Below are 112,635 nucleotides of genomic sequence, written 5' to 3'. Positions count from 1 at the left end.
TCGCGCCGCCGGCCGGATGGATGCGGCCTGTCACTTGCCGGTCTTCGCGGTCCAATCAGCGATCTTGATGCGCCCCGCAAAGGTGGCGGGGCCGGAGCCACCGGCCTTGTAAACGAAGGCTTCGCCTTCCTGCACGTCGCCGGCCTCCTTGCCGAAGGCATCGGCGATGTTTGTCTTGTGGGTGATCAGGAACGTGTTGGTGCCGGCTTTCGGCGGCGCATCGACGAGTTGACGCACGGCCTGTCCCGCCTTGGCATTGGCACCGGTCGGGTTTGCCATTCCCGACGCGCTGGCATTGCTGCTGTCCGTCAGCGCATCGACCGGCTTGACCTCGTGGCCGGAGATCAGCTTGCCGGCCTCGATCGCGCGGTTCAGCCGGCTGGTGTAGACATCGCCGATCGGGATCGCGAGCTCCTTGATTGCCGCCCCGATCTGGCGCGCCATGTCCCTGCCCTTGTCGCTGAGCTGGCGCTGCGCGCTCATATCGTCGAACTTGAAGGGATAGACGTCCTTTTGGCTGTCGTCGGTGGCGGTGTGCCGGAAGATCAGCACGTAGCCGCCTTGCTTGAGCGAGGCGATGAGATCAGGCGTATCGGCCGCGGCGTGTCGGGAGAAGCCGGCGAGCAGGACAATCAATGTGAGGCGGCAAAGCACGTTCATGCGCAAAATCCTCGATTGCAAATGCCCCCCGAGGATGGTGACGCGCAAACCGCTCGACTTCAATTATGGAATGCTGACCGACCCGGGTTCCCGCGAGGTTCCCGATCAGACGGCCAGCCGCCGCGCGGCCGCGAGCCCTGCCAGCGCCTCGTCGAGCTTGTCGCGATCGAGCGGCTTGATCAGAAAGCCGGTCATGCCGGCTTCGAAGCAGGCATAGCGATCCTCCACCAGCGTATTGGCGGTGAGCGCGAGGATCGGCGTGTGGTGGCTGCCCGTGGCGGCCTCATGCGCGCGGATCCGCTTCGTCGCCTCGATGCCGTCGAGCTGCGGCATCTGGATATCCATCAGCACGAGATCATAGGGGGTACCGGCCGATGACGCTGCAAGCCAGGATTCCAGCGCGGCCTCGCCGTGCACGGCGATCACGACGCGATGGCCGAGCTTCGTCAGCAGCGAGCGCATCAACAGCGCGTTGATCTCGTTGTCCTCTGCGACGAGGATCGACAGGCCCTTTGCTTGTGGCCCGCCCTTAGCTTCAGCCGGTGGTTCCGGCGCGAGATCGGGCGAGGCGACCTCCGGCGTCAGCGAAAGGCGCGCGGCGAGCGAGGCCGCCCGCAGCGGCTTCACCAGAAAGCCGGTGAAGGCCGGCGACAACTTTTCATGGCGCGAGCTCGACGTCAGCAGGACGAGGCGCTGCGGCGCATGCGCGCGGGCCATGTCGCCCAGCTGGTCGGCCAATTCAGGGCCGATCGCGCGATCGATCAGCACGACGTGCCATGAGCGCTCGGGCAGCAGCGCTTCGGCGACGGCGGCGTCCGCAACCATGCAGGTCTGGCCGCCCCAGCGCTCCAGGCGCCGCGCAATCAGCGAGGCTTCGATGCCGTCGGCGACGAGCAGGATCGACTTGCCGGCGAGGTCGGGGCTCGGAAAGGCCGTCTGTCCCGCGCGGGCTTGCGACGGCGGAAGCGGCACCGCGATCTCGAAGGTCGAGCCCTTGCCCGGCTCGCTTTCGAGCGTGATCCGGCCGCCCATGCGCCTGACGATGCGTTCGCTGATGGCAAGCCCGAGCCCGGTGCCGCCATAGGTGCGGGCGATGCGCTCGTCGGCCTGCTCGAATTCGCGGAAGATGCGCTGCTGCGCTGCCGGCGCAATGCCGATGCCGGTGTCGCGGACCAGGAAGCTGATCTCGTTCGGCCAGATGCCGGGCTCGACGATCAGCGCGACGCCGCCGCTGCCCGTGAACTTGATGGCGTTGCCGGCGAGGTTGAGCAGCACCTGGCGCAGCCGCGCGGCGTCGCCGACCACTTCCAGCGGCAGCCGCTCGTCGACATAGGCCGCGATCTCGAGCGACTTTGCCTGCGCGCGCGGCGCCAGCAGCTCGGTGATCTCCTCGACCAGGACCGAGAGCGCGAAGGGACGCTGCTCGAGATCGAGCTTGCCCGCTTCGATCTTGGAATAGTCGAGCAATTCCTCGATCAGCGCCATCAAGGCCTCGCCCGAGGTCTTGACCGCTTTGGCATAGGTTGCCTGCTCCGGCGTCAGATTGGTGTCGAGCAGGAGCCCGCCCATGCCGATGATGCCGTTGAGCGGCGTGCGGATCTCGTGCGAGGCCATCGCGAGGAAGCGCGATTTGGCGCGGTTGGCGGCGTCGGCCTGGTCGCGCGCGTCGGACAAGGCGCGCTCGGTTTCGGTGCGGTCGGTGACGTCGCGCCCCACGCTCTGCAATTCGGCGGGCTGGCCGGCATCGAGGCGGACATAACCCTCGCGCCAGGCGATCCAGCGCGCGCCGAGCGGGGTTGCGATCTTCTGGTCGTGAATACGCGTGCCGTTGCTCTCGCGCGCGCTGTCGCCCTGCTCCAGCACGTCGAAATCAAAACGCGTGCCGACCAGCGCGCTGCGCTTTTGTCCCGCGAGCGCGCAATAGGCCTCGTTGGCAAAGGTGATGCGGCCGTCGGTCGCGCGCAGCACGATGAGATCGCCCTGCTGCTCGAACAGGCTGCGGGCGCGTTCTTCCGCTTCCTTCAGCTCCCAATTGCGGTCGATCAGGGTTTCGTTGTGGGCGGCGAGGCTCCGCAGCCGCTTGGCCACGAAGCGCAGGCGCATGCTGAGCGTCGCAAGGCCGAGGCAGGCGATCGCGAACAGCAGGCTCGCGCCGATCGCGAAGGCATGGGGATCGTAGCCGGAGTTTTCCGACCGGCTGCCGGAGACGAAACCATAGGCGCCGCCGAAGGTCGCCGAGAAGATCATGAAGGAGCGGATCGCGAAGGCGATGCGGGGGTGCTGTCGCCTGAAACGGCGCATGCGCACCTTGATCCGGAACGTCCGACCCATCGCCAACCGACCTTTGTCTCAAACCCGCCGCCGCGTGCGACGATGTCGCCTCGACCTTGCGAACAGTTTGAGGCTTTGCTGCTGCCTCCAAACAGGGTTGATGAGGTGTTAACCCCTCAGAGCGAGGCGGCCTGGAGATGGCGATGGCTGCCGCGGGCGCCGACGATCAGCGCCGCCGCCTCGCGCTGCGTGAACGACTTCGAACGCACATAGATGCGGTAGTCCGCCGGCCCTTCGGTGGAGAGATAGATCACCTGGCCGCCATCGACGGGCTGCGCGGCAATCGAGACGAGGCGCGAGGAGGGATTGGCCTGGCAGGAATCCGGCTCGGAACCGAGGCCGTCGTCCACCACGGTGAAGTCCGCCGCGTCGGCATCGTCGGTGACTTGCACCCGGACCGTGGCCCGTTCCGGATCATCGGTGAAGGCGACATGCACGCCGGCGGTCCAGAACAGCGACGTCAGCTCGACCGAGGTGTCGCCGAGGGCGATGCAGGGATGCGAGACCGATCCGATCTCGGCGCGGGCAAACACCGCCGCCGCCAACAGGGGAACAACCGAGGCCAGGATCTTGAAACGCAACATGACACTCTACTCGCCGGGCCCTCGGGGAACTCGAAACCGAAATCAGCGGGCCTTATGGTTTGCAGAGCGTAAAGGAAACTCGTTACCGCCGGGTTGATGCGCGGAATGATCAAGCCAGCTGCCGCACATCCTCCGCGAGTGCGCGATAGGACAGCGCTTCGGCGAGATGCAGCCGGCCGACCTTGTCGGCATGATCGAGGTCGGCCAGCGTGCGCGCCACCCGCAGCACGCGGTGATAGCCGCGCGCCGACAGCCGCATCGTCTCGGCGGCGTCGCGTAGCAGTTTTGCGCCTTGCGCATCCGGCTTGGCGATCTCCTCCAGCACCGAGGCGGGCGCCTCGGCATTGGTGCGGACGTTGGGCAGGCCGGCATCCGCGTAACGCGCGAGCTGGATGTCGCGCGCCGCCGCCACGCGCGCCGCGACCTCGGCTGAGCCTTCCGCCGGCGGCGGCAGGATCAGATCGGCCGCGGTCACGGCCGGCACTTCGATGCGCAGATCGATGCGGTCCATCAGCGGGCCCGAGATGCGCGCCTGGTAGTCGCCGGTGCAGCGGTCGATGCGGCCGCGCTTGCAGGCATAGCCGGGCTCGAACGCGTTGCCGCAGCGGCACGGATTCATCGCCGCGACCAGCATGAAGCGGGCAGGGTAGGTGACGCGGTGATTGGCGCGCGACACCGCGACCTCGCCGTTCTCCAGCGGCTGGCGCAGCGAATCCAGCACGCGCGGATCGAATTCGGGCAGCTCGTCGAGGAACAGCACGCCCTGATGCGCCAGCGAGATCTCGCCGGGCTTGGCGCGTATGCCGCCGCCGGTAAGCGCGGCCATGCTGGCGGAATGATGCGGCGAGCGGAACGGCCGCCGCGCCGTCAGCGCGCCGCCTTCGATCTCGCCGGCAACGGAGGCGATCATCGAGACCTCGAGCAGCTCGCCCGGCGACAGCGGCGGCAGGATCGAGGGCAGGCGCGCGGCCAGCATCGACTTGCCGGCGCCGGGCGCGCCGATCATGAGCAGGTGATGCCCGCCGGCCGCCGCGATCTCCAGCGCCCGCTTGGCGCTTTCCTGACCCTTGATGTCGCGCAGGTCGAGCGTGGACGCAGCAGGCTCGTGCACCTTCGGCAAGGGCCGCGACAGCACCTGCGTGCCTTTGAAATGGTTGGCGATCTGGATCAGCGAGTGGGCTGCGATGATCGGGATGTCCGGGCTCGCCCACGCCGCTTCGGAGCCGCAGGAGGCCGGACAGATCAGCCCTTCCTCGCGCATATTGGCGCCGATCGCGGCGGGCAGAACGCCGGCCACGGGTGCGATCGAGCCGTCGAGGCCGAGCTCGCCGAGCACGGTGAAGCCCGTCAGCGCATCCGGCGGGATCGCCCCGATCGCCGCCATCAGGCCGAGCGCGATCGGAAGGTCGTAATGGCTGCCTTCCTTGGGAAGGTCGGCCGGCGCCAGATTGACGATGATCCGCCGCGCCGGCAACGCCAGCCCCGAGGCGATCAGTGCCGAACGCACCCGCTCGCGCGCCTCCGACACCGCCTTGTCCGGCAGGCCGACGATGGCGAAGGCCGGCAATCCAGGCGCGACCTGGACCTGCACGTCGACCGCGCGGGCCTCGATCCCCTCAAAGGCGACGGTGGAAACCCGCTGAACCATGCTCAAACCAGCCTGCCCCCTCTCGCACAATTAGGGGTAGCAGAGCTTGGCCCTCTCCGCAAGAACAATACAGGAACATTCGAGGAGGGCGAGCAACCCCTAACCGATCGTAAACGCCAAGCCGACACACCGCCTCAAATGCGAGCTTCTCCCCTCAGCACATTCCAACGAATGTCCGTTACTCCTAGGGCCGCGGGATGGGCCGTGGTCTAACGGGTGAACAATTCAAATGCTTGCAAATCGCCGGAGAAGCGAACGTCGGGTGTGCAGCCGGCTCGCCAAGATCCATTTTGGCGCGGGCTCGCTGCCGCGGGACTGCACGATCACGGATATCTCGGATGGCGGCGTGAAGGTCGTGGCGGAGTTTCTGGAAGTGCCGCCGCAATTCACCATCATCTTCGCGCCCGACTATTCCCGGCAGTGCCGCCTGCGCTGGCGCATCGGTTGCGAGTTCGGCGCTGAATTCACCGATTGAGACGCAAGGGCCCTTCGTCCTTAACGGGACTTTAGCGTTAATCGGTAAGCATCTCTGATCAGTTGCCGAGTGATCAGAGTATGTCCAAGCGTTCGTCCCTCGCCTTCCCCCCGGCGAGATTGCTGCTTCCCGCCCTCCTGGTGCTCGGCCTCGGCGGCTGTCAGACCACTGGCATCGAGGATGTCACCGGGGCGCTCGGCGGCAAGCAGGAGTCCGCCGCCAAAGCCGACGCCAGGCCGGAGATGGACGCGCTTCGCGAGCGTTACCGCGCCAAGCCCAGCGATCCCGCCATTGCGCTCGAATACGGCAAGGCGCTGCGCGAGACCGGCCAGCGCGCGCAGGCGGTCGCGGTGCTGGAGCAGGCCGTGCTCGCCCATCCCAGCAACAAGGCGCTGCTCGCCGGCTATGGCCGTGCGCTTGCCGACAGCGGCAATTTTCAGCAGGCCTTCGACGTCCTCAGCCGCGCGCATACGCCTGAAGATCCCGACTGGCGGATATTATCGGCGCAGGGCGCCGCGCTCGATCAGCTCGGCCGCAATGAAGAGGCGCAGCAATATTACGCAAGCGCGCTGAAGATCGTGCCTGATGAGCCGCAGGTTCTGTCCAATCTCGGCCTGTCCTACATGCTGCAGAACAAGTTGCCGCGGGCCGAACAGGTGCTCGGCCGCGCCCATCAGCGCAATCAGAAAGACGTGCGGATCCGTGCCAACCTCGCCCTCGTGCTGGGATTGCAGGGACGCCAGGCCGAGGCCGAAATCCTCGTCAAGGCGGATTTGCCGCCGGATCAGGCGGCGGAAAAGGTCACGGCGCTGCGCCAGCTGCTGGCGAAGAAGCAGCAGCAACGGGCCGAGAAGTAGCCCGGCCTTCTTGCCTACGAGGCCTTGCGATGCGGGGCCGATGGGCGGCCCGACCGGCCCTTCAGCTTCTTCAGCAGCGGCTCGAGCAACGAGCGCTTCGGCTTCCTCACCTCGCCGCGGCCGGCGAGGCGGTTCGCCATGTTCTGAAACAGCTCGGTAGTGCGGTGGTTCTTGGAGACTTCCGCGATCATCTGGCCGTTGTTTGCCGCGGTCGAGAACAGCTTCGAATCGAACGGGATCACCGCGATCGGCTGGCTCTCCATGGTCTTGGCGAAGGCCTTGACGTCGATCTCCGCGCGCTTGTGCATGCCGACCTGGTTGAGGCAGTAGAGCGGCGGCCGGTCGTTCGGTCGCGCCGCTTTCAACACGCTCAGCATGTTCTTGGTGTTGCGCAGGTTCGCAAGATCGGGCTCGGCGACGATGACGATGTCGTCGGCGTTCACCAGCGCGCGCCGCGTCCAGCCGGACCATTGATGGGGGACGTCGAGCACGATGCAGGGTGTGGTCATGCGCAGCGTGTCGAACACGGCGTCGAAGGCTTCGGCGCCGAAATCGTAGACGCGGTCGAGGGTCGCCGGCGCGGCGAGCAGGCTGAGGCGCTCGGTGCATTTGGCGAGCAGGCGCTCCATCAGCGCCGTATCCGGCCGGTCCTGCGATAGCACCGCATTGGCGATGCCCTGTACCGGATCCTGGTTGTAATCGAGGCCCGCGGTGCCAAAGGCGAGATCGAGGTCGATCACGACCGAATCGAGCGACAAATCACGGGCGATGGTCCAGGCCACGTTATGCGCGACGGTGGACGCGCCGACGCCCCCCTTGGCGCCGACCACAGCGATGACACGGCCGGTGATGATGGTCTCGGAGGCCGAGAACAGGCTGCAGATCGAGCGGACGACGTCGAGGGTCTCGACCGGTCCGACCACATAGTCGTTGACGCCGCGGCGCACCAGCTCGCGATAGGGCGCCGTGTCGTTGGGATTGCCGATCACCACCACGCGGGTGCCGGGGTCGCAGACGCCGGCGAGGTCGTCCAATCCCTCGAGAATGTCGCGCGTGCCGTCGGATTCGATCACGATCACGTTCGGCGTCGGCATCGACTCATAGACTTCGATCGCCGCGGCAAGGCCGCCGTCCTTGGCGGTGAGATGCGCCTTGGCAAGCCGGCGGTCCTGACCGGCCGCGGTCACCGCTTTGAGCGTCTGCTCGGTCTCGCAAAAGGCCTGCACCGAGATGCGAGGAACCGGCGCGATGTGTTCCTCGGGATGTAGCGAATCGTCCGCTTCTTCGTCGTGGATGCCCGTCATTTGCCTGTGTCGCTCAGCTTTGCCTTGTCGGCGTCGGGATTGGGAGTCGAGATCGCAGTGCCCTTGCGATAGCGCTCGAACGCGATGTCGCGCCGCGCGGTATAGGCTGGCGTCTCGGATCGTGGCTGCTCGAGATCGGCGGGGTTGTCGATCATTGCCGCGAGGTTGCGCTGGCTGGCGCAGCCGAGATTGAAAAAGGGCCGGTTCTCGTTGTAGCCGGGGTCGAGGATGTTGGGCCCGACGTCTTCCGGCCACAGCCCGCAGGGGCCGGCCACCGCGGCCATCCTGGAATAGCTCAGGCGAATCGTGGGCAGCAGCCCGGGATCTTCAGGGCGATAAGGATGCTGCACGATGGCACGCGACGGCACGCCGCCGGATGCGAGCACAGAGCGGATCTCCTGATAGGTCGCGGCCGCCGCGCGCGAATTCGCGCTGTCGACGGGAACGTCGACGACGACGGAGCCGGTGCCTTCCCGCACCCAGTCCCGCGCAACGCCCGCGACATCCGAATGCTGCGCAGCAGAGAGGCCGCCCCGCGCCTTGCCGACGAAGATCACGATCGACTTCTTGCCCTCCTGCACCGCGATCGGGTGACGCTGGCGGTAATCGGTCGGGACCGTCTGGGTGACGATGTCGCCGGTGGTGTTGCAGGCACCGAGCATGACGGACAGGCCCGTCAGTGCCAGCGCGATCCCAAAGCCGCGACGTCGATCGGCTGATGTTGTCGTCATCGCCTGGTCCCCTCTTGCCCCGTTCCTTGCCCCGATCCCCAGACCGTTCGTCTCAGTCGATGATGAACCCGAAATCTCCGGGCGTGCCGGCGACCGGATCGACAGGGCCCGCGACGCCGTAGAGGCGATTGACCCGGCCGAGCAGCGCCCTTTGTGCGTCCGAGGCAGGCGCAAAGCCGTCGTCGGGCCGTGACAATTCCTTCTGGGCGACGGCGCGCACCACATAGGGCGTCACGATCACCATCAGCTCGGTCTCGTTGTTGACGAAGTCCTGGCTGCGGAACAGCGCGCCGATGATCGGTACCTGGTCGACGCCAGGCAGTCCGTTGATTGCCTGCTTGGTCTGCTGCTGGATCAGGCCGGCCATCGCCATCGAGCCGCCCGAGGGAATTTCCAGGGTGGTTTCGGCGCGGCGGGTCTGGATCGAGGGAATGGTGATCGAATTGCTCGAGGTCGAGGACACCGCCTGGGTCAAGGTGATCGAGTTGGTGTTCGACAGCTCCGAGACCTCGGTCATCACGCGCAGGCTGATACGGCCTTCGCTGAGCACGACCGGGGTGAAGTTCAGCGAGATGCCGAACTTCTTGTAGGTGACCTGGGTGGTGCAGACGTGAGTGACCGGATCGCAGGCATAGCCTCCGGGAATCGGGAATTCGCCGCCGGCAACGAAAGTGGCGGATTCGCCCGAGATCGCCGTCAGGCTCGGTTCGGCCAGCGTGCGCATGACACCGGCACTTTCCATCGCGCGCATGGTGGCGCTGACGGTGGCGATGCCCTTGGCGAGCCCGGCGACGCCGAGCCCGTTGCTGCCGACGATCGGGCCGCCCGAGACCGAGAACGGGTTGGAATTGTTGAAGTTCACCACCGCGGTGCCGGCGTTCAGGCTGGCGCTGAGATCGACGCCGAGCTGCTTGACGATGTCGCGGCGCACTTCGCCGACGACGACCTTGAGCATCACCTGGTCGCGGCCGCGCACGACGATGTTGTTGACGACCTTGTCCGATCCGCCGACCAGCTTTGCGGCGACGTCGCCGGCCTGCTGCGCCTCGACCGGGCTCGACACCGAACCGGTCAGCATCACGCTGTCGCCGACACCTTCGATCTGCACGCCCGGCAGCGACTGGCGCAGGGCCGCGCGCATGCCGTTGAGATCGCGCTTCACCGCGATGTCGTAGGAGGCGACCTGCTGGCCGTCGGCGGCGAAGAACACGACGTTGGTCTGGCCGACCTGACCGCCGATGATATAGGCGCGCTGAGCCGAGCGGATGACCGCGTTGGCGATCTTGGGATCGGCCACCAGCACGTCCTTGACCTCGCGGGGCAGGTCGATGACGACGGATTTGCCGATACCGAGCGAGAGAAAACGCGTCCGCGCCGACGCCATCGTCGCGACCGGCGACACGCCGAGATCCGGCGCCTGCATCGGTGCCTGGTCGCCGACCGGCGCGTCCGCTGCCCTGACGCAGTCGGAGGCTGCGAGCAGCCCCAGCATCAGCATCGCCCCAGTCCAGAACGAGCGTGCGCGCTTCCCCCGAATGCGCGCGCCCGTCCGATTGTCCCCGTACTTCATTATGTCCCCATCACTTCTGTGACGTCAGTTGCCGCGTCTGCACGCCGTAGCGGATGACGTTGACGCCTCCGGAGCGCTTGGCTCCCTGGTCCTCGACCGTGACTTCCGTCGCGTTGGCATCGACGATGCTCCGCAGCGCAAGCTGCAGCGTGCCGCCCTGGCGCGCGGCCGACAGCGTGGCGACCTGGTCGGGCTTGAGCTCGAGCGTGACGGTCTTGCCGACCACGGCGTTCTGACCGTCCTTCTCCTTCGGCGCCTGGTCGATCGCGAGCACGCGGATATTGGTCAGGATGACCTCGGATAGGATGAGGTCGTTGCCGCCGGTCGGGCCGTTGGTATCGGGATTCTTCAGGCGGCGGGTCAGCACGATGTCGACGCGGTCGTTCGGCAGGATGAAGCCGCCGGCGCCGGTTTCGGCTGAAATCTCGGTTGAAACGGCGCGCATGCCGGAGGGCAGGATCGCGGCCATGAAGCCGGAGCCTTCGGCCTTGACCAGCTTCTGCTCGCGGATCGGCTCGCCCTGCATCAGCGGGACGCGCGCGATCGAGCCGGCGATCTGGCTCGCGGCCTCGGGCCTGCTGTCACGGCGGATGAAGGCGCTGCTCGCGGTCGCCGCCGGCCAGGTCTGCCATTGCAGATCGTCGGGCTTGAGCGCCTGGCCGAGCTGGATGTCGTTCTTGGCGATGAGGACTTCGACCGTCGGCAGTTTCTCGGCGACGGCCACAACGGGCGCTGGGGCATTCTGATAGCCGCTCGCCAGATAGGCAGCGACGCCGCCTGCAGCCAACGCGATGACGAGAACGACAATGCGTGCGGTGTTCATACGCTTTACTCATACGCGGGGCACTCGAACCGCACCTGGCGGGCCCCCCCGTGTCGATGAGTAGGGAGTAAAAGTATAAGGGGTCTTGCGAGGCCGAACGCGCCCGCCGGTCACGCCGGGGTCTTTCGGCAGATGGTGAACGTCCCGTTAGCCGGTCGGCCGGCGGCCCCGTAGATTCACGTAAGCGCGCTCGTGCGTTCGCACGAGCCCGAGCGCGTCATGGTGAACGGGTGGTTAGTGAGGGGACGGCGTGGAGAGAGAGTGCGGGCTCTCCAGTAAGAATCACTTCTTCCGCTTCTCTTCGATCACGTCCCAGATCTTCGCCGCGACATCCGGGCCGCCGAGCCGTGCAATCGCGCGGATACCCGTCGGCGAAGTCACGTTGATCTCGGTGAGGTTGCCATTGATGACGTCGATGCCGACGAACAACAGGCCGCGCTCGCGCAAGGCCGGGCCGACCGTGGCGCAGATCTCGCGTTCGCGCGGGGTGAGCTCGGTCTCCTGCGCCGCGCCGCCGCGCACCATGTTGGAGCGGAGGTCATCGGCGGCCGGCACGCGGTTCACCGCGCCCGCGAATTCACCATTGACCAGGATGATGCGCTTGTCGCCGTGCTTCACCTCGGGGATGAACTGCTGGATCACCCACGGCTCCCTGAACGTCACCGAGAACATGTCGAACAGCGAGCCGAAATTCATGTCCTGCGGCATCACGCGGAACACCGCCGCGCCGCCATGGCCGTGCAGCGGCTTCATCACGACGGCACCATGCTTGTCGCGAAACGCGTTGATCTCATCTAAGTCGCGCGAGATCAGCGTCGGCGGCATCAGCTGCGGGAAGTTCATCACGAACAGCTTTTCCGGCGCGTTGCGCACCGAGGCGGGATCGTTGACGACAAGCGTCTTCGGATGGATGCGCTCGAGCATGTGCGTGGAGGTGATGTAGGCGAGGTCGAACGGCGGATCCTGGCGCAGCAGTACCACGTCGAAACCGTTGAGCGCTTCGCGCCGGGGCTCGCCGAGGGTGAAATGATCGCCGGGCTCGTCGCGCACGGTCAGGAGCTGAACGGGAGCGACGATCTCCTCGCCGACCATCGAGAGCTTGTCCGGCGTGTAATAGGACAGGCCATGGCCGCGCTTCTGCGCCTCCAGGAGCAGCGCGAAGGTGGAATCGCCCTTGATGTTGATGCGGGCGATGGGGTCCATCTGGACGGCGACGTTCAGTTTCATGGTCTGCCTTTCAGGTCGAGGCGTCGAATGCTGCCAACACATGGCGCGGAAGTGAGCGCGGTGCAATCAGCATGGCGTCGAATCGCAATTCGAATTCGGCATGCTCGGGATGCGCCACGAGCCAGCCTTGCGCGGCGTCGATGATGCGCTGCTGCTGGCGCGGCGTCACGGCGAAGGCGGCATCGTCGAGGCTGGCGCGAGCCTTGACCTCGACGAAGGCGATCAAATTGCGGCGGCGCGCGACGATGTCGATCTCACCATGCGGCGTGCGGTAGCGCTTGGCGAGGATGCGGTAGCCCTTGGCCATGAGATAGGCGGCGGCGCGGCTCTCCGCGGAGATGCCGGTGCGGAACGCGGCGACGCGCTCGGGCGAGGCGACCTTCGGTTCCCTGGGGACTTCAGCCTTCGCCATCGCCGCCCCGCAAATCTTTTGCGAGCTCGAGCGCGCGGGCATAAACCTCGCGGCGCGGCCGGCCCGAGAGCGCGACCGCATGCGCCACCGCGTCCTTGACGCTGTGCGCGGCCAGCTGCTCGCGCAGGAGCTCGTCCAGCGCATCCGGTGTCAGCACCTCGGCGTCATCAGCCGGCGGCGCGATCACCAGCACGAATTCGCCGCGCGTCTCCAGCCCGTCGGCATCGCGGGCCAGCTCGGTCAGCTTTCCCCGCGAGATCTCCTCATGCAGCTTGGTCAGCTCGCGGCAGATCGCGGCCTCGCGCGTGCCCATGATCTCGGCGAGCTCGGCGAGCGTGTCCTGCACGCGGTTGCCGGAGTCGAACATCACCAGCGTCGCGTCGATGCGGGCGAGCTCGGTCAGGCGCGCGCGGCGCGCGGCGGATTTCGCCGGCAGAAAACCCTCGAAGAAGAACCGGTCGGTCGGCAGCGCCGCAACCGACAGCGCCGCCAGCACCGAGGACGGCCCGGGCAGCGCATAGACGGCGTGGCCCGCGGCGCAGACCTCGCGCACCAGCTTGAAGCCGGGATCCGAAATCAGTGGCGTGCCGGCGTCCGAGACCAGCGCGACCGAGCCGCCGGCCGCAAGCGCCTCCAGGATTTTGGGACGGGCGGCCTCGGCGTTGTGCTCGTGATATTGCTTGAGCTGCGCGGTGATGGCGTAGCGCTCGGTGAGGCGCCGGGTGATGCGGGTGTCCTCGCAGGCGATGACATCGACGCCGGCCAGCGTCTGCAGCGCCCGCAGCGTGATGTCGCCGAGATTGCCGATCGGGGTTGCGACCAGATGGAGGCCCGGTGCGGCCTTCGGCGCCGGGAGCCGATGGGCGTCAATGGAGAAGCCGCGCGAGGCGGCGTCTTGGGCTTCAGGCGTATTTATCGGGGCCGGCTTTGCGCGCATAATGAAGTCAACTTAGGCACGATCCGCAGGGCTTGGAACCAGCTCCTGGAAAAAGATCGTGCCGAGGTGAGGGGTGAGGAAGGACTGGAATGTGATCCGACAAGCATCACATTCGAAGGGAATGAAGCATCAGCGTCATATTCACGGCGAAAACGCCGCCTTGATGCTGGATGACGGACGGTGGACAGCTAGCCAGGACTTTGGGGTGCGGCCGCGTTAAGCGATCATTATCCTTTTGTTTTAGTTAACTATTTGCCGACAATATGCCTGAATCCGCGGCCTTAGTCGCGGGACGAGTGTTGTGACCGGCTGGCGATCGCTGGTCAGAAGAGAAGCTGCCATGGTGGGCCCGCGCGATTTGAAGTCTCCCGTCCAGGGGCCCCCGATGTCAGGGGCGACCCGCCGGAGCGCGCTCGGCCTGTTGCTTGGCGCGCCCCTGCTGTCGGCCTGCGCCGGCGTGCAGCAGAGCCTCAGCCAGTTCTCCAACCCGTTCTCGAGCTCGGCGCCGCCCGCCCAGCCGGCAGGTCCCCCGCAGCAGGCGACCACCGCCGGCACCGGCGGCGTGAAGGTCGCCGTGATCCTGCCGCTGTCGGCGGCCGGCAATGCGGGCCTAGCCGCGCAATCCATGCGCAACGCCGCCGAGATGGCGCTGGCCGAGTTCCAGAACCCGAACATCCAGCTCCTGATCAAGGACGACAATGGCAGCCCGCAAGGCGCACAGGCGAGTGCGCAGCAGGCCGTCGACGAGGGCGCCGAGATCATCCTCGGACCGCTGTTTGCGCAGTCGGTGCCGGCGGTGGCGCAGGTCGCGCGCACGCGCGGCATCTCGGTGATCGCGTTCTCGACCGATTCCAGCATCGCCGGCCGCGGCGTCTATCTGCTCTCCTTCCTGCCGGAATCCGACGTCAACCGCATCGTTGAATATTCCGCCGGCATCGGAAAGCGCTCCGTCGCCGTGCTGGTGCCCGACAACGCCTATGGCAATGTCGTCGAGGCCGCGGTGAAGGCGGCGGTGCCGCGCCGCGGCGGGCGCATCGTCGCCTTCGAGAAATACGGCGCCGATCGCGCCACGCCGGCGCGCACCGTGGCGCAGCAGCTCGGCAGTGCGGACGCGTTGTTCATCGCCGATGACGGCGATGCCGTGGTGACGGTCGCCGATGCGATGACCGCCGCGGGCGCGAACCTGCGCAACATCCAGCTGCTCGGCACCGGCCTGTGGGACAATCCGCGGGTCTATGCCAATGCGAGCCTGCAAGGCGGCCTCTACGCCGCGCCCGATCCGGCCGGTTTTCGCGCCTTTTCGGGCCGCTACCGCACCAAATACGGCGCCGAGCCGATCCGCACCGCGACGCTGGCCTATGACGCCGTCGCCCTCGTCGCCGCGCTCGCGCGCACGCAGGGCACCACGCGCTTCTCGCCCGACGTGCTCACCAACCCCTCCGGTTTCGCCGGCATCGACGGCCTGTTTCGGTTCCGCGCCGACGGCACCAATGAGCGCGGGCTCGCGGTGATGAAGGTGACGCAAGGCGGCGGCGTTGCTGTCGCGGGTTCGCCGAAGAGCTTTGGGGCGTAGCTCGCTACGCCGCCAAATCCGCGACCACCGCATCGAGCACCGGAAATCCGCTGCTGGTCACGCGCAGCCGTCCCGTCGGATCCACAATGATCGCGCCTTCCTCGCGCAGCAGCGCGATGCGTTTGGGATCGAGCTGGCGGCCGGAAAGTGTTCTGTAGCGCTCGGGATCGATGCCTTCGGCAAGCCGCAATCCCATCAGCAAAAATTCGTCGGCGCGCTCCTCGCTGTTGAGGAGATCGTCGGTGACGACGCCATGGCCGTTGGTCTCGACCCGCATCAGCCAGGCTTCGGGACGCTTCTCGGTGGCGGTCGCATGCCTGACACCGTCGATGTCGAGGCGGCCGTGCGCGCCGGGGCCGATGCCGGCATATTCCTCGCCGCGCCAATACACGAGATTGTGCCGGCACTCGGCGCCGCGCCGCGCGTGATTTGAAATCTCGTAGGCGGGCAGGCCGAGCTTGTCGCAGGTTTCCTGCGTGACGTCGTAGAGCGCGCGCGCGACCGCTTCATCCGGCGTCTTCAATTTGCCGGCCTGGTGCAGGCCGAAGAACGGCGTGCCTTCCTCGATCGTCAATTGATAGAGCGACAGATGCTCGGCCGCTTCATCGATGGCGAGCCTGAGCTCGTCGGCCCACATCGCCGGCGTCTGATCGGGGCGGGCATAGATCAGGTCGAATGAGTAACGGTCAAACGAGCGTCGCGCGATGGCGACGGCATCGAGCGCCTCGCGCGCGCTGTGCAGCCGGCCCAGCGCCTTGAGCGAGGCATCGTCGAGCGCCTGCACGCCGAGCGAAACACGGTTCACGCCGGCCGTGCGATAGCCGGCAAAGCGCGTCGCTTCGACGCTGGTGGGATTGGCTTCGAGCGTGACTTCGACGTCGCCTGCCACGCTCCAGTGCTGGCCGATCGCGTCGAGCACCGCGCCGACGGTCGCGGGCTGCATCAGCGACGGTGTGCCGCCGCCAAGGAAGATCGAGGTGACCTCGCGGCCGGGCGCGCGCTCGGCGGTCGCTGCGATTTCGCGCGCGAAGGCGGAAGCGAAGCGCGCTTCGTCGATCGGGGCGTGACGGACATGACTGTTGAAGTCGCAATAAGGACATTTCGACAGGCAGAACGGCCAGTGCACGTAGACGCCGAAAGCTTCTTTAGCGCGGCTCAAGGCAGATCTCCGCCAGTTTCACGAAGGCGCGGGCACGGTGCGACAGGCCGAGTCCGAGCGGCGGCAGGCCGTGCTTCTCGATGCTCTCCATCTCGCCGAAGGTGCGGTCGTGGCCGTCGGGCAAGAACATCGGATCGTAGCCGAAGCCGGCGGTGCCCCGCGGCGGCCAGACCAGCGTGCCGTCGACGCGCGCCTCGACCTCTTCGAGATGCTCGTCCGGCCAGGCCACGCAGAGTGCCGAGACGAAATGTGCCTTGCGCTTGTCCGGTGTGGTGGCGCCGCGCTCCTGCAGCAGGCGCTCGATCTGCGCCATCGCCGCGTTGAAGTCCTTGGACGGACCGGCCCAGCGCGCGCTGTAGATGCCGGGCGCACCGTCGAGCGCGTCGACCACGATGCCGGAATCGTCGGCGAAAGCGGGAAGCCTGGTCGCCTGCGCCGCCGCGATCGCCTTGATCGCGGCATTGCTGCGGAAATCGTTGCCGGTCTCCTCCGGCTCGGCGAGGCCGAGCTCACCGGCCGACACCGCCTCGACGCCGTGGGGCGCGAGCAGCTCCCGCATCTCGGCAAGCTTGCCGGGATTGTGGGTGGCGATGACCAGCTTTCCGGTGATTCGGCGGTGCATGGCTTATTGACTACGCCACGGCCAGTTTCTGCAAGTCCACCAGACGCGCGATGCCTTTCTGCGCCAGGGCCATCAGCTTCAGGAACTCGTCCTGCGTGAACGGTTCGCGTTCCGCGGTGCCCTGCACCTCGATGATGCGGCCATCGCCGGTCATGACGAAATTGGCGTCGGTCTGGGCTTCCGAATCCTCGGCATAGTCGAGATCGAGCACCGGCGTGCCGTTATAGATACCGCAGGAGATCGCGGCGACGTTGTCGCGCATGACATTGGCCTTGATCATGTTGCGCGCCTTCATCCAGTTGATGCAATCGGCCAGTGCGACCCAGGCGCCGGTGATCGAGGCGGTGCGCGTGCCGCCGTCGGCCTGCAGCACGTCGCAATCGACCGTGATCTGGCGCTCGCCGAGTGCTTCGAGGTCGACGATGGTGCGGAGCGAGCGGCCGATCAGGCGCTGGATCTCGACGGTACGGCCGCTCTGCTTGCCGGCGGCGGCCTCGCGGCGGGTGCGTTCGGAGGTTGCGCGCGGCAGCATGCCGTATTCGGCGGTGACCCAGCCGCGGCCCTGGCCCTTCAGCCACGGCGGCAGGCGGTCTTCCAGCGTGGCGGTGACGAGCACATGGGTGTCGCCGAACTTCACCAGGCACGAGCCTTCCGCATATTTGACCACGCCGCGCTCCAGCGTCACGGGGCGCAATTCGTCGGGCGCACGGCGGCTTGGCCGCATGGGAAATCCTCCAAAACTCACGGGATAAGGCTGTTGGCGGTGCTTGTAGGGGGGGTGAGGGTGGGCGGCAAGGGCTTATTCATCCCCCGATTTCTCCCTCGATTCCTCTCTCGATTCCTGCCCTGATTCCGGGTCCGCAAACGCCACGCTTGTCAGACGCCTCGGGGATAGACAAATTATGAGTATCTGAGAGGAGTTACAGTCTGTGGCCCATCACGATCCGATCCATCTGATCGCGCCGCGCGCAGGCCTTGCCCAGCTCAACGAGCGTTCCCGTGACATTTTTCGTCAAATTGTCGAAAGTTATCTCGCGACCGGTGAGCCCGTCGGCTCGCGCAATATCTCGCGCCTGATCGCGATGCCGCTGTCGCCGGCCTCGGTCCGCAACGTCATGGCCGACCTGGAACAGCTCGGCTTGATCTATGCGCCGCACACCTCCGCCGGCCGGCTGCCGACGGAACTCGGCCTGCGCTTCTTCGTCGACGCCCTGATGCAGGTCGGCGACCTCAACGAGGCCGAGCGGCAGTCGATCCAGAGCCAGCTCACGTCCGTCGGTCAGGCGCATTCGGTCGAGGCCGCGCTGGACCAGGCGCTGACGCGGCTGTCGGGCTTGACCCGGGCCGCCGCGGTGGTGCTGACGCCAAAATCCAATGCGCGGCTGAAGCACATCGAATTCGTCCGTCTGGAACCGGAGAAAGCGCTGGTCATCCTCGTCGGTGAGGACGGCCAGGTCGAGAACCGGGTGCTGACGCTGCCCCCCGGAGTTCCCTCCTCGGCGATCACCGAAGCCGGCAATTTCCTCAATGCGCGAATCCGCGGCCGGACCCTGGCGGAAGCGCGGCTCGAGCTCGAGACGGCGTTGGGCGAGGCCCGCGCCGAGCTCGATCAGCTGGCACAGAAGGTGATTTCCGCCGGGATCGCCAGCTGGTCCGGCGGTGAGAACGAGGACCGCCAGCTCATCGTGCGCGGCCACGCCAATCTGCTGGAGGATTTGCACGCGCTGGAGGATCTGGAGCGGGTCCGCCTGCTGTTCGACGACCTCGAGACCAAGCGCGGCGTGATCGATCTGCTCGGCCGGGCCGAGACGGCCGAGGGCGTGCGCATCTTCATCGGCAGCGAGAACAAGCTGTTTTCGCTGTCGGGGTCTTCCACCATCATCTCGCCCTATCGGGATGCCGCCGGCCACATCGTCGGTGTCCTGGGCGTGATCGGGCCGACGCGGCTGAATTATGCCCGCGTGATCCCGACCGTGGACTACGCCGCTCGCATCGTCAGCCGCCTATTGGGGGGCTGATCGGGTTCGATCCGATCACGGCCGCTTGATTTTCGCGGCTCAAAGCACGATATCCGGGCCAACAATCCCTGGAAACGAGTTCGAGATAAGAGCCGATGACCGATCGAGACCGGCAACCCGAAGACGCGGCCGCGCCGACTGGCGAGCCCGTGGTGTCGAAGCCCTACATCATGCCCGACGATCCCGAGCCAGGCTCGGTCGAGAGCTTGCAGAAGGAAGTCGCCGAGGCGCGCGATCGCACGCTGCGGACGCTGGCCGAGATGGAGAATTTGCGCAAGCGCACCACCAAGGAAGTCGCCGACGCCCGCCTCTACGGCATTACCGGCTTTGCCCGCGATGTGCTCGACATCGCCGACAATCTCCAGCGCGCGCTCGATGCCGTTCCACCCGAGGCTCGCGCCGCCGCCGATCCCGGCCTGATCTCGCTGATCGAGGGCGTTGAGCTCACCGAGCGGTCGCTGCTCAACGCGCTGGAAAAGCACGGCGTGAAGAAGCTCGATCCGCAGGGCCTGAAGTTCGATCCGAATTTCCACCAGGCGATGTATGAAGTGCCCGATCCATCGGTGCCTTCGGGCACCGTGGTCCAGATCATGCAGGCCGGCTACACCATCGGCGATCGCGTGCTGCGTCCGGCCTTGGTCGGCGTCGCCAAGGGCGGTGCGAAGCCCGCGCCCGCCGCGAACAACAACGAATCGAGCGGCGCGCCGAACTGAGTTGGGTTGTCATTCCGGGGCGATGCGCAGCATAGAACTCCGGTGCGCACTGCGCACCGGAGGATCTCGAGATTCCGGGTTCGGCTCTTCGAGCCGCCCCGGAATGACGACGCGAAACGCCTACGCTCCCATCGCGATATCCGCAGACTGAATCCGCTTCACGCCGGCCTTGGCCATGTCGGCCCAGGCCTTCGCGAGCGAGCCCTGCGTGTCGATGCCGCGGCAGGCATCTTCCACCACATAGACTTCGAAGCCCGCCTTGCGCGCGTCGAGCGCCGTCCAGGCCACGCAGAAATCCGTCGCCAGGCCAGCGACGAAGACGCGTTTGATCTTGCGCCCCTTCAAATATCCGGCGAGGCCGGTCGAGGTCTTGCCGTCGGCTTCGAGGAAGGCGGAATAGCTGTCGACGTCCTTGTGAAAGCCCTTGCGGATGATGAGCTCGGCGTGCGGGATCGCGAGATCCTTGGACAGCGCCGCGCCGTCGGTGCCCTGCACGCAATGATCGGGCCACAGCACCTGCTTGCCGTAGGGAAGGTCGACGGTCTCGAACGGCTTCTTGCCGGAGTGGACTGAGGCAAACGAGACGTGGCCCGGCGTGTGCCAGTCCTGCGTCATCACCACGTTCGCAAACGCCTTCGAGATCTTGTTGATGACGGGCACCACCTGCTCGCCCTCCTTCACGGCGAGGCTGCCGCCCGGCAGGAAGCAGTTCTGTACGTCGATCACGAGCAGCGCGGAGCCATCGTCCGGCTTGATCGATGCCGCTGCAAGCAGTGCGGTCGGCGCGAGAGTCGCCAGCGCCGTCGTTCCAAGCATTGCCAAAACTTGTCGTCGATCCAGCATTGTTCGCCTCCCCTCAGGATGATCCAACGGAGCGAAGCCTAGTTCTGCGCGGCAGCGAACAGAAGCCCGAAAATGCAGCCGGTGTTGGTGAGGGGGTGGGCTGCCAGTCCGAACCTCGCTGTCGACCCTGCGAATGCGGGGGATGACAGCGAGTGTTTTGCGCGGCCTTCGCGCTTCAGCCCTTCGGCTGGATCCCGTCGCGCACGGCGCGGAAGCGGGTGAAAGCTGCTTGCCACTGGTCGCGGGGAGCGCTGGCGATGATGCGCAGCGAAGCGCCGCCGCTCGAGAAGCGGATCCACTGCACCACGGTCACCGGCGTCTTGTCCTTGCCGCTGACGCCGTCGATCCGGGTCTCGAAGCCCTGCTGGCCGTTGATGCGGATCGGCTCCGACATCGTGACACGGGATTCGCGCACGCCGGGGATCTGGAGCGCGGCCTCCTGGGCGAAGCGGGCGCGATCGTCAGTGGCTTGCGGGGTGGCGCCGATCACGCCGAGGATCATGAACGGCTTTGATTCATAGCCGGTGCTCTCGTCGCCGTCGGCCAGGATGATGCTGCTGCCCGGCGCCAGCGTGCGGATGTCCTTGAAGTCCGCGAGATCGGTGATCTTGAACGGCATCAGCGCGATCTGCTCTTCGGCCGAGACCTGCTTGCGCGTGGTGGCGCTCGCGAACATCTGGCGCACTGCCTCGTCGGTGTAGATCTTGGTCGCGTTCTCGGGGACCTGCACCGCGACATAGCCGGAGAAGCCGGCGCCCGGCACGATCATCGAATAGCGCTTCACCGGGGTGTCGCCGGCCTTGCCGCTTTCGGTGGTGAAATAGGCCAGACCCGCGGGGGTCTCGACCTTGTCCTGCTTGACGCCGTTCGTTCCAGCCGGATTGGAATTGAAGGCGCTCACGACCTCGCCATAGGCAGCCGGCGGCAGCTCGGTGATCAGCACCTTGACGCTGCCATCCTCGCTCTCGAAGCCTGGAAAGGTCTTTGCGGTGTTGAGGCCGACCAGCGGCACCATGCCGAGGCGCAGGCCGGGCGGAAACACGGCGTCGGCGGCGAGGGCCGGAAGCGCGGAGGCGGCGAGAAGGGCGAGCGCGGCGAGGGGGCGGATCAGCTTCATGGGCACTCTGATTGGTTCACATTGAGGCCGTTCGATGGTCGGCCACCGGGCCGCTTTGTCGCGCGGAGCAGCTGTGGCGGCTGCCCGGCCGGCCCGCCTTTTACCGGGTTTGGGCCCGAGGCAACAGGGCGGGCGGGGCTCGCGGTAGCGGGGGCTTGCTGATGCCTGAACCTGTTAATAATTCCTCACCCGCAAGGGCGGTGGAGCCCGGATATGATCTTCCAAAACCCAATGTTTTCACGGCTCAAACTTGCGTTCGGTCCTTGCGGGCCCCTCCCCCCCTCCTATATGAGCCTCAACCATCGCAATATCGCGAATGTTTGATCTTAGGGGGTTTCGGTTCGGGTGCCTTCTGGGCCCAGCCAACCTGCCGCAAAAAGAAGGATATCAGGACCATGGGAAAGGTCATTGGGATCGACCTCGGCACCACGAATTCGTGCGTCGCCGTGATGGATGGCAAAAACGCCAAAGTCATCGAGAATTCCGAAGGCATGCGCACGACGCCTTCGATCGTCGCCGTCACGGACGACGGTGAGCGCCTCGTCGGCCAGCCGGCCAAGCGCCAGGCCGTCACCAATCCCGAGCGCACCTTCTTCGCAGTGAAGCGCCTCATCGGCCGCCGCTACGACGACCCGATGGTCGAGAAGGACAAGAAGCTCGTCCCCTACAAGATCGTGAAGGCGTCCAACGGCGATGCCTGGGTCGAGGCCGACGGCCAGACCTACTCGCCCTCACAGGTCTCGGCGTTCATCTTGCAGAAGATGAAGGAGACCGCGGAAGCCCATCTCGGCCAGAAGGTCGATCAGGCCGTCATCACCGTTCCCGCCTACTTCAACGACGCCCAGCGTCAGGCGACCAAGGACGCCGGCAAGATCGCGGGCCTCGAAGTGCTGCGCATCATCAACGAGCCGACTGCGGCCGCGCTCGCCTACGGTCTCGACAAGACCAAGACCGGCACGATCGCGGTGTACGATCTCGGCGGCGGCACGTTCGATATCTCGATCCTCGAGATCGGCGACGGCGTGTTCGAGGTGAAGTCGACCAACGGCGACACCTTCCTCGGCGGCGAAGACTTCGACATGCGCCTGGTCGGCTATCTCGCCGACGAATTCCAGAAGGAGCAGGGCATCAACCTGCGCAACGACAAGCTCGCGTTGCAGCGCCTGAAGGAAGCCGCTGAAAAGGCCAAGATCGAGCTGTCCTCGACGACGCAGACCGAGATCAACCTGCCGTTCATCACCGCAGACCAGACCGGTCCGAAGCATCTGACGATGAAGCTCACCCGCGCCAAGTTCGAGGCGCTGGTCGACGACCTCGTCCAGAAGACGGTCGAGCCCTGCCGCAAGGCGCTGAAGGATGCCGGCGTCACTGCCGGTGAGATCGGCGAAGTCGTTCTGGTCGGCGGCATGTCGCGCATGCCGAAGGTCCAGGAAGTCGTCAAGCAGCTGTTCGGCAAGGAGCCGCACAAGGGCGTCAACCCGGACGAAGTCGTGGCGATCGGCGCTGCGATCCAGGCCGGCGTGCTTCAGGGCGACGTCAAGGACGTGCTGCTGCTCGACGTGACCCCGCTGTCCCTGGGCATCGAGACGCTGGGTGGCGTGTTCACCCGCATCATCGACCGCAACACCACGATCCCGACCAAGAAGAGCCAGGTGTTCTCGACCGCCGAGGACAACCAGAACGCGGTCACCATCCGCGTCTTCCAGGGCGAACGTGAAATGGCGGCCGACAACAAGATGCTCGGTCAGTTCGATCTGATGGGCATTCCGCCGGCTCCGCGCGGCATGCCGCAGATCGAGGTGACCTTCGACATCGACGCCAACGGCATCGTCAACGTGTCGGCCAAGGACAAGGCCACCGGCAAGGAGCAGCAGATCCGCATCCAGGCCTCCGGCGGCCTGTCGGAAGCCGACATCGAGAAGATGGTCAAGGACGCCGAGGCCAATGCCGAGGCGGACAAGAAGCGCCGCGAGGCCGTCACTGCCAAGAACGAGGCGGATGGTCTGGTGCATTCGACCGAGAAGGCTTTGGCCGAGCACGGCTCGAAGGTCGGCGAGACCGAGCGCCGCGCGATTGAGGACGCCGTCGGCGACCTCAAGGAAGCGCTGAAGGGCGACGATGCCGAGGCGATCAAGGCCAAGACCCAGACGCTGGCGCAGGCTTCGATGAAGCTCGGCGAGGCCATGTACAAGCAGCAGGCCGAGGCCGACGCCAAGAAGGACGCGGCCAAGGACGACGTCGTCGACGCGGAATTCACCGAGGTCGACGACGACAAGAACAACAAGAAGTCCGCTTAAGCCCCAAGAGGGTGATGATGCGGACGGCTTGGACCCCACACGCACCAAAGGCCTCCTCCCTCGCGGGGGAGGCCACGGTGTCGGGCTCAGCGGGACCGATACCCGCAACGATCGATCAATTCCCAGCTGTTATGCTGAACGTTGCCGTGCCGGCTTCCGTCGCGAGGCGGAAGGGCGCTTATGTCGTCGCGCAGCGGCATCGTTTCGCTCCGACTTGATTCGCGATTGGATAGACCGAGCTCATCATGTCCACGTCCACCAAGCGCTGCTACTACGAGACTCTCGAAGTCGAACGTGACGCCGACGAAGGCAAGCTGAAATCGTCGTTCCGCAAGCTGGCGATGAAGTTCCACCCCGACCGTAATCCCGGGGACGACACCAGCGAAGTCAAGTTCAAGGAAATCAACGAGGCCTACGAGGTCCTGAAAGACAAGGACAAGCGCGCCGCCTATGACCGCTACGGTCATGCCGCTTTCGAGCAGGGCGGTGGCGGCGCCGGGTTCGGTGCGGGCTTCGCGTCATCCTTCTCTGATATTTTCGAAGATTTGTTCGGCATGGCCGGGCAGCGCGGCCGCGGTGGCCGCGAGCGCGGCGCCGACCTGCGCTACAACATGGAAATCACGCTCGAGGAAGCCTTTGGCGGCAAGACCGCGCAGATCGAGATTCCGGTCTCGGTCACCTGCGAGGCCTGCTCGGGCATCGGCGCCAAGGCCGGAACCAAGCCGAAGACCTGTTCGACCTGCGGCGGCGCCGGCCGCGTGCGGCAGTCGCAGGGCTTCTTCACGCTGGAGCGGACCTGTCCGGGCTGCCAGGGCCGCGGCCAGATGATCGAGGATGCCTGCCCGTCCTGCTCGGGCCAGGGCCGAGTCACCCGCGAGCGCAATCTGTCGGTCAACATTCCCCCCGGTGTCGAGGACGGCACCAGGATCAGGCTCGCCGGCGAAGGCGAGGCGGGGGTCCGCGGCGGTCCGCCCGGCGACCTCTACATCTTCCTGTCGCTGGCCCAGCACCAGTTCTTCCAGCGCGACGGCGCCGATCTGCATTGCCGTGTGCCGATCTCGATGGTGACGGCCGCCCTCGGCGGCGAATTCGAGGTGCCGACCATCGAGAACAGCAAGGCCAAGGTGAAGGTGCCGGCCGGGACCCAGTCCAACCGCCGATTCCGCATTGCATCAAAAGGCATGCCGGTGCTGCGGTCGCGCCAGATGGGCGACATGTATGTTCAGGTCGTGGTCGAGACCCCGCAGAACCTCACCAAGAAACAGCAGGAATTGCTGGCCGAGTTCGAAAAGCTGTCAAGCGGCAACACCCAGCCGGAATCCGAGGGTTTCTTCGCCAAGGTCAAGGATTTCTTCGGTAATCGGGCGAGTTGACTCGGCTTGACCGTACCGCCTTCGGCCTATACGTCTTTATGACCATTTTCTGACACGCCGCGGTCCTGCGGTCCCGTCCGGTCCAGACATGCCATTGCCATCGTCCGCGCGTGCGTTGAAGAAGCCTCGTCTCGACGACGAGGTGCGCTTTCTCAGATCGTGGATCGAAAAGCCGCTGCACATGGGTGCGGTGATGCCGTCGGGCAAGCTGTTGGCCCGGACCATGGCCCATTACGTCGATGTCGATTCGGACGCGCCCGTGGTCGAGCTCGGGCCCGGCACCGGTGCCATCACCTCCGCGCTGGTCGAGCGCGGCGTCGACCAGAAGCGTCTCGTTCTCGTCGAATATAATCCCGGCTTCTGCGCGCTGCTGCGCGACCGCTATCCGCAGGCCAAGGTGGTGCAGGGCGATGCCTATCGCCTGCGCGACACGCTCTGGAACGTGCTGAGCGCGCCGGCCAGCGCGGTCGTCTCCGGCCTGCCGCTCGTGACAAAGCCGATGCTGACGCGGCTGCGGCTGATCCGCGATGCCTTCACGGCGCTGGCGCCCGGCGCGCCCTTCGTCCAGTTCACCTATGCGGTGGTGCCGCCGATCCCGAAATCGCTGCCCGGCGTGTCCACAGAGGCTTCGGAACGGATCTGGATGAACCTTCCGCCGGCCCGCGTCTGGGTGTATCGCAAGGACTAATTCCGCCGGCTTCCTTCTATGCGCGGCGGGCTCGTTTCGCCGAACGTATGGAAGTGGATGTCTGCACCGAAAATCCTGGTCATTCCCGGCTCGCTGCGCACCGGCTCGCACAATGCGAAGCTGGCGGCGGTCATCGCCTATGAATTTGCCCGGGCCGGCGTCGACGTCACCCGCATCTCGCTCGCCGATTTTCCGCTGCCGATCTATGACGGCGATCTCCAGGCCAAATCCGGTGTGCCCAAGCACGCGATCAATCTCAAGCGCATGATCGGCGCGCATCATGGCGTGCTGTTCGTCACGCCCGAATACAACGCCTCGGTGCCGCCGCTGCTCAAGAACGCGATCGACTGGGTCAGCCGCGTGCACGAGCTGAATGAGGCGCGCGGCGACGTGTTTCGTAACCGCGCCTTCGCGCTTGCCGGGGCGTCACAAAGCCGGCTCGGTGCGGCGCGCGCACTGCAGGCGCTGCGGCTGATCCTGACCTCCTGCCACGCCAATGTGATTGCCAGTCAGCTCACGCTCGGCTTTGCCGACCAGGCCTATGACGATATGGACAGGCTCAAGAACGAGGGCGACATCGCCGCGTTGAAGGAGCTCGTCGCGCAATTGATCGACATTTCCCAACGCATGATGTGAGGTGACATGACGCCAGCCGAGATCGCTCCAAAAGACCGCCTGATCGTCGCGCTCGATCTGCCCAGCGTCGATGCCGCGGAGGCGACGATCAACCGTCTCGGCGACAGCGTCACCTTCTACAAGATCGGCTATCGCCTCGCTTATGCCGGCGGATTGCCGCTGGTCGGCAAGCTCGCCGACAAGGGCAAGAAGGTCTTTCTCGATCTCAAACTGCACGACATCGGCAACACCGTGACGCAAGGCGTCGAGAGCATCACCAGGCTCGGCGCCACCTTCCTGACCGTGCACGCCTATCCGCAGACCATGAAGGGCGCGGTCGAAGGCCGCGGCAATTCGAGCCTGAAGATCCTCGCGGTCACGGTGCTGACCTCCTATAACGACGACGATCTGCATGCGGCAGGTTTCCGGCTCGGCGTGTCCGAGCTGGTCGAGGCGCGCGCGCAGCAGGCGCAGGTGCTTGGCGTCGACGGGCTGGTGTCCTCGCCGGAGGAAGCTGCAGCGCTCCGCAAGATCGTCGGCCACCAGATGTGCCTCGTCACACCGGGCATCCGGCCCGCCGGCTCGTCGACCGGCGACCAGAAGCGCATCATGACGCCGGGCCGCGCGATCGCCGCCGGCGCCGATTATCTCGTCGTCGGGCGTCCGGTCGTGGAAGCCGCTGATCCCAGGGCCGTCGCAGACGCCATTCAGGCCGAGATCGCGCAGGCGCTGGGCTGATCAACAACACAGGGAGAAGAACAATGGCAAAGGGCTACTGGATCGGGCGCGTCGACGTGAGCAGTGACGAGGGCTACAAGCCCTACGCCGTCGCCAACGGTCCGATCTTCAAGAAATGGGGCGGTCGCTTCGTCGTCCGCGGCGGCAAGTTCACCACCGTCGAAGGCGCCAGCCGCACCCGCAACGTCGTGATCGAATTCCCGGACTACGAAACCGCGATCGCCTGCTACAATTCGCCGGAATACCAGGCCAACATCAAGGTGCGCCAGCCGCACTCGGTCGCCGATCTCATCATCATCGAGGGCTATGACGGCCCGCAGCCGCAGGACGGCTGAGGCGCGATCTCACTTACCCTCCCCCTCCAGGGGAGGGTAAGCGAGCGCGTGCCTCCCAAGCCCCTCGGTTGCCGGAACTGCCTCCCCCCGCTACAACGGCGGCGAAGAGGATCACACCATGTCCGACATGCGCTTGATTGTTGCTGGAGCCGGCGGCCGGATGGGCCGCGCGCTGGTGCGGGCGATTGCCGAGAGCAAAGGCGCGGTGCTGGCCGGCGCGCTGGAGGCCCCGGGCTCGGAGCTGCTCGGCAAGGATGCCGGGGTGCTCGCAGGACTGCCCGCCAACGGCATCAAGCTCTCGGCCGATCTCTGGGCAATGTCGAAGGAGGCCGACGGTATCCTCGATTTTACCGTCCCTGCCGCCACCATCGCCAATGTCGCGATCGCCGCCGAGCGCGGCATCGTCCATGTCGTCGGCACCACCGGCCTGTCGGGCTCCGACAACGCCGTGATCAAGAGCGTCACCAACCGCGCCGTCGTGGTGCAGTCGGGCAATATGAGCCTGGGCGTCAATTTGCTCGCCGCCGTGGTCAAGCGCGTCGCCAAGGCGCTCGACCAGGGTTTCGACATCGAGATCGTCGAGACCCATCATCGTATGAAAGTCGATGCACCCTCCGGCACGGCGCTGATGCTGGGCCAGGCTGCCGCCAGTGGCCGCGGCGTCACGCTCGATGAGCATTCCGAGCGGGGCCGCGACGGTATCACCGGCGCGCGCAGGCCTGGCAATATCGGCTTCGCCTCGTTGCGCGGCGGCACCGTCGCCGGCGACCACAGCGTGACCTTCCTCGGTCCGTTCGAGCGACTGACGCTGACGCATCAGGCCGAGGACCGCATGCTGTTCGCCCACGGCGCGCTGAAGGCGGCGCTGTGGGCGCATGGCAAGGCGCCGGGGCTTTACTCCATGGCCGACGTGCTCGGCCTTGCCGATATCTAGTCGACAATCAGCAACGGAAAGCAGTCAATGAGCGAACGTCTTCTCGTGCTCGTGCGCCACGGCCAGAGCGAATGGAATCTCAAGAACCTGTTCACCGGCTGGAAGGATCCTGACCTCACCGAGCTCGGCGTGAAGGAAGCCACCGAAGCCGGCCGCAAGCTGAAGGCACAGGGTCTCGTGTTCGACGTGGCCTTCACCTCGGTGCTGACGCGCGCACAACACACGCTCGATATCATCCTCGGCGAGCTCGGCCAGAAGGGCTTGCCGACTTCGAAGAACCTCGCGCTGAACGAGCGCGACTACGGCGATCTCTCCGGCCTCAACAAGGACGACGCCCGCAAGAAATGGGGTGAGGATCAGGTGCTGATCTGGCGCCGCTCCTACGACGTGCCGCCGCCCGGCGGCGAAAGCCTGAAGGACACGCTCGCGCGCGCGCTGCCCTATTACGTGCAGGAGATCCTGCCCGGCGTGCTCAACGGCAAGCGCACTTTGGTCGCCGCCCACGGCAATTCGCTGCGCGCGCTGATCATGGTGCTGGAGAAGCTGTCGCCCGAAGGCATCTTGAAGCGCGAGCTCGCGACCGGCGTGCCGATCATCTATCGCCTCAACGCGGATTCGACCGTGGCGTCGAAGCTGGATCTGGCGGGTTGAGAACAGTCCCGTAGGGTGGGTTAGACAGTGGCTGCGCGAAGCGCATTCGCTGGCGTAACCGACCATCTCTGCCGCCGCGGAAGCATAAGAGGTGGGTTACGCCTACGGCTAACCCACCCTATGAATTCCGCTACTGCATCCCGAGCTGCCCGGCTTCCCAGCCCAGCATCGCCTGTTTCCGCGTGATGCCCCAATGATAGCCGGTGAGCGTGCCGCTCTTGCCGAGCGCGCGGTGGCAGGGCACGACGAACGAAACCGGGTTCTTGCCGACCGCAGCACCGACGGCGCGCGAGGCCTTCGGGCTGTTGATGTTGCACGCGATGTCCGAATACGACACCGCGCGGCCCATCGGGATCTTCAAGAGCGTCTCCCACACCCGCACCTCGAAATCGGTGCCGATCATCACCACGCGCAGCGGCTGGTCCGGCCGCCACAGCCTGGTGTCGAAGATGCGCGCCGCGAGCGGCGCCGTGCCTTCGTGGTCTTCGACATAGGTGGCATTTGGCCAGCGCCGCGTCATGTCGGCGAGCGCGATCTTCTCGTCGCCGTGGTCGGCGAAGGCAAGGCCCGACAGGCCGCGATCGGTGGCGATCACGATCGCCGTGCCGAACGGCGAGGGGTGGAAGCCGTAGCGCAGGGTGAGGCCGGCGCCGCCGTTCTTCCACTCGCCCGGCGACATGGCTTCGTGCGTGACGAAGAGATCGTGCAGCCGGCCGGGGCCCGACAGGCCGGAATCGAGCGCGGCGTCGAGAATGCTCGCGGAGTCCCGCAGCAGGCCCTTGGCGTGGTCGAGCGTCAGCGCCTGCATGAAGGCCTTTGGCGTGATCGAGGCCCAGCGGCGGAACAGATGGTGCAGCTCATCCGGCGTGACGCCGGCCGCATCGGCCATCGCCTCGATGGTGGGCTGCGCGCGCCAGTTCTCCGAGATGAAGGCGATCGCCCGGCGCACCGAATCATAGTCGCGCAACGCGGCGTGCTGGGGGCCCGGCTTGGTCAGGCGCTGGTCATGTATGGCGAGTGTCATCATGGCCGGAAATGTAGGAGAGGGACGGGTCGGAAACCACCCGATTTCTGACTGCGTTCAGGTCACCGGATTGTAGGTCGGGCCGCGTCGGGCAGCATTCAGAGCGCCGACCAAGGCATTGTAAAAACTCGCCTTTTCCTCCGGTCCGAGAAAGCCTGCAATGCGCAGCCGGCTGCCGCGAGAGATCAGATAAAGGTGCTCGATGCCGTATTCCTCGTCGATCTCCTGGTCGAGCCGGACCCAGAGCGGGTTGAACGTCCATTCGGCAACCTGGCCGCGGTGACTGACGCGGCGCACGCGCAGCTCCGAGGGCGTGATCACGATCTCCTCGCTGGCCCGCGCGGCGCGGAAATTGGCCTTGAAGGCCCACCAGATCACGAGCACGTCGAGGCCGAAGAAACCGAACACCGGCCAGGCGCCCATCATCAGGAAGACGAGGCCGGTGACGAAGCTGACCGCGCTCACGAACAGCATCACGGCGAGGAAGCCGGTGCGGTTCAGCGAGCGGTGCGGCGTCAGCAGCGCGGAAAAGATCTGCACGTCGCGCGGATCAGGATCGCTGCGCTCAATTTCGTTGCCTGTGCTCATCGTCCGTCAGTATATCCCGATCATGGCGAAAATCACCCGCAAGCCGGTCCCGCGCAAGGCCGCCGCGCCGAAAAAGGCAAAGGCCGCTGTCGCGAAGCCCAAGCCCGCCGAGAAAACGGCTCCAGCGAAAAAATCACTCAAAGCGATCAGACCCTGGACGCCCGCCGAGGTCCGCGAGGTCTTCAGCCGTTTCCGCAAGGCCAACCCGGAACCGAAGGGCGAGCTCGAGCACGTCAATCCGTTCACGCTGCTGGTCGCCGTGGTGCTGTCGGCGCAGGCGACCGATGCCGGCGTCAACAAGGCGACGCGCGCTCTGTTCGAAATCGCCGACACTCCGCAGAAGATGCTCGATCTCGGCGAGGAGCGCCTGCGCGACTACATCAAGACCATCGGCCTCTACCGCACCAAGGCGAAAAACGTGATCGCGCTGTCGGCAAAGCTGCTCAGCGAGTTCGGCGGCGAAGTGCCGCGCACCCGCGCCGAGATCGAGTCGCTGCCCGGCGCCGGCCGCAAGACCGCCAACGTCGTGCTCAACATGGCCTTCGGCGAGCACACCATGGCGGTCGACACGCATGTCTTCCGCGTCGGCAACCGCACGGCGCTGGCGCCCGGCAAGACGCCGCTGGAGGTCGAGCTCGGTCTCCAGAAGGTCATCCCGGCCGAGTTCATGCTGCATGCCCATCATTGGCTGATCCTGCACGGCCGCTATACCTGCCTCGCGCGCAAGCCGCGCTGCGAGGTCTGCCTGATCAACGATCTGTGCCGGTGGCCGGAGAAGACGGTGTGAGACGGCGCCGTTAGCGCATCTGCCGCGCCGGTTCGATCAGCTCCGGCCGCGGGCCTGACAGCCGCTTGTGCATGTGGACCATGAAGGCCATGCCGAAGATCGGCGTCGCCAGATTGACGATCGGGATCGAGACGAAGGCGGCGATGAACAGGCCGGCGGTGAGGATGGTCGCGGCATTGTCGCGCCGCATCGCCTTGGCTTCCTCCGGCGAGCGGAAGCGCATCGCCGCGAGCTCGAAATATTCGCGGCCGAGCAGCCAGGCCGCGGCGAGGAAGAAGATCAGAAAGCCGGCGCCGGCGAACAGCACCAGCGGCAGCGCGATCAGGTAGACCAAGATCGTCAGCAGCGCGGTCTTGATGCCTTCGAAGATCGCCTGGTTGAAGGGTAGCGCGAGGCCCGGCTGCTCGGCCGGATAATGCTCGCGCTCCACGACATCGGCGACGTCGTCGACGAACAGGCTCGCCACCAGCGAGGTGATCGCGGGCATCAGGAAGATGCCGCCGAACACGACGCCGAGGCCCGCCGCGATCGAGACGATCCAGGACAGGACGTCGAGTGACGTATGCCAGCCCGGCCCGAGCAGGCCTTCCAGCCAGACCTCGCCGGAGGTCGCAAACCAGCTGAGCAGCCGCTGCAGGCCGATCGCCAGCACAATGATCAGCACCAGCGCGAGCCCGATCGACCGCCACAGGATCGAGCGCATCGGCGGCGACATCATTTGCGACAGCGCCTTCACGGCGGCATCCAGCATGGGAGACCCTTTCACGAAATCACCCGCGAGAGGTAGACACCGATTGCGGCTTCGGCAAGGGAGAGCGGCTGTCTTCCCTTCTCCCCCTTGTGGGAGAGGGTTTGCACTGCCCGCACACTCGTTCCGGCCTATTCATGCCGGTGCCCGTGCTTCCGCGCCTTCGCAGCCTTCCGCTCCCCGGTCGGAATCATCACGACGCGGCCATAGCGCACGCCGCGTTCGGCGATGATGTGGTCGGCGAAATGCTTGACCTCGTCGGCAGCGCCCTTCAGCGCCGTCATCTCCATGCAATTGTTGTCGTCGAGATGGACATGCAGGGTCGCCAGCGCGAGGTCGTGATGGCCGTGGAATTCCTGCACCAGGCGTTTCGACAGATCGCGGGCGGCGTGGTCGTAGACATAGACGAGGCCGGCGACGCATTGGCCTGTTTGCGCGGTGTCCTCGGTGCTCTGCTGCAGGCCGGCGCGGGCGAGGTCGCGGATGATCTCGGAGCGATTCTGGTAGCCGCGCGCCTCCGCCGCCGCGTCGATCTCCGCCAGCAGATCGTCCTCGATCGTGATCGTAATTCGCTGCATCAGATGCTCCCGCCTGTGTCCCCTGAACCGTAGCCCGGATGGAGCGAAGCGCAATCCGGGGCGGTGCCAATATGAGGGCAGGCCCCCGGATTTCGCTTGCGCTCCATCCAGGCTACGCAGCCATCCCTACAGCCGCGTCGCACGCAGGCGCAGCGCATTGCCGACCACGCTCACCGAGGACAGCGCCATCGCCGCCGCGGCGATGATCGGCGAGAGCAACAGGCCGAAGGCGGGATAGAGGATGCCGGCCGCGATCGGGATGCCGGCGGCATTGTAGATGAAGGCGAAGAACAGGTTTTGCCGGATGTTGCTCATGGTCGCCTGCGACAGTTTTCGCGCGCGGACGATGCCGGTGAGATCGCCCTTGAGCAGTGTGACGCCGGCGCTCTCCATCGCGACATCCGTGCCGGTGCCCATAGCAATGCCGACTTCGGCGGCGGCCAGCGCCGGCGCGTCGTTGACGCCGTCGCCGGCCATCGCGACGATGCGGCCGGCCTTTTGCAGCTTGCTCACCACCGCGCTCTTCTGGTCGGGCAGCACCTCGGCCTCGACCTCGGAGATGCCGAGCCGGCGCGCTACCGCTTCCGCCGTGGTGCGGTTGTCGCCGGTCAGCATGATCACCTTGATGCCTTCGTCTGCCAGCGCCTTCAGCGCCTCCGGGGTCGAGGCCTTGACCGGATCGGCGATCGCGAACAGGCCGGCAAGCGCACCGTCGACGGCCATGTTGATCACGGTCGCGCCGTCCTGGCGCAGCCGCTCGGCCTCGGCGTCGAGCACTGTCGTGTCGATTCCGATCGAGGCGAGATATCTGGCGTTGCCGAGCGCGATGGTCTTGCCCTCGACCTTGCCGGTGGCGCCCTTGCCGGTCGGCGAGTCGAAGTGCTCGACCTGGCCGAGCGCGAGCTGCTTCTCCTTGGCCGCGCGCATGATCGCGTCAGCCAAAGGATGCTCGCTGGCGCGCTCGACGCTGGCCGCGAGCCGCAGGATGTCATCTTCCGCAAAGCCGGCGGCCGGCACGATCGCGACCACCTTGGGCTTGCCCTCGGTCAGCGTGCCCGTCTTGTCGACCACCAGCGTGTCGATCTTCTCCATCCGCTCCAGTGCCTCGGCGTTCTTGATCAGCACGCCGCCCTGCGCACCGCGGCCGACGCCGACCATGATCGACATCGGCGTCGCAAGGCCCAGCGCGCAGGGGCAGGCGATGATCAGCACGCTGACGGCGGCAACGAGGCCGAAGGCCAGCCGCGGCTCCGGTCCGAACCAGGCCCATGCGCCGAACGCGACGAGAGCGACGACGATCACGGTGGGCACGAACCAGCCGGCGACCTGATCGGCGAGGCGCTGGATCGGCGCGCGCGAGCGCTGCGCGTCCGCGACCATCTGCACGATCTGCGACAGCAGCGTCTCGCGGCCGACCTTGTCGGCGCGCATCACGAAGCTGCCCGACTGGTTCAGCGTGCCGGCAATGACCTTGGCGCCGGCTTCCTTGGTGACCGGCATGGACTCGCCCGTCACTAGGGATTCGTCGAGCGAGGAGCGCCCCTCCAGGATGATGCCGTCGACCGGCACCTTCTCGCCGGGACGAACGCGCAAGCGGTCGCCGGCATGAAGCGTATCGATCTCGACCTCGTGCTCGCTGCCATCGGCATCGACGCGGCGCGCGGTCTTCGGCGCGAGCTGCAGCAGCGCCTTGATCGCGCCCGAGGTCGCGTCACGCGCGCGCAGCTCCAGCACCTGGCCGAGCAGCACCAGCACGGTGATGACGGCAGCCGCCTCGAAATAGACGGCAACCGCGCCTTCATGGCCACGGAAAGTGGCAGGGAAGATCTGCGGCGTGACGGTGCCGAGGACGCTGTAGACATAGGCAACGCCCGTGCCCATCGCGATCAGCGTGAACATGTTGAGGTTGCGCGTCAGCAGCGATTGCCAGCCGCGGACGAAGAACGGCCAGCCGGCCCACAGCACCACCGGCGTGGCGAAAACGAGCTGGATCCAGTTCGAGAGCGTCGCGTCGATCCAGTTGTGGGGACCCGCGAGATGGCCGCCCATCTCCAGCACCACGGCCGGCAGCGCCAGCGCGCCGCCGATCCAGAACCGGCGTGTCATGTCGGCGAGCTCGGGGTTGGGTCCGCTCTCCAGGCTCGCGACTTCCGGCTCCAGCGCCATGCCGCAGATCGGGCAGCTGCCGGGACCGACCTGGCGGATCTCGGGGTGCATCGGGCAGGTGTAGATCGTGCCCGCGGGCATCTCGGGTTCGGGCGCCTTCTCCTTGGCGAGATATTTGGCGGGATCGGCGGCGAACTTGGTGCGACAGCCGGCCGAGCAGAAATGGAAGGTCTCGCCGTGATGGTCAAAGCGGTGCTTCGAGGTCGCGGGATCGACGCTCATGCCGCAGACGGGGTCCTTGACCCCAGTCAAGGCGTCACCGCGGTCATGGGTGTGATGATGGGCATGGCCGGAATGATCGCCGTGACCCCCGCAGCACGAGGAGGTCGCGGGCTTGGCGGCCGGCGCCGCCTTGCTCGAACAACCGCATCCGGAAGGCTTGTCCGTGTCGTGATGATGCCCGTGCTCGTTGTTGTTCATTGCCATGCTCCGGCCCTTATGCCTGGTCTCGTATCCGGGCTTGCAACCCATACCCGGTAGGGGTATATAGACCTCATGCGCAAGGACATCAAGGCATCTGTCGGAAAACGCCTGGGCCGGATCGAGGGCCAGGTTCGCGGCCTCTCGAAAATGGTAGAGGAGGACCGCTACTGCATCGACATCGTGACGCAGATCTCGGCGGTGCGTGCCGCGCTGCGCCGGGTCGAGGAAGAAGTCCTGAAGGATCACGTCGCCCATTGCGTCGAGCACGCCATCGCGAGCGGCGACAAGGCCGACCAGCGCGAGAAGATCGCGGAGCTGATGGCGGTGATCGGACGGGCGGAGCGGTAGGTTTTCACCGTTGTCGCGAGCGCAGCTTCGCCGCTACGCCGATCGCAATGACGGTTCGTGAGGAGAAGTCCCGCAACACACTCGGTGTCGTGCCTGCGAACGGAGGGACCGCAGTGGTTATGCCGCTTTCACTCTTGCGCGGCCACGCCGACGCGGGCGGTACATCGCCAGCTTCTTCAGCAGCGGGACATGCTCGGAAGCAGTGACGCTTCCGGCCACTGCAACATCCGCACTCACTTGCTCAGCCGGAATCTCATCCGGCGCCTCTTGGTCAACCGCTTCAGGAACGAGCGGCGGCGCACTGATCGTTTCTGGAAACACACTGAATGTGCCCGCTACCTCCTCGAGCGGCTTCTGCTTGTCGGCCCAGTGCAGAGCGGTGTAGTCGAACCCGTGCACGATGGTGGGTTTGACGACTTCGAAATAGGGCGAGATGTCGAAGTCGCGGGGCATGTAGAGCGAGGAATCGCGGATGTGCAGGATCTCGCGGCGGGCGGCGCGGCTGCCGGCCTTGGTGATCTTCGGCAGGATCGGGTAGCGCACGGCGTCGAAGGCCTGCGCGATCAGCGCCGAGCAGATGATCTTGGTCGGATCGCCCGAGCCGATCGCGATCATGCGTCGCCGCCAGCGCTGCGGCACCGGCAGCGGAAACAGGAAGCGCATGAGGTCGACGATGTTCTTAGTGTCGTAGCCGAAGCCGATGCGGTTGATCGCATAGCGGCAGACCGTGGTGCGATCCTCATAGGACAGCCCGACCGGGCGGCAAACGCGGGTGTGATACGGGAAATATTTCGACAGCGGCGCCGAGGTGACGCCTTCGCCGATATTGGCCTCGATCAGCACGTGCGGCTCGCCATCGGGCTCAGCGGCGCCTTCGACCGGACCGACATAGAGCGCGGCATGCGACCAGGTCGACTGGGTCAGATATTTGATGATGCCGGAGATGCGGTTGTTGCCCTCGACCAGCAGCACGTCGCCGGGCTCGATGACGCCGCGCAGGTGCTCGGGGTCGCTTGGTGTGAACGGCTCGTAGCCGGGCACCTCCTTGGAGAGGTACGCGGCAATCAACTTGCCGACTGAATCTAGGACCGTCCCCATTTCAAACTCCCCCCACGGCCTTTTCCGGCCGTCTTTTTCCCTTCTCTATCATGGTCGAAACGTGTTGCCATTCGGTTCATCAAACCGTGAGGTCAAGCACGATTGATTCACCATGATGGTTGCCGTGCAACATCAGATGCGGCAAGGTTCGCTAACTGTTCCCGTTTGCCGCAAGTCCTCGGAAACCATGACATGACAATCACGCGCCGCGGTTTCCTTGTCGCGTCGGCGGGCCTTGCCGCGATGCCGGTCCTGCGCGCAAGCGCCGCGCCCTTGCCGCGCGAGGCCGACATCGTCGTGGTCGGGGCGGGGGCTGCGGGCATCGCCGCGGCGCGGCGCATCATGGCGACGGGCCGCAAGGTCGTCGTGGTGGAAGCGGCATCGCAAATTGGCGGCCGCTGTATCACCGACAGCACGACCTTCGACACGCCGTTCGACCGCGGTGCGCGCTGGATGCACAATCCCGACACCAATCCGATGATCCGGCTGGCGCGCTCCGCCGGGCTCGACGTGCTGCCGGCGCCGTCCGGCCAGAAGATGCGTATCGGCCGCCGCAACGCGCGAGCGGGCGAGACCGAGCAGTTCCTGGCGGCGCTGGTGCGCGCCAACCGCGCCATCGACGAGGCGGCGCGGGGAAAGCTCGATACCTCCTGCGCGTCCGTGCTGCCGAAGGATCTCGGCGACTGGGCGGGCGCGGCCGAGTTCATGCTGGGCGCGAGCTTCGCCGGCAAGGATCTGAAGGAGCTGTCCGCGATCGACAAGGGCCGCGCGCAGGACCGCAACGCGGCGATCGCCTGCCGTCAGGGCTTGGGCACGCTGATCACCAAGCTCGGCGAGCAGGCGCCGGTGGCGCTGTCGAGCCCGGTGAGCCGCATAGCCTGGAGCAGCCGCGACGTCGGTGTGGAGACGCAAGGGGGCAAGATCGCCGCGCGTGCCGTCATCGTCACGGTCTCGACCAACGTGCTGACATCTGGCGCGATCAAGTTCACGCCCGACATTCCCAAGCGCACGCTGGACGCGGCGTCGAAACTCGGCCTCGGCAGCTACGATCGCATCATGCTGCAATTGCCGGGCAATCCGCTCGGCCTGTCGCGCGACGACAGCCTGATCGAGCAGAGCAATTCGACGCGTACGGCGCTGATGTTCGCCAATATCGGGGGATCCTCGCTCTGCTCCATCGATGTCGGCGGCGCGTTCGGCCGCGAACTGTCCGAGCAGGGCGAGAAGGCCATGGTCGCCTTTGCCAGGGAATGGATTACGAAGCTGTTCGGCAGCGAGGCGGCGGCCGCCGTGCAGAAGACCAGCGTCACGCGCTGGAACGCCTCGCCCTACGTGATGGGCGCGATGTCGGCGGCGTCACCCGGCGGTCAGCTCTCGCGAAAGATTCTGACCGAGCCGATCGGCAATGTGTTCCTCGCCGGCGAAGCCACCCATGAGACGCTGTGGGGCACCGTCGACGGCGCCTGGGAAAGCGGCGAGCGGGCCGCGGATGCCGCCCTGCGCAAGATCGGCGCGCTCAAGGACGACCCAGCGGATGTGCCGACGCAATCGACCAAGAAGCGGCGCGTGCCGCGGCAGTAGGGCACTCCGCCTCAAAACAGCGGAGATTATCGGCGCAACACCCCGTCCAGCGCCGGTAATCCAAAAATCACCGCCAACGCAATCAGTCCGTAGCAAATCCCGCGAAACACCTTTTCGCTCGCGCGTCCGAAAAGCGAGGCGCCGAAGGCGACGCCGATCGCATAGACCGGTCCAACGATCAGCGACAGCACCAGCGATTCGCGGCTGATCAGGCCCGTGGTCGCGTAACTGATCATCGAGAAGAAATCAGAGGCGCCGAAGAACAGCACGATGTTGGCGCGCGCGACGATCGGCGCGATCGGTCGGCCGAGCCAATAGCCGACGATCGGCGGGCCGCCGGTCTGCGCGAGGCCGCTGCAGAAGCCGGAGAGCCCGCCGATGCCGACCGAGAGCCAGGAATGGTCCTTGCCGCGATAGCGCCAGCCCGACAGCAGCAGAAGCAGGAGCGCGGTGACGAAGCAGGAGATGATCCAGCGCGTGGTGACGGGCTCGAGCACGCTGAGGAAATAGGTGCCGACGGGGACGCCGACCAGCGCGCCCAGCACGATCACGGCGGTGGCCTTGCGGTCAGCCTTCCGCCACGCGTCCGGCAGCAGCGGCGCCGCCGAGACGAAATCGATGACGAGCAGGAGCGCCGCAACGAGTCGCGGCGCCGCGATGCTGCTCGCGAGCGGCATGAAGATCAGGGCCGAACCGAAGCCGGAGAAGCCGCGGGCGGTGCCCGAAACGAAAGCGACGGCGCAGAGCGCCATCGCGATGGTGAGGCTGACGTCCTTGGGGAGGAAATCAGCGAGGGTCATCCGCGAAGAATGCCGCCGGTCTTCTTCGTGACCTCGGCGACGATCTTCGCCGCGACGGCGTCGATCTCCTGATCGGTCAGGGTCTTCTCGCGCGGCTGGAGCGTCACCGCGATCGCGATCGATTTCTTGGCCTCGTCGATGCCCTTGCCCTCATAGACGTCGAAGACGTTGACGCCGGTGATGAGCTTCTTGTCGACACCTTGCGCGGCGCGCACGATGTCGCCCGTCTTCACGGTGCGATCGACGATGAACGCGAAGTCGCGCGACACGGGCTGGAACGCCGAGAGTTCGATCAGCGGCTTGGCGCGGGTCGGCTTCTTCTTCGCCTCCGGGATACGGTCCAGGATCACCTCGAATACGACAAGCGGGCCGTCGGCGCCGAGTGCTTCAAGCGCGCGCGGATGCACCTCGCCGAAGTAACCGAGCACGTTCTGCGGTCCGATCTGGATCGTGCCGGAGCGGCCCGGATGCAGCCAGGACGGTCCACCGGACACGATCTGCAGCGCCTGCATCGGCGCGCCGCTTGCTGCCAGGACCGCCAGCGCATCAGCCTTGGCGTCGAAAACATCGGCCTGCGCCGAGCCGGTCCAGTGCCGTCCCAGGCCTTCGGACGAAGCAATGCCGTGGCGGACGCCGCTCGCGGCCATGAACTGGTCCTGCGGGCGATCGCCCTTGAACACCTGGCCAACCTCGAACAGCGCGACATCGTTCACGCCGCGGTTGGCGTTCGCCTGTGCCGCCGCGATCAGGCCCGCAAGCAGCGTCGGACGCATGTCGGAGAGATCCGACGCGATCGGGTTGGCGACTTCGAGTTCGCGCTGGCCGCCGCCGAACAACTGTGCCGCGCTCTTGGTGATGAAGGACCAGGTCACCGCCTCCACCATGCCGCGGCCCGCGAGCGCGCGCTTGGCCCGGCGCGTGCGCAGCTGGAGCGGCGTCAGCACCGGCTTGCGCGCGTCCTCGCCGCGCTCGAACGGCGTCATCGGAACCTTGTCGACGCCGAAGATGCGGACGATCTCCTCGACGATGTCGGCCTTGCCGTGCACGTCGGAGCGCCAGGACGGCACAGCGACCTTCACGACCGGCCCCGGGCCAGCCATCATGAAGCCGAGATGGGTCAGGATGCGCTTCATCTCTGCTTGCGGCACGTCGATGCCGGAGAGACGCTTCACTTCGGTGACCGGGAAATCGATCACGCGGTCGTCGCCGAAGGATTTGCCGACGACGACGGTCTCGGACGGCGCGCCGCCGCACATCTCCATCACGAGTTTCGTCGCAAGCTCCAGGCCGGGCACCATGAAGGCCGGATCGACGCCGCGCTCGAAACGGTAGCGCGCATCGGAATTGATGCCGAGCTTGCGGCCGGTCTGGGCGACGTTGATCTCGTTCCACAGCGCCGCTTCGATCAGCACGTCGGTGGTGGTCTCGTCGCAGCCCGAGGCCTCGCCGCCCATGATGCCGGCGAGCGATTCGACGCCATGCTCGTCCGCGATCACGCAAATCGCGGGATCGAGATTGTAGGTGCGGCCGTCGAGCGCCAGCAGGCTCTCGCCGTCGCGCGCACGGCGTACGACGAGATTGCCCTTCACCTTCTTGGCGTCGAACACGTGCAGCGGGCGCGCGCGGTCGTAGGTCATGAAGTTGGTGATGTCGACCAGCGCGTTGATCGGGCGCAGGCCGATCGCGGTCAGCCGCTTCTGCAGCCATTCCGGCGACGGCCTGTTTTTGACCCCGCGCACGAGGCGAAGCGCGAAGCCCGGACAGAGCGAGGTGTCCTCGACCGTGACCTTCACCGGGCAGAGGAATTCGCCTTTGATCGGCTTGATGGTCGGGTCCTTGAACTTGCCCATGTCGGCGGCGGCGAGGTCGCGCGCGATGCCGTGCACGCCGGTGCAGTCCTGCCGGTTCGGCGTCAAATTGATCTCGACCACGGGATCGCCGAGCGCCGCCCATTCGGCGTAACCTGCGCCGATCGGCGCATCCGCCGGCAATTCCATGATGCCGTCATGATCGTTAGAGATCTGCAGCTCGGCGGCCGAGCACAGCATGCCGCGGCTCTCGACGCCTCTGATGGTGCCGACGCCCAGCGTGATGTCCTTGCCGGGGATGTAGGTGCCGGGCGGCGAGAACACGCTGACCAGACCCGCACGCGCATTCGGCGCGCCGCACACGACCTGCACCGGCGCGCCACCGTCGCCGGTGTCGACCATGCACACGCGCAAACGATCCGCATTCGGATGCTGCTCGGCGGAAATCACCTTCGCAATGGTGAAGGGCTTGAGCGCCTTCGCCTTGTCCTCGATGTTCTCGACCTCGAGCCCGATCATGGTGAGCTTCTCGGCAAGCCTGTCGAGCGGCTCATCAGTCTCGAGATGATCCTTCAGCCAGGAGAGGGTGAATTTCACGAGCTCAGCCCTCCGGCAAGCGTTGGTACTTCGAGCGGCTTGAAGCCGTAATGGCTCAGCCAGCGGACGTCGCTGTCGAACAGCTGGCGCAAATCGGCGATGCCGTATTTCAGCATGGCGATGCGGTCGATGCCCATGCCCCAGGCGAAGCCCTGGTACTCGTCGGGATCGATGCCGCAGGCGCGCAGCACGTTCGGATGCACCATGCCGCAGCCGAGGATCTCGAGCCAGTCCTCGCCCTCGCCGAAGCGGATCTCGCCCTTGTCGCGGCGGCACTGGATGTCGACTTCCAGCGACGGCTCGGTGAACGGGAAGAACGAGGGTCGGAAGCGCATGTTGATGTGGTCGACCTCGAAGAACGCCTTGCAGAATTCGTGCAGGATCCATTTGAGGTGGCCGAGATGCGAGGTCTTGTCGATGACGAGGCCTTCGACCTGGTGGAATTGCGGCGTGTGGGTCGCGTCCGAATCGATGCGGTAGGTACGGCCCGGGCAGATCACGCGGATCGGCGGCTTCTGGCTCAGCATGGTGCGCACCTGCACCGGCGAGGTGTGCGTCCGCAGCAGCATGCGCGAGCCGTCCTCCTTCGGATGGAAGAAGAACGTGTCGTGCATCTCGCGCGCGGGATGGCCTTCCGGGAAGTTCAGCTTGGTGAAGTTGTAATCGTCGGTCTCGATGTCGGGACCTTCGGCCACCGAGAATCCCATGTCGGCGAAGATCGTGGTCAGTTCGTCCCAGACCTGGCTCAGCGGATGGATGCGGCCGGCTTCGGCCTGAGCCTCGCGCAGCGGCAGCGTGACGTCGACGGTCTCGGACGCCAGCCGCGCATCGAGCGCCGCCGACTTCAGGACGTCGCGCCTTGCCGCGAGCGCCTGGGTGACTTCGTCCTTGGCCTGGTTGATCGCGGCGCCTTGCGACTTGCGCTCGTCCGGCGACATCTTGCCGAGCGTTGCGAGCAGCGCGGAGATCGAACCCTTCTTGCCGAGGGCTGCGACGCGCACGGCTTCGAGCGCGCCCTCGTCGGCGGCGGCGGCGATGTCGGCGATGATCTGGGCTTGGAGCTGGGCAAGATCGGTCATGGCAATCCCTTTTGGCCAGGATGCTGAGCCGATGATCCTAGCCCGTTACGCCCGGCCCAGAAGCGCGAAGCGCGTCTTCGCGAAAATGCGCCGGGCTTCCACGTCGGAGAAGTGTTTGCGCGAGAGACGGCCGGGGCATCAAGGCGCAAGAAGCGCCTCTGCCCCAGGGGCCATCACAAGCTGAACGCTGCGCAGAGCACAGTGGAGGACGGCTTGCGCCGTATCAGGCCGCCAGCGCGGCTTTGGCCTTCTCGGCGATCGCCTGGAACGCGGCGGGCTCGTTGACCGCCAGATCCGACAGCACCTTGCGGTCCACGGTGATCCCGGACTTGGCCATGCCGTCGATAAACCGGCTGTAGGTCATGCCGAACGGACGGACGGCAGCGTTGATGCGCTGGATCCAGAGCGCGCGGAACGTCCGCTTCTTGCGCTTGCGGTCACGGAAGGCGTACTGCATCGCCTTCTCGACGGCCGGCTTGGCGGCGCGGATGGTGTTCTTGCGGCGGCCGTAGAAGCCCTTGGCGGCCTTGTAGACTTTCTTGTGCTTGGCGTGGGCGGTCACACCGCGTTTGACGCGAGACATGACGAAATCCTTCAGAGATGACTTTGGTTATCGGATTGCCGCGCAAGACGCGGCACGGTTGGCAATGATCGGGGACGCGATCAGGCGTTCGGCAAGAAGTACTTCTTGACGTTGTCGCCGTCGGTCTTGAACAGCACGCGGGTGCCGCGGAGCTGACGGATCTGCTTCTTCGTCCGCTTGATCATGCCGTGACGCTTGCCGCGCTGGGCGTGCATCACTTTGCCGGTGGCAGTCACCTTGAAGCGCTTTTTAGCGCCCGATTTGGTCTTCAGCTTGGGCATTTGGCTCTCCTAATGGCCACAGAGTTCCGCCCGCGAAGGCGGCTGGCCGTCAAAAATGCTCGTTAGAGCGTTGATTGTGCTCAGGTTTTACGAACAAGCGCGAAACCCGCACGAAACACCGCCACGGCAGCCCTTAATCAGCCGGGCGATGAAGGCTGGGCTTATGGCAGAGGACAAGCCAATTGGCAACGATGAACCACCGGAACCTGCCCCGCGACTATCCGGAATTGCTGCCCTCATGTCCAAGTTTGTCGCCTGGAGCAGGACCACAATGGCCGATTTTTCCCAATTGCTTTCGTCTCTGACCGGTTTCGCCCGCCCGCGCCATCTGGCGCTGTTCGCCGTGCTGGCCACGGCCGCGCTGCCATCGACCGCCGATGCCCGTGCCGGCGGCTATGACGGCATCTGGAATGTCACCTTCGCCACCACAAGGGGCAATTGCAGCTCGGGCTACAGCGTGCCCTTCACCGTCACGGGTAGCCGGGTCTCGTCCGCCGGCGGCGGCCGGGTCTCCGGCACGGTCAGGCGCGGCGGCGCGGTCGCGGTCCAGGTCTCGGTCGGCGCGTCCCATGCCAACGGTGGCGGCCGGCTCGCTGGGGTCAACGGCGCCGGCTCGTGGAAGGGCGTCATTTCCGGCGACGCCTGCAGCGGCACCTGGCAGGCGACACGGACGTAACTGTCGCCAGGCGCTCGGTGCGCTCTCTCTCCCGCAAGCGGGCGAGTTGCAGCAGCGCTTGCGGGTTGCACCTTTGCCAAAACAAAACGGCCCGCCGGAAATCCGGACGGGCCGTTGAACCTCTTAACGTCCTAACGTGCTGGAATCAGCGCGGCGCCAGCACCATGACGACCTGGCGGCCCTCGAAGCGCGCGTCCTGCTCGACCTTGGCGAGTTCGGCCACGTCGGTCTTGATCTTGTCCAGCAATTTGGTGCCGATCTCCTGGTGCGCCATTTCGCGGCCGCGATAGCGCAGCGTGATCTTGACCTTGTCGCCCTCTTCGAAGAACCGCTGCATCGCGCGCATCTTCACGTCGTAATCGTGATCGTCGATCATCGGGCGGAGCTTGATCTCCTTGATCTCGACGGTCTTCTGCCGCTTGCGGGCTTCGGCGGCTTTCTTCTGTGCCGAATACTTGTACTTCCCGTAGTCCATAATTTTGCAGACGGGAGGGCTGACGTTCGGCGAGATCTCGACAAGATCCATGCCGGCTTCCTGAGCCATGCGGATTGCCATAACTGTCTCGACGGTGCCTTTGTTGTCACCGGCCGCGTCGATCAGCTGGATCTGCGCATTGCGGATATCATCATTGATGCGCGGCCCGTCTTTGCTGGCAGCGGGCGGAGCTTTATTAGGACGGCGAATGGGTGGTTCTCCAAAGTTGTGAAAGAAGCGGCTATCTTGAAGGAAGTTGCGGTTGCCGGCAAGCAAGTCGCTCATGCGGGACGCGAAAAACCCTCAAATGCGAGGTATTTTGGCCACGCCCGGGCACGCTGACCGACATAGACACCTTGCGTCTGTTCCGCAAGCGTCCCAAAGGGCGCAGCCGCATCCCGGTTGCGTCGCAGGAGGCACCCCGGACAGCTCAAACCGCACAGCCAGAGTAAACGTTCCATGACTTCAGCAATTCCCGATGCCGTGCCCGACTTCATCAACGTTGGCGAGGGGCCGTCCGCACGCAGGATCGCGGTGCGCCGCCGTGCCGGGAAGGACCATGTCTCGGGGCCTGGCCTGGTCTGGCTGGGCGGATTCAAGTCGGACATGCAGGGCGGCAAGGCCTTGGCGCTGGACGCCTGGGCCCGGGATCACGGCCGCGCCATCGTCCGGTTCGACTATTCCGGTCACGGCGAATCCGGCGGCGATTTCGCCGATGGAACCATCGGCAGCTGGCTCGAGGACAGCGTCGCGGTGTTCGAGCGCTTTTGCGAGGGGCCGCAGGTTCTGATCGGCTCCTCCATGGGCGGCTGGATGGCGCTGTTGCTCGCGCGCGAGATCAAGAAGCGACAAGAGAAACAACAAGCCAAGGCCTCGCTTGCTGGGCTCGTGCTGATCGCGCCGGCGCCCGATTTCACCGAAGAGCTGATGTGGAAGAATTTTTCGCCTGCTGTGAAGCAGGAGATCGAGACCAAGGGCGTCTGGATGCGGCCGTCGGACTATGGCGACGGCTCGCCCTATCCGATCACGCGGAAGCTGATCGAGGAGGGGCGCAACCATCTCGTGCTCGGCAGCGCCATCGATCTCGGCTGCCCGGTTCGCATCCTGCAGGGCGCCCAGGACCCGGATGTGCCCTGGCAGCACGCCTTCGCGCTGACGCACCGTCTGCCGGCCGACGACGTCGTGCTGACCATGATCCAGGACGGCGACCACCGCCTCTCCCGCCCGCAAGACATCGCGCGGATTCTTGCCGCGGTGGCCGAGATCGGGTGAAACTGTTCCCCCCTGTCCCACAAGGGGAGAGGGAAAGAAGAGCGCCGGGAGGATAACACGATGACCACCATCGCCATGCTGCGCGCTTTCTGCGACGCCGTCGAGCAACGCAACGGCCGCGCCTTTGCCGAGCTCTTCACCGAAGACGGCGTCTATCACGACGTCTTCTACGGCGCCTTCGCAGGCCGCGAAAAGATCGCCGCGATGATCGACGACTGGTTCTATCGCACGGCGACCGATTTTCGCTGGGACATGCATGACCCCGTCACCGACGGCACCACGCTCTATGCGCGCTACACTTTCAGCTATCGCTCGACGCTGCCGGAGGCGAATGGTGCGCGTGCGATGTTCGAGGGCGTGGCGATCATGACGCTTCGTGAGGGGCAGATCGTCAGCTATCACGAGGTCGCCAACACGGCGCCGGCGTTCGTCGATCTGAAGTTCGCGCCGGCAAGAATCGCGAAGATCGTCGCCAAGCAGGGCATGGAATTGAAGCAGCGGCCGGAGATGCAGCGGCATCTCGCCTGACCGTCATTCCGGGGCGCGCGAAGCGCGAACCCGGAATGACAAGCGGAGAAAGGCGCGCGCTCCCTACCGCTTCGACGGATTCGCCATCGGCTTGCGCTGCGCCAGCGCGGCGACCGTTGCGGTGCCGATCGGGCCCGCTTCGTCATAGAGCCAGCATTCGCCGATCGCGACGCCATCCGTGGCGTGGTGGTTCACCACCTCGAAACCGATCCACTGCGTCACCGGCAGGCGATGCAGATAGATCGTCACGTCGCTGTTGATGTAGCCGAGACCTTTGTCGCCGGCATTGGCAAAGGGGCTGGCGAAATCGGCGCCGGTGGCGACGTGGACGAACGGCGTCATCGGCACGCCGGCGACGAGCTCGCGCACCTCGCTCATCCAGAGCCGGCGCGGTCCGAGTGAGCCCATGTGGCCGACGATCGGGCGCGTCGTCCATTTGCCGTTCATGCCGAGCCTGGGATCGGTGGGTTTTGGAATGTCTGACGGCTTCGGCACGTCCCAGTTCGGCGGCGACCAGACATTGCCGTCCGGATTTTGCGTCTTGCGCAGCAGCTGGCAGGAGGCGCGCGCCATGCTGACTCCGCCGGAGACGAATTCCGCCTCGACCACGCGGATGCGCAGCCCGTCGCGCACCAGGCGCGTCGTCACCTCGATCGGCTTGTCGATGGTCGGCAGCCGAAACATGTCGACGGTGAGCCGCGCCGGCACCAAGTCGGGACCGGAATGGCGCTCCTCGATGGCGAAGCCCAGCAGGCCGACGATGACGCGACCATGCAGCGATTTCGGATCCCATGGACCGTTTGCGACTTCCGTCGGATGGAATGTGTCGCCGTCGCGCGTGAAGAAAGGCATGTTTGTCATGCGCGCGAGATTGCGGGAATGAGCGGAGAAATCAAGGGTGGGAGGCGCACACATTGGCCTCAACAACGGTGTCATCGCCCGCCTTGTGCGCAATTGCGACTGGGGCGGGCGATCCAGTACTCCGTGACGGCCGTGATGAATCGAGAAGCTGCGGCGTACTGGATTCCTCGCTTCCGCGGGGAATGACAGCGGAGAGCTAGGAAGCGGCTTGCCACTCCTCACGAACGCTCTCGTCGGGCTCGCGATCGAGAGCATGCAGGCTCAGCGCCGCAAACGCCTCCCGCTCCACCAGCTGCCCCAACGCCCACACCGCAGCCCCACGCACCAGCGGACTGGCATCATCCAGCAATCGCCGCGCCTCGCCCGCCAGCGCGACCTCCCCGGAGTTGCCGATCGCAATCAGCACGTTGCGCAAGAAGCGGTCGCGGCCGATGCGTTTCACCGGGGATTTTGTGAACAGCGCGCGAAACGCGGCGTCGTCGAGCCGCGCCAGCTCGGAAAGTGACGGCGCGCGCAACTCATCGCGCGCCGCGAGCTTCGCTTCGCGTCCCTCCTGCGCGAACTTGTTCCAGGGACAGGCGGCGAGACAGTCGTCGCAGCCATAGATGCGATTGCCGATGGCTTTACGGAATTCGCGCGGGATCGGCCCCTTGTTCTCGATGGTGAGATAGGAGATGCAGCGCCGCGCATCGAGCTTGTAGGGCGCGGGGAATGCCGCGGTCGGGCAGATGTCGAGGCAGGCCTGGCACGAGCCGCAATGATCGATCTCCGCGGCGTCGCTCGGCAACTCCAGCGTTGTGTAGATCGCCCCGAGAAACAGCCATGAGCCGAACCCGCGCGAGACGAGGTTGGTGTGCTTGCCCTGCCAGCCGAGACCCGCGGTCTGCGCCAGCGGCTTCTCCATCACCGCCGCGGTGTCGACGAACACTTTCACGTCCGACGGCGCGGTCGCAACCAGCCAGCGCGCCAGCGCTTTCAGCCGTTTCTTGATGAGGTCGTGATAATCGTCGCCTTGCGCATAGACCGAGATCGCTGCGCGCGTGCGCTGCGTGAGAACCGCGAGCGGATCGGAGTCGGGGCCGTAATTGACGCCGAGCATGATCACGCTGCGCACGTCGCTCCACAGCCCGCGTGGATCGACGCGGCGCTCCGGCTGTGCCGCCAGCCAGTCCATGTCGCCATGGCCGCCGGATGCGATGAACTCGAGGAAGTATCTTCCGGCGTTCTCGATCGTGCCGGGTGCGGTAACGCCGATGCAGTCGAAGCCGAGCGCACGCGCTTCGCGTGCGAGCGCCGTTTTCAGTTCAGTCGGATCGGAACTCAGAAATCCAGGTCCACGTAGGTCCGCGATGCCGGCACGCCGGCCAGCCATTCGCTCAGCAGCGGACGGAACGACGGGCGGGACTTCACCCGCGCGTACCACGCCTTTGCTGAATCGTCCTCGCTCCATGGCACGTCGCCCAGATAGTCGATCGCCGAAAGATGCGCCGCGGCGGCGAGGTCCGCGTAAGTGAGCCGGTCGCCGGCGAGGAAATTGCGCGTCTGCGCCAGCCAGCCGATATAGGCCAGATGATAGCGCACATTGGCCTTGGCGGCGCGCATCACGTCGGCGGAAGGCGCACCGCCGCCGTTCTCCTCGCTCATGAAGCGCTTGTAGATGCGCTCGGTGACGAGGGGATGCGAGACCTCCTCGAAGAACTTCTCGTTGAACCAGGCCATCAGCCGGCGCACCTCGACGCGCTCGGAAATCGTCTCCGGCATCAGGCGCTTGGGTCCCATCTCGGCGCCATAGGCTTCGTCGACATATTCCGCGATGATCGCCGCGCCCGGGACCGGTGGCTGCTCGTCGTCGACCATGACGGGTGTCGTCCCCGCCGCATTGAGCAGCAGAAATGCCTCGCGCCGTTCCCAGCTGCGCTCTTCGACCAGCTTCAGGTCGAGCCCGTACTCGCCCGCGATCAAGCGGATGAAGCGCGAATGCGGACAGAACGGATGATGAAACAGCGTAAACATGAAGCCTTTGACTATTTGATGGTGCTTAAGAATCCATCAATGTTTGTGCGGTGCCACACTAGTCCTTCAAAACCGCGAGGCAAGGGCGTGATGTCGCATTTTGCGATTGCGGCATAGGGGCGAATAGGCGAGAAGAGCCCCGCTTTTCAAGCCGAAATGGACCGTAAATATGTCAGACGCAATACGGGCAGTGATCCTCGGCATCATCGAGGGCGTGACCGAGTTCCTTCCCGTATCCTCGACCGGCCATCTGCTGCTCGCGGAGCGCTTCTTCCATCTCGGCGAAGGCGCGTTCTGGGATTCGTTTACGGTTCTGATCCAGCTCGGCGCGATCCTCGCCATCGTCGGCCTCTATTTCAAGAAGCTCTGGGACGTCGTGATCGGCTTCTTCACGGGCGACACCTATTCGCGCCGCTTCGTGATCGGCGTGCTGGTGGCATTCCTGCCCGCTGTGATCGTCGGCCTCGTCGCCGGTAAATACATCAAGAGCGTGCTGTTCAATCCCTGGGTCGTCTGCTTCACGCTGATCGTCGGCGGCGCCATCCTGCTCTGGGTCGACAAGCTCGATCTCAAGCCGCGCGAGCATGACGCCACGAGGTTTCCGCTGCTGATGTATCTCTATATCGGCATCGCGCAGTGCGTGGCGATGATCCCGGGCGTGTCGCGTTCCGGTGCCAGCATCGTCGCCGCGATGTTCCTGGGTGCCGACAAGCGCGCGGCGGCGGAGTTCTCGTTCTTCCTCGCCATCCCCACCATGATCGGCGCGTTCGCCTACGATTTCTACAAGAACCGCTCCGAGATGACGATGGACCATATGGGCATCGTCGCGATCGGTTTCGTGGTGTCGTTCATCACCGCGATCATCGTGGTCAAGACGTTCCTGGAATACGTCACCCGGCACGGCTTCGTGGTGTTCGCCTGGTGGCGCGTCATCGTCGGCACGCTCGGCCTGATCGCGCTGGCGCTCGGCCGGTAGGCGCGAAGTTCAGGTAACAGCAGTCGCGACGTCGAAGCTCGTCATGCCCGGCCTTGTGCCGGGCATCCACGTTCCTGGCGGCTCCTCACGCGCTCTTGCGCTGGAACTGGCCGGCGGCGCGGAAACGCCAGAGATATTGCGGGGCGATCGCTTCCAGCGAATCGGCCTGGATGCCGAGGCCTTCCAGCGTCAGCCCGGCGGCTTTCGCCGCGTCGGACACGACATTGTCGCGCTCCAGCAGCGTGACCTGGTCCGGCGTCAGCTTGAACGCGCCCGGCGCGAATTGCAGGAAGGCGGCCTTGAAGCGGGCGAGGCCGAACGGCAGCGGCACCAGCATCCGCTCGCGATCGGTGATGGCGAGGATGGCCTCGATGATCTCGCGCATGGTCAGCACTTCAGGCCCGCCGAGCTCGTAGGTGGCGCCCGCCTTGGCCTTGCCGTCGACGGCGTCCGCGATCGCGGTGGCGACGTCGCCGACATAGGCCGGCTGCATCTTGGTCTCGCCGCCGATCAGCGGCAGCACCGGCGAGATCCGGGCCAGCGCGGCAAAGCGGTTGGTGAACTGGTCCTCGGGGCCGAACATCACGGACGGGCGGAAGATCGTGGCCGAGGGCACCGCGGCCAAGACCGCGGCTTCGCCGGCCGCCTTGGCCCTGGCGTAGCGCGAGGGCGATTCGGCGTCGGCCCCGATTGCCGAGACATGCACCAGGCGGGCCCCTGCCGCGGCCGCCGCCTTGGCGACCGTCTCGGCACCCCTGGCCTGGACCGCGTCGAAGGTCTGCTCGCCGGCTTCAGTGAGGACGCCGACCAGATTGATCACGACATGCGAATCACGCAGCGCGGCTTCGACCGAAGCCGGATAGCGCAGATTGGCCTGCACGGTGTGGACCTGCCCGACCCTGCCGGAGGGCTGGAGATACCCGGCCAGTTCCGGCCGCCGCACCGCGACCCGGACCCGATAATCGCGCTTGCACAGGGCACGGACGACATTCCGGCCCAAAAACCCCGATCCGCCGAAAACCGTGACGAGAGTTTCCAGATTCGATGCCATGGGAGCCAATCCTGCGGAAAAGAGTGCGTCTTGTCAGGCTTGTATCGGGCCGGTTTGCGATGCGCAATCGGCATCCCGACCGGGCCGCAAGCATGAATTGACAACGGCGTCACCGAACCGTAGTAACCGCCTCCGTGCCCCAAACGGCATGCCCAGGTGGTGGAATTGGTAGACGCGCTGGCTTCAGGTGCCAGTGGCTTAACGGCCGTGAAGGTTCGAGTCCTTTCCTGGGCACCATTTTGCGGGATTTGGTCCCCAAATAGGGCTGCTTCCAATCGCAGGCGCTGGCCGGACGGCGATCCCGCTACCGCCGGCCATGAGGGGCCCGTTCCGGACCGAACTCGTCGGCTTTCCCCTCACACCACCCGCTTCCCCGTCCGCTCCGCCACCGCCTTCTGCACGAAATACATCATCACCAGCGTGATGATCGTCGTGGCGACGACGACGTAGCCGATCCGGTCGAAATGGAGCAGCGCCCCGTCGGGCGCCTGCACGATGATCGCACCGGCGAGCACCGAGCCGAGGCCGCCGGAGAGCTGCTGCAGCGAGGCGCTGACCGCGCTGAAGGAGCCGCGCTGGGTCGGATCGGGGATCGCCGACATCAGCGCCTGCGAGGGGATCATGCGCGAGAAGATGCCGATGAACATCAGCACGTTGACGACGATCGCGGTCACCAGCGAGACGTGGCCGAGATGGGTGTAGATCAGCACCATGATCACGGTCATCACGCAGCCGAACACGAAAGTCGGGTATTTGCCGAACGCGTCGCTGGCTCGGCCGACCAGCGGCCCCGTGACGATGCTGAACAGGCCGGAGACGAGATAGATCGTCGGCAGATGCGTGATGTCGATGCCGAGATTGTGCACGGTGAAGGCGCTGGAGAACGGCATCAGCATGTAGCCGCCGGTCGCCAGCAGCGTCGTGACCGCGAAGGCCAGCGTGTAGCGCGGCTGCGCGAGCGTCGCGATCAGATGGTGGAACGGGTTTTTGTCCTGCCTCAGCTTCAGATGCGCATCGACCGGCTCCATGGCGAAGGCGATGATGGCGATCGCGGCGATCGACACCACGACGATCGCGATGAAGCAGACATGCCAGCTCCAGTGATTGGCGAGAAACAGCCCGGCGGGAATGCCGAGCACCTGGCTCGCCGCGAACGCCGTCTGGATGATCCCCATCACGCGGCCGCGCATCTGCAGCGGGAACAGGTCGGTGATGATGGCGAGTACCACCGAGCCGATCACGCCGCCGAACAATCCGGTCACGATCCGGCCCATGAGCAGCACGTGGTAGTTCGGCGCCGCCGCGCAGAGCGCGGTGCCGAGCGTGAAGCCGACATAGAAGAACAGCAGCAGGCGCTTGCGGTCGAAGCGATCGGCAAAGCCGGCGGCCAGCACGCCCGAAATGCCCGCACTGAACGCGTAGGCCGACACCGCGACGCCGAATTGGGTGGCCGTGATGTCGAGCGCGGGCATCAGGATGGCGCCGAGCGGCGACATGATGATGAAGTCGAGGATGATGGTGAACTGCGTGAACGCGAGCAGCGCGATGAGAAGCGCCTGGTAGCGCGAAAAGCCGCGCGGCTGTTCCGATGGGGCGTCGATAGGCGCAGCGAGCGTCTGTTCGGTCATGGATCTCGATTTCGTCGGGGGGCGGGGAGAGAAAGCGGAAGATGGGGTGGGCCCGCATGATTTTCACGGGCGCACGGCCCTCATTCCTGACGGAATCCGAAGCTCGCGCCGGGTTGTGGGATCCGTGCAACAGCCCGCGATCCGGCCAACCGTCCGGCGGCTTCGCGAAAGGCGTGCGCGGGCTGAGAAGCCGGGCGCCGGCCCCGCACCCCATGAATATGGGAGGACGCAATGCCGCGCGGTCCCTCGCGCATCCGGCGTCTTCCAAAGCCATGGACTGCATGCTTTGAGTGTCGCCGTGCCACGCAAGCGTCAATCGTTTTGACGCGGTGGCGGCCTGGGGCTGGAAGTGACGGCGGTCTTCGTTCTTCGTGCGCCACTTGCCGGTCGCAAGGTTGGAGGACGGGGTGGGGACCAACATGATGATTTCATCGCGCGCGCGAATCGCCGCTTGTCTCACGACGGCATTGCTTGCCGCGATCGCGGCCTGTGCCGGCGCGCCGCAAGCCCGGGCCCAGTTCATCTGCGTGGATGGTACCTTGTCCGATCAAGGCGCCAGTGCGGCCGGCTCAGGGGGCAATTTTGCCTGCGGGCCCTCCGCCTCCGCTCCGGGTGCGGGCAGCAACAACTCCGCGATCGGGAGCGGCGCTTACGCTGACGGAAATGCCAGCAGCAATATTGCCGTCGGTTCCGCCAATGCCAGCGGCCATAGCAGCTCCAATATTGCGACGGGAAACAATGCCAACGCCAGCGGCAACAACAGCTTCAACAGCGCGACCGGAGCGGGAGCCATCGCCAGCGGTGACGGCAGCAAAAACATGGCGTCCGGAAACAACGCGCAGGCCGGCGGTGACAACAGCAACAATATCGCGGCCGGCGCCGGAGCCAACGCCAGCGGCAACAACAGCGGTAATCTCGCGTCCGGGCTCACCGCCCTGGCCAACGGCGACAACAGCAGGAACGTTGCGACCGGGCGCAGTTCCAATGCCTCCGGCAACAACAGCAGAAATGTTGCGACCGGGTTTGTCGCCAGGGCTTACGGGGACGGCAGCGCCAACACCGCGACGGGGACCAACGCCAACGCCTACGGCAACGGCAGCGGCAACATCGCGACAGGCCCCAACTCCAACGCGACCGGCGACAACAGCTTCAATATCGCGACCGGTGTGAATACCAACGCGAGCGGGTCCGGAAGCAACAACGTCGCCACCGGCAACGCCGCCGTCGCCTACGGCACCAACAGCTTCAACACGGCGACCGGCTATCTGGCGCATGCCCATGGCACCAATTCGGGGAACGTCGCGAACGGTGCGCAATCTGATGCCAGCGGCACCGGCAGCTTCAACACCGCCATCGGAAACGGCGCCAATGCGAGCGGAAACGGTGTCGCAAACACCGCCGTGGGCAACGGCGCCAACGCCACCGGCGCGAACTCGTCGGCCTTCGGCAATGGCGCATCGGCAACTTTCGCGAACTCGACCGCGATCGGCAACGGCGCCACCGCGACGCGCGCGAACCAGCAGGTTTACGGGACGGCGAGCAATACCTACACGATGTCAGGCGTCACCTCGGCCGCGAGCACGGCCGCGCAATCAGGGCCCGTGCAGCTCGTCACCACTGACGCTGCCGGCAATCTCGCCGCCACCTCGCTCAGCGCGCTCGGGTTTGCGAGCCCCGCGGATATCGCAGGCATCAACAGCCAGCTCGCAGGCATCAATGCCCGGCTCAACGACCTCGACGGCAGGACCGGCAAGGCGGTCAACGGTGTCGCGATGGCCTTCGCGATGTCCGGCTCGCCCTGGCTGATGCCGTCCGAGAAGATCGCGATGAGCATGAACTGGGGCACGTTCCAGAACACCAATGCGCTCTCCATGAGTGCGGCGCTGCGTGTCAGCGAGCACGTGCAGGCCAGCGGCGGGCTGACCTATGGCACGAACGGCGGCGGCTTGGGCGGTCGCGTCGGCATGCGCGTCGGCTGGTGAAGGCCGCAGGGCCATTGCATGCAAAGGGCCGTGCCATGCGATTGATCGTGCGAGCCGTGATTGCACTGGCGCTGCTGCTGTCCTGCGGCAGCGGGGCGATGGCGCAGCAGAAGACGCCCGGACCGGCCCCGGCGCAGCCGTCGCTGCCCGTCACGCTGGAGAAGGCGCTCTATCTGATCCGCTCGACGCTGCTCACGCTGAATGATGCCAACCGCACCGGCAATTATACGGTGCTGCGCGACCTCGCGGCGCCCGACTTCCAGGCGCGCAACACCGCCGCAGACCTCGCCCTGAATTTTCTCGACCTGCGGCGCCGCAATTTCGATCTCTATGCTGCGGCATTGCTGGCGCCGCAATTCAGCGAAGCGCCCGCGCTCGATCAGCGCGGGATGCTGCGCCTCGCAGGTTACATTCCGACCCGGCCGCAGCAGATCCAGTTCGATCTGACGTTTCAGATCGTGGCCGGGCAATGGCGCCTGTTCGCGATCGCGATCGCGACGCCGGAAGCTGCATCGGCACAGCCGCATGCCCAGGTGACGCCTGCCAAGCCCGCCGCGCCGAAGAAGGCGCCCTGAGGGGGTTGCGCGGGCGCGGCCGCATCATTGTCGCGGCGATGATCTGCATCATGCTGCCGGCGATCTGACCGAACCGCGTGCTTGCGCGGCTCGCCGGCAATGGCTACATCGCGGGCAATCCGAATAGCTATTGTGCCCGACGCAACCGATTCGACCCGAGGTTTTGAAACGCCATGACCGTACGCCTGCATCGCGGTGACCTGCCCGACCTCACGCGCTACACCACAGCGGTGGCGATCGACACCGAGACCATGGGGCTGAACCCGCACCGCGACCGGCTATGCGTGGTGCAGCTCTCGCCCGGCGACGGCAGCGCCGACGTGGTGCAGATCCCGAAGGGGCACACCGACGCGCCGAACCTGAAGGCCCTGCTGGCCAATCCCGCCATCACGAAGATCTTCCACTTCGCGCGGTTCGACGTCGCGGTGCTGTACCAGACCTTTGGCGTCATGACCGGGCCGATTTATTGCACCAAGATTGCCTCGCGCCTGACCCGTACCTACACCGACCGCCACGGCCTGAAAGACCTCGTGCGCGAGGTGCTCAATGTCGACCTCTCCAAGCAGCAGCAGTCCAGCGATTGGGGTTCCGACAGCCTGACCGAGCCGCAGCTCGCCTACGCCGCCTCGGACGTGCTGCATCTGCATGGCTTGCGCGAACGGCTCGATGCCATGCTGGTCCGGGAAGGCCGCACGGCGCTCGCCAAGGCCTGTTTCGACTTCCTGCCGACCCGTGCCCTGCTCGACCTCCAGGGCTGGGCGGAGGAGGACATTTTCGCGCATTCCTGAGCCCCCGGTCCCCGGTTAGACTCTGGACCGCGCCCCGTTTCGGACACTTTCGCGCGGTCTGTCCAGGCCACGCCAAGCCTGCAACGCCAGCCAGCGACGTCCAAGGCTGCATATTGGGGCGGTGAGGGGTACAATGGGACGACCCTCGATCCGGCTTGGCGAGCGACACCCCAGGAGCTCAGGTGAAATCGGCCCATAATCCCACCTACGACGCCGCGCTTGCGGCGAAGTTTGCCAGCGCGGCGCGCCACAGCCGCCTGGTGCGGATTCTCAGGGTTTGGGTCCCCGCGACGGTGGTCGTGGCCATGGCCGTGATTATCTACATCGCGTTCTTCAACAAATTCCGGATTCCAGAGCTGCCGCTCACCGTCGAGAACATGGTGGTGTCGGGCACCAAGATCACGATGGAATCGCCGCATCTGTCCGGCTTCACTCCGGATCAGCGGCCCTATGAGCTCTGGGCCAAGACCGCGACGCAGGACATCACCGATCCTGATCATGTCGATCTCAACGACCTCCGTGCGAAAGTGCTGATGGAGGATCAATCCACCCTGTTCCTCGATGCCCGCACCGGCCGCTTCGACAACAAGCAGCAGCAGCTCGATCTGCACAAGGACATCTTCCTGCGCACCTCCACCGGCTATGAGGCGCGGCTGAACTCCGCCTTCGTCGACATGAACAAGGGCACGGTCTCCTCGGACGAGCGTGTCGACGTCAAGCTGACCAACGGCACGCTGACCGCGGATCGCCTGCGAATTACGGAAGGCGGCGACGTCATCCGTTTCGAAGGCAATGTGGTCATGCATCTGGACAAGCTGGATGACCCCGCCGCCGCACAGCCTGCGCCGGTCGAGCCCGCGCCGCCGGCAAAGACACGTCCGCCTCAGAACAAGTCTGCCAACTCAAGATGATTTTCATGACCAAGATCTTTTCGCGCAGCGACGACCAGCGGCGCGCCATCATCAGCGCGGCTGCACTTGCGGTCGGCATCGTTCTGGTCGCCACAGGTGCGGCCATCGCGCAGAACACCATGCAGGGCGTGCCCAACGCGATGCAGGGCTTCTCGCAGAACCGCGATCAGCCGATTCAGATCGAGGCCGCTTCGCTCGAGATGCGCGACAAGAAGAAGGAGGCGACCTTCGCCGGAAATGTGAAGGTCATCCAGGGCGACACCACCATGACCTCGAAGACGCTGGTGGTGTTTTACGAATCGGGCGGCGGCGACAAGCCGGCCACGCCGCCGCAGCCCGCGAAGGGCGCGAAGTCGACGGCGCCGATGCAGTCGGCGCAGCCAGGCCCGGGCGGCAGTTCCTCGATCAAGCGGCTGGAGGCGCACGGCAATGTCGTCGTCACCCAGAAAGACCAGGTGGTGACTGGCGAGACCGCCATATTCGACACCAAGACCAATCTCATCACCATGTTCGGCGGCGGCGCTGGGCAGGTGGTCATGACGCAGTGCAAGAACGTGATGCGTGGCGATCGGCTGAAGGTCGACATGACGACCGGCGTGTCGCGGGTGGAATCGGATAGCGGGAGGGTTCAGGTCTTGCTGCCCCAGGGCGCCGGCAATGATTGCGGTTCGGGCAAGGGCGGCGGAGCAGCGCCTCTGCAATTGCCTGGTGCAAGTAAACCGAAATAAATTCAATGGCTTGGTTCGGATGCGGCCGAACCGAGGTTGAAGCTTGGCCGGCGAGACTGTATCTAGCGCCCAGGGCTTTCGAAGCGGGGTCCGCCGCTTTTCGGGCGTGTTTCACTGGGCATGAGACATCCCTTCACTCATGCTGCATCGGCGAATCGAAAGCCCGATGCGGCAGATCGCGCGAATTCGCGCGGGATCGTCGCGCAGGATCGTCGCGAAAGGCTTAGAAGGCGGGGATGGTCGATCTCTTCAGCATGTTCCGTCGGCGCCCCGCCAAGCGCGGCCGGCCAGGATTTGCGCGCCAGGACATCACCGCGCTCGGTGACAGTGTCGGCGGGCTCGTGGCCAGCCCGATCCGCGATGCGCCGCCGCTCGCCCGCGACCCGGCGCGTGCGCCCGATCAGTTCCAGGCTGACTATCAGGACGGCTACGAAGCCGATTATCAAGCCGAGCCCCGCCCGCAGGCGGTTCACCCGGTCAGGGCTGCCGGCAGGTCCAATGGCGCCGGCGCGCCTCAGCTCCTGAAGCGGCCGGGTTTCCTGGCTGTGCATAGCGTGGAAAAGGCCTTCGGCAGCCGCCAGGTGGTGCGCGGCGTCAGCATCTATGTGCGCCGCGGCGAAGCCGTCGGCCTGCTTGGTCCGAACGGCGCCGGCAAGACCACCGTGTTCTACATGATCACGGGCCTGATCAAGGCCGATCGCGGCGCGATCGAGCTGGACGGCCACGACGTCACGAAACTGCCGATGTATCAGCGCGCGCGGCTCGGCATCGGCTATCTGCCGCAGGAAGCCTCGATCTTCCGCGGCCTCACCGTCGAGCAGAACATCCGCGCCGTGCTCGAAGTGGTCGAGCCCTCGCGCAAGAAGCGCGAGCAGCAGCTCGACTCGCTGCTCGACGAATTCAACATCACGCGGCTGCGCAAATCGCCGTCGATCGCGCTGTCCGGCGGCGAGCGCCGCCGCGTCGAGATCGCGCGCGCGCTGGCGACGCGGCCGAACTATATGCTGCTCGACGAGCCGTTCGCCGGCATCGACCCGATCGCGGTCGGCGACATCCAGGACCTCGTCCGCCATCTCACCAATCGCGGCATCGGCGTGCTCATCACAGACCACAATGTGCGCGAGACGCTCGGCCTCACCGATCGCGCCTATATCGTCTATGCCGGGGAAATCCTGACCGAGGGGAGCCCGGATGAGATCGTGGCCGATCCGGACGTGCGCCGCCTTTACCTTGGCGAGGAATTCCGCCTCTAGCCCGTTTTTGCGTTTCGTCAAGACGTGTACATCGGGCCCGGACTAGGATAAGCAAAAATCGGACCAACTTTTTGGGATCGGTTCTAGCTTCATGGCGCTCACGCAGAGATTAGAGTTCCGGCAATCGCAGTCGCTGGTCATGACGCCGCAGCTGATGCAGGCGATCAAGCTGCTGCAATTGTCCAATCTCGATCTCACGACCTTCGTGGAAGAGGAACTCGAGCGGAACCCCCTGCTGGAACGGGCCAATGACGAGGCCCCCGCGGGTGAGACCCCCACGGATGCGGGCCAGTTCAGCGACAACGACGATTTCGGCGGCGGCAACGCCGACGAGCCCGGCGGCGGTCCGGGCGAGGCGTTCGAGCCGGGCCAGGAAGAATGGATGAGCAAGGATCTCGGCACCCGCGCCGAGATCGAGCAGACCCTGGACACGGGCCTGGACAACGTCTTCTCAGAGGAGCCGGCCGAGGCCGCGGCACGCAACGCCCAGGACGCCGCGCCGACCACCTATACCGAATGGGGTGGCGGCGCCTCCGGTGACGAAGACTACAATCTCGAAGCTTTCGTCGCGGCCGAGATGACACTCGGCGACCACCTCGCCGAGCAGCTCTCGGTGGCTTTCACCGCGCCCGCGCAGCGCATGATCGGCCAGTACCTGATCGACCTCGTCGACGAGGCCGGCTATCTGCCGCCCGATCTCGGCCAGGCCGCGGAGCGCCTCGGCGCATCGCAAGCCGACGTCGAGGGCGTCCTTGCCGTGCTGCAAAAGTTCGATCCGCCCGGAGTCTGTGCGCGCAATTTGAGCGAATGCCTGGCGATCCAGCTCCGCGAGCTCGACCGCTACGACCCCGCGATGCAGGCCCTGGTCGAGCATCTCGATCTCCTCGCCAAACGCGACATCGCCGCCTTGCGCAAGCTCTGCGGCGTCGACGACGAGGACATCGCCGACATGATCGGCGAGATCCGCCGCCTCAATCCCAAGCCCGGCATGAAGTTCGGTTCGGCGCGCCTGCAGACCATGGTGCCCGACGTCTATGTCCGCCCGGGTCCCGACGGCGGCTGGCATGTCGAGCTCAACAGCGACACCTTGCCGCGCGTGCTGGTCAACCAGACCTACTATTCGCAGCTGTCGAAGAAGATCGGCAAGGACGGCGACAAGTCCTATTTCACCGACGCGCTGCAGAACGCGACCTGGCTGGTGCGCGCGCTCGACCAGCGCGCCCGCACCATCCTGAAAGTAGCAACCGAGATCGTGCGCCAGCAGGACGGCTTCTTCACCCATGGCGTGGCGCATCTGCGGCCGCTGAATCTGAAGGCCGTCGCCGACGCCATCCAGATGCATGAATCCACGGTGTCCCGCGTCACCGCCAACAAATACATGGCGACCAACCGCGGCACGTTCGAGCTGAAATATTTCTTCACGGCCTCGATCGCCTCGGCCGACGGCGGCGAGGCGCATTCCGCCGAAGCGGTGCGCCATCACATCAAGCAGCTGATCGATTCGGAGGAGCCGAGCGCGATCCTGTCGGACGACACCATCGTGGAACGCTTGCGCGCTTCGGGCATTGATATTGCCCGCCGCACGGTCGCGAAGTACCGCGAAGCCATGCGCATTCCTTCCTCGGTGCAACGCCGCCGCGACAAGCAGAGCGCCCTTGGTAACGTCCTCTCCACCGCCTTGTCCGATCGCTCGCGCAATCCCGAACCGGCCTGATTGCACTGGCGCGAAATCGCGCTACTCTCGGCTCCCCTTTGCAACCGATCCAAGCACGCGCATGATTCGAAAAAGTGCACAGCGGTCTCCTCTCGCGACCAACGCGGAACGGGTTCGTGGGGAGATCATGCGCAGGGAACGACTTCAGCCGCGATGACGCGTCGTCGCGGCTGATGAGCAAATCAAGCGAGGCATCCCATGACTCTTCGGATTTCGGGCAAGAGCATCAGCGTCGGCGAGGCCCTGCGCGGCCGCGTCGCCGACCGCACCGACGAGGTGCTGCGCAAATATTTCGACGGCAATTATTCCGGCCACATCACGCTCAGCAAGGACGGCTTCGGCTTCCGCACCGATTGCGCCCTGCACCTCGATTCGGGGATCACGCTCGAGGCCGATTCGAACGCGCCGGATGCCTATGCCAGCGCCGACCAGGCGCTGCTGATGATCGAGAAGCGGCTGCGCCGCTACAAGAACCGGCTCAAGGACCGCTCCGCCCGCAAGGCCCATGTCGCCTCCGAGGCCATGGCTGCGCTCGACGCGACAGCCTACGTGCTGGAGGCGCCCGGCGAGGGCGAGGAGGACGTCACCGGCTACAGTCCCGTGATCATCGCGGAGCAGACCACATCGTTGAAGCAGCTCTCGGTCAGCGAGGCGGTCATGGAACTCGACCTCAGCGGTGCCCCTTGCCTGGTCTTCCAGCATGGCTCTTCGGGCCGGGTGAACATCATTTACCGCCGGGCGGACGGCAATGTCGGCTGGATCGATCCGCCGGGGGCCAAGGTGGACGGCAAGGTCGATGGCAAGGCGGGCGGTTAGGCGGGGCGGGGCTCCGTACGATCCCGGCCCTTAACAATGACCGTGGCAAAGCCGCACGCGGGAGTTGGCACCGGGATTGCGTTGGAGTAGAAGCCCCCCACATCTGGACTTGGCAGGACTTTGGGCTAAGTCCCCTTCCTGCTTCACGTTATTGACGCTGGCTCGGCTTGGTCTATCAAGCTGGCCAATTCGGAACCTGACGGTTTAATTCACCTCGGAAAGCCTCCATGCCGATTACCGATCTGGTCGCACCCGAGGCGATTCTCCCGGCATTGAAGGTCAACAGCAAGAAGCAGGCCTTGCAGGAGCTCGCGGCCAAGGCCGCCGAGCTGACCGGGCAGAACGAGCGCTCGGTCTTCGAGGTTCTGCTGCAGCGTGAGAAGCTTGGCACCACCGCTGTCGGCTATGGCGTCGCCATTCCGCACGGCAAGCTGCCTAAGCTCGAAAAGATCTTTGGCCTGTTCGCGCGGCTCGACCGCCCGATCGATTTCGAGGCCATGGACGGCCAGCCGGTCGATCTCGTCTTCCTGCTGCTCGCCCCCGAAGGCGCCGGCGCCGATCATCTCAAGGCCCTCGCCCGCATCGCCCGCCTCCTGCGCGACCAGGACATCGCCAAAAAACTCCGCGCCTCGCGCGATGCCCAGGCGATCTACTCGGTGCTGGCCCTGCCGCCGGCGACCGCGGCGTAAGTCTTCCGGTTCGAACCCGAGCCGCGCCGGCTGCGACCTAATGTCGAGGCCGGGCGCCATGACATGTCTCCGTCAGCTCTGATCGTTGTGCGTCCCGGCGCCGATTTGGCGCGGGAATTTTTAGAGATGATGTGCGGTTCGATCGGCCGGGTTTTTGGTCTGCTTTGCTCCGTGTCCGTGATCACCACGGCCGCAGCGCATGCTGACGAGGCCTCCAACGACCGCGTCATCGCGGAGAAGTCCGAGATCATCGCGGCCGACCCGTCCAACGCGGTCGCCTACGAACTGCGTGGCGAAGCCTACTACCTCAAGCACGATTGGAATCACGCCTTCGAGGATTGCAGCGCCGCGATCCGGATCGATCCGAATTTCGGGCGGGCCTATAATTGCCGCGGCCGCGCTTATTCCGCCAAAGGCGATCGTGATCACGCCATGGCCGACTACAACGAAGCCATTCGTCTCGATCCCGGCTATGGGCCATCCTACACCTCGCGTGCCCAGGAATATTTCAACAAGCGCGACTTCGAGGGTGCGATCGTCGGCTTCACCGAGGCGATCGAACGCAATCCCAAGCAGGCCTATTTTGCCACCGTCATGAGAGGTGAAGCCTACGCCGCGAAGGGCGACACCGACCACGCCGTCGCCGATTACAACGAGGCGATGCGGCGTAATCCCGCCGCCGCTTGGCCCTACGAGCTGCGCAGCACGATCCATGTCGGGAAGGGCGAAATCGACGCGGCGCTCGACGATTGCAACAGCGCCGTTCGCCTCGAGCCGGGCAAAGCCGGCGGCCATTATTGCCGGGCGGTCATCCTCCTGAAAAAGGACGATGCCGACGGGGCCATCCGGGAGTTTGACGAGGTCACGCGGATGACCCCGGCTTTCGCGAGAGCCTATCTCGCTCGTGCCCTCGCCTGGCACAGGAAGGGTGACGACAAGCGCGCCCTCGCCGATTGCGACGAAGCGGTTCGATTGGAGCCGGCAAATTCGGCGGCCTACAATAACCGTGCCGCCTTGCTTCGCGACATGGGAGAGCACACGCGTGCGCTCGCCGACTACAACGACGCAGTCCGGCTCGATCCGAAGAACCAGGCCGCCCTGGCCAATCGCGGCCTCCTCTACATGATGATGTCGGATCCAAAGCACGCGCGCGCCGATTTCAACAACGTGCTCGCGCTGCCGCCGAACGACAAATGGGCGGTCGACACCGCGCGCGAAGGGCTTGGTCTTCTGAAGTGAATGAGAGTGGCGCGTGTCCCGGACAAGCAGCAACGCTTAAGCGTTGCTGCGCAGAGCCGGGACCCAGCGCCTCACGGATTGCAGTCAACCGCATGGGCCCCGGCTCTGCAGCGCACCGTCGAAGGGACGCTGCGCTGCGTCCGGGGCACGAGAGCTGAGCGTGCGATAGCCTTATACGCCGTCATTGCGAGCGCAGAAGCAATCCAGAGTCTTTCCGCGGAGGGATTCTGGATTGCTTCGTCGCAAGTGTTCTTTGCAATGACGAACGGAAAACTTCATGACTCAAAATAAAAACGGGCACGCCTTCGCAAAAAGGCATGCCCGCTCAAAATCCTAATCTTCGTGCGACGTTCGCGCGCTCAGTGCACGCTCACCGCTTGCAGCTCGTTGCTCCAGGCGTTGGCGACCGCGGCTTCGCGGCTGTCGGTCAGCATGATCGGCGTGCCGTCGGCGGCGTGGAGCGCGAAGAGCTTGAGGCCCGGCGCGATTTTCGGCGCTTCGGGAAACAGGCCCGGCACGTCTTCCGAGCGGATCTGCTTCACATAGGCGATATGGCCTTCGCCGAGGGTTGCCAGCGTCTCGGGCGAGACGTTCTTGGCTTCGTATTCGAACGCAACGTGACCTTCACTCATGGTCTCGACTCCTCTGGAACACTAAGCGGTCGAGTCCGCTACTCGTTCCATTATTCGTGCTCATTGATAGCGATTGTCTTAACGATCCTCTCCGGTTCAGGCCGGGCCAGATCGATCGACAACAGCCCGTTCTTCAGATCCGCACCCAGCACCAGCATCCCCTCCGCCAGCACGAAGGTGCGCTGGAAGTGGCGCGCGGCGATGCCGCGATGGATGTATTGCCGGGACTTGTCGTCCTGCTGCCGTCCGCGGATCACGAGCTGGTTTTCCTCAATGGTTACATCGAGTTGGTCGCGCGTAAATCCGGCGACCGCCAGCGTGATGCGCAAGCGCTCGGGCTGGCCGTCCGATCGGTCGCACCTCTCGATATTGTAGGGAGGGTAGCCGTCGGCGCCTTTGACGACGCGATCGAGCACGCGCTCAATCTCGTCGAAGCCCAGAAGGAACGGACTGGATAACGTGGGAACACGAGACATAGTTTACAAAGTCCTCGCGGAAGCGACTTTGGTGTGTCGGGGCCCATAGAGGCGCCCCTTGAGACGCAATATGGGCACGTTCCCGTGTTGGTTCAAGCAGGTAGCCGGGATGCTGTGGATTGGGGGCATGTCGGCCGCCCGTCCATTCTGCTGTCACCCATGTGTCAGCCATGTCTCCGAACGCCTCTCAGTGATGTCGTACGGGCTGAGCCGACAAGCCCGGGCGTGATGGCTTTCCGTCGCGGATTTTTCCCAACGAAAACAAAGCCCCCTCTACTGTGCATGGGGTTGTTTTCGCAATTTTGGTTTGGGAGGGCCTCGGAACCCTCAGGCCTCGAGCCGCGTACGGCCGTCGCCGCTGAACAAATGCAGCTTGCTGCGTACCGCAGCGACTCGGATTTTCGCGCCGATGGCGGGGGCATCGGTTCCGGGAATGCGGACGATGATCTCGCCGGGCGGCAGCTCCCCGGGCGTGGCGGCGAGGTGCTGCTCTTCCTGCTCGCGGGAGCCATAGACGAAAGTTTCCGCGCCGACGCGCTCGATCGCTTCCACGGTCAGCGGCAAGGCGACGCCGCCGGCTGGGGTCTGGTCGGTGATGACGAAGTCTTCCGGACGGATGCCGAGAATGCCGGCATCGGCAGCACTGCTGCCGGCGAGCTGCGCGCGGATTTCCTCGGGCCGCGTCGACATCAGATTCATCGGCGGCGCGCCGATGAAGGAGGCGACGAAGGTGGTCGCCGGCTTCTCGTAGATCGCCAGGGGATTGCCGACCTGCTCGACCTGGCCGCCATTCATCACGACGAGAATGTCGGCGAGCGTCATCGCCTCCAGCTGGTCGTGGGTGACGTAGATCGACGTCGTGTTGAGCCGGCGCTGCAATTTGCGGATCTCCACCCGCATCGCGATGCGCAGTTTTGCGTCGAGATTCGACAGCGGCTCGTCGAACAGGAATACCTTCGGCTGGCGCACGATGGCGCGGCCCATGGCGACGCGCTGACGCTGGCCGCCGGAGAGCTGGCGCGGCTTGCGCTCCAGCATCGGCGACAGCTCGAGCACGCGCGCGGCTTCCTCGACGCGGGTCTTGATCTCGGCCTCCGCCATGCCGCGGTTGCGCAGGCCGTAGGCCATGTTGTTGTAGACGCTCATATGCGGATAGAGCGCGTAGTTCTGGAACACCATCGCGATGTCGCGATCGGCGGGCTCGACCTGGTTGACGACCTTGCCGCCGATGTCGATCTCACCGCCGGTGACGGTCTCCAGCCCCGCGACCATGCGCAGCAAGGTCGACTTGCCGCAGCCGCTCGGTCCGACCAGCACGCAGAACTGTCCGTCGCCGACATCGACGTTGACGCCCTTGATGGCCTCGAAGCCGCCGGGATAGGTCTTGCGGACGTTGCGCAGGGTGACGTTAGCCATGAAAACTCGCTTCTTACTTTTCCGTCTCGACCAGCCCGCGCACGAACAATTTTTGCATTACGACGACGACGAACACCGGCGGCAGCATGGCCAGCACGGCGGTCGCCATCACGATCGGCCATTCGGTCAGCGCGTCGGTGGTGGTGATCATCTTGCGGATGCCGACCTGGATGGTCTGCATGTCGTCGCGGGTGGTGATGAGCAGCGGCCAGAGATATTGATTCCAGCCGAGGATGAACAGGATCACGAACAGCGCCGCCATGTTGGTGCGCGACAGCGGCAGCAGCGTATCCCAGAAGAAGCGCAGGGGGCCGGCGCCGTCGATGCGCGAGGCCTCCAGGAGTTCGTCCGGCACGGTCATGAAGAACTGGCGGAACAGCAGCGTCGCCGTGGCCGAGGCGATCAGCGGCAGCGCGAGGCCCGCATAGCTGTCGAGCATGTGCAAGTCGGCGACGATCTTGTAGGTCGGATAGATGCGCACCTCGACCGGCAGCATCAGGGTGATGAAGATCAGCCAGAAGATCGGCATGCGGAGCGGAAAGCGGAAATAAACGATCGCATAGGCCGAGATGATCGAGATCGCGATCTTGCCGATTGCGATCATCAGCGCCATTACCAGCGAGTTCAGCATCATGTGGCCGACCGGCTCGCGGGTCGAGCCGCTCGTGCCGACGAAGATGGTCTGGTAGTAAGTATCGAAGAAATGACCGCCGGGCAGCAGCGACATCTGCCCGTTCGCGATCAGCGCGTTCTCCTGCGTCGAGGCGATGATCGCGATGTAGACCGGGAACGCGACGATCGCGATCCCGATCCAGAGGATGACGTGGGCGACATAGCGCCGAAAGCCCTCTTCCTCGACCATCAGTACGTCACCTTGCGTTCGACGAAGCGGAACTGGATGCCGGTGAGCACGATGACCATGATCATCAGGACCACCGATTGCGCCGCGGAGCTGCCGAGATTGCCGCCGAGCAGGCCGTCGGAATAGACCTTGTAGACCAGCGTTTCCGTCGACTTGCCGGGGCCGCCGCGGGTCATGGTGTCGATGATGCCGAAGGTGTCGAAGAAGGCGTAGACGATGTTGACGACCAGGAGGAAGAAGATGGTCGGCGACAGCAGCGGGAAGGTCACGGTCCAGAACCTTCGCATCGGGCGGGCACCGTCGATCGCGGCGGCTTCGAGCACGCTGCGCGGGATGCTCTGCAGGCCGGCGAGGAAGAACAGGAAATTGTAGGAGATCTGCTTCCAGGCGGCGGCGAGGATGATCAGCGTTGCGGCCTGGTCGCCGTCGAGCAGCGGATTCCAGTCGATGCCCAGGGCGCGCAGATAACGCGCGATCACGCCGAGCGAGGGATGCAGCATGAAGATCCAGAGCACGCCGACGACCGGCGGTGCCACCGCATAGGGCCAGATCAGCAGCGTGCGGTACAGCATCGAGCCGCGCAGCGGCTTGTCGGCCATGACCGCGAGCAACAGCGCGAACGACAGCGACGAGACCGCGATGGCGAACGAGAAGAAGAAGGTGCGGAGGATCGATTCGAAATAGGCGGAATCCCCGAACAGCTCGACGTAATTTTCGAACCAGACGAAGGTGGTCGACAGACCGAAGGCGTCCTGCTGCAGGAAGGACTGGATCACGGCCTGCAGGGCCGGCCAGTAGAAGAAAATCAGGACGATCGCGAGCTGCGGCGCAACGAGCGCATACGGCAACAGCTTTGATTGGAAAATGGCTTGCTTTTGCATGATGCCCGCAGGAGTGGCAGGCCGGGTTGCCCGGCCTGCCATCCGTGACCTTACTTGACGGCGGTCTTTTCGAACTGACGCAGCATGGTGTTGCCGCGCTCGACGGCCGCGTCCAGCGCCTGCTTGGCGGTCTTCTTGCCGGCGAGCGCCTGCTCGATCTCTTCCGCCCAGACGTCACGCAGCTGAACCATGTTGCCGAGGCGGAGGCCGCGGGAGTTCTCGGTCGGCTCCTTGTTGGTCAGCTCGAGCAGCGGGGTCTCGAGATAGGGCTGGTCCTTGTAGAACCCTTCCGCCTTGGCCTTCTCGTAAGCCGCCTTGGTGATCGGCAGGTAGCCCGAGGCCTTGTGGATATAGACCTGGCGATCGGTGTCCGAGAGGAAGGTCAGGAATTTTGCAACGCCCTTGTACTCCTCGGCCGGCTTGCCGCCCATGACCCAGAGCGAAGCGCCGCCGATGATGGAGTTCTGCGGCGCGCCCTTCGCGTCGGGGTAATAGGGCATCGGCACCGCGGTGAAGGCGAACTTGGCCTGCGCCTTGACGTTGCCGAAGAATGCCGACGAGGTCAGATAGAGCGGACATTCGCCCGAGGTGAAGCGGCCCTCGCCGGTGTTGGTGCGGCCGGCATAATCGTAGGTCTTGTCCTTCTGCAGCTCGACCAGCTTCTCGAGATGCTTGACCTGGAGCGGACCATTGAACTCGAGCTTGGTGTCGAAGCCGTCGAGGCCGTTGGCCTTGCTCGACAGCGGCACGTTGTGCCAGGCGGAGAGCTGCTCGAGATTGACCCAGGTGACCCAGGAATTGGAGAACCCGCAGGTCGCATGACCGTTGTCATGGAGCTTCTTGGCGGCCTCAAACGTTTCGGGCCAGGTCTTTGGGATCGCGACATTGGCCTTCTTCAGCTCGTCGAGATTGACCCACATGACGGTCGACGACGAGTTGAAGGGGAACGAGAGCATCTCGCCCTTCGAGGTGGAGTAGTAGCCGGTGATGGCGGGCAGGTAGATCTTGGGATCGAACTTTTCGCCGGCCTCGGCCATCAGCTTGTAGACGGGCTTCACGGCGCCGGTCGCGGCCATCATGGTGGCGGTGCCGACCTCGAACACCTGCATGATGTGCGGCGCGTTGCCGGCGCGGAACGCCGCGATGCCGGCATTCATCGTATCGGCGTAGTTGCCCTTGTAGGTCGGGATCACCTTGTAATCGCTCTGCGACGCGTTGAAGTCGTTGGCGAGCTTGACGATGACGTCGTTGTTGGCGCCGGTCATCGCGTGCCACCACTGGATCTCGGTCACGGCCAATGCCGGCGAGGCGCCGAGACCAACCGTGAGTGCAACAGCAGCAGCCGTGCCAAAATGTCGAAGAGCCATCAAGAAAACCTCCCTTGCCCGTCACTAAAGAAGCGCTTGCGCTAGCAGTGCCATATGACGTTCACATGACTGTGTAAGCGGGAGAAACGAAAGCAGCAAGCGCTGCTAAATGGGAAGTCGTCAAATAGGCGAAGACGCCACAGCCAGCCTCCTCCGTTCGCGGTGCACTATCGTGCCCGCGCCGCAGTGCGGCATCATTCGTTGGACGGAGGTGGCCTCTACCGCTTGCGCTCGGGGCCGCAGACCGTGCCCTTTTCGACCATCGCGTCGATCTCCGCCCTGGAGTAGCCGAACTCGCCCAGCACCTCGGCTGCGTGCTGGCTGAATTTCGGCGGCAGCCGGCGCAGGCTCGGCTTGCTGCGGTCGAGCCGGATCGGGGAGGCGACGCCCTTGTACCAGTCCTTCTCGATGATATCGCCGCGCGCGATCGTGTGCGGATTGGTCAGAGCCTGGTCGATCTTCTGCACGGGCCCCGCGGGCAGGCCCGCGGCGAGCAGGCGATTGCACAGCGGCTCGGCCTCGTGCTGGCGGAACACGGCAGCAAGCTCGGCGCGCAGCGCCTCGCGGTTGGCGATGCGGTCCTTGTTGCGGGCAAAGCGCGGATCGGTGCCCAGCTCGGGCTTGCCGATCTCCTTGGCGAGCTTGCGGAAGGTGCCGTCATTGCCGACGCCGATGAAGATGTTGTCGGTTTTCGTCGGGAAGATCGCGTAAGGCACGAGGTTCGGGTGCTCGTTGCCGGTGAGCGAGGGCGGCTTGCCATGCATGAAATAATTCGCGGTGTGCGGATGCATTATGGCAAGGCCGGTCTCGTACAGCGTGGTCTCGAGGAATTGGCCCTGGCCCGAACGCTGCCGCTCCGACAGCGCCATCAGGATGCCGATCGCCGCATAAAGGCCGGTGGTGATGTCGACCAAGGGCACGCCGATCCGCATCGGCCCGCTCTCGGGCGAGCCGGTCGCGGCGATCATGCCGGTCATGGCCTGGATGATGGCGTCATAGCCGGGATTGCCGCCGCGCGGACCGTCGGCGCCGAAGCCGCAGATCCGGCAATGCACGAGACGCGGGAATTTCCTACTGAGGACGTCGTTGCCGATGCCCCATTTCTCCAGCGTGCCCGGCTTGAAATTCTCGATCAGGACGTCGGCCGTCTCCAGCATCTTGAGCAGCACGATGCGGCCGCCCTCGGAGGCGAGGTCGAGGCCGATCGAGCGCTTGTTGCGGTTGATGCCGACGAAATAAGCCGCGTCCTCCTCGTGGAAAGGAGGGCCCCATTCGCGCACCTCGTCGCCGGCGGGCGGCTCGACCTTGATCACGTCGGCGCCATGGTCGGCGAGGATCTGGGTGCAATAGGGACCGCCGAGCACGCGCGTGAGATCGATGACGCGCAGTCCGCTCATGGCACCTGTGGCGGCTTCAGAACTCATTGCCTTCGCTTCCCCTGTGTCGACCTTTGGTCACAGGCCTAGCGAGGTTTGTTTGCGCCAGCAATGGGCCCTCGCGTAGGGCCGTATGCGCCGCCGCGCGTCAGTCCCGCGGCGTGGCAAATCAACGCAAGTGGCCGGCCCGAGGGGGATCTCGGGCCGGCCAATCCGCCGTTCCGATCAGACGACCGTCAGGCGAACGTCGACATTGCCGCGCGTGGCGTTGGAATAGGGGCACACCTGGTGGGCCTTTTCGACCAGCGCTTCGGCCTCCGCGCGGGCGAGGCCCGGCAGCGAGACCGCGAGGTCGATATCGAGGCCGAAGCCGCCCTCGGAGCGCGGGCCGATACCGACGGTCGAGGTGACGGAGGCGTCGGCGGGAACCTTCGGGCCGCCCTGCGAGGCCACGAACTTCATCGCGCCGATGAAGCAGGCGGCATAGCCGGCCGCAAACAGCTGCTCGGGATTGTTGCCGGCGCCGCCGCCGCCGCCGAGCTCCTTCGGCGTGGTGAGCTTGACGTCGAGGGCGCCGTCGAGGGTCGCAGCATGGCCGTCGCGGCCGCCGGTGGCCTTGGCGCTGGTCTTGTAGAGGACGTTCACGGACATTGTCGTCTCCCTGGGGTCTTGGGGTGGGGGTGCGATCTATATCGCAGACGATTAGATTGTGCGCAATTGAAATTTTGCCGTCTCACATTTAATTGTTCGCAATTGAATGTGCCGGCGCGCGGCGCCAGAATGAGACAAGTCCCAAAGAGATTCCCATGCCCCGAAAATCATCGGCAGCGGACGCGCCGCTGCGGCTCGACAACCAGATCTGCTTCGCGGTCTATTCGGCCGCGCATGCCTTCAACCGCGTCTACAAGCCGCTGCTGGATCGGCTCGGCCTGACCTATCCGCAATATCTGGTGATGCTGGTGCTGTGGGAGCACGACGACGTGCCGGTCAAGGACATCGGCGAGCGGCTGTTCCTGGATTCGGGCACCCTGACCCCGCTGCTGAAACGGCTGGAAGCGGCGCATCTCGTGAAGCGCACCCGCTCCAGCGAGGACGAGCGCCAGGTCCTGATCGCGCTGACGGCGCAAGGCCATGCCCTGAAGGAGAAGGCGCGTGCCGTGCCGCAATCGATCCTGGCGGCGTCGGATTGCTCGGTGTCGGAGCTGGTGGCGATGAAGGACGAGATCGTGGCGCTCAGGGATCGGCTGAATGCGGTGATCGGGGAGTAGCGTTTCGCCAGAGCCGGCTTTGCCCTTCGAAGCGAGCGAAGGCTGGTGGAGCCAGGCGGGATCGAACCGCCGACCTCTTGCATGCCATGCAAGCGCTCTCCCAGCTGAGCTATGGCCCCTTAGTCCTTAACGGGGTGAAATCTGGTGGATCACCCCAACCGGCGAGTCCTGGCGACTCGCGCGGTGCACCCTTTTTCACAGATCAGGACTGATCTCAAGTCTCTTCATCACCTCCGACATCACCAATGATGTCGGTAACGTCCTCATCGCCCTCTTCTTCGTCGGCAATGAAGGTCGAATCATCGTCATCGTCGTCGTCGAGGGTCTCGTCGACCTCGATATCGTCCTCGGATTCGGGCACCACGGCCTTGACCTTGCCGGTGTTCTCCTCGGCGTCGGCCTCCTCGAGCGAGACCTCTTCGACCTCAGCCGGCTCGGGCGCAGCATCCGCTGTCGCCGCGTGCCGGGCTTCGGCGCCACGGGGCATACGCGCCGGCGCCACGGGGGCGATCGGCACGACTTCGCCGGTATAGGGCGAGATCACCGGATTCTTGTTGAGGTCATAGAACTTCTTGCCCGTGGTCGGGCAAATACGTTTGGTTCCGAGTTCGGACTTGGCCACGGCAGGAATCCTGGGAATGTCTGAAAAGCGGTGTTTCACTTGGCTAGTTGGCGGCCCGCTGTCAATAGCGCATTACAGGAGAACGACATGCCCGTGACGAGGCGCGGACCATGTGGTACCTGCGCCGCAGTCCCCTCAGGGCTCATCCAAGGACACAATCTTGACTCATTCCGACCAACCGAGGCCGCTTCAGTCTCGCGCCAGCGGTCCCCTGACCGGGAAAGTACGGGTGCCCGGCGACAAGTCGATCTCCCACCGCGCGCTGATCCTGGGCGCGCTCGCGGTCGGCGAGACCAGGATATCGGGCCTGCTCGAGGGTGAGGACGTCCTCAACACCGCCAAATCCATGCAGGCGCTGGGCGCCAGGGTCGAGCGCACCGGGGATTTTGCCTGGAAGGTCAACGGCGTGGGCGTCGCGGGCTTCGCCGCGCCCAACGCCCCCCTTGATTTCGGCAACTCCGGCACCGGTTGCCGGCTGGTGATGGGCGCCGTCGCCGGCTGCCCGATCTCGGCGGTGTTCGACGGCGATGCCTCGCTGCGCAGCCGGCCCATGCGCCGGATCCTCGATCCCCTGGAAAAGATGGGCGCGAAGGTCATCTCCGGTGGCGAGGGCGGCCGCCTGCCCCTGACCCTTCAGGGCGCGCGCGATCCGCTGCCGATCACCTACACGACCCCAGTCGCCTCGGCCCAGATCAAGTCGGCGGTGCTGCTGGCGGGCCTTGCCGCACCGGGCACCACGACCGTGATCGAGAGCGAGGCCAGCCGCGACCACACCGAGCTGATGCTCAAGCATTTTGGCGCCGACATCACCTCGGCGCAGGAAGGCCAGCACGGCCGCCGCATCACGCTCAAGGGCCAGCCCGAGCTGCATGGCGCCACCGTCGTGGTGCCCGCCGATCCGTCCTCGGCGGCCTTTCCGGTCGTCGCAGCGCTGATCGTCGAGGGCTCGGATGTCGTCCTGTCCGATGTCATGACCAACCCGCTGCGCACCGGCCTTTTCACGACGCTGCGCGAAATGGGCGCCTCGATCGAGGAAAGCGAGGTCCGTCGTGACGCCGGCGAGCCGATGGCGCAATTGCGCGTGCGCGCCTCGAAACTGCGCGGGGTCGAGGTGCCGCCCGAACGCGCGCCATCGATGATCGACGAATATCTGGTGCTGGCCGTGGCGGCATCCTTCGCCGAAGGCACGACGATCATGCGCGGCCTCCAGGAGCTGCGCGTCAAGGAATCCGACCGGCTGGAGGCCACCGCCGCCATGCTGCGCGTCAACGGCGTGACGGTCACCATTTCCGGCGACGATCTCATCGTCGAGGGGCGCGGCCACGTTCCCGGCGGCGGCACCGTCGCCACCCACATGGACCATCGCATCGCGATGTCGGCGCTGGTGATGGGCTGCGCCTCCGATCAGCCCGTGACCGTCGACGACACAGCCTTCATCGCCACGAGTTTCCCGGACTTCATTCCGATGATGCGTTCCTTAGGGGCCGAGTTTTCATGATCATCGCCATCGACGGGCCCGCGGCCTCGGGCAAGGGGACGCTCGGCAAGCGTCTTGCCCACCATTACGGCTATCGTCATCTCGATACCGGCGTGATCTACCGCGCGGTGGCCTATGCCCTGATGCAATCAGGTCATGATCTCCGGGACGAGGCGGCCGCGGTGCAGGCCGCCCTGGAGCTCGATCCCGAAAAGTTCGGCAATCCTGCCCTGAAGACCCAGAAGGCCGGCGAGGGCGCCTCGATCGTCTCGGCGATCCCCAGGGTTCGCGAGGTCCTGGTCAATTTCCAGCGGCAATTCGCCGCCGATCCGCCCGGCGCCGTGCTTGATGGCCGGGACATTGGAACCGTGATCTGCCCCGATGCCGACGTGAAGATCTTCGTCGTTGCCGACCCCAAGGTCCGCGCCCGCCGCCGGACCATGGAAGCCAAAGCGAGGGGCGAGGAGGCCGACGAGGCCGCCGTGCTCGCCGATATCATCCAGCGCGACGAACGCGACAAGAACCGGCCGATTGCGCCTTTAAAGCCCGCCCCGGATGCTTACTTGCTAGATAACTCCCAACTGGATATAGAGGGCGGCGTCCGGGCCGCCATCGACATTATCGAGGCCGTCCGAGCGGGCCGGTCGCGGGGTTAAGCCGCCGCCGTCATTGGAGGAAGTGCCCGCTCCCGCTCTTTGAGGTCGATACGTCAGGTCCCTGTTTCGGGACCGGCGCGATCCAGGCTCCGGACACAAGATTTCCACGTATCGAACGCGCGGGCCTCAGCCGGCCCGCTTCCGCCGTTCCGGTGTCAAGCCGGGGCTGCGAGCGGTCGCTCGAAGGTTCTGCGGACCTTCCGACACTGCGCGTGCGATGCGCCCATGAACCCAACGGCCGGCACGACATCCGCAACTGGAGAACAAATGGCTTCGACTTCTGCTGATACCTATAGCCCGTCGCGCGACGATTTCGCCGCGATGCTCGACGAGTCCTTCGCAGGCGGCAACCTGCAGGAAAGCTCCGTCGTCAAGGGCAAGGTGGTTGCAATTGAAAAGGACATGGCCGTCATCGACGTCGGCCTGAAGACCGAGGGCCGCGTCGCCCTGCGCGAATTTTCCGGCCCCGGCCGTGACAGTGAACTGAAGGTCGGCGACGAGGTTGAAGTGTTCCTCGACCGCATCGAGAACGCCCTCGGCGAAGCCGTGCTGTCGCGCGACAAGGCGCGCCGCGAAGAGAGCTGGGGCAAGCTCGAGAAGGCGTTCCAGAACAACGAGAAGGTCAACGGCGTCATCTTCAACCAGGTCAAGGGCGGCTTCACCGTCGACCTCGACGGTGCCGTGGCCTTCCTGCCGCGCTCGCAGGTCGACATCCGTCCGATCCGCGACGTCGCGCCGCTGATGAACAACTCGCAGCCGTTCCAGATCCTCAAGATGGACCGCCGCCGCGGCAACATCGTGGTGTCCCGCCGCACGGTTCTCGAAGAGACCCGCGCCGAGCAGCGCCAGGAACTGGTGCAGAACCTCGAAGAGGGTCAGGTCATCGACGGCGTGGTCAAGAACATCACCGATTACGGTGCGTTCGTTGACCTCGGCGGCATCGACGGCCTGCTGCACGTCACCGACATCGCGTGGCGTCGCGTCAACCACCCGACCGAGGTGCTCTCGATCGGCCAGACCGTGAAGGTCAAGATCATCAAGATCAACCACGAGACGCACCGCATCTCGCTGGGCATGAAGCAGCTGCTCGACGATCCGTGGCAGGGCATCGAGGCGAAGTACCCGCTGCAGGCTCGCTTCACCGGCCGCGTCACCAACATCACCGACTACGGTGCGTTCGTCGAGCTCGAGCCGGGCATCGAAGGCCTGATCCACGTCTCCGAGATGTCGTGGACCAAGAAGAACATGCACCCCGGCAAGATCGTTTCGACCTCGCAGGAAGTCGAAGTGCAGGTGCTGGAAGTCGATTCCGTCAAGCGCCGCATCTCGCTCGGCCTCAAGCAGACCATGCGCAATCCGTGGGAGGTCTTCGTCGAAGGTCACCCGACCGGTTCGGTGGTCGAGGGCGAAGTCAAGAACAAGACCGAGTTCGGTCTGTTCCTGGGCCTCGAGGGCGACGTCGACGGCATGGTCCATCTCTCCGACCTCGACTGGAAGCTTCCGGGCGAGCAGGTGATCGACAACTACAAGAAGGGCGACATGGTGAAGGCCGTGGTGCTCGATGTGGACGTCGAGAAGGAGCGCATCTCGCTCGGCATCAAGCAGCTCGAAGGCGACCCCTTCGCCGAGCCGGGCGATGTCAAGAAGGGCGCGGTCGTGACCTGCGAAGTGCTCGAAGTGAAGGAAAGCGGTATCGAGGTGAAGATCACCGGGACCGACTTCTCGACCTTCATCAAGCGCTCCGAGCTTGCCCGTGACCGCAACGATCAGCGCGCCGAACGCTTCGCCGTCGGCGAGAAGGTCGATGCCCGCGTGATCCAGTTCGACAAGAAGGCCCGCAAGGTCCAGGTGTCGATCAAGGCGCTCGAAGTCGCCGAAGAGAAGGAAGCCATCGCGCAGTACGGCTCCTCCGATTCGGGTGCGACGCTCGGCGACATCCTGGGCACCGCGCTCAAGAACCGCGACAGCAAGTAAGCGAAACGCAGCTTTCGCTGACATCGAAGCCCCGGCGCAAGCCGGGGCTTTTTTGTTGGCCTTGTTGCCCGTAGCCCGGATGGAGCGAAGCGTAATCCGGGAAGGTCTTTCGGCGCGGTGACGGCCCCGGATTACGCTTGCGCTCCATCCGGGCTACGCAGCTACCACTCACAGCCTTGTTTTCTTCAAATTGCGCCGCAATTGATGTATCGAGATAAGCCGTCGGTCATCTCGTGACGGCACAACGCGTCCAGTCTTTCATTTTGGAGATATTCCGATGTCGCTCGATTCGGACATCATCGTCGACCGTCGGCGGATCCGTCGCAAGCTGACGTTCTGGCGCGTCATGGCCGCGCTGATCGCGATCGCGGCGATCGCAAGCGTCGCGTTGATTGCGACACCGGGCGCACGGGGGTCCTTCGCATCCGCCGGCTCGATCGCGCGGGTCCAGATCGAGGGATTGATCCGCAGCGATTCCGATCGCACGCAGGCGCTGGAGCGGCTCGAGAATTCGCAGGCCGCCGCCGTCATCGTTCACATCAATTCGCCGGGCGGCACCACCGCCGGCTCCGAGCAGCTCTACGATTCGCTGGTCCGGCTGAAGGCGAAGAAGCCGCTGGTGGTTGTGGTCGAGGGCCTGGCGGCCTCCGGCGGCTACATCACGGCGATCGCGAGCGATCACATCATCGCCCAGCAGAGCTCGCTGGTCGGCTCGATCGGCGTGCTGTTCCAATATCCCAACGTCTCCGAGCTCTTGAAGACGATCGGCGTCAAGGTCGAGGAGGTGAAGTCGTCGCCTCTGAAGGCCGCACCCAATGGTTTCGAGCCGACCAGTCCCGAGGCGCGCGCCGCCCTCGACGCGCTGGTGAAGGATTCCTACGCCTGGTTCAGGGGACTGGTGAAGGAACGGCGTGGCATGGATGACACGCAGCTCGAGAAAGTGGCCGACGGCCGCGTCTTCACCGGACGCCAGGCGATCGATCTCAAGCTGATCGACCAGATCGGCGACGAGAAGACGGCGGTGACCTGGCTCGTCGAGAACAAGAGCGTCAAGAAGGGTCTGCCGGTACGCAACTACAAGCTCGAGCCGCGATTTGGCGATCTGCCGTTCCTCAAGACGGCGGCCGCCGTCACGCTGGAAGCGCTTGGTTTAGGCTCGATTGCGCATCAAATCGGGCAAACCGGCGTCGCGCAGGCGGTCGATCGGTTTGGAATGGATGGAATGCTGGCTCTGTGGCAACCGGCCACCTCAAACTGAGGGGCCGGGCGAGCTTCCCAAGGTTTTCCCGTCTGGCGGGCATCGGGACAGCCCGCTTTTTCGGCATTTGTCACGCATTTTCACGACGCTCAGCCTTCATTTAGCGTCTTGACAGATCAAGGTATTTTCACGGAAATGGTCATCCGCACGCTTCCGGGTCCTATCTCTCGATGATCAAATCCGAACTTGTTCAGCGTATCGCCGAGCACAACCCGCATCTGTACCAGCGGGATGTCGAGAACATTGTGAATGCGATTCTCGAAGAGATCGTAGCGGCCCTCGCACGCGGTGACCGCGTCGAGCTGCGCGGCTTCGGTGCCTTCTCGGTCAAGCACCGCCCTGCACGCGCAGGGCGCAATCCGCGGACTGGCGCGCATGTGCCCGTCGATCAGAAGAGCGTTCCGTTCTTCAAGACCGGCAAGGAAATGCGCGAGCGGCTGAACCGCGATCATCCGGATCCGGGCGCCCCAGACTGAGCTGGCATGGGGATTTGTCTTGCGGTCGTGCATGCGGCCGCAAGCTTGATTCAAGGCGAGCAAAGCGAGATGCGAAAGTTCCTGACCGCGCTGATCGTGATTCCGCTGGGCCTGATCCTGGTGACCTTCGCCGTCGCCAACCGGCATTTCGTCACGGTCTCGTTCGATCCCTTCATTGCGAACGACCCGTCCTTGTCGGTCACCTTGCCGCTGTTCCTGCTGCTGATCCTGGTGGCGGCTATCGGCGTCTTCGTCGGCGGCTGCGCCGTCTGGTTCGGCCAGCGGCACTGGCGGCGCTCCGCGCGCCGGCATGAGGCGGATGCCCGGGCCGCCAAGGGCGAACTGGCCGATCTGCGGGCCCAGGCGGCTGCAGCAAGGCCACAGCCCCAGCGCCTTCCCGTTCCCTCCGGGGTCGGGCTTTACGGGCCCATCGGGCGAGACAAGCAGCGCGCGACGTTGTAGAAGCGGCCGCAACCGAAAGCCCCCGTTTTCCGGCCGCGGACCCGCGGCCTCCATTCGCATTGAGACCATGTCCCTGCTCGTCAAGATCTGCGGCCTGTCCACGCCCGAGACGCTTCAAACGGCGCTCGAGGCGGGTGCGGATATGGTGGGGTTCGTGTTCTTTCCGCCGTCGCCGCGCCACCTGTCCCTGGAGCTCGGCCGGGACCTCGGCCGCCAGGTGAGGGGGCGCGCGCTCAAGGTGGCGCTCACCGTCGATGCCGACGATGCCACGTTCGACAACATCATGGACGCGCTGTCGCCGGACATCTTCCAGCTCCACGGCAAGGAAAGCGTCGCGCGGCTGCGCGACATCAAGCAGCGGTTCGCCCGCCCGGTGATGAAAGTGGTGCCGGTCGAGGTGGCTGCGGATCTTGCCGTGCTGCCTGGCTACGCGGCGGTTGCCGACCGCATCCTGTTCGACGCGCGAGCGCCGAAAGACGCGACGCGGCCCGGCGGCCTCGGTATGCCCTTCGACTGGCGCCTGCTCGGAAACCTTGAGCTCAAGCTGCCGTATATGGTTTCGGGCGGTCTGCATGCGGGGAACGTCGCCGAAGCCCTGCGCGTCACTCGCGCTGGTGGCGTCGATGTTTCCTCCGGTGTCGAGAGCGCTCCCGGCGTGAAGGACCCGGAGATGATCAAAGCCTTCATTCGCGCCGCGCGCGCCAGCCAAGAGTTGAGTGTTCGATGAACGTCGCCAAACCCAATTCCTACCGCAGCGGCCCCGACGATCGCGGCCATTTCGGCATTTTCGGCGGACGCTTCGTCGCCGAAACCCTGATGCCGCTGATCCTCGACCTGGAGAAGGCCTACACAGCGGCCAAGGCCGATCCGGCGTTCCAGGCCGAGATGAACGGCTATCTCAAGAACTATGTCGGCCGGCCCTCGCCGCTGTATTTCGCCGAACGCCTGACCGAGCATCTCGGCGGCGCAAAGATCTACCTGAAGCGCGAAGAGCTGAACCACACTGGCTCGCACAAGGTGAACAACGTGCTCGGCCAGATCATGCTGGCGCGGCGCATGGGCAAGAAGCGCATCATTGCCGAGACCGGCGCGGGCCAGCACGGTGTCGCCACCGCGACGCTGTGTGCGCGCTTCGGCCTGGAATGCGTGGTCTATATGGGCGCGGTCGACGTCGAGCGGCAGCAGCCCAACGTCATTCGCATGGAGATGCTGGGCGCGACGGTGGTCCCGGTGCAGTCGGGCACGCGCACGCTGAAGGACGCCATGAACGAGGCGCTGCGCGATTGGGTCACCAACGTGCACAATACTTTCTACTGCATCGGCACGGTGGCGGGCCCGCATCCCTATCCGATGCTGGTGCGCGACTTCCAGTCGATCATCGGCAACGAGACCAAGGCGCAGATGCAGGAGATCGAGGGCCGCCTGCCGGATTCGCTGGTTGCCTGCATCGGCGGCGGCTCCAACGCGATGGGCCTGTTCCATCCGTTCCTCGACGATCCCTCCGTGGAAATCTTTGGCGTCGAGGCCGCAGGCCACGGCCTGACGCAACTGCACGCGGCCTCGATCGCGGGCGGCCGTCCCGGCGTGCTCCACGGCAACCGCACTTATCTCCTGATGGACGCCGACGGGCAGATCCAGGACGCCCATTCGATCTCGGCCGGCCTCGACTATCCCGGCATCGGGCCCGAGCATTCCTGGCTGCACGAGGTCGGCCGCGTCAACTATCTCTCGGCGACCGATGACGAGGCGCTCGCCGCGTTCCAGCTGCTGTCGAAGCTCGAGGGCATCATTCCCGCGCTTGAGCCCGCGCACGCCATCGCCAAGGTGATGGAGCTGGCACCGAAGCGGCCGAAAGACCACCTGATGGTCGTCAATCTCTCCGGCCGCGGCGACAAGGACGTCCCGCAGGTCGGCGACATCCTGAGGGGCAAGAAGTGACCACGCGTATCGACACCCGTTTTGCCGAGCTGAAGAAGCAGGGCCGCGCGGCCTTCGTTACCTATGTGATGGCCGGCGACCCTGATCCGACGACGTCGCTCGAGATCGTCAAGGCGCTCTCGAAATCAGGCGCCGACGTCATCGAACTCGGCATTCCCTTCACCGATCCGATGGCGGATGGTCCCTCGATTCAGGCTGCAGGTCTGCGCGCGCTCAAGGTTGGCATGACCTTGAAGAAGACGCTGGAATTGGTGCGCGACTTCCGCAGGGACGACAATGTCACGCCGCTGGTGCTGATGGGTTATTACAATCCGATCTACATTTACGGCGTCGACAAGTTCCTGGCCGATGCCAAGACGGTCGGTGTCGACGGCCTCATCATCGTCGATCTGCCGCCGGAGGAAGACGACGAGCTCTGCATTCCCGCGCTGAAGGCCGGCCTGAACTTCATTCGCCTGGCGACTCCGACCACCGACGACAAGCGTCTGCCCGCGGTGCTCGCGAACACGTCTGGCTTTGTCTATTACGTCTCGATCGCCGGCATCACCGGTGCAGCGGCGGCGGACGCCAATGTCGTCGGTGACGCTGTCGCGCGCATCAAGCGGCATACCAAGCTGCCGATATGCGTCGGTTTCGGCATCCGCACGCCGGAGGCGGCACGCGCCATTGCCGAAAAGGCCGATGGCTCGGTGGTCGGCACCGCGCTGGTGGATGCGCTCAAGAACAGCCTCGATGCGGAAGGGCGCGCGACGGCCAAGACCGTTAACGCCGTCGCCGAGTTGACCGCAGCCCTGGCCCAGGGCGTCAAGGGCGCGCAACAGGCGGCCGAATAGGCCCGAGACGACGGCTTGCCGGGGCTAGGTCCGGCGGCCATATATCCCTTCAGGCGAACCCCAGCGGGGGCTCGCACATCGGAGCAAACCATGAACTGGCTTACCAATGTGGTCCGGCCGAAAATCCGCAACATGCTGCGGCGGGAAACCCCGGAGAATCTGTGGATCAAGTGCCCGGATTCCGGACAGCTCGTGTTCTACAAGGACGTCGAGGCCAACCAGTTCGTCATCCCCGGCTCGAACTACCACATGCGCATGGGCGCGGTGGCGCGCTTGAAGTCGATCTTCGACAACGAGACCTGGTACGACGTGGCGCTGCCCGACGTGACGCCCGACCCGCTCAAGTTCCGCGACGAGAAGAAATACGTCGACCGCATCAAGGATGCCCGCGCGCGAACCAACCTCAATGACGCGATCAAGGTCGGCTACGGCAAGCTCGAAGGCGCCGCCGTCGTCGTCGCCGTGCAGGATTTCGACTTCATGGGCGGCTCGCTCGGCATGGCCGCAGGCGAAGCCATCGTGCGCGGGCTTGAGCTCGCGGTCGAGAAGAAGTCTCCGTTCATCGTGTTCGCCGCCTCCGGCGGTGCGCGCATGCAGGAAGGCATCCTGTCGCTGATGCAGATGCCGCGGACCACGGTCGCGGTGCAGATGCTGCGCGAGGCCAAGCTGCCCTACATCGTCGTGCTGACCAATCCGACCACCGGCGGCGTCACGGCGTCCTACGCGATGCTGGGCGACGTGCAGATCGCCGAGCCCGGCGCGCTCATCGGTTTTGCCGGCGCGCGCGTGATCGAGCAGACCATCCGCGAGAAGCTGCCCGAAGGCTTCCAGCGCGCCGAGTATCTCAAGGAGCACGGCATGGTCGACATGGTCGTGCATCGTCATGAGTTGCGCCCGACCCTGGCGCGGCTCTGCCGCCTGCTGACCAAGGCGCCGGCGCAGGAAGGCGTATCGAAGCCGACGCAGGCCGTCACGAGCCCGGCACAGATCGTATCGGCCGCTGAGACGGCGCCGGCTGCGCCCCACGCGTGAACGCGTCCCCTGACAGCACGAAGACGCCGCTCGGCGAGTTGATCGGGCGGCTGTCGGCCCTGCATCAGAAGCGCATCGATCTCGGCCTCGAGCGGATGCACCGCCTGCTCGCGCGGCTCGGCCATCCCGAACGCAAGCTGCCGCCGGTGATCCACATCGCCGGCACCAACGGCAAGGGCTCGACGCTGGCTTATCTGCGCGCGACGCTGGAGGCCGCAGGCTTGCGCGTCCACGCCTATACCTCGCCCTACCTCGTCCGCATCAACGAATGCTTCCGGCTCGGCCGCGCCGGCGGCGGCGTGCTGGTCGGTGACGACGAACTACGCGCGGCGCTGGAAGAGGTCGAGCGCGTCAATGCGGGCGAGGCCGCGACCTTGTTCGAGCTGAAGACGGCAGCCGCCTTTCATCTGTTCGCGCAGAATCCGGCTGACGTCGTGTTGCTCGAAGTCGGCCTCGGCGGCCGGCTCGACTCGACCAATGTGGTCGATACTCCTGCGGCCTGCGTGATCACCCCCGTCAGCATGGACCACATGGATTTCCTCGGGGACACCCTGACATCGATTGCCGGCGAGAAGGCGGCGATCATCAAGCGCGGCGTGCCCGTGATCTCTGCGGAGCAATCGCCGGACGCCATGGCGGTGATCGAGGCGCAGGCGAGGCGCATGCGTGCGCCGCTGTTTGCCGCGAACGAGAACTGGCACGTCAATGTCGAGCGCGGACGTCTGGTCTATTCCGACGATCGTGGCCTGATGGATCTGCCGGCACCGCGCCTGTTCGGCCGCCATCAGTTCGACAATGCCGGGCTCGCGATCGCGACACTGCGTGCGGTTCCGGATTTCAAGATCAATCAGGCCGCCTTCGAGGCCGGCATCGTGGGTGCCGAATGGCCGGCGCGGATGCAGCGCATCACCTCGGGCGAGCTGTTGTCCTGGGGTCCGCAGGGCTCGGAGATCTGGCTCGACGGCGGGCACAATGCCGAAGGCGGGCGTGTCGCGGCCGCGGCGCTGGGCGACCTCGAAGAGCGAGTGTCGCGGCCGCTGGTGGTCGTTGCGGGCATGATGGCCAACAAGGACGCGCAAGGCTTCCTTGCCAATTTCGCCGGCCTCACCCGCCACATCATCGCGGTGCCGATCCCCGACACCGAGAACGCGATGCCGGCCGACCGCCTCGCCGATGCCGCGCGCAGCCTCGGCATGCGCGTGGAGCCCGCGCCCGACGTCGAGGCCGCGCTGCGGGCCCTCTCGAAGCTCGCTTATGAGGTGCCGCCGCGCATCCTGATCACGGGCTCGCTGTATCTGGCCGGTCACGTGCTGGCGATCAACGGCACGCCTCCTGCATGAGGTTGCGTGTCGCGGACGGGCGAAGCGCGAGCCGGGACTCGGAATACCGCACCATGGGCCCCGGCTCAGCAGCGCGCCACTGCGTGATGCGCCGCGTCCGGGGCACGAGAGTAGGGGATCACGACATTGCGCTTTGCGGCCATCGCCGACGTCCACGGAAACCACCTCGCGCTGGAGGCGGTGCTCGCCGACATCCGCGCGCTTGGCGTCACCGACATCGTCAATCTCGGCGACATGCTGAGCGGCCCGCTCGATGCCCGCCGCACGATCGAAATGCTGATGCCGCTCGACGCCGTGCACGTGCTCGGCAATCACGACCGCTATCTGCTCGACCGTCCGCCTGAGAAGATGGGCTCGTGGGACCGTCCCGCCCATGACGCGCTGAATGCCGCGCAACTCGACTGGCTGCGTGCGCAGCCGATGACGCTTGTATTTCGCGATCAGGTGTTTCTCTGTCATGCGACCCCCGGCAATGACGAGATCTATTGGCTCGACATTGTGCATCCCGACGGCGCGGTGGCGCTGTCGCCGCTGGACCGGATCGAGCAATTCGCGCATGGCGTCACGCAACCGCTGATCCTCTGCGCCCACACCCATCTCGCCCGTGCCGTGGGGCTGCGCGACGGCCGGCTGATCGTCAATCCCGGCAGCGTCGGTTGCCCCGGTTTTCGCGACAAGCATCCGTATCCGCATGTCGTCGAAGCCGGCACGCCGCACGCGCGCTATGCGATCCTCGAACTCGCTGGCGATGCGTGGCAGGTGACGTTTCGCCACGTGGCGTATGATCACGAGGCGATGGCCGCGCTGGCGCGCCGCAACAATCAGCCGGAGCTCGCGAATGCACTCGCGACGGGGTGGATCAAGTAGCTGTCCGGACTACGCTCACTTCAGCAGCTTCATCGGATCGGCGACCTTCTGCTTCAGCTGATCGAAGCTGCATTGCCGCGGGGCCTTGTCGGGGCGCCAGCGCAGGATCGAGGTGCCGTGGCGAAAGCGCTCGCCGCTGAAATGGTCGTAGCAGACTTCAATCACCAGCTTCGGCTTGAGCGGACACCACTTTGCTGAGCGCTCGGTCGACCAGCGGCTCGGGCCGCCCGGCGCGTTGCCGGTAAAGCCGGGCTCGCCAATCAGCGCCTCGAGCCGGTCGGTCAGATCGGGCTTCTCGCCCGCCTTGATCGCCGAGGTGAACCCGACATGGTGCAACAGTCCCTTCGCGTCATAGAGCCCGAGCAGCAGCGATCCCACCACCTTGCGGCCAGCGATCTTGTTGGTGGCATAGCGAAAGCCGCCGACCACGCAATCGGCGCTGCGAAATTTCTTGATCTTCTGCATGCCGTCGCGATTTCCGGCCTGATAGGGCAGGTCGATCCGCTTGGCGATGACGCCGTCTGAGCCGCCGCCGGATTGCGCCAGCCACTTTTTGGCCGTGGCATAGCTGGTCGTGGACGGCGAGAGACGAAAGATGCCGCCTTTCAGACTGGCTTTCGCAAATGCTTCCAGCACCGGCCGCCGTTCGCTCAGCATCTTTTTGGCAAGCTGCTCGTCTCTGGCGGTCGCGAGCAGATCGAAGGCGAGATAGAGCGCCGGGGTTTCTTCCGAGAGCTTCTTCACGCGGCTTGCGGCGGGATGGATCCGTTGCAGCAGCGCGTCGAAGGAAAAACCCTTGCCGTGCGGCACGACGAGCTCGCCGTCGAGCGTGAAACGATCCGCTTTGAGCTTCAGGGCAGCGGCCACCACTTCCGGAAAATAGCGCGCGAGGTCCTCACCTGACTTCGAGCGCAGATCGACCTGGCTGCCGTCGCGCGAGAGGAGACAGCGAAAGCCATCCCATTTCGGCTCGTACTGCCACTCCTTGCCGCGCGGGATCTCGTCGACCGAGCGTGCCTCCATCGCGACGAGCGAGGTCGATCTTCGGGCGCGCTTTCGGGGAGGGGCTGGCAAGGGCGAGCCTCGTCATACGCTGAACACGTCCCGTCAACGCAGAACGGCCGGCTTTCGCCGGCCGTTGTCGAAAATAATCTTGCGCGAAACTGATCAGACCGCGGAGGTGATCCACTGCTGCAGCTTCGCCTTCGGCGCGGCGCCGACCTGGCGGGAGGCCATCTCGCCGCCCTTGAAGATCATCAGGGTGGGGATCGACATCACGCCGTATTTCGAGGCGGTCTTCGGGCTCTCGTCGACGTTGAGCTTCACGATCTTGACCTTGTCGCCCATCGCGCCGGCGATCTCGTCGAGCGCGGGTGCGATCATGCGGCACGGGCCGCACCACTCGGCCCAGAAATCGACGACCACGGGGCCGTTCGCCTTGAGCACTTCGGCTTCGAAATCGGCGTCGGAAACCTTGCTAACGGCCATTGGGAGTACCTCACGGGTTGAAAGAATCGGCGCGACCTGGAATCGCGCCCGGGATCATGGGGTGAACCTATGAACGGCTTCTTGCCGGGTCAAGGACGCTCACACCGAGATGAAGGGATGCCAGCGCCGCGTCCAGCGCGGGGGCTGAAATCTCCATATATTCAAGGGCCTCGGTCCAGAGCAGAACGGCCCGGATCGGCTTTTGGGGATAAAGCCGCGCCAGCACCGCCCGGTACAGCGCAAGTTGCCGGACATAGGCGACGGGCGCCTCAGCCGCGCTCGCAGGCGCCGCCTGATTGGTCTTGAAATCGACGATCAAAACCTCCTCCGGGCGAACGACCAGGCGGTCAATCTGCCCCGACACCAAGGCCGGCGGGCGGCCCGGCCGCTCCAGCCGGCCGGCGATGGCGACTTCCGCCCGGCTGCCGGCGGCAAAGACCGGCGCAAAGCGCGGTTCAGTGATCAAAGCGAGCACCTTGTCGGCCAGTGCTGTGCGATCGGCGTCGGTCCAGTCCGCGGCATTGCGCGCCATGAAGCCGAGTGCCCCCTCGCGACGCCGCTCAACGGCGATGTCGGGGAGGGATTGCAGCAGCCGATGCACCAGCGTGCCGCGTTGCAATGCGAGGGCGCGAGACTGCACCGATTCGCCGGACCGCACCCTGCGGCCTTCCTCGGCCGGCTGACCCGACGGGCGCACCATGTCATCGTCGGTGGTCTCGCGTGGCGCCGCCTCCCGCAGCCAATCGGGGAGGGCGACGGTCTGGTCCACGGACATGGCCGGCGTGCCGAGCGCCGCCACATCCTCCGGCCGGGCGAATCGGGTCACCTTGCCGAGCGGCGTCTCGATCACCTGCTTGTCCAGACCGGAGCCGGCGAGCCCGGTGTCGACCAAATCGTACCAGCTGAGCTTGCGGACCGTCTTCATGTTGCCGGGCATGCAGCCGCCGACAATCAGGCGGTCTGCCGCGCGCGTCATCGCGACATAGAGCAGGCGGCGATATTCGTCCTCGGTCTCGTCGATCATCGCCTTGCGTGCGTCCGCGACCGGCTTGGGATCATCCGCCTTGCGCCCGGCCCAGACCACGACCTCGCCGCCATTGCCGCGCGGCACGTGGATCAACCGGACCCGCTGCGAGTCCGCCGGCGATGACGTGGTGTCGACCATGAACACGACGGAGGCTTCGAGACCCTTGGCGCCGTGCACGGTCATCACCCGCACCTCGTCGCGCGAAATCTCCATGTCGCGCTTCACCTCGGTGTCGGCCGAGCGCAGCCAGGCCATGAATCCCTGCAGCGAGGCCGGCGCCTTGCGCTCGTAGTTCAGCGCCAGCTCCAGGAATTCGTCGAGCGCGTCGTTGGCTTCGTGACCGAGCCGGCGCAGGATGCGCGCGCGGCCGCCGTCGCCGCCGAGCAGCCAGGCATAGAAGGCGAACGGCGTCTCCTCGCGCGCCCACATCTCGCAGGCTTCCAGGCGACGCAGCACGGTCGCGAATTTCTCGTTGCCGACTGCGCGCTCGCCGAGCGCGCGGCGCAGCGACCCCTTGCGGTCATGGGCCAGCTGGAACAGGTCCTCGTCGTCGAGCCCGAACAACGGGCTCTTCAGCGCTACCGCCAGCGCGAGATCGTCCTGCGGCAGCAGCAGCGCGTCCGCGAGGTTCATCAAATCGATGATCGCGATATGCTCGGTGAGCTTGAGCCGGTCGGCGCCGGCGACGGGCACGCCCGCGTGCTTCAGCGCCTGGATCACCGCGTCGAACGCATTGCCGCGCCGACGAACCAGGATCAGCATGTCACCGTAACGCAGAGGCCGGCGCTCGCCTTCGTGTCCAGTCAGCGTGCCGCTCCCGACCAGCCGCTTGATCTCGGCTTGGATGCGGCGCGCCAACTTGACCTCGGGGCTCGTGGCGGCAACGCCGTCGAACGGCGCGCGCCAGCCCTCGATCTCCTGCCGGTCGTCGGCCTCGGCAAGATCCCACAGCTCGATCACGCTGGGGCCGGCGTCAGCGAGTGCATTATGCAGGGGGTGACCGATCTCGACCGAATGGATGCTCTTGTAGATCTGGGGATCGCGGAAGACGTGGTCGACCGAGTGCAGGATGGTGGCGCCCGAGCGGAACGAATAGGTGAAAGCAACGGGATCGAATTTCAGTCCGGCGGCGGTGAATTTGCGGTGCAGCTCGCGCCGGCGCGCGTCGAATTCGTGCGGCGAGGCGCCCTGGAACGAGAAGATCGACTGTTTCTCGTCGCCGACCGCGAAGATGGTGCGGTTCAGTCCCTCGCGCGCGCCTTCGCCGGCGGTGAACTCGGAGATGATGTGGGCGACGATGTCCCATTGCCGCGGGCTGGTGTCCTGGGCCTCGTCGATCAGGACGTGGTCGACACCGCGATCGAGCTTGTAATGCACCCAGCCCGAGGAGATGCGGTCGAGCATTGCCAGCGTCTTGTCGATGAGATCGTCGTAGTCGAGCAGGCCGCGCTCCTGCTTTTCGCGGCGATAGTTCGCGGCGGCCGCGGTCGCGATGTGCAACAGCGCCGCGGTGCGGTCGCGCATGGTCACGGCGCGGCGCTTCTCGACCAATTCGTTCACGCGCTGCGCCTCCGCCTCGAACAGGCGGGCGACGGAGGGATTGTGATCACAAAATTTCTTGGTCAGCAGCGTCTTGCGCGGCAGCTTTTCGTCTGTGAGGAAGACCCCGAGATAGGCGTCAACCTGCGCGCTGCCGGAAAATATCTTGGCTTCGCGGAGCCGGCCAGCCTGGTCATTGTCGGACTTGCTGCCGTCCTCCAGCGCAAAGGCGATGTCGTCCCAGCGCGAGCGCGGCAAATAGGGCCCATCGAGAATCTCCGTCTCGACGTCCTCGATCCGGTCCCCGGCGTCGACGCCCAGCGCCGCCGCCATCTGCGCGGCAGCAGCTTCCGCGTTGCCAGCCCCGTCGGTCCAGGCCATGAAACGATCGCGGCTGAGACAGGCCTCGCGCACGACCTCCTTGAAGGTGACGTCGGCGGCGCTCGCCATCGCGGTCAGCAAGGCGCGGCCGGTGACGCTCTCGGGATCGCGCGCGGCCTCCAGCAGCACCTTCAGATTGGCGCGCTCCATCATGTCGTTCTGGTCGCGATCGTCGATGACGGAGAAGCGCGCAGGCACGTTGGCCTCGAACGGGAATTGCTGCAGCAGGCGCGTGCACAGCGCGTGGATGGTCTGCACCTTCAAGCCGCCCGGCGTCTCCAGCGCGCAGGCGAACAGTTTTCGCGCGTCACGGCGCAGCTTCGCATTGGGATGCGGGATGCCGACCGCGCGGATCGCCGCATCGAGCGCGGGGTCGTCCAGCGTCACCCAATGCCCGAGCGTGGTGAACACGCGCTCGGCCATGTTGGCGGCGGCGGCCTTGGTGAAGGTGATGCAGAGGATCTTTTCCGGCGGCACGCCCGACAGCAAGAGGCGGATCACGCGCTGCACCAGCACATGGGTCTTGCCCGAGCCGGCGTTGGCCGACACGAAGGCCGAGGCGGTCGGATCCGACGCGCGCGCCTGCCGCGCACGCACCTCGTCGGGGATGGGACGCGGTGCCTTCACCATTCCTCGATCCCCAATCCGCCGGCGGCCGACCATTCCTTGATCCGGGCGAGGTCGTCATAGGCGCCGTAGCGGTTCGTCCACATCGGCAGGTTCAGCGAGGTGTAGGGCTGGTTCTCGTCCTCGAAGGCGCGGATCAGCGCCTCCAGCTTGGCGCGCGCTTCCGCGGCCGCCGTGTCAGGCGGCTGCGGTGCGTCGCTCTGCCGATATCTGAGCTCGAGAATGCGCTCCTCGCCCGGCGGGTTGTTGCCGCTCACGCGCACATAGACGAGCTGGCTCACTGACGAGCCCGCGTCGATATCAGCGAAGCCTCCTTCGCGCAGGATCGCGGCCTCCAGCGTCAGCTGCGGCGACAGGCCCATGCGCACCTGCTTGCCGGTCGGTGGCTGCCCGGTCTTGTAGTCGAGGATGGCGTAGCTGCCGCCCTGGCGCCGCTCGATGCGGTCGGCGCGCGCGGAGAGATAGAACGTGCGCGCATTGTCGAGTGGGATCGAGATCTCGCCGCGGGTTTCTGCAGTCACCGCCTCGATCGCCTCGCGGCGCGCCGTCTCCCATTCACCGAACCAGCGCGCGATGCGCTGGAAGCGCGGCCACCACAGTGCTCGCGCCTCGGGACGTTCCATCAAGGGTGCGAAGTGCTTTTCGCCGATCTCGCGCAGCACACGGGCGGGATCGTCGGGCAGACGCGAAGCATAGGACTTGGTGAACTCACCAAGCGCTTCGTGGATCGCCGAGCCACGGTCGGCGGCCGACAACGGCATGTCGACGGGATCGAGCGCATCCAGCCGCAAGATGTGTTTTGCGTAGATCGTGTAGGGATCGCGCAGCCAGTCCTCGATCGCGGTGACCGACATTCTCAGCGGCCGCGTCGCGCGCGGCGGCCGCGGCTCGGGCTGCTTGATCGGCTCGACCTTGTCGGGCTGATCCAGCCTGTTTGCAAATCGCACATACGCCTCACCGGCGCGAATGGCGGCCTTCCAGAGCTCGTCGCCTGCGACCGCCTCGAGCCGGTGCAGGAAGCGCGAGGCCACCGCAGGCGCGCCGCCGGCCTTGGCGGAATGGGTGAGGATCACCTCGCCGCCGCCGAGCAGTTGCGCGAAGTCATGGGCGGAGAGGCCGATGCGGCGCTCCGGCAGATCGAGGCCGAGCTCGTGCCGCATCGGCCGGCTCAGCCAGGGATCGATGCGCGGCGCCGGCGGCCAGACGCCCTCGATCAGGCCGCCGACGATGATGCGGTCGGCCTGCATCAAGCGCGATTCCAGGGGGCCGTAGATCTGCAGCCTCGCGCCGGGCTTGTCGCGCCGTCGCACCGCGCGATCGCCGAAGGCGGTCTGGAAGACGTCGGGATAGTCGGGCAGCTGCACCATCAATCCGCTGGTCGTGCCGCCGCGTAGGAGATCGTCGAAGGCGCTGGCGAGCGCGAGGCCCTCGCGGTCCTCGAAAGCGAGTGGGATGCCCTGCTCGTCGCGCGACAGCTCGATCATGATCTCGCGATGCCGGTGTGCCAGTTCGGCAAAGTCATATGGTTTCGATGAGGCCAGGCTCTCGATCGGCGCCAGCACCTTTTGCAAAACACCGATCAGCGTCTGGATGCCATCGAGATCCTCGGCCTTGAGACGCGCGCGGGGCTCGGATTTATGAAGTGCGGAAACCTCACGGCGCCCCAGTTTTGCAAGCTCCTCGCGAAAGCGGTTGAATTCGCGCAGCAGGCCGGCGGTGCCGGCAGGCGGACGCGTGCCACGCAAGACCGCGAGTTCGAGGTCTTCGATCGCCGCCTTCCATGCGCCGCCCGCGCGTCCGAGCCGGCACAGCGGATGCTTCAGCAGCGCCAGCAGCGTCGGTGGCTCCAACCCCTTCGTCGCCGCCTCTGCCGCAAGGCGCGCGAAGATTCCGGCCGAGGTTTCCATCAGCACATCGCCGCCGGAATCGTCGAAACTGAGCCCCCACCGGGTCAGCGCCGCCATCACCCGTCGCGCCAGCGCGCGGTTGGGCGTCACCAGCGCGGCGGATTTGTCGAGATGTCGCGCCTCGCGCATCGCGATGGCAATGGCGAGCGCTTCCATTTCAGGATTGGGAGCCTCGACGACCGCAAGATTGTTCATGCCGCCTGAGATCTTCGCCGCGACATCAGGCTGCTTCAGCCGGTCGTGCCAGACTTCCGTCTTGGCCGAGGGGCGCATCGATTCCGATGCGAGCAGGTCGCGGCAGCCCTCAGTCGGCGGCTGCAGGATCTCGACGTCACTGCGCTTGATGCCGAAGCGCTGCAACAGCGCGTGCATGGCATATTGCGGATGGTTCGAGGCCGGGTGCTCCACGAACTTGCCGAGCGCATCGCGCACGCCACCGATGGTCCGCCAGGCGTCGTCGTCGAGATCGGTGTCGAGGCCCGGCAGCACCACGGCGCCATGGGCTAGCTGCGCGACCGCGTGCAGGAATTTCGCGGTGGCCGGCATCGAGCCGGTCGATCCCGCCGCGATCACCGGCCCGCTCGGATGCGCGGTCAGCCGTTTGGCTTCCGCCGCGATCAGGAGATCGCGCCGCGCCGCGGGCTCGATCCGGTTGATCTCGGCGAGATGAGCGGGCCAGGCGATGCGCGCGATGCGCAAGAATTCGAGCGAGTGCTGCCAATAGCGATCGAGGTTGTCAGGCACGAGGCCGTCGAGCGCGTTCCAGTCGACGCCGCGCGTGACCATGTCGTCGATCAGGCGCGCGAGGTCGCCGGCGAGCGCGAGCGTCGAGGCGGGTCCGCCGACCACCAACGGCGCCAGCACCGGGCCCTTGGCCCAGGCCGCGACGAGCTGCGCCAGCGTCAGCCGCCGTTCGAGCTCGCCGAGCCGCGGCGGAATCTCGAGCGGCGTCGTGCCGGAGAACTGCTCGCCCTCGTCAGCGAAAGCCAGCTCGTCCTCGTCGATGTCGCCGAGCGCGACGATGCGCGGCAGCACCACCGCATCCGCCTTCATCTCGTCGAGGAAGATCTCGCGCACGACGCGCATGGCGCGCCGGGTCGGTAAATACAGCGTGGCGTCCGCCAGCCGCGCCGGTTCCTTGCGCGCCTCGAATCCCTCGACCAGCCGCCCCTCGAGCAGGGCCGTGACGACCGTGCGCAGGAACGGAACTGAGAGGGGAACGCTGAAGACGCGCATGAGCTGCCTGATTCGGTGGATCAGGCGCCAATATAGGGAGGCGGGGTCAAATGGTCATGAGTGGAGGGGAGATAGTCCCCGTTGTTCGTGCGAGCCACCGCTCGTGCCCCGGACGCGCTTACGCCACGCTCTCCAGGAACGCTTCTTCCGCGGCATGGACCGCGTCGGGCGTGCCGACATGCATCCAGACGCCGTCGAGGCGGAGACCGAACAGCCGCTCCTGCTCGTTGGCGCGGTCGAACATCTTGGTCAGCGAAAACTCGCCCTGCGGCGCGCCTGCGAAGATCGCGGGCGACAGGATCGCCGCGCCGGCATAGACGAACGGGACGACCTCTTTTTCCTTGCGCTTGCGCAGGGCGCCGTCGGGCAGCATGCCGTAATCGCCGCGGCCGCTATAGCCGATGCTGGTTGCGGTCGGCGCCATCAGCAGCAGGATGTCCATGCGCGCGGGGTCGAAATTTTCAGCGAGCCGCGTCAGATTGGAGCGCACGCCGTCGATCCAGAGCGTGTCGGAATTGACATGGTAGAACGGTGCATCACCGAGCAGCGGCAGCGCCTTGACCACGCCGCCTCCGGTGCCCAGCACCTGGTCGCGTTCGTCGGAGATGGTGACGCGCGGATGCTGGCGCGAGGCCGTGTGATCGATGATCTGATCCGGCAGGTAATGCACGTTGACCACGGCCTCGCTCACGCCGGCCTGGCCGAGCTTATCGAGCACGTGGTCGAGCAGCGGCTGGCCGGCGACCGGCACCATCGGCTTCGGCATCTTGTCCGTCAGCGGACGCATGCGCAGGCCGAACCCTGCGGCGAGCACCATGGCTTTGGTCGGCTTGACGGACATCCTTCGCTTTCTCAGATCCCTTGATTTCGCTTTCGCGGCAATCCTAGCATGAGCCACGACTGGCCGCACCGCATCTCAACCGCCTTAGCCACCCGCCGTGACGGTTGTACGACGGGTGTTGCCGTCATGCCCCGACGGCTGTGGAACGCGCCTTTTTCTTCTTGTCGCCCACTTTGAGGAAATTGACGCCGATCTGGTCGCCATTGACCCAGGCAAGCTCGCAGCGCCGGTAGGCCAGTCCGGTGGACGACAGCAGCAGAAAGAACTCTTTCAGATGCAGGCCTTCGACCGAGCCGTCGATGGTCAGCTTGGCGCCGCTATCGGAGACATCCTCCATGGTGCATTCGCGCCGCCAGGTCCCGTCGATACCCATCATCTGGGCCGGAATCCCACGCTCGAAAACGACCCTGCTATTTCCGCGCTGATCCGCTTTCGCCGCCATCTGCCCCGCTCCAGCCCCGTAATCATCCGGCTCCCTCGCCGCCAGAATAGCGACATCTTGGCTAACGGCCGGTAAATCGGACCATTAATCAGGCCTGAGGAGGCGGAACGTTGGCCAGATACCAGTCGCGCAAGGCACTCAGCGCGGGATGGGCCAGCGAGCGCTGCAGATAGGTCCAGATCCGCGGCTGGTGACGCAAATAATGCGGCTTGCCGTCGCGGCGGTTGAGGCGGGCGAAGGTGCCGAGCAGCCGCGTGTTCCGCTGCGCCGACATGATCGCGTAGAGCTCGGCGAAGCCGGCCGCCTCGAAGCCGGCATCGGCCGCGCGCCGCGCCTTGATGTAGCGCGACAGCAGCGTCAGCTCGATGTTTTCGGGCACGTCGATGCGGGCGTCCTGCAGCAGCGACACCACGTCGTAGGAGTGCGGACCGAGCACGGTGTCCTGGAAATCGATCACGCCGACGCGTTGGATGCCGTCGCGGTCAGCGAGCCAGATCAAGTTCGGCGAGTGGTAGTCGCGGATGATCCACGTCCGCGGTGCCGCCAGCGGCTTCTTCAAGAGCTCCCGCCACATCGCGAAGAATTCTGCGCGCGCTGCCTTGCTCAACGGCGCGTTGCGGTCGGGCAGATACCATTCCGGCATCAAGCCGATTTCGATCAGCATCGCCTCGATGTCGAAGACGGGAATGGCATAGGTCTGCCCGTCCAGCGGCAACGTCTCCGGCAGCGTCTTGCCGTGCAGCGCGGCCAATAGATCGGTCGCGGCCTCGTAGCGCTCGGCGATCGGGCGCGGCGGATCGCCTTCGATGACGCCTGCGCTGCCGAAATCCTCGGAGATCAGGAAACCGTGGTCGAGATCGAAATAGTGGATCTTCGGCGCGGAGATTCCTGCCTCGCACAGGCCTTCGTCGAGGGCAACGAACGGCTTGATGTTTTCCGCGAGATGCACCGCCGCGCTGTAGGACTTGCCGTTGTAGAGCGCCGCGCCGTCCGGCCGCTGCGGCGAGTTCATGAGGATCACGACCTCGTCGTCGCGGATCAGGCGCGCGTAGGATCGTGTCGAAGCATCGCCGGCCATCCGCTTGCGCGTCGCGTCGATGTATCCGGAGGTATCGAGGAATTCGCGCAGCGCCTTCAATCGCGCCACAGTCGCAGCACCCTTGCCATACCCGGTGATGTCGGCTGCGCGTGCATTCGACCCCAGCGCCGGGCGATGCGTCAGCGCGATGTCGATGCGGTCCTGCGGCATTGCCGACGGCGCGCGCTCCGGCCATTCGATCAGGACGAGCGTGGCATCGGGCAGTGGCGACAGCCCGATCTCCTCGAGCTCGCTCTCGTCCTCGACGCGGTAGAGATCGGCATGCAGCACCGGGAAGGGCGGCAGCTCGTAGCCCTGCACCAGCGTGAAGGTCGGGCTGGGCACCTCCAGCTCCTCGTCGCCGGCGAGATAGCGGATCAGGCTGCGCGCTGCTGCGGTCTTGCCGGCGCCGAGATCGCCGGTCAGGGTGATGACGTCGCCAGGACCGACCAGCAGCGCGAGGTCGGCCATCAATTGCGCAGTGGCCGTCTCGTTGTGAAGCGCGACGGAGAGTTTGGTGGGCTCTGTCATTCGGCGGCGTCGCGATGCGCCGCCTGGTCGGTCGGGAAATCGCAGATCACGACCGTGCCGCGGCCGACGATCGAATCCACCCGCACCTTGCCGCCATGCAGCTCGACGAAGGAGCGCACCAGCGACAGGCCGAGCCCGGCGCCGCGGTGACGCGAGCCCTGCGAGCGGCTTTCGAACCAGTTGAACACCTTGTCCTTCATGTCGGCAGGTATTCCAGGCCCGGAATCTGTCACGGTGAAGACCACGCTGCGCTCGGTGCGCCGTGCGCTGATGCCGACGGTGGAATCCTGTGGAGAAAACCCGACGGCGTTGGCGAGGAGGTTATAGAGCACCTGCACCACGCGCTTCTCGTCGCCGACGAAGCTGCCGACATCGGGCGCGATCTCGACCTTGAGGCGGATGCGGTCGGTGGCGAGGCGGTCCTGGATGCCCTCGGCGGCGAGCTCGATGGTCTTGCTGACGTCGACCGGCCCGAGTTCCAGCTTCATCGCGCCGGCATCGATGGTGGCGAGATCGAGGATGTTGTTGGTCAGCGCCAGCAGCGCGTTGGTCGATTTGGTGACGTAGTCGAGATATTCGGCCTGTTTCGGCGTCAGCGGCCCGGTCGAGGGATCGCTGAGGAAATGCGCGAAGCCGATGATGGTGGTGAGCGGCGAGCGCAGCTCGTAGGAGACGTGGTGGACGAAATCCACCTTCATCTGGTCGGCGGTCTCCAGCGCCTCGTTGCGCTCGCGCAGCGCGCGCTCGACGTTCTCGGTGTCGGTGATGTCCTGGAACGTCAGCATGGTCGCGCCGTCGTGCAGCGGGCGGATCATGCCGTCGAGCACGCTGCCGTCCTTGCGTTCGAGCTTCAGCGGCACGTCGGCGCGGCTCTCGATCGAGGTGACGGCCTCGCGGATCTGGCGCCAGACCGCTGGGTCGTCGAACAGCTGATGGCACCAGCCCTCCACCGTCTGGATGTGCGGCTCGTCGCGCATGGCATCGCTCGACAGCTTCCACATCCGGACGAAAGCGGGGTTGAACAGCTGCGCCTTGCCGTTGCTGCCGAACACCGCGACGCCCTCGGCGAGGCTGTCCAGCGTCTCGCGCTGGACCCGGATCATGCCGTCGAAGCGGCGGGCGAGCTCGAGGCTTTCGGTGACATCGTCGAACAGATAGGTGACGCCGCCTTCCGGGTTCGGCGTGGTGACGACGGAGAGCGCGCGGCCGTCGGGCAGATACCACGTGTCCTTCGCGGCCTCGACCGCGCGGTAGGCCTCGTGCAGTTTCGCTTTCCAGGCGCGGAAATCGGGCTGCTCCGGCAGCTTGCGCGCGGCGCGGAGCTGGTCGAGCACGCTGGAATCGTCGGGATGGGCGTCGAGGAAGCTGCGGTCGAGGTCCCACAGCCGGCGGTAGGAATCGTTGTAGAAGGCGAGGCGGCGCTGGCCGTCGAACACGGCAACGCCGGAGGAGAGCTGGTCGAGGGTGCGGCGATGCGCCTCGGCCATGCGCACCAGCGCCGAGCTGAGGCCATCGGCCTCGCTGGCATCGATGGCGACGCCGACGCTGCCGCTGCCGACATTGACCGCGCGCACGTCGTAGATGCGGCGCTCGCCGCCGATCACGATCGGCAGCCGCGCGTTGAAACTGGCCGCGTCCTTCAGGCCCCGCTCCAGCGCGGTGCGGTCGGCACTGTCCAGCAGCTCGAGCTTGCGTTCCTGCGCGTCGGTGACGCTGTTCGCTTCGGTCGCGCGGACATAGGCCGGGTTGGCGTAGGTCAGCGCACCGTTCTCGCTCTTGGCCCAGATCGGCCAGGGTGCGGCGGCGGCAAAGCCGCGCAGCATCTCAGTCTCGTCGGAGAGCGCGTTGTAGCGCAGATGGGTCTCGGCCAGCTCGCGGCGCAGGCCCGAGAGTTCGCGAATCCGGACGATGGCCTGGCCGCCGATGGCGCGGCCGATCGCTTCCAGCGTATGGCCATGCGCGGTGCCCAGCGTCAGCTGGAACCCGTCGCCGCGGTCACGCAGGGCGTCGACCGCATGGTCCATCTGCAGCGCGGGTTCCGGCGGCAACCAGGTTCCGAAGGCGAGCACGCGCTGCGGGGAGGAGTCGCGCGGCAGCACCATGGAGACGTCGCCGGAGATCTGCGCGCGATTGTCGCCGGCGGGCCAGGAGATCAGGATCTGCGGCTCGGCGAACAGCAGCGCGCCGAAGCGGTCGGCCTGCAGCTGGAGTTCCCCGATCCGGGCGCGCAGCCGCGCCTCGCTCTTCGCCGTCCGCACGCGCGTGCGCATCAACAGGATCGCGGCCATCACCGAGAAGCCGAGCAGGGCCAGCGCGGTGGCGAGCACCGCGAGTTCCTGCCGGTTGAAATCCAGCATGATGGAGAGGGTGTCGATGAGGTCGGCGGCCTCGGCCGGCGCAGCCGGCAGCAGCGCTGCAAGAGCGCCTCCCAACAAGCCGTTGCGCGCAAGTGATGTGCACGACAGCAGCGTCCGACGCATCGACACGATCACGCCTGACATAGTTGCCCCAAGACCGCACGAATCTACGCGCGGCGACCCCCGTCGCGCGCGAATCAAAAGACAATACCCTCACCGTGACTCCGCCGGTAAGAGTCCAGATCGTGAACGCAAAGGCGGCCCCAAAAAAATGCGGGGCGCGGTGTTCCAGCTCACGTAGTTCTTCGGGATGATTCGGCTGGATCTGCCGTGCGTTAGCGCCCGGTCGAGCCGAAGCCGCCGGTGCCGCGATCGGTCGTCGACAACGTCGCCACTGGAACCAGCGCCGCCTGCACCACGGGCGCGATCACCATCTGGGCGATGCGTTCGCCGCGCTTGATCACGAACGGGGCCGTGCCGTGATTGATCAGGATCACCTTGATCTCGCCGCGGTAGTCGGCGTCGATCGTGCCCGGCGAGTTCAGCACGGTGACGCCGTGCTTGGCAGCGAGTCCCGAGCGCGGCCGCACCTGGGCCTCAAAGCCGGGCGGCAAGGCGATCGCAAGCCCGGTCGGCACCAGCACATATTGGCCGGGCGCGAGCGTCAGCGGCTCGCTGTCCGCAACCGCGGCCATCAAATCGAGCCCGGCGGCCTCACTGGTCTGATAGGCCGGCAATGGCAGGCCGTCGGCATGCGCCAGTTGCTGCAGTTCGACAGTGACTTTCGTGCTCAAGGCGCCGACTCCAGGGATTTGTCGGTCGCGCTCTTTGCGATGTGCGCGACCAGTTCGATGGCGACCTGTTCCTTGGTCATCACCGGCCAGGAATCAACTGCCATCTCGCCGTTCTTCTCACCATTCTTGCGGCTGATCAGATGCACGGTGTTGCGGTCGCCGCCCATCACGCCGGTGGCTGGGGAGACGTCGTTGGCGACGATCCAGTCGCAGCCCTTGCGCTCCAGCTTGGACTTGGCGTTGTCGATGAGGTGCTCGGTCTCGGCGGCAAAGCCGATCACCAGCGGCGGGCGCTTGTCGGTCAGTTTTGAAATCGTGGCGAGGATGTCGGGATTCTCGACCAGCTGCAGCGGCGGCATGCCGGCGGACGTCTTCTTCAGCTTCTGCTCGCCTTCATTGGCGACGCGCCAATCGGCGACGGCGGCAGCGAAGATCGCGATGTCGGCGGGCAGCGCGGCCTGCACCTGCTCCAGCATCTGCCGGGCCGATTCGACATGCTTCACCGTCACGCCCGGGGGATCGCTGAGATCGACCGGACCGCTCACCAGGATCACCTCGGCACCGGCGGCCTGCGCGGCCGCGGCAATGGCAAAGCCCTGCTTCCCGGAGGAGCGGTTGGCGATGTAGCGCACCGGATCGATTGGCTCGTGGGTCGGACCTGCAGTGATCAGCACGCGCTTGCCGGCGAGCGGCTTTGGCATCGGGGGCCGCAGCAGGCGCTCGGCGGCATTGGCGATCTCGATCGCCTCCGACATGCGGCCGACGCCCGCCTCGCCCGCCTCCGCCATCTCGCCGGAATTCGGTCCACACAGCACCACGCCGTCGCGCTGAAGCTGCGTGACGTTGCGGCGTGTCGCCGCATTGCTCCACATCAGCGGATTCATCGCCGGTGCCAGCAGCACCTTGCGGTTGGTTGCGAGCAGGATGGCGCTGGCGAGATCGTCGGCATGGCCGTTCGCCATCTTCGCCATCAGATCGGCGGTGGCCGGCGCCACCACGATGAGGTCGCAGTCGCGCGCGAGGCGGATATGCCCGGCGTCGAACTCGCTCTGGGGGTCGAACAGGTCGGTGTAGACGCGCTCATGCGACAGCGCGCTCACCGCCAGCGGCGTGACGAATTGCTGGGCCGCCTTGGTCAGCACGCAGCGGACCTCGATGCGGCGCTCCTTCAGCCTGCGGATCAGGTCGAGCGATTTGTAGGCCGCGATGCCGCCGCCGATGATCAGGGTGACGCCGGCCTCTGCGACCGCGCCGGTGCGCTGCGGCGTCGGGGCGGTGGATGCGGCGGGCGGCGCCGAAAACGGCGTCAGCGGCTCCTCGCGGCCCTCGATCAGCTGCCGCAGGATGACCCGGACCTCTTCCTCGACCGACCTGTGGTTTTTGGCCGAGCGCAGCCGCAAATAGGTTTTAACGTGTTCGTCGAGCTTGCGGATGGTGAGGCTTGCCACGGCGCCCTCCAGCACGGAATGATAGCGATGCTATCACTCGTATGATTGCAATGCAATCATAAATTCCGGACGGCGATCAGGATTCCGATGAAGGTCGCGGCGATGATCCAGAGCGCGACGGTGCGCCAGCGGTTCTTGCGGCCTTCGGTCCGTCCCATCGCGGCGATGCTCTCCGGCGATAGCCTGATGCCCTCCCGCGTCATGGTTTCGAGCTGCTCGAGCACCTTGACCGACCGCTCGGCGATCTCTGGCAGCCGCATCAGCACCCGCGCGATGTCGCCGGTTCCGGCGAGCGCGCCCTGCACCCGGCCGATCGGACCGAGATTGCGTTCGATCCATTCGCGCACCACGGGGTCGGCGACCTTCCAGATGTCGAGCCGGGGATCGAAGCCGCGCGCCACGCCTTCGACCACGACCATGGTCTTCTGCAGCAGGATCAGCTCGGGCCGCGTCGTCATGTCGAACAGGCCGGTGACCTCGAGCAGCAGGGTCAAGAGCCGCGCCATCGAGATCTCTTCCGCCGTGCGATTGTGGATCGGCTCGCCGATGGCACGGATGGCCTGCGCGAAATTCTCGACCGAGTGATGCGCGGGCACGTAGCCCGCCTCGAAATGCACCTCGGCGACGCGGCGATAGTCGCGGGTGATGAAGCCGAGCAGGATTTCGGCGAGGAAGCGCCGCTCCTTCATGCCGAGCCGGCCCATGATGCCGAAATCGACCGCGACGAGACGGCCGGCGTCGTCGAGGAACAGATTGCCCGGATGCATGTCGGCATGGAAGAAGCCGTCGCGCAGCGCGTGGCGCAGGAAGCTCTGGATCACCTTGCGGCCGAGATCTGGCAAATCGACCTGCGCCTCTTCCAGGCGCTTGTGATCGTTCAGCGCGATGCCGTCGATCCACTCCATCGTCAGCACGTTGTGCGTGGTGCGGTCCCAGTCGACTGCAGGCACGCGGAAATCGGGATCGTCGCGCGTGTTCTCCGCCATCTCCGACAGCGCAGCTGCCTCGAGACGCAGGTCCATCTCCATGGCGACCGAGCGCGACATGGTGTTGATGACTTCGATGAGGCGCAGCCGCCGCGCTTCCGCCGAGTAGGTCTCGGCCTTGTGTGCGACGAAGAAGAAGTCGGAGAGATCGCGGCGGAAACGCGCGGCGACATTCGGCCGGAGCACCTTGACCGCGACCGACTTGCGGATCCCGTCGTGCAGGACTTCGCCGCGATGCACCTGCGCGATCGAGGCGGCTGCGACGGCCGGACCGAAGCTCACGAACACGTCCTTCAGCGGTCGCTCCAGCGACGTCGCGATCGCGGCCTCGGCTTCGTCCTGCGGAAACGGCGGCAGGCGATCCTGCAGGCTTTCGAGGTCGCGGGCCATGATGACGCCGACGACGTCGGGGCGCGTCGCCAGGAACTGTCCGAGCTTGAGATAGGCGGGGCCCATCCGTGTCAGCGCGCGAGCGATCCGGGGACCGTGCTTGGTGCCGCGGCGTTCGACGAGGCGCGCCAGCTTCAGCGCGAGCTGTCCCGGCGGGGGCACCAGGCTCGGATCGACCGAGCCGAACACGCCCTCGCGCGCGAAGACGAACGCGGCGCGGATCAGGCGCGAAATGTGGTTGAAGGCAGAGATCACAAACGCCAGCCCGAATGCAGTGCGACGATGCCGCCGGACAATGTCTGCCAGCTGACGCGGGAAAAGCCGGCTTCGCGGATCATGTCGGCGAAGGCGTTGGGTTTAGGAAACTTGCGGATCGATTCGACGAGATATTGATAGGATTCGGCATCGCCCGTGATCATGCGGCCGAGCGGCGGGATCACCTTGAACGAGAACAGGTCATAAAGCCGATCGAGCCCGGGCATCTCGACGCTGGAGAATTCAAGGCAGAGGAAGCGGCTGCCGGGCCTCAGCACGCGATAGGCTTCGTGCAGCGCCAGGTCGATCCGGGGCACGTTGCGAATGCCGAACGCGATCGTATAGGCGTCGAAGCTGCGGTCCGCGAAGCCGAGCGCTTCGGCATTGCCTTCGACGAAATCGACTTTGGCTTCGAGATGCCGCTTGGCCGCGCGCTCGCGGCCTACCGCCAGCATGTCGGTGTTGATGTCGCAGACGGTGGCATGGAAGCCCGCACCTGCGGCCTTGGCGGCGCGGAACGAGATGTCGCCGGTGCCGCCGGCCACGTCGAGCAAGGCGAACGGCCGATCGCTCCTGGGCGGATCCAGCGCCGTGATCATGATGTCCTTCCAGACCCGGTGCAGGCCGCCGGACATCAAATCGTTCATCAAATCATAGCGCGACGCCACGCTGTGAAACACGTCGTTCACCAGCGTCTGCTTGTCCCCGAGGGGCACGTCCCTGAAGCCAAAATGCGTGGTTTCGCCCGGCCGATCCATTACTCTACTCCACTGGGCGGACCATAGCGCGCCCGCCGCAATGGCGCTATCACACCGCCCTCATAAGGTGAATGCCTGACCATGCCTGAATTGCCCGAAGTCGAGACCGTCCGCCGCGGCCTTCAGCCCGTCATGGAGGGTGCGAAAATCCTCAAGGCGGAGGCTCGCCGGCCGGACCTGCGCTTTCCGTTCCAGCCGGACTTCGTGGCCCGGCTCCAGGGCCAGGTCGTCACAGGACTGGGCCGCCGCGCAAAATATCTCATGGCCGATCTCGCCTCCGGTGACGTGCTCCTGATGCATCTGGGCATGTCGGGCTCGTTCCGCGTCATCAAGCCGGACAACGACGCCGCTCCGGGCGAGTTTCACTATCCGAAGGGCAAGGATTCGGCGCACGACCATGTGCTGTTTCGGATGTCCTCCGGCGCGGATATCGTCTTCAACGATCCGCGCCGCTTCGGTTACATGAAAGTGATCGCGCGCAGTGCGCTCGATGAGGAGCCGTTGTTGCGTGGGCTCGGCCCCGAGCCGCTCGGCAACGAATTCGATGCCGCGATGCTGGCGGGGGCCTGCGCGGGCAAGCTCACGAGCCTGAAGGCGGCACTGCTCGACCAGCGCGTGGTCGCAGGCCTCGGCAACATCTATGTCTGCGAAGCCCTGCATCGCTCGCATCTGTCGCCACGCCGGATCGCCGCGACGCTCGCGACCAAGGGTCGCAAGGGCGTCGGCGCGGGCGAGCCGACCGATCATGCGAAGCGGCTGGTCGGCGCGATCCACACCGTGCTGAACGACGCCATCAAGGCCGGCGGCTCCAGCCTGCGCGATCATCGCCAGACCTCCGGCGAGCTCGGCTATTTCCAGCATTCGTTTAAAGTCTACGACCGCGAGGGCGAGAAATGCACCACGCCGCGCTGCGGCGGCACGATTAAGCGTTTCACCCAGAATGGCCGGTCGACCTTCTGGTGTCCGAAATGTCAGAAGTGATGGTCGGGCACGAAGGCGTCTTCCCACAAACGCGAAGCGAAGCAATCCGGCCGGGCTGGTGGCCGGATTGCTTCGTCGCTTCGGCCCTTCCGGATGGCGAAGGGCCGACGGTCGTCTGAGCGATCGCCCCGCTCAGGACGCCAGAGTCGTGGTCTCGTCCGCCGCGAGCTCGGCAGCGACGTGCAGCATGCCGTCTGCGGCCGACATCACCTGGTCGATCAGGACATTGGTCGTGGCTTCGAGCTCGAGCCGGGTCTCGATCCAGCGCCAGAGGCCGCGGATCTCGTCCGCGGACTTGCCGTTCGGCGCGAATTCGCTCACCGCAAGGCCGCTCGCGAGCGAGTCCTGGTGATCATTGCGCATCACGATCAGTGGGCGTGCCAGCACGTCAGCGAGATCGAGTGCGGCTTCCTCGGCGAGCGTGTTGGCCGCGTTATCGATGCGCTGGCCGCGGATCGGGGTCTGGTTCAGCACGAAGCTGTAGGGCCGCTTCCAGGCGCGCGCGACGCTGAGGGTGGAGACGGTCGCCTCGATGTCGGCGACGCTCGGGCGGGCCGGGATCAGGCAGAGGTCGGAATGACGGATCGCAGCGGTGGTGGCGGCGGACAGACCGGCGGCGGTGTCGACGATCGCGAGCTGCAGGCCGCTGTCAGCCAGCATCTTCAGGCGCGGCTCGATGTCGGCGGCATGGTAGATCGGCTCGACGACGAGATCGTCGGCGGTGCGGCGACGCTGCCAGTTGGACAAGGTACCCTGCGGGTCGGTCTCGATCAGGCGGACGGTGAAGCCGGCCTGCTTGGCTGCGAGCGCGAGGCCGATGGCGAGCGTGCTCTTGCCGCTGCCACCCTTTTGGGTGGCCAGTACGATCGTGTGCATTTGAAAGTCAATCCTTTGGAGTGCTTGGGTCAGGAATACGCCACGCGAACGTGCATCAATTGCGATGCTGAGCTCTTCTCGCTCAGGACGTGCCGGCCCGATCCAAAGGGGATCGCGGAGGTCCGAATCAGCAGTCATGATGATGGCGGAATAGGGAATGCCAGCTAATCCGTACCATTACTGGACCAGTACTCGTACGTGTGATGTGCTCGCCGCCGTGATGGAAAGGGCAGGCGATGAGCGGTAACTGGCGCGACCGGACAACAACCACCTTTGACTGCCAGAAGATGCCGGCGGTCTCGAGCCGCGGCATGGTGGTCAGCAACCATCCCCTGGCCTCCAGCGCCGGCGCCGAGATGCTGGCCGCCGGCGGCAACGCCATCGATGCCGCGATCGCGACCTTGTTCACGCTGACCGTGGTCGAGCCGATGATGGTGGGCATCATCGGCGGCGGCATGGCGCATATCCGGCTGGCCGACGGTAGCCACCGCTTCATCGATGGCCAGAGCACCGTCCCGTCGGCCGTTCGCGACACGACCTATACGTCGAAGCCCGGCTCGGCCCACGACGTGTTCGACACCGTCGGCAACGAGAACCTCAACGGGCCGAAGGCCGTCGCGGTGCCGGGCTCGCTCAAGGCCTGGTGCGAGACCCTGCATCGGTTTGGCACCATGAGCCTCGCCGACGTGATGCAGCCCGCGATCAAACATGCGGCCCGCGGCTATGCGGCGACGCCCTACTTGCATGAATGCATCAGCGAGAGCGCCGTCGAGATGCGCAAGGACAAGCCGATCGCGGCGATCTATCTGCCCGATGGCGAGCCGCTGAAGGTCGGCGAGCGCGTGGTGCAGGCCGAATATGCGGAGACCTTGCGCTATATCGCCGATCATGGCGAAAAAGCTCTCTACGAAGGGCCGCTCGGCGATATCCTCGCCAACTACATGGAGAAGAGCGGCGGCTTCATCCGCCGCAATGACCTCACGGCTTACAAGACCGTCGAGCGGCAGCCGATCCGCGCCGATTATCGCGGCTGGACCATCCTTGGTCCTCCGCCGCCCGCCGCGTCCGGCGTGCACATTGCGCAGATGCTCAACATCCTGGAGGGCTATGACATCGGCGCCCTCGGCTTCGGCACGTCAGAGACGATCCACTATCTCGCCGAGGTGCTGAAGATCGCCTTTGCCGACCGCGCTGCGGCCAGCGGCGATCCCGATTATGTCGGCGTCCCCGTGGAGAAACTGACCTCCAAAGCCTATGCTGAAGAGCGCCGGCGCGCCATCGACCCCGTGCGGGCGCAGAATTGGGGCGCCGGCGTGTCGCAGCTCGAAGGTGCCCACACCACGCACATGACGGCGGCGGACGCTTTCGGAAACGTGGTCGCGACAACGCAGACCATCAACAATCTGTTCGGCGCCAAGATCATGATCCCGGGCTTAGGGGCCATTGCCAACAACTACATGAACCTGTTCGATCCGCGACCGGGCCACGCGCTCTCGCTGGCGCCGGGCAAGCGTGTCACGACCTCGATGTCGCCGATGATGGCGCTGAAGGGTGGCAAGCTGCGCTATGCGCTCGGATTGCCCGGCGGCAAGCGCATCTTCCCGAGTGCGATGCAGGCCCTGGTCAATCTGATCGACCACGGCATGAGCCTGCAGGAGGCCGTCGAGGCGCCCAGGGTCTGGACCGAGGGCAACGCGCTCGAGGTCGAGCAGACGGTGCCGGAGAGCGTGCGCACCAAGCTCGAAAGCCTCGGTCACGCGGTCCAGCCCGTTGCGACGGTCGCAGGCGGCATGAACGGCATCGCTTTCGACGACGACGGCACCATGACCGGGGCCGCCTGCTGGCGTGCTGACGGCACGCCGGTCGGGATATCGGGTGGTCTCGCGCGGAGTGGCATCAGATTCAGGTTGGGCTGACCGGGAAATTACAAGAACGGTTCGCTCGCCCGTCGAGGCCACTGAACTCGTCCAATCGCCTGCGGACGGCATCGCCTTCGTTCCAGCGTTTGGCAGTTCTCGGACTGCCGCGGCATTATTCGAACAATGGCCTTTGCCGGTGCACATCGACGTCACCTCGGACCCGATCCCCTGCGGATGACGGCATGAGCCCGGCAGTATATGCTGGGGCTGGCTGGCGGCAGGCGCGTCTGTCAACGTCTCAGTAAGGCTGTGCGTATGGGCAGGGATATCGGCGGCGACTTCTTGGCTGGCGGAGGCGAGTTGGGCGCTTTGACGCGAGCGTTTGACTGGTCGAGCACATCCCTGGGCGCTCCAGAAAGCTGGCCCCAAAGTCTTAGGGTCACGGTGCGGCTCGTTCTGACCTCGCGGCACCCCATGTTCATCTGGTGGGGGCCGGAGCTCATCCAGTTCTACAACGATGCATACCGGGAGACGATGGGGCCGGAAAGGCACCCAAGCGCTTTGGGGAGCCGCGGCCGCGAGTGCTGGGCTGAGATCTGGGACATCATTGGTCCTCAGATCGAGTACGTCATGTCCGGCAAGGGAGCGACCTGGAATGAGGACCAATTGGTGCCGGTCACGCGTCACGGACGTCGCGAGGACGTTTGGTGGACCTATAGCTTCGGCCCCATCGATCTTGAAGGCGAGGTTGGCGGCGTGCTTGTCGTCTGCAGGGATGTCACGTCCGAGCATATGGCAAGGGAAGCGCTCAACCTCATCAACGAGGAGCTGAAGCACCGCGTCAAGAATACGCTTGCAGTGTTGAGCGCGGTCGCTGCGCAGACATTTCGCGATCCCACGAGCAAAGCGAGCCTCGAAAAGTACCAGGCGCGGCTGGGCGCCTTTGGACGCGCGCAGGACCTGCTGACCGCGTCAAACTGGGCGGCCGCGCCGCTCCACGATGTGATCCGCACGGCTCTAGCACCCTATCGGACAGGTGAAGGCCGCTTCACGGTGTCGGGTCCTCCACTCGTCGTGAAGTCTCGCCAAGCGCTTGCTCTGTCCCTGGCGCTCCATGAGCTTGCGACCAACGCTTTGAAGTACGGCGCTCTGACCGTGGCGGGAGGCTGTGTATCCATCACATGGACGGTCGAGACTGAGGATGGCGAGTCCAAATTCGTTTTTGTCTGGGAGGAGATTGACGGTCCGCTTGTGTCGGAGCCCGTCGGCGCAGGTTTCGGCTCCAGGCTTATTTCGCGCGTGCTGAAAGACGATTTCAGCGGTTCCGTCGATGTTTCCTACGGCTCGTCCGGGCTCAAATGTCGTCTGACGGCGCCCCTCGAGAATCTCGGGACTTCGCAAAATATCGCGTGAAACTCTGCATGGGCGAGGCCGAGCGGAGCGCATCACGTGCCGCACCGCATCGGACACGAGAGAGCATGATGACCTCTCGCTCTATTTCCTGACGCAGATCACGCGCACGACGGCGGCCTTTGCGTCCGTCGAGGTGCCGTTGGCTGCGGCATTGTTCGCCTTCAGGAAATCGTGCACGGCGTCCGCGGACACCATCACGGCCTGCGAGGCCGGAACCGATGTCGCAGGTCCCGCCACCATGGCCGGCTTCAACAACGCAATACCGGCGAACTTGCCGTCGCCATCGATCGCCGGAGCACCGGAAAACCCGACCGCCGGCGGCGGGGACAGCATGGACTCGCTGCTCGGGACCGGCGCCAGCGCAGCCTTGATGATCGACACGCCGCCGGCGCCGCCCTGGCTCTGCGGATCGGCGATGCCGACGACATCCACATTGGTCTTTGCCGCGCCGCCAGTAAGGCTCAACGGCTTCAGGCCGCGGGCGCCGTAGATGTGCAGGAGCGCGAGGCCGCGCTCCTTGTCTTCGGCCAGACGGTCGGCACTGCCATGGCCGGCGATCGTGATCGCGAGACAGCTGTCGGTGACGAGGCGGTCGGCAACAATCGCGCCGTCGTCGCTGACGACGATGCCGGTGCCGTATTCGACGGTCTTGCGCGGCGGCGGCCCGGCCTGCGGTCCCGACGGGAACGCGTTGAACGCACTCGACATCGCGATCACGACCGGCTCGACTGTGTTCTCCATCGCCTGGTCGTAGAGGATCGTCATGGTGCGGACCTCATCTCCTTTGAAGGTGCCCCGTACGTAAAACTTCTTCAGGCCCTGCAAGCCCGACAGCACGAAGAAGTCGGGCTTCACCACGGTGTAATCGACCTTGCGTCCGGACGGCTCCTTCTCCAGCTCCGCGAGTTTTGCCGCGGTCGGGTTCGCCTCCTTGCGGCGGCTGAGCAGCACCTGCACGGTTCCGCTCGGCGAGGCCCATTTCGAGCCGTTGGCGTCGCTTGCCTGCTGTGGCACCAGTTTCGAGGGGATGCCGAGCCGGGCGCCGCTGGTCGGCTCCGTCACGATCTTCCAGCCGACGCCGTCCTGCTTCTTTCGCGCCGTCTCGGCGAGCGCGGCACGCTCCTGCGGATTGAGCACGCCGGTCGGCTTGCCGCCCTTGGCCTTCTGGTATTCCTTGATGGCGTTGACCATGCGCTCACTGACGTCGCCGGTGATGGCGCCGTTGTACTGGCCGACCCAGGCGAGGTCGGATTGCAGCGCCAGCCGCTCGGCCTTCGCCATGGCATCCGCCGTCGCCGCCGGCGTCTGCATGGCCGGAGGCTGGATCGGCACGGTCTGCACCGTCTTCGGCTTGGTGCCGGGGATCTGCGGCGTCGTCATCTGGGCCTGCGCGCCGGTGGCAGCCGCAAACATCAAGGTTGCCGCAAGCATCGATCTCATGACAAATCCAACCAGCCCATTGAACGCAATGCCATTGAAGCACATCTCGTTGGTCGCGAACAATGTTGGGGTGGTTCAGGCTGTTGACCCTCATCCTGAGGAGCCGCGGAAGCGGCGTCTCGAAGGATGAAGGCCGAGCTGCCGCAGCAGGGCCTGCATGGTTCGAGATGGCGCTTCGCGCCTCCTCACCATGAGGGGTGAGAGGAACGAAAGCGATGCTGAGCCCGGACGAACTCGAACGCTATGCCCGCCATATCGTGCTGCGCGACGTCGGCGGCCCGGGCCAGGCCGCGCTGAAAAAGGCCTCCGTGCTGGTCGTCGGCGCCGGCGGCCTCGGCGCGCCCGTTCTGATGTATCTGGCCGCAGCCGGAGTGGGCACGCTCGGCGTGGTCGACGACGACGTGGTGTCGCTGTCCAATCTGCAGCGCCAGGTCATCCACACCACGCCCGACATCGGCCGGCACAAGGTCGAGAGCGCCGCCGAGCGGATCGCGGCGCTCAATCCGCATGTCCGCTTCGTCGGCCATGCTACCTGGCTGAATGCCGACAACGCGCTCAGCCTGATCGGCGACTACGATCTCGTGCTCGACGGCTCCGACAATTTTTCGACGCGCTATCTGGTCTCGGACGCGTGCTTCTTCGCGAAGCGGCCGCTGATTACTGCCGCGCTCGGCACCTTTGACGGCTCGCTCACCACCATCCGCGCGCATGAGAGGAACGAGCAGGGTGAATTCAATCCGACCTATCGCTGCCTGTTTCCAGAGGCGCCGCCGCCCGGCACCGTGCCGGCCTGCGCGGAAGCCGGCGTCATGGGGGCGCTCGCCGGTGTGCTCGGCTCGATGATGGCGCTGGAGGCGATCCGCGAGATCGTCGGGTTCGGCGAGGGCCTCGTCGGCCGCCTCCTCATGATCGATGCGCGCGCGATGCGCTTCGAAACGCTGCGCTATGGGCGCGATCCGGCCAACCCGCTCAACGGCGATGGGCCCGTGGTCGCCGACCTCAGCGCCCACCGCAGCTGATCGCCGGGATTACGCCGTGGCCAATTTCTCGCTGTCGAGATGCGCCATCTGTTCGGCGGCGTAGCGCGTGCCGGAAGCGACATCCGGCGGGAAGGCTTTTGCCAGCGCCGCAAGATGCGCCTGTGTCAGCGTGAACCTGGTCGCGCCGAGCGCTTCGGTGAGACGGTTGCGGGTTCGTGCGCCGACCAGCGGCACGATCTCCTTGCCCTGCGCCGCCACCCAGGCAATCGCGACTTGCGCCGGCGTTGCACCGATCTCGGTGGCGATCGCACGGAGGGATTCCACCAGCGCAAGATTGGCATCGAGGTTGGCGCCCTGAAAGCGCGGCGTCATCAGCCGGTAGTCTCTGCCGGCTTTGCCGCTGTCCTTGGTCCAATGGCCGCTGATCAGTCCGCGCGCCAGCACGCCGTAAGCGGTGATGCCGATGCCGAGCTCGCGGCAGGTCTTGAGGATATCGCGTTCGATGCCGCGCTCGATCAGTGAATATTCGATCTGGAGGTCTGCGATCGGATGCACCGCATGCGCGCGGCGGATGGTATCGGAGCCGACCTCGGACAGGCCGATATGCCTGATGTATCCGGCCTTCACGAGATCGGCGAGGCCGCCGATGGTCTCCTCGATGGGGACGTTGGGATCGAGCCGCGCCGGACGGTAGATGTCGAGATAGTCGGTGCCGAGACGTTGCAGCGAATAGGCGAGGAAGTTCCTGGTCGCGCCCGGCCTCGTGTCCATGCCGGCGAACTCACCGGCCGGACCGCGTAGCGCGCCGTACTTGACGCTGATCTGCACCTTGTCGCGGGCGACCTCCTTCAGTGCCTCGCGCACCAGCATTTCGTTGTGACCCATCGCGTAGAAATCGCCGGTGTCCAGCAGCGTGATGCCGGCCTCGATCGCGGCACGCACCGTGGCGATGGCTTCGCCGCGGTCGGTGGGGCCATAGACCTCGGACATGCCCATGCAGCCGAGGCCGAGGGCCGAGGTGGTGGGGCCGGCTGAACCGAGTTTGCGCTGTTCCATGATGGCTCTCCTCGAAAAGGCGGCTGATTGCGCCGCGTGACGAGGGAGATATGCGCCGGCTCGATTGCGCCGATAAGCTGGACAATCAAGAATAGCTTGTTCACATTAGCGAACAATGCCTGAGCCTGATCTGCGCGATCTCGATGTCTTCGTGGCGGTCGCCCGCACCCGCAATTTCCGGCGTGCGGCGGTCGAAATGCGGGTGTCGGTGTCGAGCCTCAGCCAGCGGCTCCGGGACCTGGAGGAACGCCTTGGCGTCCGCCTGATGAACCGCACCACCCGCAGCGTCGCCCTGACCGAGGCGGGCGAGTTGCTGCTGTCGCGGGTAGCGCCGGCCTTGCGCGATGTCGGCGATGCGCTCGATCAGGTCCGGGGCCTTCGCGAGGTCGCCTCGGGACGCCTGCGCATCAACGCGCCGCCACCGGCCGTCGATCTCGTGCTGGCGCCGATGGTCGGGCCGTTTCTGAGCGCCTATCCGCAGGTCGATCTCGACATCGTCTCGGAGAGCGGCTTCGTCGACATCGTCAGTGCCGGCTACGATGCCGGCGTGCGCTATGGCGAGCATCTCGCGCAGGACATGGTTGCGATCCCGCTGAGCGGACCGCAGAGCTACGTCGTCGTCGCAGCGCCTGCATATCTTGCGCGGCGCGGCCGGCCGAAACATCCGAAGGATCTGCTCGAGCATGATTGCATCCGCGCGCGCTACTCGAGCGGCGTCATGCACGATCTGGAGTTCGAGAAAGCCGGCCAGGTCGTGAAGGTCGATCCGCCCGCAAAGCTGATCTCGACCAACATGAACCTTGCGATGCGCGCGGTGCTCGACGGCGTCGGCA

Annotated in this window: 105 protein-coding genes and 2 tRNA genes (1 of these 107 cut by a window edge); 49 read left to right on the top strand and 58 right to left on the bottom strand. The window is 65.5% G+C overall.

The window, feature by feature from the left end; genetic code table 11:
- Window positions 1-30 precede the first annotated feature (30 nt).
- The 4 genes from RPS27_RS14300 to RPS27_RS14285 form a co-directional block, all read right to left on the bottom strand.
- Window positions 31-660, bottom strand: coding sequence for a histidine phosphatase family protein (locus RPS27_RS14300; protein WP_212064742.1), 630 nt, complete (start codon window positions 658-660; stop codon window positions 31-33).
- A gap of 105 nt (window positions 661-765) precedes the next feature.
- Window positions 766-2,991 carry a PAS domain-containing hybrid sensor histidine kinase/response regulator gene (locus RPS27_RS14295; protein ID WP_212064744.1) on the bottom strand — a complete coding sequence of 742 codons (2,226 nt, stop codon included), beginning with the start codon at window positions 2,989-2,991 and terminating at the stop codon, window positions 766-768.
- 116 nt (window positions 2,992-3,107) lie between these two features.
- A complete protein-coding gene (locus RPS27_RS14290) occupies window positions 3,108-3,575 on the bottom strand; it encodes a hypothetical protein (RefSeq protein ID WP_212064746.1) in 468 nt (155 codons plus the stop codon).
- Between the two features lie 109 nt (window positions 3,576-3,684).
- Entirely contained in the window at window positions 3,685-5,223 is a 1,539-nt protein-coding gene (locus RPS27_RS14285; protein WP_313754080.1) for a YifB family Mg chelatase-like AAA ATPase, read from the bottom strand.
- Window positions 5,224-5,452: 229 nt separating this feature from the next.
- On the opposite strand from RPS27_RS14285, the gene RPS27_RS14280 reads away from it, so the two are divergent.
- Window positions 5,453-5,698, top strand: a complete 246-nt coding sequence (locus tag RPS27_RS14280; protein WP_011083489.1) for a PilZ domain-containing protein — start codon at window positions 5,453-5,455, stop codon at window positions 5,696-5,698.
- Window positions 5,699-5,778: 80 nt separating this feature from the next.
- Window positions 5,779-6,555: a tetratricopeptide repeat protein gene (locus RPS27_RS14275; RefSeq protein WP_313754079.1), complete on the top strand. Its 777-nt coding sequence runs from the start codon at window positions 5,779-5,781 to the stop codon at window positions 6,553-6,555.
- Between the two features lie 14 nt (window positions 6,556-6,569).
- On the opposite strand, the gene RPS27_RS14270 is transcribed toward RPS27_RS14275, so the two are convergent.
- The 7 genes from RPS27_RS14270 to rsmI all read right to left on the bottom strand — a co-directional run bounded on the left by RPS27_RS14270 (window position 6,570) and on the right by rsmI (window position 13,559).
- Window positions 6,570-7,859: a CpaE family protein gene (locus RPS27_RS14270; protein WP_313754078.1), complete on the bottom strand. Its 1,290-nt coding sequence runs from the start codon at window positions 7,857-7,859 to the stop codon at window positions 6,570-6,572.
- Entirely contained in the window at window positions 7,856-8,590 is a 735-nt protein-coding gene (locus RPS27_RS14265) for a CpaD family pilus assembly protein (RefSeq protein WP_212064844.1), read from the bottom strand. The genes RPS27_RS14270 and RPS27_RS14265 overlap by 4 nt, the downstream gene beginning before the upstream one ends.
- Before the next feature lie 52 nt (window positions 8,591-8,642).
- Window positions 8,643-10,160: a type II and III secretion system protein family protein gene (locus RPS27_RS14260; RefSeq protein WP_211416562.1), complete on the bottom strand. Its 1,518-nt coding sequence runs from the start codon at window positions 10,158-10,160 to the stop codon at window positions 8,643-8,645.
- Between the two features lie 10 nt (window positions 10,161-10,170).
- Complete coding sequence (gene cpaB / locus RPS27_RS14255; protein ID WP_211415222.1) at window positions 10,171-10,983, bottom strand: Flp pilus assembly protein CpaB; 813 nt, start codon at window positions 10,981-10,983, stop codon at window positions 10,171-10,173.
- A 282-nt stretch (window positions 10,984-11,265) separates the two neighbouring features.
- Window positions 11,266-12,210, bottom strand: a complete 945-nt coding sequence (gene gshB, locus RPS27_RS14250; protein ID WP_194405243.1) for a glutathione synthase — start codon at window positions 12,208-12,210, stop codon at window positions 11,266-11,268.
- Window positions 12,211-12,220: 10 nt separating this feature from the next.
- On the bottom strand, window positions 12,221-12,622 hold the full coding sequence (locus RPS27_RS14245) for a YraN family protein (protein ID WP_313754077.1): 402 nt from the start codon (window positions 12,620-12,622) through the stop codon (window positions 12,221-12,223).
- Window positions 12,609-13,559, bottom strand: coding sequence for a 16S rRNA (cytidine(1402)-2'-O)-methyltransferase (rsmI, locus tag RPS27_RS14240; protein ID WP_212064845.1), 951 nt, complete (start codon window positions 13,557-13,559; stop codon window positions 12,609-12,611). The genes RPS27_RS14245 and rsmI overlap by 14 nt, the downstream gene beginning before the upstream one ends.
- Window positions 13,560-13,899: 340 nt before the next feature.
- Between rsmI and RPS27_RS14235 the strand changes: the two genes are divergently transcribed.
- Complete coding sequence (locus RPS27_RS14235; RefSeq protein ID WP_211415226.1) at window positions 13,900-15,132, top strand: penicillin-binding protein activator; 1,233 nt, start codon at window positions 13,900-13,902, stop codon at window positions 15,130-15,132.
- A 4-nt stretch (window positions 15,133-15,136) separates the two neighbouring features.
- Here the strand turns inward: RPS27_RS14235 and hemW are convergent, their stop codons facing one another.
- Genes hemW through rph form a run of 3 tightly spaced genes read right to left on the bottom strand, consistent with a single transcriptional unit; the run spans window position 15,137 to window position 17,637 of the window.
- A complete protein-coding gene (gene hemW / locus RPS27_RS14230; protein ID WP_212064847.1) occupies window positions 15,137-16,291 on the bottom strand; it encodes a radical SAM family heme chaperone HemW in 1,155 nt (384 codons plus the stop codon).
- On the bottom strand, window positions 16,278-16,913 hold the full coding sequence (gene rdgB / locus RPS27_RS14225) for an RdgB/HAM1 family non-canonical purine NTP pyrophosphatase (protein WP_211415228.1): 636 nt from the start codon (window positions 16,911-16,913) through the stop codon (window positions 16,278-16,280). Before rdgB ends, hemW begins: the two co-directional genes overlap by 14 nt.
- Before the next feature lie 10 nt (window positions 16,914-16,923).
- The gene (rph, locus tag RPS27_RS14220) at window positions 16,924-17,637 is read right to left on the bottom strand and encodes a ribonuclease PH (RefSeq protein WP_211415229.1); all 714 of its coding nucleotides are present in this window, start codon (window positions 17,635-17,637) and stop codon (window positions 16,924-16,926) included.
- A gap of 205 nt (window positions 17,638-17,842) precedes the next feature.
- Here rph and hrcA point away from each other — a divergent pair, with 205 nt between their 5' ends.
- Both hrcA and grpE read left to right on the top strand, forming a co-directional pair.
- Window positions 17,843-18,931, top strand: coding sequence for a heat-inducible transcriptional repressor HrcA (gene hrcA / locus RPS27_RS14215; protein ID WP_063198796.1), 1,089 nt, complete (start codon window positions 17,843-17,845; stop codon window positions 18,929-18,931).
- Window positions 18,932-19,026: 95 nt separating this feature from the next.
- Entirely contained in the window at window positions 19,027-19,644 is a 618-nt protein-coding gene (grpE, locus tag RPS27_RS14210) for a nucleotide exchange factor GrpE (protein ID WP_313754076.1), read from the top strand.
- 120 nt (window positions 19,645-19,764) lie between these two features.
- Here grpE and pncA read toward each other — a convergent pair whose 3' ends face one another.
- Both pncA and RPS27_RS14200 read right to left on the bottom strand, forming a co-directional pair.
- On the bottom strand, window positions 19,765-20,487 hold the full coding sequence (gene pncA, locus RPS27_RS14205; protein ID WP_211415230.1) for a bifunctional nicotinamidase/pyrazinamidase: 723 nt from the start codon (window positions 20,485-20,487) through the stop codon (window positions 19,765-19,767).
- Window positions 20,488-20,662: 175 nt separating this feature from the next.
- Window positions 20,663-21,604 carry a hypothetical protein gene (locus RPS27_RS14200; protein ID WP_212064848.1) on the bottom strand — a complete coding sequence of 314 codons (942 nt, stop codon included), beginning with the start codon at window positions 21,602-21,604 and terminating at the stop codon, window positions 20,663-20,665.
- Window positions 21,605-21,999: 395 nt separating this feature from the next.
- Here RPS27_RS14200 and dnaK point away from each other — a divergent pair, with 395 nt between their 5' ends.
- From dnaK to RPS27_RS14160, 8 genes are all read left to right on the top strand, one after another.
- Window positions 22,000-23,901 (top strand): molecular chaperone DnaK, encoded by a 1,902-nt coding sequence (dnaK, locus tag RPS27_RS14195; RefSeq protein ID WP_092251376.1) that lies wholly within the window; start codon window positions 22,000-22,002, stop codon window positions 23,899-23,901.
- 245 nt (window positions 23,902-24,146) lie between these two features.
- Window positions 24,147-25,274 carry a molecular chaperone DnaJ gene (gene dnaJ, locus RPS27_RS14190; protein ID WP_211415232.1) on the top strand — a complete coding sequence of 376 codons (1,128 nt, stop codon included), beginning with the start codon at window positions 24,147-24,149 and terminating at the stop codon, window positions 25,272-25,274.
- A gap of 88 nt (window positions 25,275-25,362) precedes the next feature.
- Window positions 25,363-25,962: a class I SAM-dependent methyltransferase gene (locus RPS27_RS14185; protein WP_027534962.1), complete on the top strand. Its 600-nt coding sequence runs from the start codon at window positions 25,363-25,365 to the stop codon at window positions 25,960-25,962.
- 57 nt (window positions 25,963-26,019) lie between these two features.
- Window positions 26,020-26,598: an NADPH-dependent FMN reductase gene (locus RPS27_RS14180; RefSeq protein ID WP_194405232.1), complete on the top strand. Its 579-nt coding sequence runs from the start codon at window positions 26,020-26,022 to the stop codon at window positions 26,596-26,598.
- A 6-nt stretch (window positions 26,599-26,604) separates the two neighbouring features.
- Window positions 26,605-27,315: an orotidine-5'-phosphate decarboxylase gene (gene pyrF / locus RPS27_RS14175; protein ID WP_212064849.1), complete on the top strand. Its 711-nt coding sequence runs from the start codon at window positions 26,605-26,607 to the stop codon at window positions 27,313-27,315.
- Window positions 27,316-27,338: 23 nt separating this feature from the next.
- Window positions 27,339-27,650 carry a DUF1330 domain-containing protein gene (locus RPS27_RS14170; RefSeq protein ID WP_194405230.1) on the top strand — a complete coding sequence of 104 codons (312 nt, stop codon included), beginning with the start codon at window positions 27,339-27,341 and terminating at the stop codon, window positions 27,648-27,650.
- Window positions 27,651-27,768: 118 nt separating this feature from the next.
- On the top strand, window positions 27,769-28,584 hold the full coding sequence (gene dapB, locus RPS27_RS14165; RefSeq protein ID WP_313754075.1) for a 4-hydroxy-tetrahydrodipicolinate reductase: 816 nt from the start codon (window positions 27,769-27,771) through the stop codon (window positions 28,582-28,584).
- A 27-nt stretch (window positions 28,585-28,611) separates the two neighbouring features.
- On the top strand, window positions 28,612-29,235 hold the full coding sequence (locus RPS27_RS14160; protein ID WP_194405228.1) for a 2,3-bisphosphoglycerate-dependent phosphoglycerate mutase: 624 nt from the start codon (window positions 28,612-28,614) through the stop codon (window positions 29,233-29,235).
- Window positions 29,236-29,365: 130 nt separating this feature from the next.
- Here the strand turns inward: RPS27_RS14160 and RPS27_RS14155 are convergent, their stop codons facing one another.
- Both RPS27_RS14155 and RPS27_RS14150 read right to left on the bottom strand, forming a co-directional pair.
- Window positions 29,366-30,262 carry a bifunctional helix-turn-helix domain-containing protein/methylated-DNA--[protein]-cysteine S-methyltransferase gene (locus RPS27_RS14155; RefSeq protein WP_211415238.1) on the bottom strand — a complete coding sequence of 299 codons (897 nt, stop codon included), beginning with the start codon at window positions 30,260-30,262 and terminating at the stop codon, window positions 29,366-29,368.
- 54 nt (window positions 30,263-30,316) lie between these two features.
- Entirely contained in the window at window positions 30,317-30,847 is a 531-nt protein-coding gene (locus RPS27_RS14150) for a DUF2244 domain-containing protein (RefSeq protein ID WP_211415239.1), read from the bottom strand.
- Between the two features lie 22 nt (window positions 30,848-30,869).
- Here RPS27_RS14150 and nth point away from each other — a divergent pair, with 22 nt between their 5' ends.
- Window positions 30,870-31,634 (top strand): endonuclease III, encoded by a 765-nt coding sequence (gene nth, locus RPS27_RS14145; protein WP_212064850.1) that lies wholly within the window; start codon window positions 30,870-30,872, stop codon window positions 31,632-31,634.
- Window positions 31,635-31,644: 10 nt separating this feature from the next.
- Here the strand turns inward: nth and RPS27_RS14140 are convergent, their stop codons facing one another.
- The 3 genes from RPS27_RS14140 to RPS27_RS14130 all read right to left on the bottom strand — a co-directional run bounded on the left by RPS27_RS14140 (window position 31,645) and on the right by RPS27_RS14130 (window position 35,546).
- Window positions 31,645-32,385 carry a sulfate transporter family protein gene (locus RPS27_RS14140; RefSeq protein WP_313754074.1) on the bottom strand — a complete coding sequence of 247 codons (741 nt, stop codon included), beginning with the start codon at window positions 32,383-32,385 and terminating at the stop codon, window positions 31,645-31,647.
- A gap of 128 nt (window positions 32,386-32,513) precedes the next feature.
- On the bottom strand, window positions 32,514-32,960 hold the full coding sequence (nikR, locus tag RPS27_RS14135; protein ID WP_212064852.1) for a nickel-responsive transcriptional regulator NikR: 447 nt from the start codon (window positions 32,958-32,960) through the stop codon (window positions 32,514-32,516).
- Between the two features lie 126 nt (window positions 32,961-33,086).
- Window positions 33,087-35,546, bottom strand: coding sequence for a heavy metal translocating P-type ATPase (locus RPS27_RS14130; protein ID WP_211415243.1), 2,460 nt, complete (start codon window positions 35,544-35,546; stop codon window positions 33,087-33,089).
- Window positions 35,547-35,621: 75 nt separating this feature from the next.
- Here RPS27_RS14130 and RPS27_RS14125 point away from each other — a divergent pair, with 75 nt between their 5' ends.
- Entirely contained in the window at window positions 35,622-35,897 is a 276-nt protein-coding gene (locus tag RPS27_RS14125) for a metal-sensitive transcriptional regulator (protein WP_007598521.1), read from the top strand.
- A gap of 117 nt (window positions 35,898-36,014) precedes the next feature.
- Here RPS27_RS14125 and RPS27_RS14120 read toward each other — a convergent pair whose 3' ends face one another.
- The gene (locus RPS27_RS14120) at window positions 36,015-36,995 is read right to left on the bottom strand and encodes a YiiX/YebB-like N1pC/P60 family cysteine hydrolase (protein WP_212064853.1); all 981 of its coding nucleotides are present in this window, start codon (window positions 36,993-36,995) and stop codon (window positions 36,015-36,017) included.
- Window positions 36,996-37,187: 192 nt separating this feature from the next.
- Here RPS27_RS14120 and RPS27_RS14115 point away from each other — a divergent pair, with 192 nt between their 5' ends.
- Window positions 37,188-38,576 carry a flavin monoamine oxidase family protein gene (locus RPS27_RS14115; RefSeq protein ID WP_212064854.1) on the top strand — a complete coding sequence of 463 codons (1,389 nt, stop codon included), beginning with the start codon at window positions 37,188-37,190 and terminating at the stop codon, window positions 38,574-38,576.
- A 26-nt stretch (window positions 38,577-38,602) separates the two neighbouring features.
- On the opposite strand, the gene RPS27_RS14110 is transcribed toward RPS27_RS14115, so the two are convergent.
- The 5 genes from RPS27_RS14110 to rpmI all read right to left on the bottom strand — a co-directional run bounded on the left by RPS27_RS14110 (window position 38,603) and on the right by rpmI (window position 43,724).
- On the bottom strand, window positions 38,603-39,376 hold the full coding sequence (locus RPS27_RS14110; protein WP_194405219.1) for a sulfite exporter TauE/SafE family protein: 774 nt from the start codon (window positions 39,374-39,376) through the stop codon (window positions 38,603-38,605).
- A complete protein-coding gene (gene pheT / locus RPS27_RS14105; protein ID WP_313754073.1) occupies window positions 39,373-41,781 on the bottom strand; it encodes a phenylalanine--tRNA ligase subunit beta in 2,409 nt (802 codons plus the stop codon). The genes RPS27_RS14110 and pheT overlap by 4 nt, the downstream gene beginning before the upstream one ends.
- Entirely contained in the window at window positions 41,778-42,860 is a 1,083-nt protein-coding gene (gene pheS, locus RPS27_RS14100; protein ID WP_211415248.1) for a phenylalanine--tRNA ligase subunit alpha, read from the bottom strand. The genes pheT and pheS overlap by 4 nt, the downstream gene beginning before the upstream one ends.
- A 223-nt stretch (window positions 42,861-43,083) precedes the next feature.
- A complete protein-coding gene (rplT, locus tag RPS27_RS14095) occupies window positions 43,084-43,443 on the bottom strand; it encodes a 50S ribosomal protein L20 (RefSeq protein WP_194405215.1) in 360 nt (119 codons plus the stop codon).
- Window positions 43,444-43,523: 80 nt separating this feature from the next.
- The gene (gene rpmI, locus RPS27_RS14090) at window positions 43,524-43,724 is read right to left on the bottom strand and encodes a 50S ribosomal protein L35 (protein WP_008539890.1); all 201 of its coding nucleotides are present in this window, start codon (window positions 43,722-43,724) and stop codon (window positions 43,524-43,526) included.
- A 271-nt stretch (window positions 43,725-43,995) separates the two neighbouring features.
- Between rpmI and RPS27_RS14085 the strand changes: the two genes are divergently transcribed.
- A complete protein-coding gene (locus RPS27_RS14085; RefSeq protein ID WP_211415249.1) occupies window positions 43,996-44,400 on the top strand; it encodes a hypothetical protein in 405 nt (134 codons plus the stop codon).
- Between the two features lie 145 nt (window positions 44,401-44,545).
- Here the strand turns inward: RPS27_RS14085 and infC are convergent, their stop codons facing one another.
- On the bottom strand, window positions 44,546-45,085 hold the full coding sequence (gene infC, locus RPS27_RS14080; protein ID WP_080672213.1) for a translation initiation factor IF-3: 540 nt from the start codon (window positions 45,083-45,085) through the stop codon (window positions 44,546-44,548).
- Between the two features lie 249 nt (window positions 45,086-45,334).
- Here infC and RPS27_RS14075 point away from each other — a divergent pair, with 249 nt between their 5' ends.
- Both RPS27_RS14075 and RPS27_RS14070 read left to right on the top strand, forming a co-directional pair.
- On the top strand, window positions 45,335-46,147 hold the full coding sequence (locus RPS27_RS14075; protein WP_212064856.1) for an alpha/beta hydrolase: 813 nt from the start codon (window positions 45,335-45,337) through the stop codon (window positions 46,145-46,147).
- 60 nt (window positions 46,148-46,207) lie between these two features.
- Window positions 46,208-46,675: a nuclear transport factor 2 family protein gene (locus tag RPS27_RS14070; RefSeq protein ID WP_212064857.1), complete on the top strand. Its 468-nt coding sequence runs from the start codon at window positions 46,208-46,210 to the stop codon at window positions 46,673-46,675.
- A gap of 63 nt (window positions 46,676-46,738) precedes the next feature.
- Here the strand turns inward: RPS27_RS14070 and RPS27_RS14065 are convergent, their stop codons facing one another.
- From RPS27_RS14065 to RPS27_RS14055, 3 genes are all read right to left on the bottom strand, one after another.
- On the bottom strand, window positions 46,739-47,536 hold the full coding sequence (locus RPS27_RS14065) for an acyl-CoA thioesterase domain-containing protein (RefSeq protein ID WP_212064858.1): 798 nt from the start codon (window positions 47,534-47,536) through the stop codon (window positions 46,739-46,741).
- Window positions 47,537-47,732: 196 nt separating this feature from the next.
- Entirely contained in the window at window positions 47,733-48,908 is a 1,176-nt protein-coding gene (gene queG / locus RPS27_RS14060) for a tRNA epoxyqueuosine(34) reductase QueG (protein ID WP_212064859.1), read from the bottom strand.
- A complete protein-coding gene (locus RPS27_RS14055) occupies window positions 48,857-49,549 on the bottom strand; it encodes a glutathione S-transferase family protein (protein WP_211415253.1) in 693 nt (230 codons plus the stop codon). The genes queG and RPS27_RS14055 overlap by 52 nt, the downstream gene beginning before the upstream one ends.
- A gap of 169 nt (window positions 49,550-49,718) precedes the next feature.
- Between RPS27_RS14055 and RPS27_RS14050 the strand changes: the two genes are divergently transcribed.
- Complete coding sequence (locus tag RPS27_RS14050; protein WP_211415254.1) at window positions 49,719-50,525, top strand: undecaprenyl-diphosphate phosphatase; 807 nt, start codon at window positions 49,719-49,721, stop codon at window positions 50,523-50,525.
- A gap of 85 nt (window positions 50,526-50,610) precedes the next feature.
- Here the strand turns inward: RPS27_RS14050 and RPS27_RS14045 are convergent, their stop codons facing one another.
- A complete protein-coding gene (locus RPS27_RS14045) occupies window positions 50,611-51,576 on the bottom strand; it encodes a complex I NDUFA9 subunit family protein (protein ID WP_212064860.1) in 966 nt (321 codons plus the stop codon).
- A gap of 150 nt (window positions 51,577-51,726) precedes the next feature.
- Between RPS27_RS14045 and RPS27_RS14040 the strand changes: the two genes are divergently transcribed.
- Window positions 51,727-51,813 (top strand) — tRNA-Leu (locus RPS27_RS14040).
- A gap of 119 nt (window positions 51,814-51,932) precedes the next feature.
- On the opposite strand, the gene RPS27_RS14035 is transcribed toward RPS27_RS14040, so the two are convergent.
- Window positions 51,933-53,204 (bottom strand): MFS transporter, encoded by a 1,272-nt coding sequence (locus RPS27_RS14035; RefSeq protein ID WP_212064861.1) that lies wholly within the window; start codon window positions 53,202-53,204, stop codon window positions 51,933-51,935.
- Window positions 53,205-53,623: 419 nt separating this feature from the next.
- On the opposite strand from RPS27_RS14035, the gene RPS27_RS14030 reads away from it, so the two are divergent.
- The 10 genes from RPS27_RS14030 (at window position 53,624) to RPS27_RS13985 (ending at window position 63,899) form a co-directional block, all read left to right on the top strand.
- Window positions 53,624-55,186, top strand: a complete 1,563-nt coding sequence (locus RPS27_RS14030) for a hypothetical protein (protein ID WP_313754072.1) — start codon at window positions 53,624-53,626, stop codon at window positions 55,184-55,186.
- A 35-nt stretch (window positions 55,187-55,221) separates the two neighbouring features.
- A complete protein-coding gene (locus RPS27_RS14025) occupies window positions 55,222-55,761 on the top strand; it encodes a hypothetical protein (RefSeq protein WP_249131353.1) in 540 nt (179 codons plus the stop codon).
- Window positions 55,762-55,934: 173 nt separating this feature from the next.
- Complete coding sequence (locus RPS27_RS14020; RefSeq protein WP_194405193.1) at window positions 55,935-56,549, top strand: ribonuclease D; 615 nt, start codon at window positions 55,935-55,937, stop codon at window positions 56,547-56,549.
- 182 nt (window positions 56,550-56,731) lie between these two features.
- Window positions 56,732-57,460 (top strand): LPS export ABC transporter periplasmic protein LptC, encoded by a 729-nt coding sequence (gene lptC / locus RPS27_RS14015; RefSeq protein ID WP_212064862.1) that lies wholly within the window; start codon window positions 56,732-56,734, stop codon window positions 57,458-57,460.
- Window positions 57,457-58,188: an LptA/OstA family protein gene (locus RPS27_RS14010; RefSeq protein WP_376717333.1), complete on the top strand. Its 732-nt coding sequence runs from the start codon at window positions 57,457-57,459 to the stop codon at window positions 58,186-58,188. Before lptC ends, RPS27_RS14010 begins: the two co-directional genes overlap by 4 nt.
- A 236-nt stretch (window positions 58,189-58,424) precedes the next feature.
- Window positions 58,425-59,441: an LPS export ABC transporter ATP-binding protein gene (lptB, locus tag RPS27_RS14005; protein ID WP_212064864.1), complete on the top strand. Its 1,017-nt coding sequence runs from the start codon at window positions 58,425-58,427 to the stop codon at window positions 59,439-59,441.
- 91 nt (window positions 59,442-59,532) lie between these two features.
- A complete protein-coding gene (gene rpoN, locus RPS27_RS14000; protein WP_212064865.1) occupies window positions 59,533-61,155 on the top strand; it encodes an RNA polymerase factor sigma-54 in 1,623 nt (540 codons plus the stop codon).
- A 198-nt stretch (window positions 61,156-61,353) separates the two neighbouring features.
- On the top strand, window positions 61,354-61,971 hold the full coding sequence (hpf, locus tag RPS27_RS13995) for a ribosome hibernation-promoting factor, HPF/YfiA family (RefSeq protein ID WP_211415263.1): 618 nt from the start codon (window positions 61,354-61,356) through the stop codon (window positions 61,969-61,971).
- Between the two features lie 227 nt (window positions 61,972-62,198).
- Window positions 62,199-62,660 carry a PTS IIA-like nitrogen regulatory protein PtsN gene (ptsN, locus tag RPS27_RS13990; RefSeq protein WP_008141251.1) on the top strand — a complete coding sequence of 154 codons (462 nt, stop codon included), beginning with the start codon at window positions 62,199-62,201 and terminating at the stop codon, window positions 62,658-62,660.
- Between the two features lie 63 nt (window positions 62,661-62,723).
- Window positions 62,724-63,899: a tetratricopeptide repeat protein gene (locus RPS27_RS13985; RefSeq protein WP_313754071.1), complete on the top strand. Its 1,176-nt coding sequence runs from the start codon at window positions 62,724-62,726 to the stop codon at window positions 63,897-63,899.
- A gap of 359 nt (window positions 63,900-64,258) precedes the next feature.
- Here RPS27_RS13985 and RPS27_RS13980 read toward each other — a convergent pair whose 3' ends face one another.
- From RPS27_RS13980 to RPS27_RS13945, 8 genes are all read right to left on the bottom strand, one after another.
- Window positions 64,259-64,531 carry a DUF1150 family protein gene (locus tag RPS27_RS13980; protein ID WP_011083553.1) on the bottom strand — a complete coding sequence of 91 codons (273 nt, stop codon included), beginning with the start codon at window positions 64,529-64,531 and terminating at the stop codon, window positions 64,259-64,261.
- Between the two features lie 50 nt (window positions 64,532-64,581).
- A complete protein-coding gene (locus tag RPS27_RS13975; RefSeq protein ID WP_028133593.1) occupies window positions 64,582-65,007 on the bottom strand; it encodes an Hsp20 family protein in 426 nt (141 codons plus the stop codon).
- Between the two features lie 327 nt (window positions 65,008-65,334).
- Window positions 65,335-66,423 carry a sn-glycerol-3-phosphate import ATP-binding protein UgpC gene (locus tag RPS27_RS13970; RefSeq protein ID WP_194405187.1) on the bottom strand — a complete coding sequence of 363 codons (1,089 nt, stop codon included), beginning with the start codon at window positions 66,421-66,423 and terminating at the stop codon, window positions 65,335-65,337.
- A 13-nt stretch (window positions 66,424-66,436) separates the two neighbouring features.
- Entirely contained in the window at window positions 66,437-67,285 is an 849-nt protein-coding gene (gene ugpE / locus RPS27_RS13965; protein ID WP_212064867.1) for a sn-glycerol-3-phosphate ABC transporter permease UgpE, read from the bottom strand.
- Entirely contained in the window at window positions 67,285-68,166 is an 882-nt protein-coding gene (gene ugpA / locus RPS27_RS13960; RefSeq protein ID WP_194405185.1) for a sn-glycerol-3-phosphate ABC transporter permease UgpA, read from the bottom strand. The genes ugpE and ugpA overlap by 1 nt, the downstream gene beginning before the upstream one ends.
- 50 nt (window positions 68,167-68,216) lie before the next feature.
- Window positions 68,217-69,533, bottom strand: a complete 1,317-nt coding sequence (gene ugpB, locus RPS27_RS13955) for a sn-glycerol-3-phosphate ABC transporter substrate-binding protein UgpB (RefSeq protein ID WP_194405184.1) — start codon at window positions 69,531-69,533, stop codon at window positions 68,217-68,219.
- Window positions 69,534-69,751: 218 nt separating this feature from the next.
- Entirely contained in the window at window positions 69,752-70,957 is a 1,206-nt protein-coding gene (locus tag RPS27_RS13950) for a CaiB/BaiF CoA transferase family protein (RefSeq protein ID WP_249131356.1), read from the bottom strand.
- Window positions 70,958-71,134: 177 nt separating this feature from the next.
- A complete protein-coding gene (locus RPS27_RS13945) occupies window positions 71,135-71,560 on the bottom strand; it encodes an organic hydroperoxide resistance protein (RefSeq protein ID WP_061023501.1) in 426 nt (141 codons plus the stop codon).
- A 155-nt stretch (window positions 71,561-71,715) separates the two neighbouring features.
- On the opposite strand from RPS27_RS13945, the gene RPS27_RS13940 reads away from it, so the two are divergent.
- A complete protein-coding gene (locus RPS27_RS13940) occupies window positions 71,716-72,177 on the top strand; it encodes a MarR family winged helix-turn-helix transcriptional regulator (protein WP_212064868.1) in 462 nt (153 codons plus the stop codon).
- 43 nt (window positions 72,178-72,220) lie between these two features.
- Here the strand turns inward: RPS27_RS13940 and RPS27_RS13935 are convergent.
- Together RPS27_RS13935 and RPS27_RS13930 are read right to left on the bottom strand one after the other, a co-directional pair.
- A tRNA-Ala gene (locus tag RPS27_RS13935) sits at window positions 72,221-72,296 on the bottom strand.
- A gap of 95 nt (window positions 72,297-72,391) precedes the next feature.
- Window positions 72,392-72,799, bottom strand: coding sequence for a TIGR02300 family protein (locus RPS27_RS13930; protein ID WP_028133602.1), 408 nt, complete (start codon window positions 72,797-72,799; stop codon window positions 72,392-72,394).
- Window positions 72,800-72,959: 160 nt separating this feature from the next.
- Between RPS27_RS13930 and aroA the strand changes: the two genes are divergently transcribed.
- From aroA to RPS27_RS13870, 12 genes are all read left to right on the top strand, one after another.
- On the top strand, window positions 72,960-74,297 hold the full coding sequence (gene aroA, locus RPS27_RS13925; protein ID WP_212064869.1) for a 3-phosphoshikimate 1-carboxyvinyltransferase: 1,338 nt from the start codon (window positions 72,960-72,962) through the stop codon (window positions 74,295-74,297).
- Window positions 74,294-74,932: a (d)CMP kinase gene (gene cmk, locus RPS27_RS13920; protein WP_211415271.1), complete on the top strand. Its 639-nt coding sequence runs from the start codon at window positions 74,294-74,296 to the stop codon at window positions 74,930-74,932. The genes aroA and cmk overlap by 4 nt, the downstream gene beginning before the upstream one ends.
- A 267-nt stretch (window positions 74,933-75,199) precedes the next feature.
- Entirely contained in the window at window positions 75,200-76,906 is a 1,707-nt protein-coding gene (rpsA, locus tag RPS27_RS13915; RefSeq protein ID WP_194405180.1) for a 30S ribosomal protein S1, read from the top strand.
- A gap of 277 nt (window positions 76,907-77,183) precedes the next feature.
- A complete protein-coding gene (gene sppA / locus RPS27_RS13910) occupies window positions 77,184-78,164 on the top strand; it encodes a signal peptide peptidase SppA (protein ID WP_212064870.1) in 981 nt (326 codons plus the stop codon).
- A gap of 170 nt (window positions 78,165-78,334) precedes the next feature.
- The gene (locus tag RPS27_RS13905) at window positions 78,335-78,640 is read left to right on the top strand and encodes an integration host factor subunit beta (RefSeq protein WP_007598410.1); all 306 of its coding nucleotides are present in this window, start codon (window positions 78,335-78,337) and stop codon (window positions 78,638-78,640) included.
- Between the two features lie 69 nt (window positions 78,641-78,709).
- Window positions 78,710-79,102 carry a lipopolysaccharide assembly protein LapA domain-containing protein gene (locus RPS27_RS13900; protein WP_212064871.1) on the top strand — a complete coding sequence of 131 codons (393 nt, stop codon included), beginning with the start codon at window positions 78,710-78,712 and terminating at the stop codon, window positions 79,100-79,102.
- 67 nt (window positions 79,103-79,169) lie between these two features.
- Window positions 79,170-79,829: a phosphoribosylanthranilate isomerase gene (locus RPS27_RS13895; protein ID WP_212064872.1), complete on the top strand. Its 660-nt coding sequence runs from the start codon at window positions 79,170-79,172 to the stop codon at window positions 79,827-79,829.
- On the top strand, window positions 79,826-81,040 hold the full coding sequence (trpB, locus tag RPS27_RS13890) for a tryptophan synthase subunit beta (RefSeq protein WP_211415276.1): 1,215 nt from the start codon (window positions 79,826-79,828) through the stop codon (window positions 81,038-81,040). The genes RPS27_RS13895 and trpB overlap by 4 nt, the downstream gene beginning before the upstream one ends.
- Window positions 81,037-81,873, top strand: a complete 837-nt coding sequence (gene trpA, locus RPS27_RS13885; protein ID WP_212064873.1) for a tryptophan synthase subunit alpha — start codon at window positions 81,037-81,039, stop codon at window positions 81,871-81,873. The genes trpB and trpA overlap by 4 nt, the downstream gene beginning before the upstream one ends.
- 90 nt (window positions 81,874-81,963) lie before the next feature.
- Window positions 81,964-82,905, top strand: a complete 942-nt coding sequence (gene accD, locus RPS27_RS13880; protein WP_194405174.1) for an acetyl-CoA carboxylase, carboxyltransferase subunit beta — start codon at window positions 81,964-81,966, stop codon at window positions 82,903-82,905.
- Complete coding sequence (locus tag RPS27_RS13875; protein WP_212064874.1) at window positions 82,902-84,245, top strand: folylpolyglutamate synthase/dihydrofolate synthase family protein; 1,344 nt, start codon at window positions 82,902-82,904, stop codon at window positions 84,243-84,245. Before accD ends, RPS27_RS13875 begins: the two co-directional genes overlap by 4 nt.
- A 126-nt stretch (window positions 84,246-84,371) precedes the next feature.
- Window positions 84,372-85,112 (top strand): metallophosphoesterase family protein, encoded by a 741-nt coding sequence (locus RPS27_RS13870; RefSeq protein WP_212064875.1) that lies wholly within the window; start codon window positions 84,372-84,374, stop codon window positions 85,110-85,112.
- Window positions 85,113-85,127: 15 nt separating this feature from the next.
- Here the strand turns inward: RPS27_RS13870 and RPS27_RS13865 are convergent, their stop codons facing one another.
- The 12 genes from RPS27_RS13865 to ubiE form a co-directional block, all read right to left on the bottom strand.
- A complete protein-coding gene (locus tag RPS27_RS13865) occupies window positions 85,128-86,135 on the bottom strand; it encodes an ATP-dependent DNA ligase (protein ID WP_212065221.1) in 1,008 nt (335 codons plus the stop codon).
- 144 nt (window positions 86,136-86,279) lie between these two features.
- Window positions 86,280-86,600 carry a thioredoxin gene (trxA, locus tag RPS27_RS13860; protein WP_008540017.1) on the bottom strand — a complete coding sequence of 107 codons (321 nt, stop codon included), beginning with the start codon at window positions 86,598-86,600 and terminating at the stop codon, window positions 86,280-86,282.
- 67 nt (window positions 86,601-86,667) lie between these two features.
- Window positions 86,668-90,177: a double-strand break repair helicase AddA gene (addA, locus tag RPS27_RS13855; RefSeq protein WP_313754070.1), complete on the bottom strand. Its 3,510-nt coding sequence runs from the start codon at window positions 90,175-90,177 to the stop codon at window positions 86,668-86,670.
- Window positions 90,171-93,317, bottom strand: coding sequence for a double-strand break repair protein AddB (gene addB / locus RPS27_RS13850; protein WP_212064877.1), 3,147 nt, complete (start codon window positions 93,315-93,317; stop codon window positions 90,171-90,173). Before addB ends, addA begins: the two co-directional genes overlap by 7 nt.
- Window positions 93,318-93,435: 118 nt before the next feature.
- On the bottom strand, window positions 93,436-94,158 hold the full coding sequence (locus RPS27_RS13845) for a nucleotidyltransferase family protein (RefSeq protein ID WP_194405169.1): 723 nt from the start codon (window positions 94,156-94,158) through the stop codon (window positions 93,436-93,438).
- 124 nt (window positions 94,159-94,282) lie between these two features.
- The gene (locus RPS27_RS13840) at window positions 94,283-94,600 is read right to left on the bottom strand and encodes a PilZ domain-containing protein (protein ID WP_211415287.1); all 318 of its coding nucleotides are present in this window, start codon (window positions 94,598-94,600) and stop codon (window positions 94,283-94,285) included.
- Between the two features lie 88 nt (window positions 94,601-94,688).
- Window positions 94,689-96,209 (bottom strand): tRNA (adenosine(37)-N6)-threonylcarbamoyltransferase complex ATPase subunit type 1 TsaE, encoded by a 1,521-nt coding sequence (gene tsaE, locus RPS27_RS13835; protein WP_313754069.1) that lies wholly within the window; start codon window positions 96,207-96,209, stop codon window positions 94,689-94,691.
- Entirely contained in the window at window positions 96,206-98,710 is a 2,505-nt protein-coding gene (locus RPS27_RS13830) for a sensor histidine kinase (RefSeq protein ID WP_212064879.1), read from the bottom strand. Before RPS27_RS13830 ends, tsaE begins: the two co-directional genes overlap by 4 nt.
- Before the next feature lie 191 nt (window positions 98,711-98,901).
- Window positions 98,902-99,360 (bottom strand): dUTP diphosphatase, encoded by a 459-nt coding sequence (gene dut / locus RPS27_RS13825; protein ID WP_212064880.1) that lies wholly within the window; start codon window positions 99,358-99,360, stop codon window positions 98,902-98,904.
- A complete protein-coding gene (gene coaBC / locus RPS27_RS13820) occupies window positions 99,357-100,808 on the bottom strand; it encodes a bifunctional phosphopantothenoylcysteine decarboxylase/phosphopantothenate--cysteine ligase CoaBC (protein ID WP_212064881.1) in 1,452 nt (483 codons plus the stop codon). Before coaBC ends, dut begins: the two co-directional genes overlap by 4 nt.
- 56 nt (window positions 100,809-100,864) lie before the next feature.
- Complete coding sequence (gene ubiB, locus RPS27_RS13815; RefSeq protein WP_212064882.1) at window positions 100,865-102,439, bottom strand: 2-polyprenylphenol 6-hydroxylase; 1,575 nt, start codon at window positions 102,437-102,439, stop codon at window positions 100,865-100,867.
- The gene (gene ubiE, locus RPS27_RS13810; protein ID WP_194405162.1) at window positions 102,436-103,197 is read right to left on the bottom strand and encodes a bifunctional demethylmenaquinone methyltransferase/2-methoxy-6-polyprenyl-1,4-benzoquinol methylase UbiE; all 762 of its coding nucleotides are present in this window, start codon (window positions 103,195-103,197) and stop codon (window positions 102,436-102,438) included. The genes ubiB and ubiE overlap by 4 nt, the downstream gene beginning before the upstream one ends.
- An 81-nt stretch (window positions 103,198-103,278) precedes the next feature.
- On the opposite strand from ubiE, the gene mutM reads away from it, so the two are divergent.
- The gene (mutM, locus tag RPS27_RS13805) at window positions 103,279-104,178 is read left to right on the top strand and encodes a bifunctional DNA-formamidopyrimidine glycosylase/DNA-(apurinic or apyrimidinic site) lyase (protein ID WP_211415298.1); all 900 of its coding nucleotides are present in this window, start codon (window positions 103,279-103,281) and stop codon (window positions 104,176-104,178) included.
- A 132-nt stretch (window positions 104,179-104,310) separates the two neighbouring features.
- Here the strand turns inward: mutM and RPS27_RS13800 are convergent, their stop codons facing one another.
- Window positions 104,311-105,054 carry a ParA family protein gene (locus RPS27_RS13800; RefSeq protein ID WP_212064883.1) on the bottom strand — a complete coding sequence of 248 codons (744 nt, stop codon included), beginning with the start codon at window positions 105,052-105,054 and terminating at the stop codon, window positions 104,311-104,313.
- Window positions 105,055-105,290: 236 nt separating this feature from the next.
- Here RPS27_RS13800 and ggt point away from each other — a divergent pair, with 236 nt between their 5' ends.
- Both ggt and RPS27_RS13790 read left to right on the top strand, forming a co-directional pair.
- Window positions 105,291-106,970, top strand: a complete 1,680-nt coding sequence (gene ggt, locus RPS27_RS13795) for a gamma-glutamyltransferase (RefSeq protein ID WP_212064884.1) — start codon at window positions 105,291-105,293, stop codon at window positions 106,968-106,970.
- Window positions 106,971-107,387: 417 nt separating this feature from the next.
- Window positions 107,388-108,326: a sensor histidine kinase gene (locus tag RPS27_RS13790; protein WP_249131358.1), complete on the top strand. Its 939-nt coding sequence runs from the start codon at window positions 107,388-107,390 to the stop codon at window positions 108,324-108,326.
- 81 nt (window positions 108,327-108,407) lie between these two features.
- On the opposite strand, the gene RPS27_RS13785 is transcribed toward RPS27_RS13790, so the two are convergent.
- Window positions 108,408-109,766 (bottom strand): peptidoglycan-binding protein, encoded by a 1,359-nt coding sequence (locus tag RPS27_RS13785; protein ID WP_212064886.1) that lies wholly within the window; start codon window positions 109,764-109,766, stop codon window positions 108,408-108,410.
- A 215-nt stretch (window positions 109,767-109,981) separates the two neighbouring features.
- Between RPS27_RS13785 and RPS27_RS13780 the strand changes: the two genes are divergently transcribed.
- The gene (locus RPS27_RS13780; RefSeq protein WP_194405156.1) at window positions 109,982-110,785 is read left to right on the top strand and encodes a HesA/MoeB/ThiF family protein; all 804 of its coding nucleotides are present in this window, start codon (window positions 109,982-109,984) and stop codon (window positions 110,783-110,785) included.
- Between the two features lie 9 nt (window positions 110,786-110,794).
- Here the strand turns inward: RPS27_RS13780 and RPS27_RS13775 are convergent, their stop codons facing one another.
- Window positions 110,795-111,802 carry an aldo/keto reductase gene (locus tag RPS27_RS13775; protein WP_212064887.1) on the bottom strand — a complete coding sequence of 336 codons (1,008 nt, stop codon included), beginning with the start codon at window positions 111,800-111,802 and terminating at the stop codon, window positions 110,795-110,797.
- A 115-nt stretch (window positions 111,803-111,917) separates the two neighbouring features.
- Between RPS27_RS13775 and RPS27_RS13770 the strand changes: the two genes are divergently transcribed.
- A protein-coding gene (locus tag RPS27_RS13770) for a LysR family transcriptional regulator (RefSeq protein ID WP_212064888.1) crosses the window boundary here: on the top strand, window positions 111,918-112,635 show its 5' portion. Its footprint extends 194 nt past the window's final position; 718 of the gene's 912 nt are visible here — the first part of the coding sequence; its start codon is at window positions 111,918-111,920; its stop codon lies off the right edge, out of view.

The organism is Bradyrhizobium sp. WYCCWR 12699 (assembly GCF_032144035.1).
Taxonomy (GTDB): Bacteria; Pseudomonadota; Alphaproteobacteria; order Rhizobiales; family Xanthobacteraceae; genus Bradyrhizobium.
This window is presented reverse-complemented; position numbering and strand designations above follow the sequence as displayed.

Coding starts and splice junctions, on each gene's coding strand:
- RPS27_RS14300 (WP_212064742.1), bottom strand. CDS start 660: ATGAACGTGCTTTGCCGCCTCACATTGATTGTCCTGCTCGCCGGCTTC.
- RPS27_RS14295 (WP_212064744.1), bottom strand. CDS start 2,991: ATGGGTCGGACGTTCCGGATCAAGGTGCGCATGCGCCGTTTCAGGCGA.
- RPS27_RS14290 (WP_212064746.1), bottom strand. CDS start 3,575: ATGTTGCGTTTCAAGATCCTGGCCTCGGTTGTTCCCCTGTTGGCGGCG.
- RPS27_RS14285 (WP_313754080.1), bottom strand. CDS start 5,223: ATGGTTCAGCGGGTTTCCACCGTCGCCTTTGAGGGGATCGAGGCCCGC.
- RPS27_RS14280 (WP_011083489.1), top strand. CDS start 5,453: ATGCTTGCAAATCGCCGGAGAAGCGAACGTCGGGTGTGCAGCCGGCTC.
- RPS27_RS14275 (WP_313754079.1), top strand. CDS start 5,779: ATGTCCAAGCGTTCGTCCCTCGCCTTCCCCCCGGCGAGATTGCTGCTT.
- RPS27_RS14270 (WP_313754078.1), bottom strand. CDS start 7,859: ATGACGGGCATCCACGACGAAGAAGCGGACGATTCGCTACATCCCGAG.
- RPS27_RS14265 (WP_212064844.1), bottom strand. CDS start 8,590: ATGACGACAACATCAGCCGATCGACGTCGCGGCTTTGGGATCGCGCTG.
- RPS27_RS14260 (WP_211416562.1), bottom strand. CDS start 10,160: ATGAAGTACGGGGACAATCGGACGGGCGCGCGCATTCGGGGGAAGCGC.
- cpaB (WP_211415222.1), bottom strand. CDS start 10,983: ATGAACACCGCACGCATTGTCGTTCTCGTCATCGCGTTGGCTGCAGGC.
- gshB (WP_194405243.1), bottom strand. CDS start 12,210: ATGAAACTGAACGTCGCCGTCCAGATGGACCCCATCGCCCGCATCAAC.
- RPS27_RS14245 (WP_313754077.1), bottom strand. CDS start 12,622: ATGGCGAAGGCTGAAGTCCCCAGGGAACCGAAGGTCGCCTCGCCCGAG.
- rsmI (WP_212064845.1), bottom strand. CDS start 13,559: ATGCGCGCAAAGCCGGCCCCGATAAATACGCCTGAAGCCCAAGACGCC.
- RPS27_RS14235 (WP_211415226.1), top strand. CDS start 13,900: ATGGTGGGCCCGCGCGATTTGAAGTCTCCCGTCCAGGGGCCCCCGATG.
- rdgB (WP_211415228.1), bottom strand. CDS start 16,913: ATGCACCGCCGAATCACCGGAAAGCTGGTCATCGCCACCCACAATCCC.
- rph (WP_211415229.1), bottom strand. CDS start 17,637: ATGCGGCCAAGCCGCCGTGCGCCCGACGAATTGCGCCCCGTGACGCTG.
- grpE (WP_313754076.1), top strand. CDS start 19,027: ATGACCGATCGAGACCGGCAACCCGAAGACGCGGCCGCGCCGACTGGC.
- pncA (WP_211415230.1), bottom strand. CDS start 20,487: ATGCTGGATCGACGACAAGTTTTGGCAATGCTTGGAACGACGGCGCTG.
- RPS27_RS14200 (WP_212064848.1), bottom strand. CDS start 21,604: ATGAAGCTGATCCGCCCCCTCGCCGCGCTCGCCCTTCTCGCCGCCTCC.
- dnaK (WP_092251376.1), top strand. CDS start 22,000: ATGGGAAAGGTCATTGGGATCGACCTCGGCACCACGAATTCGTGCGTC.
- dnaJ (WP_211415232.1), top strand. CDS start 24,147: ATGTCCACGTCCACCAAGCGCTGCTACTACGAGACTCTCGAAGTCGAA.
- RPS27_RS14185 (WP_027534962.1), top strand. CDS start 25,363: ATGCCATTGCCATCGTCCGCGCGTGCGTTGAAGAAGCCTCGTCTCGAC.
- RPS27_RS14180 (WP_194405232.1), top strand. CDS start 26,020: ATGTCTGCACCGAAAATCCTGGTCATTCCCGGCTCGCTGCGCACCGGC.
- pyrF (WP_212064849.1), top strand. CDS start 26,605: ATGACGCCAGCCGAGATCGCTCCAAAAGACCGCCTGATCGTCGCGCTC.
- RPS27_RS14170 (WP_194405230.1), top strand. CDS start 27,339: ATGGCAAAGGGCTACTGGATCGGGCGCGTCGACGTGAGCAGTGACGAG.
- dapB (WP_313754075.1), top strand. CDS start 27,769: ATGTCCGACATGCGCTTGATTGTTGCTGGAGCCGGCGGCCGGATGGGC.
- RPS27_RS14160 (WP_194405228.1), top strand. CDS start 28,612: ATGAGCGAACGTCTTCTCGTGCTCGTGCGCCACGGCCAGAGCGAATGG.
- RPS27_RS14155 (WP_211415238.1), bottom strand. CDS start 30,262: ATGATGACACTCGCCATACATGACCAGCGCCTGACCAAGCCGGGCCCC.
- RPS27_RS14150 (WP_211415239.1), bottom strand. CDS start 30,847: ATGAGCACAGGCAACGAAATTGAGCGCAGCGATCCTGATCCGCGCGAC.
- nth (WP_212064850.1), top strand. CDS start 30,870: ATGGCGAAAATCACCCGCAAGCCGGTCCCGCGCAAGGCCGCCGCGCCG.
- RPS27_RS14140 (WP_313754074.1), bottom strand. CDS start 32,385: ATGCTGGATGCCGCCGTGAAGGCGCTGTCGCAAATGATGTCGCCGCCG.
- nikR (WP_212064852.1), bottom strand. CDS start 32,960: ATGCAGCGAATTACGATCACGATCGAGGACGATCTGCTGGCGGAGATC.
- RPS27_RS14130 (WP_211415243.1), bottom strand. CDS start 35,546: ATGAACAACAACGAGCACGGGCATCATCACGACACGGACAAGCCTTCC.
- RPS27_RS14125 (WP_007598521.1), top strand. CDS start 35,622: ATGCGCAAGGACATCAAGGCATCTGTCGGAAAACGCCTGGGCCGGATC.
- RPS27_RS14120 (WP_212064853.1), bottom strand. CDS start 36,995: ATGGGGACGGTCCTAGATTCAGTCGGCAAGTTGATTGCCGCGTACCTC.
- RPS27_RS14115 (WP_212064854.1), top strand. CDS start 37,188: ATGACAATCACGCGCCGCGGTTTCCTTGTCGCGTCGGCGGGCCTTGCC.
- RPS27_RS14110 (WP_194405219.1), bottom strand. CDS start 39,376: ATGACCCTCGCTGATTTCCTCCCCAAGGACGTCAGCCTCACCATCGCG.
- pheS (WP_211415248.1), bottom strand. CDS start 42,860: ATGACCGATCTTGCCCAGCTCCAAGCCCAGATCATCGCCGACATCGCC.
- rplT (WP_194405215.1), bottom strand. CDS start 43,443: ATGTCTCGCGTCAAACGCGGTGTGACCGCCCACGCCAAGCACAAGAAA.
- rpmI (WP_008539890.1), bottom strand. CDS start 43,724: ATGCCCAAGCTGAAGACCAAATCGGGCGCTAAAAAGCGCTTCAAGGTG.
- RPS27_RS14085 (WP_211415249.1), top strand. CDS start 43,996: ATGGCCGATTTTTCCCAATTGCTTTCGTCTCTGACCGGTTTCGCCCGC.
- RPS27_RS14075 (WP_212064856.1), top strand. CDS start 45,335: ATGACTTCAGCAATTCCCGATGCCGTGCCCGACTTCATCAACGTTGGC.
- RPS27_RS14070 (WP_212064857.1), top strand. CDS start 46,208: ATGACCACCATCGCCATGCTGCGCGCTTTCTGCGACGCCGTCGAGCAA.
- RPS27_RS14065 (WP_212064858.1), bottom strand. CDS start 47,536: ATGACAAACATGCCTTTCTTCACGCGCGACGGCGACACATTCCATCCG.
- queG (WP_212064859.1), bottom strand. CDS start 48,908: ATGGCTGGCCGGCGTGCCGGCATCGCGGACCTACGTGGACCTGGATTT.
- RPS27_RS14055 (WP_211415253.1), bottom strand. CDS start 49,549: ATGTTTACGCTGTTTCATCATCCGTTCTGTCCGCATTCGCGCTTCATC.
- RPS27_RS14050 (WP_211415254.1), top strand. CDS start 49,719: ATGTCAGACGCAATACGGGCAGTGATCCTCGGCATCATCGAGGGCGTG.
- RPS27_RS14045 (WP_212064860.1), bottom strand. CDS start 51,576: ATGGCATCGAATCTGGAAACTCTCGTCACGGTTTTCGGCGGATCGGGG.
- RPS27_RS14035 (WP_212064861.1), bottom strand. CDS start 53,204: ATGACCGAACAGACGCTCGCTGCGCCTATCGACGCCCCATCGGAACAG.
- RPS27_RS14030 (WP_313754072.1), top strand. CDS start 53,624: ATGATGATTTCATCGCGCGCGCGAATCGCCGCTTGTCTCACGACGGCA.
- RPS27_RS14025 (WP_249131353.1), top strand. CDS start 55,222: ATGCGATTGATCGTGCGAGCCGTGATTGCACTGGCGCTGCTGCTGTCC.
- RPS27_RS14020 (WP_194405193.1), top strand. CDS start 55,935: ATGACCGTACGCCTGCATCGCGGTGACCTGCCCGACCTCACGCGCTAC.
- RPS27_RS14010 (WP_376717333.1), top strand. CDS start 57,457: ATGATTTTCATGACCAAGATCTTTTCGCGCAGCGACGACCAGCGGCGC.
- lptB (WP_212064864.1), top strand. CDS start 58,425: ATGGTCGATCTCTTCAGCATGTTCCGTCGGCGCCCCGCCAAGCGCGGC.
- rpoN (WP_212064865.1), top strand. CDS start 59,533: ATGGCGCTCACGCAGAGATTAGAGTTCCGGCAATCGCAGTCGCTGGTC.
- hpf (WP_211415263.1), top strand. CDS start 61,354: ATGACTCTTCGGATTTCGGGCAAGAGCATCAGCGTCGGCGAGGCCCTG.
- ptsN (WP_008141251.1), top strand. CDS start 62,199: ATGCCGATTACCGATCTGGTCGCACCCGAGGCGATTCTCCCGGCATTG.
- RPS27_RS13985 (WP_313754071.1), top strand. CDS start 62,724: ATGTCTCCGTCAGCTCTGATCGTTGTGCGTCCCGGCGCCGATTTGGCG.
- RPS27_RS13980 (WP_011083553.1), bottom strand. CDS start 64,531: ATGAGTGAAGGTCACGTTGCGTTCGAATACGAAGCCAAGAACGTCTCG.
- RPS27_RS13975 (WP_028133593.1), bottom strand. CDS start 65,007: ATGTCTCGTGTTCCCACGTTATCCAGTCCGTTCCTTCTGGGCTTCGAC.
- RPS27_RS13970 (WP_194405187.1), bottom strand. CDS start 66,423: ATGGCTAACGTCACCCTGCGCAACGTCCGCAAGACCTATCCCGGCGGC.
- ugpE (WP_212064867.1), bottom strand. CDS start 67,285: ATGGTCGAGGAAGAGGGCTTTCGGCGCTATGTCGCCCACGTCATCCTC.
- ugpA (WP_194405185.1), bottom strand. CDS start 68,166: ATGCAAAAGCAAGCCATTTTCCAATCAAAGCTGTTGCCGTATGCGCTC.
- ugpB (WP_194405184.1), bottom strand. CDS start 69,533: ATGGCTCTTCGACATTTTGGCACGGCTGCTGCTGTTGCACTCACGGTT.
- RPS27_RS13950 (WP_249131356.1), bottom strand. CDS start 70,957: ATGAGTTCTGAAGCCGCCACAGGTGCCATGAGCGGACTGCGCGTCATC.
- RPS27_RS13945 (WP_061023501.1), bottom strand. CDS start 71,560: ATGTCCGTGAACGTCCTCTACAAGACCAGCGCCAAGGCCACCGGCGGC.
- RPS27_RS13940 (WP_212064868.1), top strand. CDS start 71,716: ATGCCCCGAAAATCATCGGCAGCGGACGCGCCGCTGCGGCTCGACAAC.
- cmk (WP_211415271.1), top strand. CDS start 74,294: ATGATCATCGCCATCGACGGGCCCGCGGCCTCGGGCAAGGGGACGCTC.
- rpsA (WP_194405180.1), top strand. CDS start 75,200: ATGGCTTCGACTTCTGCTGATACCTATAGCCCGTCGCGCGACGATTTC.
- sppA (WP_212064870.1), top strand. CDS start 77,184: ATGTCGCTCGATTCGGACATCATCGTCGACCGTCGGCGGATCCGTCGC.
- RPS27_RS13905 (WP_007598410.1), top strand. CDS start 78,335: ATGATCAAATCCGAACTTGTTCAGCGTATCGCCGAGCACAACCCGCAT.
- RPS27_RS13900 (WP_212064871.1), top strand. CDS start 78,710: ATGCGAAAGTTCCTGACCGCGCTGATCGTGATTCCGCTGGGCCTGATC.
- RPS27_RS13895 (WP_212064872.1), top strand. CDS start 79,170: ATGTCCCTGCTCGTCAAGATCTGCGGCCTGTCCACGCCCGAGACGCTT.
- trpB (WP_211415276.1), top strand. CDS start 79,826: ATGAACGTCGCCAAACCCAATTCCTACCGCAGCGGCCCCGACGATCGC.
- accD (WP_194405174.1), top strand. CDS start 81,964: ATGAACTGGCTTACCAATGTGGTCCGGCCGAAAATCCGCAACATGCTG.
- RPS27_RS13865 (WP_212065221.1), bottom strand. CDS start 86,135: ATGGAGGCACGCTCGGTCGACGAGATCCCGCGCGGCAAGGAGTGGCAG.
- trxA (WP_008540017.1), bottom strand. CDS start 86,600: ATGGCCGTTAGCAAGGTTTCCGACGCCGATTTCGAAGCCGAAGTGCTC.
- addA (WP_313754070.1), bottom strand. CDS start 90,177: ATGGTGAAGGCACCGCGTCCCATCCCCGACGAGGTGCGTGCGCGGCAG.
- addB (WP_212064877.1), bottom strand. CDS start 93,317: ATGCGCGTCTTCAGCGTTCCCCTCTCAGTTCCGTTCCTGCGCACGGTC.
- RPS27_RS13845 (WP_194405169.1), bottom strand. CDS start 94,158: ATGTCCGTCAAGCCGACCAAAGCCATGGTGCTCGCCGCAGGGTTCGGC.
- RPS27_RS13840 (WP_211415287.1), bottom strand. CDS start 94,600: ATGGCGGCGAAAGCGGATCAGCGCGGAAATAGCAGGGTCGTTTTCGAG.
- tsaE (WP_313754069.1), bottom strand. CDS start 96,209: ATGACAGAGCCCACCAAACTCTCCGTCGCGCTTCACAACGAGACGGCC.
- RPS27_RS13830 (WP_212064879.1), bottom strand. CDS start 98,710: ATGTCAGGCGTGATCGTGTCGATGCGTCGGACGCTGCTGTCGTGCACA.
- ubiE (WP_194405162.1), bottom strand. CDS start 103,197: ATGGATCGGCCGGGCGAAACCACGCATTTTGGCTTCAGGGACGTGCCC.
- mutM (WP_211415298.1), top strand. CDS start 103,279: ATGCCTGAATTGCCCGAAGTCGAGACCGTCCGCCGCGGCCTTCAGCCC.
- RPS27_RS13800 (WP_212064883.1), bottom strand. CDS start 105,054: ATGCACACGATCGTACTGGCCACCCAAAAGGGTGGCAGCGGCAAGAGC.
- ggt (WP_212064884.1), top strand. CDS start 105,291: ATGAGCGGTAACTGGCGCGACCGGACAACAACCACCTTTGACTGCCAG.
- RPS27_RS13790 (WP_249131358.1), top strand. CDS start 107,388: ATGTTCATCTGGTGGGGGCCGGAGCTCATCCAGTTCTACAACGATGCA.
- RPS27_RS13785 (WP_212064886.1), bottom strand. CDS start 109,766: ATGAGATCGATGCTTGCGGCAACCTTGATGTTTGCGGCTGCCACCGGC.
- RPS27_RS13780 (WP_194405156.1), top strand. CDS start 109,982: ATGCTGAGCCCGGACGAACTCGAACGCTATGCCCGCCATATCGTGCTG.
- RPS27_RS13775 (WP_212064887.1), bottom strand. CDS start 111,802: ATGGAACAGCGCAAACTCGGTTCAGCCGGCCCCACCACCTCGGCCCTC.